We start from the raw sequence: 115343 nt of genomic DNA, 5'->3' as shown, positions 1-115343 counted from the left end.
TAATAGAGACCTTCCAAGATCCTATTTATGCTTTTGGTTATACCGTTGTAATGATTCTTTTAGGTCTTCACCTTGGTCATGGCTTTTGGAGCGCTTTCACCTCGTTGACGATGAAGCACAACCGGTATTCTACACTTATATATACCGTGGGTATCATCTTTGCAATTTTGATGGCTGTCGGATTTCTCTTTATCCCGCTGTATATCTATTTCGCAGGACCTGATGCAGCTTTAATTTCTTACTGATTAGAACCTAGATGATAAGCAACAATAATTCATCTGTGTTCTCTAATTCTAACATGATTCGATTATGAACTTAGATTCAAAAGTTCCCTCCGGACCGCTAGAAGATAAATGGTCCAAGCATCTTAACGATATTCAATTGGTAGCGCCCAACAATAAGCGTAAACACGATGTGATTGTAGTGGGTACCGGGTTGGCCGGTGGATCTGCTGCCGCTAGTTTGGCTGAATTGGGATACAATGTTACAAGTTTTTGTATACAGGATTCTGCCCGTCGTGCACATAGTATTGCAGCACAGGGTGGAATAAACGCAGCCAAAAACTATCCCAATGATGGTGATACAATCTGGCGTCTGTTTTATGATACTATTAAAGGCGGTGACTATCGATCTCGTGAATCCAATACCTACAGGCTGGCTCAAATATCAAATGAAATTATTGATCAAGCGGTAGCACAGGGTGTGCCTTTCGCTCGTGAATATGGCGGTCTGCTTGCTAACCGATCGTTTGGTGGGGCACAGGTGTCGCGGACTTTCTACGCTCGTGGTCAAACGGGACAGCAGCTGCTACTCGGTGCCTACCAGGCGATGATGCGCCAAGTGCACAACGGGAAAATTGATATGCAGACCCGGCAGGAAATGTTAGACGTGGTAATAGTTGACGGAAAAGCACGTGGTATTATTACGCGTGACTTGGTTTCCGGCGAAATCCAGCGCTGGATGGCCGATGCTGTTGTACTGGCCAGTGGCGGGTATGGGAATGCCTTTTATTTGTCTACGAATGCTATTAACTCAAACGTAACGGCTGCATGGCGATGCCATAAACGGGGTGCTGCATTTGCAAACCCATGTTATGTTCAGATACACCCAACTTGTATTCCCGTTTCCGGTGACTACCAGTCTAAGCTTACGCTGATGAGTGAGAGTCTCCGTAACGACGGACGTGTTTGGGTACCCAAAGAGAAGGGAGATGATCGCCATCCTAATGATATTCCAGAAGACGAACGTTATTATTACCTCGAAGAAAAATATCCTGCTTTCGGTAACCTGGTACCACGTGATGTTGCCTCTCGTAACGCCAAAATTGTATGTGATGAAGGCATGGGGGTAGGGCCAACAGGTCGTGCAGTATACCTTGATTTCCGTGATGCTATCGAGCGTGAAGGAAAACAGGCGATATCTGACAAGTATGGAAATCTCTTCGAGATGTATGAAAATATTACAGATAATAATCCTTATGAAGAACCGATGCGGATATTCCCGGCTGTGCACTATACCATGGGCGGGCTCTGGGTAGATTATAACCTGATGAGTAATATCCCGGGGCTTTTCGTGGCTGGAGAAGCAAATTTCTCTGATCACGGTGCCAACCGATTGGGCGCCAGTGCATTAATGCAAGGACTTTCTGACGGGTATTTTATTATCCCTTATACAATCGGTAATTACATTGCCGGTGAAGAGTTGCCTGATGTTAGCAAAGATCATGAAGCGTTTGATGAGGCTGCTGAGAATGCGCAAGGGCATATTGATAAGCTCTTCGAAGTTGATGGTGACAAAAGCGTTGTCGAGTTCCATCGTGAGCTGGGACAAATTATGTGGGATAAAGTAGGGATTTCTCGTAGCGAAGAAGGTTTGAAAGAAGCAATTAAGCAGATCCAAGAGCTTCGCGAGGAGTTCTGGAATAATGTTCGCGTACCTGGTGAAGCTGCCAACTACAATAAGTACTTGGAGTTTGCTGGTCGTGTTGCTGATTTCCTTGAGCTAGGTGAACTGATGGCGAAAGATGCCTTGCACCGTGACGAATCCTGCGGTTGCCACCTCCGGGCTGAGCACCAGTCTGAGGAAGGAGAAGCACTGCGTAATGATGAGGAATATTCATATGTAGCTGCTTGGGAATTCCAAGGAGTAAATGGAGAGTTGCAGGAAGAGCTCCACAAAGAAGATCTCGAATTTGAGTTTGTAGAACTGAAGCAGAGAAGTTATAAGTAATAGAGCGCTGATTTACTAGCAATATTATTTGCGTTCCAATTTAATAGATTAAAGAATTATGGCTGATACATTTACCGTTCACCTTAAAATTTGGCGACAAGACGGTCCCAACGAACCCGGTGAGTTAGTCGATTATACTCTTGATAAAGTTAACGAGCATATGTCATTTTTAGAGATGCTCGACGTTCTCAACGAAGAGATCGTAAAAGAGGGCGGTGTTCCTGTTGAATTTGATTACGATTGTCGCGAAGGTATTTGTGGGTCTTGCAACCTGATGATCAATGGTCAAGCGCACGGGCCCAAAGCAATGACCTGCTCGTGCCAGCTGCATATGCGTAATTACAGTGACGGTGATACTATTGTTATTGAACCGTTTCGTGCTAAGGGGTTCCCTGTTGTGAAAGACTTGGTGGTTGATCGCAGTGCTTTTGACCGTATTATTGAAGCCGGTGGATATGTATCTGTTAAGACCGGTTCAGCACCAGATGCCAACTCCATTCCGGTTGATAAATCGGTAGCTGATACCGCTTTTGACTATGCTACTTGTATTGGATGTGGGGCCTGTGTGGCAGCCTGCCCGAACTCCTCGGCCTCGCTGTTTACCGGTGCTAAGCTCGCCCATCTTAATCGTTTACCGCAAGGTGAACCCGAACGAGAAGAGCGTACCGTAGCTATGGTTGAACAGATGGAAGAAGAGGGCTTTGGTGATTGCTCCAATTACGCAGAATGTGAAGCTGTTTGCCCGAAAGGTATCTCGATCTCTGCTATCGCCGAGATGCGACGCAATTATATGAAAGCTGCTTTAAGCGGCTAATCGATGGTATTTATTTTGGACTGATATTTTTCAGTATTTGGCTCCGTAGCTGTGCTATGGAGCTTTTTAATTTTATCCCATGTTCTCTGCCCCAGAAGAAAGTCCTTCATTAATAGAACGATGAACGAAGAAATAAAATTAGTTGTACAAGCATTTAGATCTCCAGTCAGCTCTTCACCCAATTTCGTCAATCTTTTCAAAAGAAGTTTTAATGCCCTTAATTAAAGCAGAGCTGAGCCCGTTGTGTTCCATCTCATTAAGTCCTGCAATGGTACAGCCCTTCGGTGTGGTGACCTTGTCAATTTCATGCTCGGGGTGGTTATTGGAATCCAAAAGTAAAGCAGACGCTCCCAAAGCCGTTTGAGCTGCAATGAACTGTGCTTCCTCGGCATGAAACCCAACCTCAATTCCACCTTGAGATGCTGCACGTATGAATCGTAAAAAGAAAGCGATACCACAAGCCCCCAGTACGGTCGTTGCCTCCATGAGTTCCGATTGTACAACTAAGGTGCGCCCAATAGTTTTGAAGAGCTTAATAACTTCAGTTTCGGCTTCTTTGTTTTCAATTTCTTCGATGCACGTCATCGCTTGGTTTACGGCCGCCGCGGTGTTGGGCATAATGCGTAGTATCGCAAATTTTGGACTGGTCAGTTCGGCAATATCGGCACTGCTGACGCCTGCCATAGTAGAAGACAGGATATGTTTCTTAGAGTCCAGCGCCGGCTTTATCTCTTGGATCAGGTTGTTAATCTGGGCAGGCTGAACAGCAAATATGATGATGTCAGCTCCTTCTACAGCAGCAATATTATCGGTAGAAACATCAACGTTTTTACCTTTCAGGTGCTTAATCAATTTTATATTTCTTCGGGTGACGGTGATATGATATTTGTCAATGGCTTCGGGAGATTGTTTAAAGCCCTGTGCTAACGATGATCCAAGATTTCCTCCACCTAAAATGGCGACTTCGGTTTTCATAGTATTCGATTTTTAATAGATGGCTTTACAAAACTATCTACATTTTGTCATTCTGAGCTTGTTTCAGAATCTCACATGCAGTTGTTGGGTGGGGGGGTAACCCAAGATCCTGAACTGAATTCAGGATGACAATCTAGGTTTTGCAAAGCCTTCTAATAATTAAAATATTCGTTCAAATTTCGTTTTGATTTGTTCATTGCAAAGGTTACCAATACTGCCTTCATGGGTATGCTTAACCTCTTTTTCGGGGGTAAAAGTATTTTGAGAAATACGTTGTGCAATTTCTTGATAAGCTTCTCTAAAAGGGAGACCCGACTGTACATTTTTATTGACAGACTCTACACTAAATATGTATTTATATTTTTCATCATTAATCGCATTAGTATTAACCTGAACATGCTCGAACATAAAGCGACTCATTTCCAGACATGATTTCAATGTTTCCACTGCGGGAAAAAGCTTGCCCTTTAAAAGTTGGTAATCTCTGTGATAACCGCTGGGCAGGTTATTGGTAACCAAGGTCAGCTGGTTGGGCAACGATTGAATATCATTACACTTAGCACGGATCAGCTCAAATACATCAGGGTTCTTTTTATGGGGCATAATGCTGGAGCCAGTTGTTAGCTCATCAGGAAATGAGAGAAAATTATAGTTTTGGCTACAGTACAGGCATACATCCATCGCCATCTTGGAAAGTGTTCCTGCTACTGCACTGAGTCCCATGGCCGTTTGTTTTTCCAGTCTTCCGCGACTCATCTGGGCTGCTACGGAGTTATACTTCAAAGTACTAAACCCAAGTAGTTCGGTAGTCATATGACGATCCAGGGGAAGGGAATTCCCATAACCGGCTGCCGACCCCAATGGATTTTGATCCGCTATTTGGTAGGCAGCATTCAACAGCTGTAGGTCATCTGTCAGCGATTCTGCATAGGCACCAAACCAGAGTCCAAAAGAAGAGGGCATAGCTACCTGCATATGTGTATAGCCGGGAATCAATACCTCTTTGTGCTCTTCACTAAGTTTTATAAGCTGATAAAAAAGCGAATTTATAAGATCTTTGATCTCTTGAATTTGATCCTTGACATACATATGCAGACATACCAGTACTTGGTCGTTACGGGAACGCCCGGCGTGAATTTTTTTACCAGTATCACCGACTGTCTGGGTAAGTTCATATTCAATTTTTGAGTGGACATCTTCGAATTCTGCTTCTATAGTAAAATGGTCGTCGTTAACTTGTTCTAAGAGATGGTCAAGTTTATTAATAAGTGCTTCCAACTCTTCATCCGAAAGTAAATCAATGTTTTTTAGCATTTTAGCATGTGCCTTAGAGGCCTGAAGGTCATATTTCGCTATTTGCAAATCGAAAATCCGGTCATCACCCACCGTGAACTGGTCAATAATATCACTTGTCGATTGTTGTCCGCTATTCCAGAGCTTCATAGTTTGGTTTTGGTTAATTATTAGTCATTGGTTAATAGTTACTTGTTATTTGGGTTTCATGTCCCAATAGCCATTCACTTTTATCGAATAATATGGTTTAACAGATTAACATATCCATCTATCCCCTTCTCAATCTCATCCAGGTAGATAAACTCGTCTGCCGTATGTGATCGTGCCGATTTTCCCGGACCTATTTTTAGCGATGGTACGGGCATTAGGGCCTGATCAGAAAGAGTAGGAGAACCATAGCTGTTAATGTCCAATTTTTGCCCGGCATGCACCAGCGGATGGTCCGGCGTGATGTATGAGGGATTGAGTTTCGTGGATCTTGGCCGAACTTCCGAGTCCAAACTTTTTTTTATAATTGATAGCGTTTCCTTGTTGCTGTAGGCATCAGTAGTACGCACGTCTACGGTAAATGAGCAACTGTTTGGAACCACATTATGCTTGCTGCCACTATTAATGATTGTTGTGGTCATCTTTATAGGACCGAGAAAGTTGGAAACTTTTTCAAACTGGTGGTTTCTAATCCAAGCGATGTCATTCATAGCGGTATAGATAGCGTTTTTACCTTCGCCGCGGGCGGCATGACCACTTTTGCCATTGGCAGTACAATCCAACACCATCAGACCTTTTTCAGCTACGGCCATGCGCATCTGCGTAGGTTCGCCAACAATAGCACTGTCGATTTCCGGCAAATGTTCCCAGAGAGCACTAATACCGTTATTGCCCGATATTTCTTCTTCCGCGGTAGCGGCCAACACCAGGTTGTAGTTCAGATCTCTTTGCTTATGAAAGTGGATAAAAGTTGCAATGAGAGAGACCAGCGCCCCACCGGCATCGTTGGAGCCGAGGCCGTAAAGTCTGCCACCTTCAATGGTGGGCTGAAAAGGGTCACGGCTATAGCTGGAGTTCGGCTTCACGGTATCGTGATGTGAATTTAGTAATAGAGTAGGACGGGCAGGATCAAATGCTTCATTGACAGCCCAAATATTATTTAAATGACGCTTAAAGTTGACATCGTTTGCCCTTAAATGTTGGTAGATAATATTAGCTGTAGCCTCCTCATGTTTCGAAATCGATGGTGTCGCAATCAGCTGTTTTAATAAGTCGATGGATTTGGTTGCCAATTGGTTCATAAGGACAGCTCCGTTCCTATTTGGGTTGTTAGATTTTGGGCATGTTTAATATATACTCTGTCGATATCCTGTTTGAGCGCCTCAAAAGCGGTATCCAGCTTGGGGATCATCCCGTCATGGATGGTGCCGTTTTCTTTCAACTCCGAGAAACAATCCATTGTGATATGTTCGATCAGTGAATTCTCATCCTTCTCATTATGCAAAACCCCCACTTTTTCAAAGCAGTAAGTCAGCGTCACTTCATAGCTTTTGCCAAGTGCAACAGCGAGCGCAGAAGCAATGGTATCGGCATTGGTATTGAGTAGTTGCCCCTGCCCGTCATGAGTAATAGCCGGGAAGACCGGGATGATCTGTTCATTTAACAGTCGTTTTATAAAGTAGGTATTGATTTCATTGGCTTGGATATCCCCAACAAAGCCATAGTCTATGGTGGTATCGCTTCTTTTGGTGGCAGGAATGATATTCAGGTCTGCCCCTGAAAGCCCCAGTGCATTACAGGAGTGCCCTTGCAGTTTGGCCACAATCGTTTTGTTGATCAGGCCTGCATATACCATTACAGCCACATCCAAGGTGGGGCCGTCCGTAATACGACGGCCGTCATTCATTTGAATGGGGATGTCCAGTTTTTTACAAAGCTGTGAGGCCGAACTCCCGCCCCCGTGAACCAGTATTTTGGGATGGTCAAGTTGGGTGAAATGATTCAGGAAAGTGTCCATTTTTTTGTCGTCATTGGCGATCTTCCCGCCAATTTTAATAATCTGTAGTTTCTGCATTACAGTTCCTCCAAAATGTTTTGAAGTACGGCTTGGGCGGCATATTCACGATTTTTAGCTTGTTTATAGACTAATGAGTTGTCAATCACTGTATCAGTAGCTACCACATTTCTTCGGATCGGTAGGCAGTGCATAAATTTGCCGTTATTGGTCAGCTTCATCTTCTGTTCGGTAATCGTCCAGTCTTTCTTGACCGGGGGCGTCTGCCCGTAGTTGGCATAGCTGGACCAGTTTTTGGTATAGACGAAGTCGGCATCTGTCAACGCTGTTTCTTGGTCATGGCAGATTTTAACTCCTTTCGTAAACTCCTCGCTGAGCTCATATCCTTTAGGATGTGCGACCGTTGTTTCTGCCTCGGTTGTACTTATCCATTGCAAAAAAGAGTTAGTCACGGCCTGTGGTAACTTTTTGGGATGGGGTGCCCAGCTTAACACTATTTTGGGTACCTTCTTACCGGTTTCAGCGATGGTGGCAAGGTCAGTCAACGATTGCAGTGGGTGCAGGGTGGCTGATTCGAGGCTGACAACCGGGACCGACGAATGCTTTATAAAGTTGTTTAAAACCTTTTCCTGGTAGTCTTCTTGCGGATCCTCGAGCTTGGCAAAGGTTCTGACCCCCATCACATCACAATATCCGCTAATAACCTGTACGGCATCTTTGATGTGTTCCTGGGTGGAACCATTCATCACGGAGCCATCCTTAAATTCGATATTCCAGGCATTGCCGGTGATATTCATGACGATCACATTCATGCCCAGGTTAGCTGCCGCTTTTTGGGTACTCAAACGGGTTCGCAGGCTGGGATTGAAGAAAATCAGTCCCAGAGTTTTCCCCTTTCCAAGAGAGGAATGATGCCCGTTGCTTTTTAGTTCAAGTACCTGCTGTACAAGTGCCGTTGGATATTGTGTGTCGTGTATGGATGTAAAATTTGTCATTGGTATGCGTGCTGTGTTAAAACGTTTTGTAATGCAGTAAAAAAGTGGTCAACTTCGGTTTGGGTTATGGCCAGTGGTGGCAACAGCCGGAGCACATTCGGGTTTGAGGCTACGCCGGTGACGACCTGCTCTTTTTCTATTAGCTGCTGCCGCAGCTCTTTTATGGGGAATGGGAATTCAAGTCCAATCATCAATCCCCGGCCGCGCACCTCCGTAACTCCCGGCAGGGTATTAAGCTTCTCGATGAGACCATAGCCTTGGACCGCTGCGTTTTCGATGAGCTGTTCTCCTTCAATAACATCCAGTACTGCGCTGGCTGCTGCACAGGCCAAGTGATTGCCTCCAAAGGTAGATCCCAGGCGGCCGTGAATGCTCTCAAAATCAGGGCTTAACATGGTTCCCGCTATCGGGAAACCGTTGCCCATACCTTTGGCTACGGTAATAATATCAGGTGTGATACCGACGTGCTGGTGCGCAAAGAATGTGCCTGTTCTTCCGAATCCGGACTGAATCTCATCACATATCAAAACTACATTGTGTGTATTGCAGAGCGATTGAACTTCCTGAAGGAAGGAATCCTCAAACAGGCGAATACCGCCAATGCCCTGAATGCCTTCAAATAGTACTGCGCAGATATCACCTTTGGAAACCTCCTGTTTAAGTGATTCCAGGTCATTCAATTTCAGGAAGATTGTATTATTATTCTCATTAATCGGAGCGGTATATTTATCATTGTCTGTGACGCTAAGCGCCGTGGTGGTACGCCCGTGGAAAGCCTTGTTAAAAGCAATGACTTTTGATTTTCCAGTATGAAATGAGGCCATCTTGAGCGCGTTTTCAATAGCTTCGGCACCCGAGTTGCAGAGAAACAGCTGGTAATCTTCATAGCCGGAGAGTCTACCCAGGTTTTGTGCTAATTCAGCCTGAAGCGGATTTTGCACCGAGTTGGAGTAAAACCCGATGGTTTTTAGCTGCTTGCTGATCTTCGAAACATAGTGTGGGTGGCTGTGACCGATAGAGATCACAGCATGACCACCATAGAAATCCAGGTACTTTTTTCCGTCACTGCAGAAGATATAATTGCCATCTGCTTTGATTGGTTCAAGATCGAGTAAGGGGTAAACATCAAAAATATTCATCTCAAAAATGTGTGGGTTTAAGGTGAAGTCCAGCGTCTTCTTCGAGACCGAACATCAGGTTCATATTTTGCAGGGCTTGCCCAGAGGCCCCTTTCAAAAGGTTGTCAATAGCTGCTGTGATAAGCAGTTGTCCATTTTCTTTTTCCAGGTGTAGCAGGCATTTGTTGGTATTTACGACCTGCTTCAGGTAAATTGACTGATGGCTGTGATATACAAATGGAGACTCTTTAAAGAACTCAGTGAACAGGGATTGGGCTTCAGCAAGATTACCCTCATAGTTAGTGTAAGCCGAGATAAAGATTCCTCTGCTAAAGTTACCTCGCACCGGTACAAAGTTTAGTTTGTTGCCAAAAGAGGAATACAGCTGGTTAAGACTTTGCTGTATTTCTGATATATGTTGGTGGTTGAGTCCCTTATATACGGAGACATTATTGGCTCGCCAGCTAAAATGGGTGGTATCACTCAGTGAGCTACCCGCACCGGTAGCCCCGGTGATCCCGTGGATATGTACATCATTGGTCAGTGCCGAATCGTGAGCTAGCGGAAGAAGTGCCAGCTGTATAACCGTGGCAAAACAGCCGGGATTAGCAATATTTTCACCTTCTTTAATGGCTTCTTTATTTAGTTCAGGTAGTCCATAGATAAAGCTGCGATGTCCAAACCTATTTTGCCCCGATAGTCTGAAATCCCGGCTCAGGTCAATTATTTTAGTCTGTTCTGATATGGTATGCTGCTTAAGAACCTCGGTTGAGTTACCATGACCGGTACACAAAAAAAGCACATCAACCGATGGGGTTATTCGGGAACAGAATGTAAGATCAGTTTCTCCTATTAGATCCTTATGTACTGCAGTTATAGCTTCCCCCGCTTTACTGGTACTAAAGACAAATTCGATAGTTGTATCCGGGTGGTTCAAAAGCAATCGAATAAGCTCACCAGCCGTATAACCCGAACCGCCTACAATTCCTACTCTAATCATGACTGTTCACCGATTTGTGTATGTTAATCTGGTTAGATAGAATTTTTGCAAAGCCTTTGACGTCTTCGCCGCTCCAGGCATTATTCATCTCCCCATAATCGCCAAACTTAGCATCCATCAGGTCGTTGTCTGAGGTAATGCCTTCAATGGTAAACTGGTAGGGAGTAAGGTTGACTGATACCATACCCGAAACATTACTTTGGGTGTCTGCTAGGAACTGCTCAATATTTCTCATTACAGGATCCAGATACTGTCCTTCATGCAACATCATCCCGTACCATTCGGACAACTGTTTTTTCCAATAGATTTGCCATTTGGTAAGCACGTGTTTTTCGAGCTGCTTGTGTGCGTTGATAAGGATTAGCGGTGCTGCTGCTTCAAAACCCACTCGCCCTTTAATACCAATAATGGTATCACCCACGTGAATATCTCGGCCTACGGCATAGTCAGAGGCCAGTTCGTTGAGCTGTTGAATCAGTTCAACGGCGGATAGTTGCTTATCATTAAGTGCCGTTGGTTCACCATTTTTAAATTTAACGGTTAATGTTTCTTGGTCGGTTTTGTTAAGCTGACTCGGCCAAGCCTCTTCGGGCAAGGGCTGGTCGGAGGTCAGCGTTTCGGCCCCGCCAACACTGGTGCCCCAAAGGCCTTTATTGATCGAATACTTTGCCTCTGCCCATTCAAAGTCATAGCCCTGTTGTTGTAAGAATTCCACTTCTTGCTGCCTACTTAGCTGCTGGTCTCGTATGGGGGTGATAATCTCGAGTTCCGGGGCAATTACGTTAAAGATCAGATCGAAACGTACCTGGTCGTTGCCGGCCCCGGTACTGCCATGGGCAATGGCATCAGCGCCAATCTGTTGAGCATAGTTGGCAATGGCTACTGCTTGGAATGCACGCTCGGAGCTCACCGAAAGGGGATAGGTATCATTTTTCAGGATGTTCCCAAAAATAAGATACTTGATAACCTCTTGGTAAAACTGCTCAGTCTGCTGTAGTGTTTTATGGGTGTCGGCTCCCAGTTTATAAGCGTGTTCTTTGGTTTGAGTGAGTTCTTTATCAGAAAAACCACCGGTGTTAACCAGTACGGTATGTATTTCGGAACCGTAGGTTTGTTTGAGATACGGTACACAGTACGAGGTGTCGAGTCCGCCGCTAAAGGCGAGGACAATTTTTTTCTTGTTACTCATTGGTTAGTCAGTATTAAAAGTGAAAAGGGATTTTGTTTTGCGCTGGATGTTATATCTGTGCAGCCGCAGGAAGCGTTTGAATGCTTCCCAGCGTTTCGCTTTTTGCGAATCATTAGCCTGTGATGATGGTGTATCCTCTTTTTCAGGATCGTATAACATCCCCGTGCAAAGACAGCCTTTTCGCTCTTTACTGGTCAGAATATCATAGTTGGGGCAGCTCTGACAGCCTTTCCAGAATTTCTCGTCTTGCGTTAGTTCCGCAAAGGTTACGGGCTTGTAGCCCATATCAGAATTAATTTTCATTACAGCCATACTGGTGGTGATACCAAAAATTTTGGCATCAGGATATTTCTCTTTTGAGAGTTCGAAAATCTGTTTTTTGATTTTTCTGCCAAGCCCCAGCTTTCGATAGTGAGGGTGCACAATAAGGCCGGAATTAGCAATATAATTGTCGTGATCCCAGTTTTCGATGTAGCAAAAGCCGGCCAATTGTCCGTTAGTCTGGTCGATAGCAATAACAGCTTTGCCTTCATTAATCTTTGTCTGGATGTACTCCGGGGCCCTTTTGGCAATTCCGGTGCCACGTTGTTTGGCGGCTTCTTCCATCAAGGCACAGATTTTTTCGGCATAGCTCAGATGCTGGGTACCAGCTACAGTGATTGAAATATCCATCGTACGGCGATGTTAATTTTATCAGCGATAAAGTTATGCGCTGATAATTAATTGATAGTTAGAAAAAGAGTTGTGTTGTCGGATGGAGGATACAGTACTGAGTACCCTCCATAAGGAGAGTTTATTTAGACCCGAACGGGCCGTGGCCGTACACGAAAGCGGAACGTAGAGATGCCTGCAACAGGTGAGCTGTCGCTAGAAAAAGTGATATGTGTTCCTTTTGTTTTCATTGAGTCATATAAACTCCGGGCTTCTGAATAAAAAGGCAAGAAGAAATTTATTCCAAAGTTTAATTGGGGTGTAAAAGTGCTATAAAATATTGTCTGGCAGTGAGTTATGGCTTATAAAGATCTGCTATTTTTTGTTATAAAAGTAAAGACACTTAACCTGTCTTACTTTTAATTATAGATCATTACTGTGCGTGAAAATGAGCGAAACAGTTCTTTACGGGTAATTCATTACAGTAATACTCAAATGCTAACACAGCCTTTTTTATTTCACGGATAATGGTGATGTTGTCTCAAACAACGACTCGCATTTTAAAACTGTTATGAGTTCAGAGTTATATCAAAAGGCACAACAATCACTGCAGCAATATTGGGGATTTTCTGACTTTCGATCAGGGCAGCAAGAGGCTATTCGATCAGTATTAGCTGGAAAAAATACGTTAGTTTTACTTCCTACAGGCGGGGGGAAATCGGTCTGCTACCAAGTGCCGGCTACAGTAATTGAGGGACTTACCATTGTAATATCACCATTGGTAGCCCTGATGCAGGATCAGGTGCAACAGCTCAATGACCGGGGTATTGCTGCTACTTTTGTTAATAGTTCAATCTCTAAATGGGAGATCGAACAACGATTTGCCAATGCCCGAAACGGGATGTATGATCTGTTGTATTGTTCGCCGGAACGTTTGAAAACTGATTTGTGGAAAGCTGAGATGCCCAAACTGAATATTCGGCTTGTAGCAATTGATGAAGCTCACTGTATTTCGGAATGGGGGCACGATTTTCGGCCAAGTTATCGCGAGATTAAACCGTCTTTCGAAGATTTAGCAGATGAAGTAACATGGATTGCCTTAACGGCAACAGCAACCCCGGAGGTTCGTGAAGATATCCAAGAAAACCTTTTATTTGAGAATCCAACGGTGGTTTCCAAAGGTTTTGAGCGGCCTAATTTAAAGTGGTGGGTAAGTATTACAGAACAGAAGAAGAAAAAAATACTGCAGGCTGTAAGCAAAGCAGCGCCAAAGGGGGCAGGACTAATCTATGGTGGCACACGAAGAAATTGTGAAAAGCTATCCGAGGCTATTAAACAGAAGTTGAAAGTTAAAGCTCAGGCTTACCACGCAGGTTATGAATCAGCAAAACGTGAACAGATTCAACAGGACTGGATCCGAGGAGAGACTCCCTTGGTTGTAGCTACAAATGCTTTTGGGATGGGGATTGATAAATCTGATTGCCGCTATGTCATTCACTATGAGATGCCATATTCGCTGGAATCTTATTACCAAGAGGCCGGTAGGGCAGGAAGAGATGGTGAGGAAAGTTTTCCACTATTATTGTTTAAACCGGCTGATGCAATAGTTGCAGAAAAACGTATCAAGGATTCTTATCCAAGCAAAGAGGAACTGCAACACGTATATGATGTGCTTTGTGACCATCTTAATTTGGCCGTAGGATCTGAAATGGAAGAGGCAAAACAAGTTTCCATTGAAGCACTTAAAAAGCGATCCGGGAGTTCCAAGCGTATTGTAGAATCATCACTGGATGTATTGAACCAGTTAGGAGTAGTTCATCTTATTGAGCATTTGAAGCCTCAAATAGGTATTCAGTTTGTTGTAAGCCCTGATTATATCCGCAGACAAATTGAAGATATGGATAATCAAAGAAAAGCTGATTTTCTGGATACATTGTTTCGACAGTTTGGAGGAGAAGCATTTGGGGAAATGAAGTATATGAAGTTCGATTATATCCAAGAGAAGATTGGCGTGTCTCCCAATGGATTAAGAAAAGGATTACAGGTTCTGCAAGATCATGATCAGATGTTAATATTTGAATCTACTGGAACACTGCCCCTTATACATCTTATTGATGAACGCCAGGCTACCTTGGAGTTAAGTAAGCAGGAGCTGGAAAAACATCGGGATACACTCTTGGAAAAATTGGAATATATGATCGGATATATAAAAACAGATGAGTGTCGCGAAAAGTATTTAAGACATTATTTTGGTGAAGAAAAAGTAGCAAACTGTGGACATTGTGATAATTGTTTGTCTAAACAAAAACATGAGTCAGCTGTATCAGATAGTGATCTCCGTCGGCTTAAGGAGCTGTTAAGTGATGGGCCAAAATCATTTGAACAAATACGTGCTAATTTTGAATGGAGTGAAGCACGAATTAAACAATCGTTAAGTTATTTAATGAGAGAACAGAAAGTCTTTTCAGAAGCAGATAAATTTCATTGGAAAGCATAGTTACTATTTTTCAATTTCTGTAGGTTGTTTCTCCGGGTGGGGAGTAGAGGTTGTGTCTTGTTGTTCGGATACCAATTCCATTTTTAGTTCTTCAATTGCTTGTTCCACTCGGTCTTTCTGCTCTTTGGGCGATTGCTGGTAATATGTATGGCTTAGATGAAATTGGTTTTTCGTTACTGCATATTTCTTATAAACCTCAGAAGTCAGTGAGTCTATAGTAGTGGTATCAGCTTTGGAGTTTTCGCTATAGGATTTTAACAGCTGCAATTCAACCAGTAAGGGAACATATTTTTTTTCAGGAATAAGGTTTTCCGGTTTTTCCTCATCCAGAAGGTTACAACTGGTAACACTTACCAAGAGAAAGAGCAGTAAGTAGATTCCTTTTGACATTTTATTGCTCTGATGGCGGTTTGGGGTTTAGAGGTCTCATTGTGATATCATTAATAAGGAAATTATCTGGTGTTTGCAGGATATTTACCATAACCTTGGCGACATCACCGGGTTGCATCATGTTTGAATGGGTATCCATATCAACTTGCTCAAAGAAGTTGGTGGCAATAGAACCGGGGTAAAAACAAGTTACCTTAATACCATCATAACGCACCTCTTTAAACAAAGCTTCACTAAAACCGCGTACTCCAAATTTTGAGGCATTATAACCGGTAAGCTGTGGATTGCCTATTTTGCCGGCAATAGAAGCAATATTAATGATATGACAAACGGATTCATTCGTCTTCATGAAGGGCACCAATTTCCTGGTCATATAAAACGTTCCGGACAGGTTGGTCTTAATCATATCATCCCAATCCTTAATAGAAAGTTTGTCCACTTCTCCAAAGCGTCCGAGGCCTGCATTATTGATCAGGATGTCAGGCTGATTTTGCTCAGAAAAGGTATCCTGAATCCATTGTTCAACAGCTTTGTAGTCAGTGATATCCAGTGTAATTGGAATAAATTGCTCACCCATTTTTTTCTGGATGTTTTCCAGCTTTTGGGTGCTACGTGCTAATCCGTAGACTGTTGCTCCGTTCTCAATGAGGGCACTGCTAAATGCCGTTCCGATTCCACTGCTTGCACCGGTAACAATGCCAATTTTCCCATTTATATCCATAATAGATACTGTTAGTTATTTTGTAATGACCTAGTTACAGAAGCAATAGGAGCTTCAATTTCATTCCCTGTTGTTACTTTTTTTGCAATCGTTCTTGGATTAGGGCATTCACCATATCCAGTGCAACTTGGTTTTCACCGCCGCGTGGTATAATAATATCGGCATAACGTTTAGTTGGTTCCACAAATTCAAGGTGCATAGGACGTACAAACTTTTGGTACTGAGAGAGTACATTTTCTAACTGCCGATCACGTTCTACGATATCTCGTTGTATTCTACGAAGTAGCCTAATATCGTCATCAGTATCTACATACAGCTTGATATCCATCTGATCGCGTAATTCTTTCTCAGTAAAAATAAGGATACCGTCGATAAGAATTATTTTCTTGGGCTCTACGAGATTCGTTTTTTCTTTACGAATATGCTTAGTGAAATCATAAATGGGTACTTCTACCTGGTATCCTTCTTTCAGGGCTTTGAGATGACGAATCATTAACTCTGTTTCAAGGGCAGAAGGATGGTCAAAGTTTTGTTTGGTCCGTTCTTCGAAGGGGAGGTGTTTGAGATCGCGGTAGTATGAATCATGCTGGAGCAATAAAATGTTTTCTTTGCCAACAGCTTCAATAATATGCTTAACGACGGTTGTTTTTCCAGATCCGCTGCCGCCGGCAACGCCAATAATTAATGATTCCAATTGGTGATTTTATTTAGTGTTAAAGTGTTGACTCTTCTCGTATTTCTTTTTGTAATTTCGTATCGATCGGAATATTGCCGAAGCAATAATGCTTTGTCCATAGTCTGAAGTAAGATATCGGGCTTCGCTGGGATTACTTATAAACCCTGCTTCTACCAATACTGCTGGCATTGAGGCGTGATATAAAACAACAAAACGAGCTTGTTTTACTCCCCGCGAGCGACGCTGAGCACGATCATCGAATTGGTGTTCCAGCATACCGGCTATATGTTCACTGCTTGCTATATAACCGCTGTTTGCAAGTTCATAAATTAATAACTCTTCCTGTGTTAGCTCTTTTTGTTCAGTGTCATTATCGGCCCGTACTACTCTGTTCTCACGTTTCATAACCTCGAGAGCTGTTTCACTTTTTTCTAGCCCCAGAAAGTATACTTCGGTACCGTGAGGTTGTCGCGATGAAAATGAATTGCAATGTAAAGAAATAAAAAGGTCCCCTTCCGCCTTGTTGGCAATACTGCCTCGTTCTTTTAGGCCTACAAAAGTATCATCGTCGCGGGTATAAATTACTTTTACATTGGGGAGGTGTTCTTCAATATAGCCCCCCACTTTTTTAGCAATATCAAGTACTATATCTTTCTCTTTAACATTCTTATATCCTATTGAACCTGGATCATGTCCTCCATGACCGGGATCAATAACGACGACATCAAATTTAAGCTTATCTTTAAATTTATCGTAATCAGAGTTGCTATTCAGCTGGTTGTCGGGTATAGCATCTGTGTCATCCACTAAAAGGCTTTCAGCATTCATAGTAAGGCGCGACCAGATGAGTGGTTCCATATCCCGAGTCACATACTCGAGATCAATTTTATTTGTTGTGGTAAGTCCTAACAGTAGGTCGTCACTGTTTGCATCGTGGTATGCTTTGCTTTTAAAGTATTTATCCTTGGTGATGTAAAGATCAACACCGATGCCGTTGGGGATATCATAAAAGCTGATTTCATCATAGATCTGAGACTGTTCGGGAAGGTTTATTTCAGTAGTATCGATTTTACTACTGTACAGGGTCATTTGAATAAGGTCAATGCTGGGCTGATACACATTAAAGGAGTCTACCGGTTGAGACATGTGAAACCGGCTTACATATCCCTGACCATCACTGCGTTGGGCTACTGAAACTCGATCAAGAATGTTGTCTTGGGCTTGAAGTTGAGCTTGTGGTTGCAACAAAAAGAGACAACCCAATACTGACAGTAATAGATACTGACTGAACATGCTCATCCACAGTTTATATAAAATAGGATTGACTGACACCTTTAATTTCAAATTGAGTACTGAAAACTATGGTCGAAATTAACTAATATTTGAGCAACAATAAAAGAGCATATACTTGTATCTTTTTTACTAGTGTTTTTTATTCTCTTTAAGAGATATCATTTTTAAAAGTGATATTGGAAACTTAACATTAAATACTCTATTTGTGGTTAATTAGTTGCTCAAACAATCACTTTAATTTAATTGTATCCATTAATGATGAAATCAATAACTGTTAAAAGTATTTGTACGCTTTGTTTGGCTGTTTTTTGGGCGATCTCTTGTACAGAAACAACCAATAACAAAAAAGAAGGGATGAGTATAGATGATAGGCTAAATCAATATACCGAGTTTACTCTGGATGCTGATTTGTCGGGACTTAGTGAAAACCAAAAAAAGATGATCCCACTACTTATTGATGCTGCGAAGGAGATGGAAGAGGTGTTTTGGATGGAGGCCTATGGAGATAAGAGTAAGCTGATGGAGAACCTCGATAATCCCAAGGCGAAGCGTTTTGCAGAAATTAATTATGGCCCCTGGGATCGTTTGAATGGCAACGAGCCTTTTGTAAATGGTGTTGGCGCCAAGCCGGAAGGAGCCAACTTTTATCCCAGTGATATGACGAAAGAGGAATTTAATAACTGGGACTCTGAGGAAAAAGATGATTTATATACGCTGGTACGCCGCGATGATGATGGGGATCTAAAAACAGTCCCCTATTATGAAGCTTTTTCGGCCCAACATAAGAAAGCGGCTCAGAAGTTAAAGGAAGCAGCAGAATTAGCTGAAGATGAAGGACTTAAAAAATATCTCAACCTCCGTGCCGAAGCGTTATTAACAGATAATTACCGAGCCAGTGATATGGCGTGGATGGATATGAAAGAGAATACCATTGAAGTTGTTATCGGACCTATCGAAACTTATGAAGATCAACTGTTTGGATATAAAGCGGCTCACGAAACTTTTGTATTAGTCAAAGATAAAGAGTGGAGTGAACGGTTATCAAAATATGCGAAAGTGTTACCTGAACTGCAGAAAGGTTTACCGGTAGACGAGAAGTATAAACAGGAAACACCGGGCCGCGATTCTGATTTGAACGCTTACGATGCCATTTATTATGCCGGGGATGCTAATGCTGGCTCCAAAACTATTGCTATTAATTTGCCCAATGACGAGGAAGTACAGCTGGAAAAAGGTACACGGCGGTTACAGCTCAAAAATGCGATGCGGGCTAAATACGATAAGATATTAGAGCCGATTTCTGCGGAGTTAATTGCTGAAGATCAGCGTAAGAATATCACCTTCGATGCCTTCTTTGGAAACACCATGTTCCACGAAGTTGCACACGGGCTGGGTATTAAAAATACTATTACCGACAAGGGAACTGTGCGGGAAGCTCTAAAAGAGTATGCGTCAGCACTGGAAGAGGGGAAGGCCGATGTATTGGGACTTTATATGGTTTCTGAGTTAAGAAAAGACAAGCTGGTAACTGAAGGTTCGATAGAAGATAATTACGTAACTTTTATGGCAAGTATCTTCCGATCTATTCGTTTTGGCTCCTCAAGTGCACATGGTAAAGCCAATCTTATTCGATTCAATTATTTTAAGGAAAAAGGAGCTTTTGCTTATGATGAAGAATCAAATACCTATCGTGTTAACTTTGACAGGATTGCTAAAGCTACAGACTCTTTGTCGAATAAAATACTGACATTACAGGGTGATGGAGATTATGAGGGAGTAGAAGCCTTTGTTGAAGAGTATGGGAAAGTCGGTGAACAGCTGCAGCGGTCGCTGGATCGCCTTTCTGAGGAATCTATTCCCGTAGATGTTACTTTTAAACAGGGAAAAAAAGTGCTTGGTTTAGAGTAAGATTGAAATAGTCCATAGCTATTTTACAGGGGGTGCTATATGCACCCCCTGTTCTTTTTAAAGAAGGGTTTTAATCTCCTTCAAAAGTTGACTCTGGTCACGGAATCATTTAAAATATAAATACACACCCACCTCAACTTAATGAAGGAGATGAGATATGGAAGAAAACGCTTTTCTAGAAGCAGCAGAGAACGGAGATAGAGTAGAAGTGAAACAACGTCTTCAACATGGCGAAGATGTTAATACTGCTGATGAGCACAATCGTACAGCATTGATGAAAGCAGCAAAGCACGGACACCTTAATGTTGTGCAGATACTTTTGGAACATGGAGCTGATGTTAATATTCGAGATAATCGTGGAACAAATGCTTTATATTGGGCCTCGAACAACGGTTATCAAGATATCGTACAGCTCTTAATTCAACATCACAGTGATGTTAGTGTGGTGGATGATCGAGGTTGGACCGCCAAGGATCAAGCAAGCACTCACCATTATGATGACATAGTGCATATGCTTGAAAGTGCGGGAGCGTAGCCGACGTTATTCATTATAAAATTATTTGAAAGCCTGTTTCTATAGTACAGAAGCAGGCTTTTTTATGCATGGATCAGAAATATAGTCGGTTCTTTGTGAATAGAGGGGCCGGTATTTTTACGCCATTCCGATATCTTCTGAGAACGAATATCTTCTTGGGGAAGTGTGAGATTTGTAGCGGTACAAAACCGTGTTTGGGGTTGGCAAAGCCTGATTACATCTTTTTTTACGGCATCATTGCGGTGGGGGGCTTCCATAAATATTTGAGTGCTTCCCTTTTTTCTTGATTCATTTTCAAGGTCAACGATGGCTGATTGGCGTTTGTTCTTATTAATGGGCAGGTAGCCGTGAAAACTAAACTGCTGCCCGTTAAACCCGGAGCCCATCAAAGCCAGCAGGATAGATGAGGGACCTACCAGCGGTGAAACGTTAATGTCATTATCGTGGGCTAGTTTGATGAGCTCTGAGCCCGGATCAGCAACAACCGGACAGCCCGCCTCAGAAATTAACCCGGCATCTTTTCCCTGTTTTAAGGGGCTTATAAAAGAAATAATTTCTTGTACCGGTGTCTTTTTATTTAAAAGAAAGAAATCAATTTCATATTCCGGTATCGTTTCACCCACCCATTGCAGATATCGCGATGTCGTTTGTACGTTTTCAACAATGAGCACATCTAGCTTCCGAATAATGTTTAATACATATTCGGGAATCGTATTATTTTCAGGGGTTTTGCCCAGCGTATTAGGAATAAGATAAAGGGTTCCTTTCTCAGATTTATCCGCAGCCATAATCACCTAATCAATTCTTTCAAAAACGAGCTCTTCTTGTTCTTCAGATAATTTTTTATTTGCAAAGCGATGAGCAGTTATTGCTATTGCCAGTGTAATAAGGAGGGCAACAAAAGCCATCAAAGCATTGGTCCATACCAAGTTTTTTTGCGTTTCTATCGTTGGTAAAAGAAGAATCTCTTGCCATCCCCCCGGATTATAACGAATAGGAACCACCCGAATTTGTTGTAGCTCGCCGGCCATTTCTATAGGCAGAGAAAGTTTTCGCTCAATTTCTTCACCCGTTTTTGTCTCAAACCGAAGAATAATATAACCATTTGTTTGGGCAGCAATTTGTTTTAGATCGAAATCTACGACTTCTGCAGTATAACTGGTGCCATTTTCGAAGGTATCATCAATTCCATAATAAACTAGGCCTTGTTGTCCAATTAGAAAGAGAAAAGACAAAGGGAGAAGCCAAAAAAGGTAAAGGAATTTATAATTTTTCATTTAGAAAATATTGCAAATTAGTTATAGAAAAAATGCATAATAGATTACGTAGAACCAGCTGAGTAATCCGTGAATAATAGCCCACAAGATAGATTTATTCAGTGACCAAGATATAGTGACAGCTAATGCTGTGCCTAATGTTATTCCACCGCGTACCGTTTCATTTACTTTTCCTGATTTAGCCATAATAAAAGTAGTTTAATGAATACAGATTTATGGCAATATAAACTATTTATTGATTTCCTGAAGTGTAGCCGTTCGCAGGGCGGGATCCCACATTAGTCTCTGTTGGTAATCTTGGTGCATCAGGTTACTACTCATATGAAACCAGAATGCAACTTGAAGAGAGTCAAAGAACACTGCTTGTCCAAAGGGTTCTCCTGAATATACGGATGCCCCGTAATCAATACCATTTAGGAGCCCTAGACGGTTATCATATATAGCCCCATAATACTTAAAATCACTGTTTAGGCTTTGTTGCTTATACGGCCAGCTCATTATTTCCTTTACCCGTTTCGAGATGGCCGGGGAAAGTATACGGTCTTGTTCTAGCTTTATCATTAACTGCGAGAGTTCTGAAGCTGTAGATTTTGGGAAGAAATGCAGTAAATCTCGTCGTTCTTTAAATCCTACTCCTAATCCCTGTTGCTCAGAAAAATGGGAATTGACCAATTGATGGAAGGCGGATTCGTTTATATACTTTTTTGTTACTTCGTGTACAGAATCTCGGAAAGTGCTATCAGGGAGTGATTGGAGTTGGTCAAAATGCGTTTTGAAATCATTACCGTGTAATCCGGGGTGTGAGACAATATATAATCCTGAAAAAGGAAGGGGCGTATCTGTGTTTTTTAAATCAAGATTTGAAATCGTACGTTTGATTTCGGCTGGCCCCAATTTATAGTACAGATAATCCGAGATTGCTAAATCATTGTAGATAATAGCTTTACTCACCAACGCCTGCAATGGGGCCTTGTTTTGAGTATTAATATAGCCTTCATCAGTCAGAACTGCCTTAGCATTTTCGTGATTTGAGGCATCTATATAAGGCAGTTGGTAGCGATCAATATCTTCAATCGAAATAAGTGTATCGGGATTAATCTGCTCGTTTTCTACCAATCTTGTATAAGTAGTAATAAGAAAAAAGTTTGACAGTGTTCCCATCGTGTGAAGACTGTCTTTGTTATATGCAATGGTTGTATCTGGATTGATGCCAGATCGAGAGACCACAGCTGAATGTTGAGGGTTTTCCCCAATATAGTCAGTTAATCCGCGAAGAGAGGTTGCCTGTGTAACCCACTCTTGTCCTTCTTGCAGGTCTCCGCTGTTTTTAAAAAGGGTAGAAAGAGCATCAAGGTTAAAGCCAAAAGCGAGAAAAAAGATGAGCAAAAATGTGCCGACAAAAGCACCTACAAATTTAAGGATACGCATGAAGCAGTGTGGGAAATACGAATTCAAATTAGAACTCAAATATACGGACTCTATTCCCCTTAATCAGCAAAGAATTGTAAGTAAAAATGTTCTACACCTTAAGTTTTAGAAAGAAGTGGGTAACCCCACTTCTTTCCACTTAATTTACATACTGGCATATTTCATCAATATAGCGCAAAACCAAGCGGCATAGGTTCCGAGGGCGTATCCCAAGACAGCCAACAAAACACCCACAGGGGCCAGGGCCGGGTGAAAGGCCGAAGCAACGATAGGAGCTGAGGCAGCCCCGCCAACATTGGCTTGACTACCCACCGCTACAAAGAAGAAAGGGGCATTGATAACTTTTGCTGTTATGAAGAGGATTATGACGTGAATAATGATCCAGAAAAGACCAATGAGGAAGAAGCCCGGATTTTCGAAAATAGCCAATACATCCATTTTCATCCCTATTGTAGCTACTAAAACGTATAAAAATAGGCTTCCGATTTTTGACGCACCGGCACCCTCAAGTTTGCGGGCTCGTGTAAAGGAGAGCACCAAGCCACCTGTGGTTGCAATTACAATAATCCAGAAAAAGCGGGAATCCAGGCTAAGCTTGCTGAGTTCGGGGAAGTTTTCGCCGATTAAAGGAGCCATAAAGTCAGCGCCCAAATGACCTATCGCGGTTATTGCAAAAGCAACAGCAACGATTGTAGTGATATCAGCGAGTGTTGCTATTTTAGCAATACTGGCTTTATAGTCCTCAATTTTTTTACGCAATTCCGTAATTGGAGAAGCATCAGCCTTAAACCATGCATCAATTTTCTCTGAAATGCCTGCCCCATAAAGAAGAAAGGCAAGCCAGATATTTGCTACAATAATATCTACTGTAACCATTGCTGAAAAAAGTTTAGCACTGGGGTCAAAGACTTCGAACATCGCTGTTTGGTTGGCCCCGCCACCAATCCAGCTTCCTGCAACGGTTGAAAGTCCTCGCCATAAAGCCTCGGGACCGGCACCGCCCGTCATTTCCGGCGCAAAGTAACTAACCGTAATTAAGGCTAGTGGCCCACCAATAACGATACCTACTGTTCCTGCTAAGAACATGATAATTGCTTTGGGACCAAGACCAATTATTCCTTTAAAATCGATACTGATAGTTAGTAGTACTAAACTGGCTGGTAGGAGATATCGAGAAGCTACAAAGTATAAATTGGATTCTTCTCCGGATATCAGTCCCATCGAATTTAGTATCGATGGGATAAAATAGCAGAGCAACAGCGATGGCACAAAGGTATAGAATTTTTGCCATTTGGGATTGTCACTGTTCGAGGTAATAAAGATAGCCGCCAAAATGACTAGGAGAATTCCCAGTACAACAGCATCATTTGTAAAAACCGGAGTAGCAAGAATATTAAACATAAGCTGATTTTGTTAAATAATTACGTCTGAATCTACATTATATTAGGGGATATGCGCAAATGGTATGAAAATCGATCTTCAAAAGGTTATACTTATTGTTCATTTTTGAGATTAATTGAAATAGAGATATGAAATTTGCTGTTATTGGAACCGGTAAAACTGGTGGTAAAGTATTAGAAATTCTTGACAAAGATCAGATTGTAGGTCCCTTTGATTCTACAAATAAACCTTCTGCAAAGGAGCTTGAGAAAGCGGATGCGGCGATTCTATTTGTGCCCGGGCCCGCAGTCGAAGAGCTGATAGAACCTCTGCTGGAGTCGGGGATACCTGCTGCATGGGGTACTACGGGATATGAGTGGCCCGGTGACTTGGATGCCCAGTTAAAACAGAAAAATATTAAATGGCTGCGAGCATCAAATTTTAGTTTGGGGATGAATATTGTGCGTCGATGTCTTAACGTGATTGGGCAGAGTTCATCGGTACTTACTGATCCTACTTTTCATATTCATGAGATCCACCATGTTCACAAACAGGATGCCCCCAGTGGTACAGCTATATCCTGGGAAGAGTGGCTTGGCAAGGATGCTGAAATAACCTCTGAGCGTAAAGGAGATATCAAAGGGATTCATCAGCTGGAAGTATCTTCTGATACAGAATCTATTAAACTGGAACATGAAGCACACGATCGAAAGATTTTTGCTGAGGGTGCCATATGGGCAGCTGAACAATTGGTGAAAGAGGAGGTAGATCCTGGTTTTCACCGTCTTTCCACTATCTTTGATAATATAATGAAACAATTATGAGTCTAACGGATACACAACTTTATACCGCAATTGTGACCCCCATGAAAGAAAACGGGGATCTCGATCTTGATGGACTTGCGTCACTTATTCATCGGCAAGATGAAGCCGGTAATGGTGTACTCATTCTGGGTAGTACCGGAGAAGGGCTTGCCCTTGGTCTAGAGGATAAGAAGCAAGTCGTAAAAACTGCAACGAGCTTAAATATAGAAGTACCTATTATGGTTGGGGTCGGGGGATTCAACCTCCGAAACCAGATCGCCTGGATAGAGTATTGTCATGATTTTGATGTTGATTCATTTTTATTGGTTACTCCGTTGTACGCAAAGCCGGGTCCCAAAGGACAGGTTAAATGGTTTAAATCACTGCTGGATACAGCTGAACGCCCCTGCATGCTCTATAATGTGCCATCACGTACAGGTTCGAAAATGAGTTTGCTTGTGTTAAAAGAGCTGGCCGATCATCCTAACTTCGCAGCAGTTAAAGAAGCCAGCGGTAGTATTGATGATTTTCAGCAGTACCGAAAAACAGCTGACGATATCGCTTTTTATAGTGGTGATGACGGTTTGTTGCCATTTTTTGCGATGGCAGGATGTGATGGCTTAGTTTCTGTGGCGGCAAATGTTTGGCCTAAAGAAACTCACCAATATGTTGATTGGTGCCTTGATGGCCGTGGACCGGAACTGTTACCATTATGGCAAGAATGCACGGATATATTATTCAAATGGCCCAATCCTGTACCGGCAAAGGTGCTGCTGCAGGAAAAGGGCTGGATTGAAAATGCATCACTACGCCCACCACTTACGACTGATGAGGTGGATGACATAAGCCTGTTGAAAAATGCTGATAATATGATCCAGCAGTGGTATAACAAAACAAATAAGTAGTAATTCGCAATTAATAATTCTTTATTACCTGGCGGTATATAGTTAATACCTTAGGGATCAACGTATATTTTAACCTCTATTTTTAAATTTTATTAACTGATGAGTGATATGGATTGGGAAGATGTTTTAGATAAATTGGAAACCGGTGAACTTCGAGCAGCAGAACCAAAAGGAGACGGCTGGGAAGCAAATCGGGAAGTGAAAGAAGCTATTTTAGAATCTTTTGGCGAAGGGAAAAATACGGAATACTCCGGCATTTATGATGGTTTCGTTGACAAGCATAATTTGCCACCTCGACGTTTTTCAGCTAACCAGCAAGTCCGGCTTGTGCCTGGTGGATCTTCGGTCCGGCGGGGTGCTTATGTAGCTCCCGGTGTAATTATTATGCCTCCTGCTTATATCAATGTTGGCGGATATGTCGATGAAGGTTCGATGATCGATAGCCATGCTCTGGTAGGATCATGTGCCCAAGTTGGTAAGAATGTACACCTTTCGGCAGGAGTACAGCTGGGTGGCGTGCTTGAGCCTGTAGGCTTATCCCCCGTTGTTATTGAGGATGACTGTTTCATTGGAGCAGGTTCAGTAGTAGTGGAAGGAATTTTAGTTAAAAAAGGAGCTGTAATTGCACCCGGTGTAACCCTTTCAAAATCTATACCTGTGTACGATTGTGTAAACGAAGAGATATTGGGTAAAGGGGCAGATATTCCTGAGCGAGCTGTTGTTGTTCCGGGAACACGGCCTATGAGTAGCGACTGGGCAAAAGAGCAGGGGTTAAATGTTGCATGTCCGATGATCGTCAAGTATCGTGACGCTGACAGTGATGCTTCCCTTGAACTAGAAGATGCATTACGTTAACTATATTTGAATTTCTAATTGAGAAATATGCGCGTATTAAAATTTGGCGGATCCTCAGTTGGGTCCGCTGATGCTATTCTGCAGGTAGAAAGTATTATCAATAAGAAAAAGCAAGACCATCACTTAGCGGTGGTGGTTTCTGCTTTTGAAGGGGTAACAGATCTACTTGAGGACGCTATTGAAAAAGCATCAAACGGAGACGAACAATATCAAGAGATATTACATACACTTGAAGAGCGGCACATTACAGTAATTAAAGAGCTTATCGGTATTGAAAATCAAAGTTCAACACTGGCTCAATTTAAAATGATGTTTAATGAGCTGGATGATGTCTTACATGGCGTTTCATTGACCCGAGAGCTTACTAACCGAACCCGAGATTTTGTTTTAGGTTTTGGAGAACGTTTTTCAGCTTTTATTATTAGCGAATTTTTAAATGATACTGATACTGCAGCTGATTATTTGGATGCCCGGGAAGTTATTAAAACTGACGAGCAGTTTGGGGAGGCACGGGTGCTGTTTGATGAAACCTATGAAAATATCAGAACCTATTTCGGCCGAGCGGAGCCTGATATTGTACAGATAGTAACGGGATTTGTAGCTTCTACTTTATCGGGAGTTTCAACAACATTGGGACGGGGTGGATCAGACTATACCGCTGCAATAATCAGTGCAGCATTAAATGCTGAGACTATTGAGTTATGGACAGATATTGAAGGACTCATGACTGCTGATCCGAGAAAGGTAGAACGCTATTTTGTTATTCCTCATCTTTCTTATGAAGAAGCGATGGAGCTCTCCCATTTTGGAGCGAAGGTGGTATATCCGCCTACCCTTCAACCTGCAATGAAAGCTTCTATCCCCATCCAAATAAAAAATACGTTTAAGCCCGGGGAAGAAGGCACAACAATTAGTAATGAATCACATCCCGGACCGTCAGTTATTAAGGGAATATCTTCAATTGATAATATAACTTTGCTCACTGTACGGGGCAGTGGGATGATTGGTGTGACCGGTATTTCGGCGCGATTATTTAGAGCTTTGGCAGATGCCGGTATCAACATTATCATGATTACCCAAGCATCATCAGAACATACGATCTGTGTGGCTGTTTTACCGGACCAAGCTGAGGCTGCACAAGCCGCTATTGAATCGGAGTTTAAGTATGAACTGAAAGATGATGTCATTGATGAAGTAAAGATTGAAAAAGACCTCTCTATTGTAGCGGTAGTAAGTGATGATATGAGGCATAAACCGGGGATATCGGGTCGGGTATTTCAGGCTTTGGGCCAAAACGGGATAAATGTAGTAGCCACAGCTCAAGGTTCTTCAGAGCGTAATATCTCAATTGTGGTAGACCGCTCTAATGAGACTAAAACTTTGAATACCCTCCATGACGCTTTTTTTATGGCGAATGTTAAAACGGTAAACCTCTTTCTTATTGGTGTTGGACTTATTGGGGGCAAGCTGTTAGAACTCATGAAAAAGCAGACGAAACAGCTTCTTGCAGAATACCATCTGGAGCTTAAAATTACGGGAATATCTAATAGTAAAAGTTTTCTGATCGATAGAGATGGTATTGCTATTGATGAATGGGAAGAGCGCTTGGCGGTAGAAGGAGACGGGGCCGATATTGATGGTTTTATAGAAAAGATGGCGGGACTAAACCTCTCGAATAGTATTTTTATCGATTGCACCGCCAGCGAGGAGATTGCTGATGAATATGATGAAATCCTTAAATCAAATATCTCAATTGTTACCGCAAATAAAAAAGCAAACTCCAGTTCATTGGAAACATACGAAAAGCTGCAAAAATTGGCTTTTAAACATAATGTAGCGTATTTGTATGAGACGAATGTAGGAGCGGGTTTGCCGGTTGTAGCAACCCTAAAAGAACAGATCCTAACTGGTGATGATGTGATGCGTATCGAGGGAGTGCTTTCGGGTACGTTGAGTTACATTTTTAATACCTATGATGGCAGCATACCTTTTAGTGAGGTAGTTCGTACAGCGCGTGAAAAAGGATATACCGAACCTGATCCCCGCGAAGACCTGAATGGACAGGATGTGGGCCGAAAACTACTCATATTAACAAGGGAAGCAGGATTTAAGCTTGAGTTCGAAAATATTGATATCGAAAATCTTGTACCCAAAGAAGCACGGTCGGTTGAAAAGGTAGATCAGTTTTTTGAGATTTTATCGGATTACGACTCTGAGTTTATGAAACTATATGAAGGGGCAGCTGAAAATGATAATAAGTTGTGCTATATCGCTCGGTACGAAGATGGAAATGCTTCGGTGAAGCTTGAGAGTATTGCCCCGGACCATCCTTTTTACGGCTTGGATGGCAGCGACAATATTGTGGCTTTTAAAACACGCCATTATAAAGATAGTCCTATTGTGGTAAAAGGTCCCGGAGCAGGAGCAGAGGTAACGGCCAGCGGTATTATCGCTGATATTCTGCGCATCAGTAATGCGCCTTCATTTAGAAAAGAGTGGTGAGATGAATTTGAAAGATAATTTAGAACGGGTAAAAGTTTTTGCACCTGCTTCTGTGGCAAATGTGAGCTGTGGTTTTGATGTAATGGGGTTTGCCCTGCAGGAGCCCGGTGATGTGATCGTTGCCAGCCATACAGATGATTTTGATGGACTTAAGATTGTGCAGGTAACCGGTGAGGAGGGAATGTTGCCAACTTCTGTAGAAGAAAATACTGCCGGTGTGGCTGCACAGATGCTTTTGGATTACCTGGAATGCGATGCTGGCATTGCGCTGGAAATCCATAAAAAAATGCCTTTGGGCAGTGGACTGGGATCGAGTGCTGCCAGCTCTGTTGGGGCCGTAGTGGCGGTGAATAGATTATTGGGGGCTCCACTAGCTGACAAGGAGTTGTTACAGTTCGCCGCAGAAGGAGAACGGGTAGCATGTGGAACCGCTCATCTTGATAATGTGGCCCCTTCGCTAATGGGTGGCATCATTTTCATTCGCGATCAAGAGTCAGTTGACGTTTTTGGTCTGGCATGTCCTAAACCTCTTTTCGCAACGGTAGTGCATCCTCAAATTGAAATTAATACGGAAGATACACGGAACATACTGCGCAGAGATATCTCTCTCAAAAAGGCAGTTACCCAGTGGGGAAATGTCGGAGGACTGGTAGCGGGGCTTTTAAAAGGGGATTATGATCTCATTTCTCGCTCACTGCATGACGAAATTATTGAACCTGTTCGTTCGGTATTAATACCTGGTTTTGATAAGGTTAAAGAAGCTGCTATAAAAGCGGGAGTTTTAGGCAGTGGCATTTCCGGTTCCGGTCCGTCAGTTTTTGCACTTTCATCCACAATAGAACAGGCGGTAGATGCAGGAAAAGGAATGCAACAGGCGTTTGATGAAATCGGGCTCGATAATGAATGTTATATCTCAAAAGTTAATGAGCAAGGACCTCAAATTTTGGAGGAGCACTAAGGATGAGATTTGTTAGTACCAAAGGCAATGCTAAACCGGTTTTATTTAAACAAGCAGCCTTAAATGGACTTGCCCCTGATGGGGGGTTATATATTCCAGGAGAGTGGCCTACATTATCGAATGATTTTTGGAGTAATATCCAAGGTAAAAACCTCCAAGAGATCGGCTACAGTATGTGTCGGCCTTTTATTGAAGAGTTAAATGAAGAGGTGGTACATACAATCATTAAGGATGGCATTAACTTTGATGCTCCCCTGGTTGCTCTTAATGAGAATAGCTATGTGCTAGAACTTTTTCACGGACCCACACTCGCTTTTAAGGATTTCGGAGCACGGTTTATGGCTCGTACCTTTTCTGCCTTTCGAGAAGATAAAGGCCAGGATTTGATTATACTTGCTGCTACTTCAGGCGATACAGGGAGTGCGGTGGCCCAAGGATTTTTAGGAGTAGAAGGCATAAAAGTGTGTCTGCTATACCCCAGTGGAAAAGTAAGTCATATTCAGGAGCTGCAGCTTACAACCGCCGGACAAAATGTTACCGCTCTCGAAGTCGACGGAACTTTTGATGACTGTCAGCGAATGGTGAAGCAGGCTTTTTCCGATGATTCGTTAAATGAGCAGTTGCTTCTAAGTTCAGCAAATTCGATTAACATCGCTCGCCTCATACCCCAGATGTTTTATTATACTTATGCTTTGTCACAACTTGCTGCTGATAAAGAGCCAATATTTTGTGTCCCCAGCGGGAATTTTGGAAACCTGACAGCTGGACTTATGGCGGAGAGATTAGGTATGCCTGCTGCAGGTTTTGTAGCGGCAACAAATGCTAATGATGTTATACCTGAATATCTACAGACAGGGTCTTTCAATCCGCGAGAATCAAAGCAGACCATATCCAATGCCATGGATGTGGGCCGGCCCAGTAATTTTGAGCGGATGCATTATCTATTCGACGGAGACTATAAAAAGATGAGAAGTTCAATCTGGGGAGCGGATTTCTCGGATCGTAAGACAAAAGAAGCTATTAAAAAGGTCTATGAGGACTATGGGTATCTTATGGATCCTCACACAGCGATAGCATTTCTGGCTGTTGAACAGTATAAGAAGCAGGCACAAGGATACTTTGAGGAAGCCCCATCAGCCCCATTTGTAATATTGTCTACGGCACATCCGGCAAAATTTGGGGATGTGATTGAGCCGGTTATAAATGAAGAGGTAGAAATCCCTGAACGGTTATCACGTTGTTTGGAGAAGAAAAAGAAGAGTATCGGGTTAGAAAATGACTATACAGTTTTAAAGGAATGGTTATTGCAAAACTATTAACAATTACCCCGCCGGCACCTTTAAAGCACCGGGAGGGCATAATCTGATTTTATGCGGGGGTACTTTTCGTAGCAATTGCCAGTCCTTTAGTGAAAGCCTGTATTACGGCTTCCAGGGTATCGGGTGAAGCTCCTTTAGAAACCCATTCTTGATCGTTATTTGCTAATGTTAAAGTAACCATTACCAGTGAGTCTGTGTCAGGACTTAAAATCTCTACCTCGTGGTTGCTAACATTAAGATGAAAGATATTGTCAGTTTCAGATTTCATGGCACTTAAGATGGCATCAATAGGGCCAACACCACTTGCTTCTGTAATAATCTCTTTGCCTTCAATATCAAGCTTTACTTTTGCCTGAACCAGACCATGCTTACGCATAGTGAGTTTATAGTCTAGCACTTCGGCAGGGTAATCCAGATCTATATCTTCATTGAATACCAGCGATTGTAGTACTTCAATTTCATTATTACTCAGTGTTTTTCCTTTTTTGTTGAAATCAGAAACATATTGATTATATAGTTTCTGATGTCCTTTATCCATATCCAGTTGAGCCATAAAGGTATCGCGAGACTTACCCCATGATTCCTTTTGCATTTCGATGTATCCCGATTCAATATAGTTCCTTATTTTATCGATATCGGGCGATAGAACAGGAGAAGATAAAGAGTGTTTCGCTACCGTTTTTGTATCTTTGAGTCCGGCACCGGTAAGGATAAATAAGCATTTTTTGTTTTTAAAGGTATCCAGGTTGTTTTTAAAAGCAGCCAGAGGCAATGCACAGGCCGGTTCCGTAAAGTATCCTTCTTCTACAGCCATCTCTTTAAGAGATTGCAAAATTTCATCTTCAGTTACCGTATAAGCAGCCCCATCTGTATCCTGAATACCGATAAGTACCTTTTCAAAATCCACCGGGTCTGAGGCTGCAACAGACTGGGCCATCGTGTTAACCTGTTTTTTGATGATTTTCTTTTTCTTGAAGATGCCTTCTACAACCGGAGAACTCTGTTCGGGCTGTAATGCTATAAGTTTCGGGAGCTTAGAAATTTCTCCCGCTTCTTTGAGCTCTTTATACCCTTTATGGATAGCAGCGAAATTGGTTCCACAACCTATTGGAATAAAGATGTAGTCAAATTCACCCTTATGTTGTTCATGAATTTCATAGGGAAAAGCTTTTTGTCCCTCTTCACGAAATACATAATCTCCGGCCATATAGTAGTTGCCCGATTCGGCAAACTTACGACAAAGTCCTTCACATACGCTGAAGTCTCCCTTAATACGTATGATATTCGCATCATAGATAGTAGCTTGAGCTATTTTGGCATCTGTTGTCTTTTCGGGGACAAAGATAAAGCAGGGAATTTTGAAGTAGCACGCATAGGCAGCAACAGATGCAGCCATATTCCCGGTAGAAGCAACACAGATGGCATCCGCATCAAGTTCCAACGCTTTTTGGACTTCAATATAGCTACCACGGTCTTTGAAGCAGCCAGTGGGATGTTCAAAATCCAGCTTGGCAAATAGATCAGCCTCATAGGTTTCGGATAGACGATCTAAATGTGTTAAGGCCGAATTATTGCTTTTAAGCGGATCTGGCACTAATGAATCAAGTGGGTATCGAAGTCCGTTGGCAGGTTCATCGTAATAAACACGCAGTACACTACCGCACTCAGTACAGTAGGTTGTCGTTTCCTTCTCTGAATTCAAGTGCCCATTTGCCACACATTTCAACTGGTAATTTTTTGTTGTGCTTGGCATCATAAAATCTCTGTTTTGAAAAAAAATTGTTGTAAATGGTAAATTTGTCTAGGTGCTTTAGAGCGTAGCGAAGTTCTCAATCTCAAAAAAGTTACTTTTTCTTGTTAAGGGGTAACAAGGAGATCTGGTCAAAATCCATATCCAGTTCATCTAAAACCGGTTCTGCTACTTCCGAAATTTCATCTGCTGTTAAGTCATCGAGCCCCTCAATTTCGATGAAAAGTGAGTTTTGGTGTCCCACTATATTATATCGGGCTTTTTCGGCATTAAAGCATTTACGAAGCGTATCAACCAAGAGTTTAATATCCTGTTCATACGCTTCATAATCGGTATTATCTAAATCTGCCATTTTAATATTTTTCGTTTCCTTATGTTTTCTGAGATTAGTTGCCGAACAATACGCAATAGCTCGTAGGCAATCAATGTAAAAGTTGGATAAAGCATAAAAAGAAATATAAAAAATTTCGTTTCATATCAGTCTGAGAGAGTGTTTAAAATTGTTTTATATTCTTTAATAAGCGTGTTGCGTATAGGTTTCGATTTTTCGAAAATGGATCGTTGTTTTTCCAGATATTCTTTTCTGCCTTCCTCAGTTTCAATTTTGATAGGGGACAAGCCACGTTCACGCAGATCATAAGGACTAGCCTTCATATCTACGATCCGAGTTTCCAATGCAAGAGTAAATGCTTGTCTTATTGTATTACTCGAGATCCATGGATACATTTTAAAAGCCCATTTATAGAGATCCATGTTACTGTGCAGGCATCCGGGTTGCTCCATTTCAGCAAATGTATCACGGTTTAGGGCATGTTTGTTTTGAGGTTTAGCTTCATCCGTAAAAAAGCGGAATGCATCGAAATGAGTGCATACTAAGGGACGAGATTCAACAAAATCAGCTAGTTTATCCTTATCCATACGCAGTGAAAGGTAATTGTGGCGCAGCCGGTCAGCTTTATAGACCATGGCCCATTCATGCATCCCAAAACAGCCGAAAGAGGGTTTTCTGTTTTCCGATTGTTCTAACACATTAAGAATCCATTTTAAAGAAGAGATCCTGTTTTGGTCAAAATGATCAATATTCAGGTAGCTATTTCCATTGTGTGATTCCATCTCTTCAAATGGCCAGTCTTCGTTACTACCATTAATGAGCAGAGTACCCAATCCTGGTGACCACCTCTTGAGGTAGGAAGGTCGAAATGCATAGTATTCGAACAAGAAGTCCATAACAGGTTGCTTCTTTTGATGAGAACGGTGCTCCAGGTAATCGTCAATCAGCTCACTGATTGCCTGTTTATGCCTGGTCTTTTGTCGGTGCCACTGGTTGGGCTGCAACTGGTTGGTAACGTAAGTGGGTGATGTTGTTTGTGTAGAAATCATAGCTATTAAAATACCAATCTTTTATTGGATTGATAAGCTTTAAATGGTATGATCACTACTGAGTGTTTATTAATTTAGTTATGTGAAGAATTCAAGTGAAAATAACATCCATATATTGAACCAGTGCTGGCATTTTATAGTACATCTGCGCTGGCATTATCAACTCTTTATTTTGTCCGGCGGTTTCTTATTAGGCGGAGTACTCAGTGCCGAATTGAATGTTCAATTATATCTGCAGCAGTTTTTAAATGTTCATCTGCTATTGTTTGGTGGTGCAACCGCCTATAACTCCTATTGGGATAAAGATGAAGGACCGATTGGAGGGCTTGCTAATCCTCCGGAGATGGAGCGATGGATGTGGGGAGCATCACTTCTTGTTCAGTTACTGGGTCTTATGTTGGCTACTGTAGCAGGGTGGATTTACACAATGGTATATTTATGTAGCATAATTTTCTTTTGGTTATACTCTACACCACTGGCACGATGGAAAAGCAGGCCTATAAAGAGTCTAATTGCTATAGGTATAAGCACAGGTTTTAATTCGGTTTTATTGGGATATCTTGCCGCAGGAAACAGGGTCCTCTCGATATCTATTGTGCTAGCAGCTATCGGAGTTAGTCTGATGTTATTAAGCTTGTATCCAATTTCGCAAATTTATCAACAAGAGGAAGATCAACGTCGGGGAGATCAAACGTTTGCTATTCAATATGGAAAGTCAGGGGTGCTTCATTTCTTTGAAGGTGCTTTTTTCAGTGGTCTTTTTTTAATTACTGCAGTGTTATATGGGATGCATTCCGGGTTAGCACTGGTATTTGGAATTATTGGAATCACGATCGAGTTGTGGGTTCGTTATCGCATTACTTCTCTTACCGCCAAACAGGATGACTACCAGCAGGTGATGCAGATCAAATATAGCACCTCAATGGGTTTTGTCCTTTTTTTGTTTTTTGTATTGCTTCTAAAGCATACAACTATTGAAGAAATATCTGTGGTTGCAGATTTGCTGTTAAGATAAGATATTATAGATATATACATCTATTGACGTAATTCCCATTAATATACTACAGGCATAGTTATGAGTAAGGTGTCAGAACAAGTTATTACTTCCAAGGTTATTGAGCAGGCTATGAGTTACAAGGAATATCGTCGTATGATTGGCGAGCTTCTAGCTGAAGATAAAACTACAGGTAGTGATCATTCGGAAGATATGATACACTACACCACCATGAATGTGCATCGGATGACGCGGCTTGATAAACGAGTAACACTCACTGACAAAATAAAGAACCAATTACAGCAATTGGACTCAAAGTTGGTTTGGCTTGTATTAACAGAAGCTTGGTGTGGTGATGCAGCTCAGAATATTCCTGTGATTGCAAAAATAGCTAATGCCAGTGACAAGATAGAGCTTGAACTTATTTTGAGAGATGAGCACCCCGAAATTATGGATCAGTTTCTTACAAATGGAGGACGTGCTATTCCCAAACTTATTTGCCTTGATGCAGAATCATTGGATGAAAAAGGAAGTTGGGGGCCACGGCCTGAGGAAGCACAAAAGAAAGTGAGAAACTGGATTGATAATACTGAATTAAGTAAAGAAGAGTGGGCGAGGGAATTACATAAATGGTATGCAAAGGATAGAGGGAAAGAACTCCAGTCAGAATTTGTGGAATTATTAAAAGATTGGAAATAAAAAAACTCAGCATGTTGACCAGTAATTTAACATGCTGAGCTAATTAATTATATTGAAAAGCCTTACTAGCTATTTAACTAAAGTCATTTTTTTCGTTTGTAGGGCTTCATCATTACTGGTCTTGACATAAATTCGGTAGATATATACTCCACTGGCTAAGTTTGACATATCAACCGATACATTACGTGTTCCCGCAGACAGCTCTTTACCTTGTAATGCCTTTTCCCATACTTTTTGTCCAGCCATATTATATATGGTTATGTTAGCTGTTTCAGCATCAACAGGTAGGTCAAAGGGAATAGTCGTAGAGGGATTGAAAGGATTAGGATAGTTTTGTTTGACCGTGAATTTGTTTGGTAAGATAACTGAGAAATTTAAGTCCATCGGATCTGTACCGTTGTTATTTTTAATACTTACTGGTACAGAAGCTTTTCCATTCGTTATTAGACCTTGTTCTACAGTATTTCGGGGAACTTCGACTGTTACTTCAGAATTTGAAGCCTCTGTGACGATGGCTTCTATACCGTTAAATTTAATAGTGTTTTCGGCCTTGGTAGTACTAAATTGAAAATTGTTAGCAGATATAGTGATTTCATCACCGGCTTTTCCTTGAGTGGGAGAAATCGAGGCAAAAGGGAAATTGCTGTCAGCTACTTTCCCTTTAAAATCACCGACAAAAATACCACGTCCATGACTACCGATAGCTAAGTCTCCATCTATCCGACGGGAATCTACATTCTCAATAACTGAGTATCCAATATCGGCTTCGCCTGTACCGTCAAATTCAGATTCGCGCCCCCATTGGGTCTGGCTTCCATTTAGTCCCTGAGTCGCATAAACACCGGTACTTGTACCTAGTACATAAATAGTTCCTGATTCTGCAGGTATAATAGTTGCAGAACGCATCGAAGGTCCTGCATTATCACTGCTTAGATTTTCAGAGCCTGCCAGGTTCCCCTCAACCTTTTGCCAACTTTCTCCTCCATTCGTAGTGTGATAAAGACCAACAATACCATAGTTTGGCATTACTACCAAGGCTTCGTTTCCGTTGTTGGGATTAATGGCTATATCTTTCACATAGGCACCATCAGCAGCATCTGCAATTGAGATATCTTCAGGTGAAGAGTTTGAATCCTTAGCATCAACTAATCGCTTTATTATAGGTTTATCATCACTATTAGATCCGGCATAGTAGAGAATATTAGCAGGCTGGGTGCTTACCGAGAGAGCGGTAATATTGTAATTTGATATTGTTGCATTCGATAAACGTGACCAATTATTTTTTGGGCTACTTCCATCTACTTCAATATTACGATATAGTTCGCCTCCATCTGGGTAATACATAATGCCTTCATCATTGGGATCTACTGCATAAGGATGAATAAATAATTGATTGGAGGCCTCGTCTGGATGAACTAAGGTCCAATCTGTAGCTGTATTTCCATCAAAAGGAGAGCTAATTGACCCGTCATTTTCACGGCCAACACGCAAAATCCGACCATTCTGAGAAGATACATAGGCATAATTGGTACCCCAAAAGGAAAAGGCTCCATCACCCGAGGATATGTCTACAGAAGTACTGGCTGTTTTATTGGTAAAATCATATTCAAAGAATGGGGTTCCATTATCTTGGGTACCTCCGAGTAACTGGTAATTTCCGGCTTCAGGGGCAATAGAAACATCATAATACTGCGTTACCACATAAGTTTCATTGCGATCAATCCACTGCATCGGTTCTTGTGTAATGTCATTAGTAACAGAAATTCCACCATCATGGCCTACCCAGAGTTTATTGGGGTCAGTAGGGTCATAAACTTGAACATGTTGGTCAGGATGCTGATTAGGGTATTGGCTAACATCATTATTGTTGTCATAGCCTCCAATCCAATATTTATCCTTTTCACTATCCGAAGGCTTAGTGGAAAAGCTATCTGTTGATCGAAATAGATTTGTGCCACCTAAAGTAACAAAATCCGGATCATCAGGTTTTACCGCAATGGTCATATTATATCCCCCTTGAAGATTTACTCCACCAACGGGGGACCCAAAGTTAGGTAAGTTGGCTGACCGATCATCATAGGCAATATTGTTCAAACCACCCGATAAGTCGATTTGAAATAGACTTACTCCCTGGTTGGTATCGTCATTTACTTTCTGTGTAAATACATATGCAATATCTGGGTTAGATGGTGCAAACGTTAATACACTTCGAGCGTGATCATCAGGAAAAGAAGGAGGAGTGATATTATTCCAATTTTGTCCATCATCTGTGGAATAAAATATGCCAGGACTCCCGCTAGAACCAGCATTGACACTGGATAATACAGCTATCAGGTTGCCGTTAGGGGCAATATCAATATCAGCATAAAGATGTTCACCAGCCCCACCAAGTACCAAATTCTCGAAATCACTACCATCTTCAGATCTATAAATGCCAAAACCGTTATTAGCAGTATAAATGGTTCCTGTTACAGGATGGATATCAATGCGGTTGATATAGTCAAATTGGCTGCTGAACCTGCTATCTTGATCTCTGGTTGAAGGAATTCGAGACCAAGATTCGCCGTTATCAGTAGATTTAAATATTCCCGTTCCATAATAAGAGGCTCCTGTTGCCCTTGCGGAATTTCCTAGTAGTTCTCCGGAAGTGTAATACCAGGTATCCATATCGGTTGGGTCTTGTGCTAATGAAGTAACACTAAAATTTTCTAATTCTTCGGTTTTTAGCTCCCAGCTTGCCCCTCCATCCGTTGATTTCCAGATTCCACCTGATACTCCACCGGCAATAATGATATCTGAATTTTGCTGATCAATGCCCAAGGCACGAGTACGTCCGCCAATAGCAGCCGGGCCTGCCAGTTGCCACTCAAAACCTTCTGCCACCTGCATAGAAGGCTTGCTAGACTTTCTTTTTCGTTGGATTGTGTTAAAGGAAGGAAGTTGCTTAGCGTGGTTGATTTCGCGAGCACGTATATTAGCTGGGATCTTATTTGTTGCCGGATTTCTCAACATGCGAAAGAAATATTCCCTCCGAGCTTTTTTAGCTTCAATCCGGTCCATCTCCTGTTCTTCAGACATTGACTCTGCTGAAAATTCAGTATTACCGGGAGCTGAATATTGAGTAATTATCCAGTAACCGCTTATAGCAACAATTACAGCTAAAAGGGGAATCAATGCTTTCTTTGTAGCTTTTAAATCCATTTTTTTCTATTTGATCGTTGGTGTTACCGGAGCCGTAAATACTTCAAGTTTTTTTGCTAAAAGAGATATACTTTAAAGTTTTTACGAACTGTTAGTACAAAACTGCTGGTGTTAAAATGAAAACTGACACTCAACTTTTTTGTCTTCTACAAAATATCGTTTAGATAACGTTAAGTGGTATTTAATATAAAATACGATAAATCCTAGTGAAGTAAACCTGATTAAAAAGTTCTCACTCTAGAATAATTAAAAAAAGATAGTTTTGGATCATAAAAAATCATTTTACAAACATGTAGCACAAACCAGCGATGCCCCGATGGGACTAGAAATAGATAAAGCCTCGGGAGCTTACATCTATACTTCGGAGGGGAAAGAGTATGTAGACTTTATATCAGGTATCGCTGTGAGCAGTTTGGGACACCGTCATCCCCGTGTTGTAAAAGCTGTTAAGGAACAAGTGGATCGGCACTTACATGTGATGGTGTACGGTGAATATATTCAAGAGCCCCAATCGGCCTATGCTGAGCTTTTAACCTCCCAATTGCCGGAGATCTTAGACCGGGTGTATTTTGTTAATAGTGGTACCGAAGCTAATGAAGGAGCCCTAAAGCTTGCAAAGAAGCATACTGGACGGCATAAGTTTGTAGCTTTTAATCATGGCTACCACGGTGATACCCATGGATCACTAAGTGTAACAGGTCGCGATGTATATAGAGATCCATATTTGCCCTTGCTTCCGGATATCCATTTTCTCGATTTTAATAGTTACGAAAAGCTTGAGACCATTGATGAGGAAACAGCAGCAGTAATTATGGAGCCCATACAGGGAGAAGGAGGTATTATTCCCGCTCAAAAAAAATGGTTGAGGGCTGTCAGGGAACGATGCAATGAAGTAGGGGCACTATTAATTTTTGATGAGATTCAAACAGGCTTTTATCGTACCGGTTCATTATTTGCTTTTCAAAATTATGAAGTAACACCGGATATCTTGTGTTTGGCAAAAGCAATGGGCGGGGGCATGCCGATGGGGGCCTTTGTATCTTCATCTGAAAATTTTGAGTCATTCATGTACAATCCTCCACTTAATCATGTAACAACGTTTGGAGGACATCCGGTTTCTTGTGCGGCTGCTTATGCTACACTCAATGAGCTGTTGTCAGATGATTATGGGAAACGGGCTACAGAAATTGAGTCCATTGTTCGAGAAGAGCTTACCGCTGAGAGCATTGTTGAAATAAGAGGAGTAGGCGCAATGCTTGGTTTAGAATTAGCAAACAAAGAGCTCACACAAAAGGTAGTAGAAGCATGTTTTGAACAAGGTATTATTTTGGGATGGACTTTGCATTCAAATACTCTTGTTCGCATTGCACCACCCCTTATTATTGAACATGAGCTACTTCGATCAACGCTCATGATGATTAATGATAGTATCCAAGAACTTTCTAATTAAAAAAACTGAGTAATATCAGTATTATTAATAATCCCCCAAATGATCAACTATCAGAAAACGAACACCTATGAAGTCAATTAATCCAGCAACAGATGAAGTTGAAGCAACATATGAACAGATGGATGATCAAACTTTGGATCACATTATAAATGATGCGGTTCAGGCCCAGGAAGAGTGGCAAAAGAGATCTTTTGATGAGCGGTCTCAAATACTTATAAAAGCAGCAAAAATACTTAAATCTCGCAAGAACGAATTTGCCGAGCTAATGGCCCGGGAGATGGGCAAGCCATTGCCTCAGGGGGTATCAGAAAGTGAAAAGTGTGCTTGGGTGTGTAACTATTATGCTGAAAATGCCGAAGGTTTTCTGGAGGATGAGTATATCGAGTCAGATGCTGAAAAGAGTTATGTAACGTTCAATCCATTGGGCACAGTACTTGCAATAATGCCGTGGAATTTTCCGTTTTGGCAGTTATTTCGCTTTGCTTCTCCTGCCCTGATGGCTGGTAATGCTGCTATCTTGAAGCATGCTCCGAATGTTACTGGTTGTGCGCTAGCCATTGAAGATGTATTACATGAGGCCGGTATTCCTAGAGCGCTTTTTAGGACGGTTGTAGTAGATGTTGAGCAAACACAACAACTTATAAAGCATACCGGAATTGCCGCCGTTACTTTAACGGGTAGTACGCGTGCCGGTAGAGCTGTAGCTTCTACTGCAGGAGAAGAATTGAAGAAGACAGTGCTTGAACTGGGTGGTAGTGATCCATACCTCATACTTAAAGATGCAGATTTAGAACAGGCAGCAGAAACTTGTGTCACATCCAGACTCATTAATAGTGGGCAGAGCTGTATAGCAGCCAAAAGACTTATTGTAGTAGAAGAGAACTATGATTCTTTTTTGCAGAAGGTAGTTGATCAAATGAGTCGTATGAAGTTTGGAGATCCCTTCGAGGATGAAACTGATATCGGACCCATGGCTCGAAAAGATTTAAGAGAAAAGCTGCATCAGCAGGTACGGGAAAGTATAAAAAGGGGGGCAAATTGTGTTTTGGGTGGAGAGATTCCCGATTGTAAAGGTGCTTTTTATCCTCCCACTGTTTTGACAAATGTTGCTAAAGGCATGCCAGCATACGAAGAAGAGCTTTTTGGCCCCGTAGTTGCTGTAATTAAGGTTGCAGATGAAAATGAGGCAATTTCGGTAGCAAATGATACAGAGTATGGATTGGGAGCCGCTGTTTTTTCTGCGAACATTGTGAGGGCAGAACAACTAGCTGCTAAGAAGCTGAAAGCGGGGTGTTGCTTCGTCAATGATTTCGTAAAATCGGACCCAAGGTTACCGTTTGGAGGGATAAAAAAATCGGGGCTAGGTAGAGAACTTTCTCATTTTGGTATTATGGAGTTTGTAAACAAAAAAACCATATATATAAATTAAATTGTAAGGATTTATTCCAATAACGGTCATACTAAATAGTTGAATGAACTATTTTTCATCTACAATTCGCATATACCAGTGAACAAAAGTGAATACAAAAATGGGAGTAAATATGATACGTGACTGTTTAAAATACATCGTTATTTTAACACTATTTATAGGCTTGATGAGCTGTGGTAGTGATAGTACTGGGCCTGATCCAGGTGATGCCCCTTCAGTTCCTACTAAAATTGTCAATGAGGATGCGCAGCCGGATGTCAGCTATTTTAAAAATAATCAACCAAAGCAGTTGACAGGTGATAATACCAAAAGTACAAATAACTACTATGCTGCTAGGAACAGCGCGCTGACTCTTTCCGGCATTGCAAGCATGAATAGTTTATATAGTGGTTTTATGGCCCCTGCTTCATCTAAAGAGCCGGAATTTAAAGATGGGAAATGGGTATGGGAATTTACCCATACGAATCCGGAAACTGGTGATACCGGGACGTTTAGATTAGAGGCCGAAGAGACATCTGATGGTTATAAATGGGCTATGTTTTTATCCATGGATACCAGTGATTTTAGCGTAGAAAATTATAAGGTTTTTGAGGGTACGACCTCGGCAGATGGTTCAGAGGGGGAGTGGATCTTTAACGCCATTGATCTGGAAAAAACAGGTACCCAAGAGATTAAAGCATTTGTATTTAGCTGGCTTGTCTCTAGTGATACGAAAATGGAAACCTCATTTAAATTTTTTGATGATTCAGGTGCAGTACAGATTGAAGGGGGATATACTGAAGATGTACCTGAACATACATTGACAATGAATTATCCTAATTCCCAACAATCGAATATTGAAATTTACTGGAATACGGATAACAAAACAGGCTATATGGTACAAGGCACTGAATGCAAAGGCTGGGACAGTACCTTCCAGGATGATAATACTGTTTGCCCCTAAACGTAAAATATTGCAATTATATTTGAGAAGGCCCGGATTGCCGGGCCTTTTTTTTTGGGGGAAATTTCTGAAAATCAAAGTGACACCATGGTGTCATTATGTTACTTTATAGTATAAGTGAATAGCAATAGGATTTACGCTTCGTTTATTATGGGTAATGATAGGAATCCAATTCGTGGTCGCGGTGCATCCGATAATCCTGCTAATCGGTTTGAAGATAAGTATACAGACTACCATTTAGACGAAGAAACGGGTGAAAAGCCGAGCCAGAATACAAGGTTTATTGCTGATAATACAAAAGAGATTCTTTCCAAAAATGAAAGTCCTGATATTCCCTTCACCTATGGACTGAATCCTTATCGCGGATGTGAGCATGGATGTATCTACTGTTATGCCAGGCCTACGCATGAATTTTTGGGGTATTCTGCAGGTCTGGATTTTGAATCTCGCATTATGGTCAAATATGAGGCTCCTCGAAAACTTAGGAAAAAGTTTGCTCAAAATAGTTGGATGCCGGAAGTGGTAGTGATGAGTGGGGTTACGGATCCCTATCAACCGGTGGAAAGAGAGCTAGAGATTACGAGAGGATGTCTGGAAGTTTTTGCAGAGTCTCGAAATCCTGTCAGCATTATTACTAAAAATTACTTAGTTACACGTGATATTGATCTTTTAAGCGAGCTTGCAAAATATAACGCTGTTTATGTTAATTTCTCAATAACAACGCTGGATAGAAAGCTGGCACGAGTAATGGAGCCTAGAACATCGCAACCCAATAGACGATTGAAAGCGATTCAGAAGTTGTCAGAGGTGGGGATATCTGTTGGGGTTAATGTAGCCCCGATAATACCCGGCTTAACTGATCATGAATGTGTTGAGATATTGAAAGAAGCTCGAAAGGCGGGGGCTAGCAGGGCAGGGTACACGATCCTTAGGTTACCGCATGGGGTGAAAGATCTATTTAAAGAATGGTTGCAACAGCATTACCCTGACCGAAAAGAAAAGGTTTTAAATCGCTTGAAGTCTATGAGGAATGGTGATCTGTATAACAGTGAATTTGGAAGGCGTTTTAGAGGAGAGGGAGAGTTTGCTAATCAAATCAGAGAAATGTTTCGGGTACAAACCAACAAGTTGGGATTTGATGAACACAATTCCTCACTTTCAACAAAATATTTTAAGCGTCCCCAAATAGGGCAGTTAGATTTGTTTTAATAAAGTTGAAGCAGGAAAAAGAAGTGAATACTGAACATTTTTTATATTTACTTATCCTTTGCATTTAATATATTCAGGTGCAGAAAGAATAATTAAAAACTTCAAGTTTACTAACAAGTATTTATGTCTAACACTCCTTCCACAATGCTGGAACTCGGAACCGATGCACCAGCCTTTAAACTTTTTGATACAGTAAATAACCAGCTGGTATCTCTCGATGACTTTGATAATGCTAAAGGCTTGCTTGTTGTGTTTATGTGCAATCACTGCCCATTTGTGAAACATATTTTGGATGATTTTGTTATCACGGCACGTGACCTGCAGCAGAAAGGAATTGGCGTTGTTGCTATTAGTTCCAACGATGTTGAAAACTATCCTGACGATAGTCCTGTTAAAATGGCTCAACTGGCACGGGATAAACAGTTTTCATTCCCCTATCTCTATGACGGAACGCAAGAAGTTGCAAAAGCATACCGTGCTGCATGCACCCCCGATTTTTATCTCTTTAATGAGAATGACAAGCTTGTCTATCGTGGACAGTTTGATGATAGTCGACCTGGAAACGATGAACCCATTACCGGTAAAGATATTCGAGAAGCAGCCGACCTCCTTTTTGATGAAGAAGTGAAAGAAAATCAAAAGCCTAGTATGGGATGCAATATTAAATGGAAGCCAGGTAAAGAACCAAATTATTTCGGGTAGGTATATGTCTGTAAACAAGGCACAGCAAGACGTAGAAAAAATACGGCGCGACTATGCAGGTGAAGAACTGTCAAAATCAGCCGTAAAAGATGATCCCATAGCCCAGTTTAAAGAGTGGTTTGAACAAGCCCTTTCTGCGGACCTTTTGGATGCGAATGCAATGACTCTTGCAACGGTTTCGGATTCCATGCAACCGTCTTCTCGAATTGTATTACTTAAAGGTATCGAGGAGCGGGGGTTTCGTTTTTATACGAATTACAGTAGCCAGAAAGGAGAAGAGTTAAAGCAAAATCCGAAGGCTTCGCTTTGCTTTTACTGGGCACCATTATCTCGCCAAGTGCGTATACAAGGCAAGGTTGAACGGTTATCTCCGGAAATTTCTGAATCGTATTTTAAACAGCGTCCTCGTCCAAGCCAAATCGGTGCTTGGGCTTCAAAACAGAGTAATGAGGTTGAATCTCGCAAGGAGCTCGAATCTAAGTTTGAAGAATTGAAGGAGCATTTTGAAGGGCAAGAGGTACCGCTTCCAGACTTTTGGGGTGGTTATTTGCTTGTACCAGACAGAGTTGAGTTTTGGCAGGGTAGACCAAGTCGATTACATGATCGTATCTGTTATAAAAAAGAGGCGGAAGAATGGAAACTCTCCCGCCTTGCGCCCTAGGTTATTGAAGTTGGAACTTTACGGGAATAGTTAATTGAACCCTTACCGGTCGGCCTCGTTGTCGGCCGGGTATAAAGGTGAGGTTTGGTATGGCCTGAATAGTCTCTTTTCCATATCCTGTACCTATACCTTAAATAACTTCCACATTGATAACATAACCATCCTTTCCAACAATAAATTGAACCTGTACTATACCTTCTATATTAGCTGATTTGGCTATTCTTGGATGCGTGAGTTCATTATATAAAGATTGGATGCTACCCTTATTTTAGGCTTCTCTTCAATTACGATAAGATCTCTTCATCATTCTTTAGTAAGACCTTTTTCGACAACTGAATATTGCCTGAATTTTCCCGGTGGGTAACCATACGTATATGGTTTTCGATGATCTTATTATTTAGGACGGGGTTGAACGTAATGGGCTTTGTAGGTTTGGGCAGCTTCTTGGCCGGTTTAATGATTGGGATGTCGACTGTTTTTACAACATCAAAATCACGGTTGAGAATGGGCAAAAGTTCCTTTTCAGCCTATAGGTAGTTTGAAGCCCATATAGCAATCAATTGTGCCAAAATTAGTCCTTTTTCGAAAATGAAATGGTATCCCTTTTTAAGGGATTTGATGAAATTCATAGTTCTACCTTGGTTGTTAATTAATGGAGGTTACGAACTGCTCGTGATATCTCTTAATTTTCAATATACTTGCTTCACTAAAAGGGTAAAATATCTAGGTATCAGAACTATTAGAAATGGGAACAAATAAACTGCAGCGTTTTAAAGAAATTACAGCGTATGAAAATGTTTTGGAGCATACTGATTTCCAGGATGGTAAATCCTCAAAACCTAAAGGAGGATGGCATAAAGCCATTTTCGGTAATGAAAAGTCTATAGTATTGGAATTGGCCTGTGGGAAAGGCACTTATACTTTGGAGCTAGCGCGTAGAAGTCCCAATGTAAATGTTATTGGAATTGATATAAAAGGAGGGCGGATATGGAAGGGCGCAACACAAGCTTTAGAAGAAGGGTTAGAGAACGTGCGTTTTTTACGAATCTATATTGATCACCTTTATGAGTACTTTGCACCGAAAGAGGTAGATGATATATGGATCACTTTTCCCGACCCATATCCCCGGGCAGGTAATCGTGATAAGCGCTTAGTTGCTCCCAAATTTCTGAGTATATATCAGCAGGTGGTAACATCTAATGCACATATTCGGCTGAAAACAGACAGTAATGAGTTATTTTCATATACCAAGAGAATATTAAGTGAAACAGACTGTAAGGTGACAGATATTGTAGAAAGCGTATATGATGAGCGTCCGGATGATGAACTATTGTCGATAAAAACAGATTTTGAGGAAAAACACTTAAAGAAGGGAAAAGAAATTTCATTCATCAGTTTTTGTCTCCCAGAAAAGCCGATCAAAGGTTAATATTTTTTAAATGTATTTTTTTTTAACCCATAAAAAAAATTATCTAATGCGGTTGATTTATCTTACTAAATTAGTTAACTATCTTTTAGTTAACAGCGTTAACCTCTGTTTATATGGATCAAGTCGAAGAAAAGAGTTTAAAAGAACAAATAATTGGTGCCGCTCGAAAGGTGCTGGTGGACAAGGGGTATCGTAACTTTTCTCTGCGAAAAATAGCTGGAGAGATTGATGTAAGTGCTACCAGTATTTATCTGCATTTTGAAAATAAAGATGATCTGGTACATACCTTAATGGGAAAAGCCATATCACGACTTAACAGGCAGCTTGAACAGAAAGTCGCTGAAGCTGATAATCCGATTGCGAAATTGGAAGCTTTGGCAAGAGAATATGTTGAGTTTGCACTTGCTCATCCACGTGAGTATCAAGTAATCTATTTAATTAGCTCAGACGAAATGACGCGTTACCCCAAAGAAAAGTTTCGAAAGGCACGAAAGGGATATGAAATTGTTACTGATGTTTTGAAACAGGGAGTAGAGTCTGGTCTAATATCAGAAAGTAGGCCCCGGTTGGCAGCATATACATTTTGGGCCCAGCTTCATGGAGTGATGTCAGTAGTACTTTCTAAGAGATTGGATAATCGTATTAACCAGGAAGAATTTATAGAAGAAGCGATTGACCATATAATCAAAGGATATCAGCTGCGGACATCCTTATAATAACGTAGAAACGCAGAACTTTAACAGGAGACAGTTATGGAATTTTTGAATGAAAGTTTCGGCTTTTTATTTCAATACCCGCTATGGGCGGTGATTGTAAGTATGGTAATTGTAGCAACATTGTTGGCCTTTTGGGGAACGCCACTGTGGGTATGGGCCATTGCCGGTTTCATAACACTTTGGGGGTTCTCGGCTCCTACTTGGGCTATTTGGGTGTTTGGCGGTTTGGTCGTGCTCTTTAATATAAAAGTGATTCGTCGATATGCGTTGACGGCACCGCTTATGAAGTTATTGGATGCACTAAACTTCTTGCCAGCTATATCTGAAACGGAACGTACCGCTATTGAGGCTGGTAATGTATGGGTAGATGCCGAGCTTTTTTCGGGAAAACCAGATCTGAACAGGCTGGCAAACGAATCATATCCTGAGCTATCCGAAGAGGAGCAAGCTTTTCTAGAAGGCCCAGTTGAAGAGCTATGTTCTATGGTTGAAGACTGGGATGTGTATGTACGAAAAGGATTTACCCAAAAGCAGTGGGATTATATGCGCGAGCATAAATTTTTTGGTCTAATTATTCCGGAAGAATATGGTGGTCTGGAATTTTCAGCCAGTGCACACAGTGCTATCATCGCAAAGCTATCTTCACGCTGTGGCCCTTTGGCAACAACGGTGATGGTACCTAACTCTTTGGGGCCTGCCGAACTGTTGATGCATTATGGTACCCAAGAACAGAAAGACCATTACCTGCCACGTCTTGCAACCGGAGAAGAGATGCCCTGTTTTGCACTAACTGAGCCAACAGCCGGTTCTGATGCGGGGGCAATGACGGCTGAGGGAGAAGTATTTAAAGGAGATGACGGCGAACTGTATATACGTCTGAATTTCACTAAGCGATATATTACCCTCGCGGCTATTTCGACACTTATCGGACTCGCTTTTAAGTTGCGAGATCCCGAAAATCATTTGGGCAAAGGTGAATATCCTGGTATTACTTGTGCACTGATTCCGAGTGATACGGAGGGAATCATATTGGGACGTCGTCACGATCCCATGGGGGTACCTTTCTATAATTGCCCCATTGATGGCGAGGATGCCGTTGTTTCTGTTGACCAGATTATTGGCGGACCGGATCAAGCTGGAAATGGTTGGCAAATGCTGATGGAATCCTTAGGTGTGGGACGAGGAATATCCCTACCTGCTCAAAGTCTTGGCGGTGCGAAAGTGGCAACACGTGCTCTGGGTGCTTATACGGCTATTCGTCGTCAGTTCGGAATTAACATTGGTAAGTTTGAAGGGATCGAAGAGCCGATGGCCCGAATTGGTGGTTTTACTTACCTGATGGATGCAGCCAGACGATATACTTGTGGTGGATTAGATATCGGAGAAAAACCTTCGGTAGTAACTGCTATTGCGAAGTACAACTTTACCGAGCTGGGCAGACAGATTGTAAATGATGCCATGGATATTCAGGGCGGTGCCGGTATTTCCCGCGGGCCTCGCAATATTTTTGCTCATAGTTATATATCTCTGCCCATAGCAATAACGGTTGAGGGAGCTAACATCCTCACTCGAAGTCTTATGATATTTGGTCAGGGAGCGATACGATGTCACCCTTATGCCTATGATGAAATTGATGCCTTAACAAAAGGGGATTTAAAGGCTTTTGATAATTCTTTTTGGAAGCATGTTGGGCATGTGGGACGTAATGAAGCCCGTGCATTGATAATGAGTTTGACGCGGGGAGTAATTGCTTCTTCACCGGTAGGAGGTCCGGCAAAAAAATATTATAAAAAGTTGTCATGGGCTTCAGCCTCTTTTGCTTTCCTAGCAGATATTGCACTGGGTTCTTATGGTGGAGGACTTAAGATTAAAGAAAAGATTAGCGGGCGTTTTGCTGATATTTTAAGCTGGATGTACTTGGCTACTGCTACACTACGAAGGTACGATGCAGAGGGGCAGAGAGAAGAAGATCGTGCATTCTTTGAGTGGTCTATGGAATATGCATTTGGCCAAATACAGGAAGCCTTTGATGAGATCTATAGTGAAATTAAGGTTCCCGGTCTCAGCTGGCTATTCCGTGGTCCTATTGCTATGTGGTCTCGTTTGAATCGTATCGGGTCAAAACCCTCAGATAAGCTGGGCCATAAAGTGGCACAGGCTATGCAACAGCGTGGAGAAACACGAGATCATATTACAGAAGGAATCTATATTCCTAAGGATGCAGACCAGGCACTTGGGCGTTACGAACATGCTATGAAGTTATTAGAAGAAGCGGAACCTGTATACAAGAAAATATATGTGGCTACGAAGAAGAAAGAGCTGCCTAAAACACAGCCTCGCTTTGTTATTGATAAAGCCCTGGAAAAAGGAATCATCACAGAAGACGAAGCAAAACATATTAGAAAAGCGGAAGAGGCCCGTATTGATGTAGTTGAGGTTGATGAGTTTACACTGGAGGAATACGAAAACCAAACTCCATCAACACCTAAGTTTGAAGATTCTGCTGAGGCAAAAGACATTACGCCATAGTTAACATCTTTACTTTATTATTAGAGCCCTGCTGGTTATTGCCAGTGGGGCTTTTTTATTTTATTAGAAGAGATATAATACTTCTATACAGAAAACAGTAGTTAAATATACTTTGATTAATATATATAATAGAATTATATTCTAAATAAGTAATATTTACTATTATAAAATAATATGAGTAGATATCAGCTGGATGATACCGATAAAAAGATCCTCTCAATCCTTCAAAAGGATGGGCGAATAGCTAATAATAAGTTGGCTGAGAAAGTAGGGCTAACTACAACCCCTACCTTAGAGCGGGTCAAAAGATTGGAACGTGAAGGGGTGATTAAGGGATATGGAGCCCAGGTAGATCCAGAAGCTGTAGAAAAAGGACTCGTTGTATTTTGCTCGCTTAGGCTGGCTGTCCATAAAATGAATACGCTGGACGAGGTCTGTAGTGAGATAGATGAGCTGACAGAAATTCAGGCCTGTTATCATATTACCGGTGATGCCGACTTTCTGTTAAAAATTGTGGTTAAGGATATGCCGGCGTACGAACGTTTTGTACATGATAAGTTAACCCAATTGCAAGGCATTGAGCGAATCTACAGTAATATTGTGATGTCTACGAAGAAAGAAAATTATCACCTTCCTATAAATGAGGATCACCATGAAGAATCAAAAATATAGCGTAGAGTCAGAGATGGTACATGCTGATCAGCCAGAAAATGATCCGTTTGGTTCGCATGTAATGCCTATTTATCAAACTTCAACATTTAAGTTTAACTCTGTTGAAGATGGCAGAAAGTTTTTTGCCCATGAAGAGGGGGGCGGTTCTCATGCTTATTCTCGTTTGGGAAACCCCACAGTAGATCGCTTGGAGCAGGCTTTTGCCACAATGGAAGGAGAGAATATCAGCTCTGAAGTTGGTGCGTTAGCCTTTGGCAGTGGAATGGCAGCTGTAAGTACAGCCTTGTTGGCCTTAGCCAATGGGGGTTCTGTTGTTGCTCAGCCGGCTTTGTATGGGTGCACGGGTCAGTTTCTGAAAGATGAGGCACCCGAATTGGGAATTAACACCCATTTTGTAGATCTCAATAACTTAGAGGCTGTGGAACAGGTTTTGGGGGAAAATCCCGATGTGAAAGTAATTTACGGGGAAACAATGGCAAATCCCACAATGACTGTTCTTAATATACCAGCCGTTGCAGAAATAGCTAAAACACATAATGTGTTGTTTCTCGTTGACAATACATTTGCTACGCCTTATCACTTGCGCCCTTTAGAATTAGGTGCTGATATGGTGCTTCATTCTACTACTAAATATTTGAATGGGCACGGAACTCTCATTGGGGGGGCATTGATAGCAGAGCAGTCTTTAATTGATGCACATAATGTGGCGCTGTTCCGAAAGAATTTGGGTGGAGTTACCAGTCCATTTGATGCCTGGCTTAATTTAAACGGATTGAAAACGTTCACTCTGCGAATGCAGCAACATGCCAAAAATGGGGTAAAGGTTGCTGAGTATCTTGACCAGCACGAGGCCATTGAAAAAGTATACTATCCAGGGTTATCGTCTGATAGCGAACATGAATTAGCAGATGAGCTTTTTGAGAAAGGCTTTGGTGGTGTTATGAGCTTTGAGCTTAAAGGCGGTTTCGAGGCCGGCGTTTCTATGATGAATAAGGTGGAGTTTTGTACATTGGCTGTAAGTCTTGGTACGGTGGATACCCTAATACAGCACCCAGCCTCCATGACACATTCCGTTATGGATCCGGAGATTAGAGAACAAGCAGGTATTACCGACGGTCTTGTTCGTCTGGCGGTGGGCATTGAGAATGTGGATGATATTATCGGCGATCTTGAACAGGCGCTGAAAGCATTAAAGGCAGTGATGGCTTAGTGTTTGGTTATAGACGCTTTTTGTAATAATAAACTTCTAGGGCGTTTTGCTCCCGCTAGATAAAGTTTTAGCTGATAATGGCATAGAACCGAATTAAATGAAATATTAGGGCGACTATTATGATAATTTGAACCCAATATGCATTTAATATGAGGGAAGGTCAGAAGTCCGCTTGGAAAGTTTGGGTAGATACGGGAGGTACTTTTACGGATTGTATCGCCATTAATCCCGAAGGAGACCGAAGAAAAGCAAAGGTCCTAAGCAGTAGTGCTCTCAGGGGAAAAATAATATCAAGAGTTTCTGACCTGAGTTATAAAGTTGATCAATCTTGGCAAGCACCGGATAATTTCGTTGAGGGATTCGAATTTAAACCTCTGGACGGTTCTCAGCATCATGTAGAAATTACGGCATTTGATAGCGAAAAGTCTGTTATTACAATTAACGAGCCTATAGAGGTGAGAGAGGATACCCCATTCGAGGTGCTTTCAGACGAAGAAGCCCCGGTACTAGCGGCAAGGCTTGTTACCAACACAGCTCGGAAAAAGAATTTGCCGCTGACAGATCTTAGACTGGCAACGACTAAAGCGACCAATGCTTTACTAGAAAAGAAGGGGGCACCTACTGCTCTTTTTGTAACAAAAGGTTTTAGGGATTTGTTAGAAATTGGAACTCAGCAACGTCCCGACCTTTTTGCCCTTCAAATCAATAAACGGGCTCCTTTATATGAGCAGGTAGTTGAGGTAGATGAACGGTTGGATGCAGAGGGGACCGTTTTACAGGCTCTGGATATTCAGTCGTTGAGGCCTAAGGTAGAGCGCATGTTGGATAATGGTATTAGGTCAGCGGCAGTTTCACTGATGCATAGTTATAAGAATAATAAGCACGAACAAAAGCTAAAAAAATGGCTGCTTGATCAAGGTTTTGAGCATGTTTCAGTTTCTTCTACATTGAGTCCGTTTATCCAGATTTTAGCCCGTACCGAAACCACATTGGTTAATGCATATCTGGCACCCACCATACAGCAGTACCTAGATGATGTACAGACCGTAGTCAAAGATGAACAGATGTTTATTATGACCAGTGCCGGGGGACTCACATTAGAGGAGAACTTTGCTCCTAAGGATAGTCTACTTAGCGGTCCGGCGGGTGGGGTTGTTGGAGCAGCTACAGCCGGAAGCAAAGCAGGGATAGATCATGTTATATCATTCGATATGGGGGGGACAAGCACTGATGTTGCTCGTTATGATGCCGGTTATGAATATGTTTTTGAACACACGATAGGCGATGCACATCTTGTTGCTCCTGCTCTTAATATTGAGACGGTAGCTGCCGGCGGAGGGTCAAAATGTTATTTTGATGGGCATAAGCTTTGTGTAGGTCCGGAAAGTGCGGGAGCATGGCCTGGACCGGCTTGCTATGGTGCGGGTGGCCCCCTTACGGTTACAGATGTAAATCTTTTATTGGGACGTCTGGATCCTGAAAACTTTCATATTCCAGTAGACGTGGAAGCTGCGAATGACCAGCTAGACAAGCTGTTAAAAGAAGTTAAAGAGAGTACAGCTATTACACTTTCTCGGCATGATATACTCTCAGGCTTTTTACAAATTGCCAATGAACGTATGGCTGACGCTATTCGAAAAGTTTCAGTTCAAAAAGGCTATGACACCCAAAATTATGGATTAGTGGCTTTTGGTGGGGCTGGAGGCCAACATGCGTGTGCTATTGCCGATAGGTTAAACATAGACACAATTGTTATTCCTAAAGAAGCGGGTTTATTAAGTGCCGAAGGGCTGGGACATGCTGTAGTTGAAGAGTTTGCTGAATCGCAAATTCTTCAACCATTAGCTGAGTTGGAGTCAGAATTAGACACTTACTTTGATAAGCTGAACAATCAGGCCGAAGAAAAATTGGTTAACGCTGGTATCTCTGTTCAGGATATTGAGGTGCGTCGCGAAATATTGTCGATGCGTTTATCGGGTCAGGAAACTTCTCTGGAGATCGAGTATGATCGTAAAAAAGATATCGAGAATATTTTTAAGGAGGAGTACTGCGAGCAGTATGGGCACTGGATAACCGGTCGGGAAATTGAAGTAGTAAGTTTACGGGTTGTAGTTTCGGCAGATCTTATTGATGAGCAGGGAGAACAGCCTAATAGGGTTAGTTATTATGCTGATGCAGATTTTGCAAAGGAGATTTGGTTCGAAGGTCAAAGCCAGGAGACACCGGTTTTTAAAAGAGAAGAACTGAAAATAGGGGCTCGTATTTCAGGACCTGCTCTTATTTTAGATCCTCACAGTACCATTGTTCTGGAGCCTGAATGGCAACTTGTTGTAACAGATGAAGGGGCGCTGGAGATCACACAAAAAGAGGGGGTAGAAAAAGAAATTGATGAAGAACTCTCAGAAGTGGTCAATCTTGAGCTTTATACTAATCGATTTAGTTCTATTGCTGCGGAGATGGGAGAGATGTTGCAGCGCACAGCCCTCTCTGTAAATGTAAAAGATCGACTGGATTTTTCATGTGCTTTGCTCAATGCCGAAGGGGAGTTGGTCGTTAATGCACCGCATATTCCGGTGCATTTGGGGGCATTAGGATTATGTGTACGAAAAGTAAAAGAAGCATTGGAGATTGCACCGGGAGATGTTTTGGTGACGAACCATCCGGCATATGGAGGTTCACATCTGCCTGATGTTACGGTTATTACTCCGTGTTTTGTAGAGAATGATCTTATTGGTTTTGCAGCAAGCAGGGCCCATCACGCTGAAATTGGAGGAGTAACACCGGGATCGATGCCACCCACGGCCACAAATCTCCAGCAAGAGGGGGTTGTTATTCCGCCTATGCATTTGATTAATGAGGGAGAAGGGAAGTGGTCAAAAATAAAGAAACACTTGCTTTCTGATCCCTATCCAACACGTAGTATTGATGAAAATATTGCTGACCTTCAGGCGGCTGTTGCTGCCAATAAACGAGGAATTGATAGCTTGGAAAATTTATGTAGAGTACACAGTGTTGAAAACGTGAGACACTATATGAGTGCCTTGACTGAACATGCTGAGGCTAAGATGCGCTCGACCATTAGGGACATGGAGAACGGGCAGTTTATAAGTGAGGAATTATTGGATGATGGAACTTCATTACGGGTAGAGGTAAAAGTAGAGAAAGATGAGATACAGTTGGATTTCAGCGGAACGGGAGCAGTACAGCGGGGTAACCTTAATGCTACACCTGCAATTTTAAATAGTGTAGTGATGTATGTATTACGGTTACTTATTAACGAGCCGATACCATTAAATGAGGGGATACTGAAAGCGGTGAGTATAAATTTACCAAGGTGTTTATTAAATCCTGAATTTGATGATGAGCCCCAAAAGTGTCCGGCGGTGGTGGGCGGAAATATCGAAATAAGTCAGCGTTTAGTTGACACCTTGCTAAAACCGTTTAAAAGAGTAGCCTGCAGCCAGGGGACGATGAATAACGTACTTTTTGGTAACGATAGCTTTGGGTATTATGAGACGGTTGGCGGAGGTACCGGTGCTGGTCCCGGCTTCAATGGAGCCGATGCGGTACATCACCACATGACGAATACACGAGGTACTGATCCTGAAATATTTGAATACCGTTATCCCGTTCGTCTGGATGAATATTCAGTACGAAAAAATTCCGGTGGTGGAGGCAAGTGGAAAGGAGGTAATGGAATCTATCGAAAGATTACTTTTTTAGATACTGTAGAACTAACCGTATTGACCCAGCACCGTAAAGAAGGGGCTTATGGTCTTTCCGGGGGTAAGGCCGGCACCGTAGGGGAGCAGTGGGTACTTTTCCGGAATGGAACTAAAAAGAAACTGAATTCTGTAGATGGTTGCGAATTGGAAGAGGGAGATAGTTTTGTCTTAAAAACACCCGGAGGCGGTGGTTTTGGCAGTCCAGAGAATTAATAAGCATATTGAAATTATTAAATGGGATTATGAAAAAGCGTTTCTTAAATATTTTGTTTTGGGCCGTAATTTCTGCGGCTTTTATTGGACCGGGAACAATAACTACAGCAGCAGCTGCCGGTGCAGAATTTGGTTATTCCCTTATTTGGGCACTTATGTTTTCTACAATTGCTTGTATTGTGTTACAAGAAGCCAGCGCCCGATTAACAATGTCATCAGGAATCAACTTGGGAGAAGCATTGAAGAAGTATTTGCATGTGAGTCCCGCTATGAGTGGACTGTTGGGTATGATAGTAGGTGCCGTAATTTTAGGGTGTGCTGCCTATGAGGCTGGGAATATATTGGGTGCTGTGGCAGGTATTACGCTTATTTTTGAGATACCGACATATTGGATTGTATTAGCTATGGGGGCAATAGTGTTACCATTATTTTGGTTTGGAACGGTGGAGTCTGTAGCAAAAATCATGGGCGTGTTGGTTGCCTTTATGGGATTCTGCTTCCTCGTTACAGCTATTACTATGAAGCCCGACTTAGGAGCAGTAGTAGGGAGTTTAGCAATTCCGAAAATCCCGGAAGGGTCAAGTATGCTTATTCTAGCTCTTGTAGGGACTACTGTGGTTCCTTATAACTTATTTTTGGGTTCAGGTATAGCGTCGGGTCAAGATCTGAAAGAGATGCGTTGGAGTTTAAGTATTGCAATTGGCTTGGGGGGATTGATTTCTATTGGGGTTCTTATCGTAGGTACAGCCATTGCCGGTGCTTTTACCTTTGAGGGCCTGGCAGCTGCTCTTACGGAGCAGATGGGAAGTTGGGCATCTTTTTTACTTGGTTTGGGGCTTTTTGCTGCAGGTTTAAGTTCTTCAATAACGGCGCCGTTGGCTGCTGCTGTAACTGCTCAAAGCGTTGCCGATAATGAGGACGATGACGGAAAATGGGCAGAGGATGGCCGTAACTTTCGGGCTGTATGGGTGGGAGTGTTATTGATAGGTCTCATTTTTGGAGCTTCGCAAGTACAACCAATACCTGCTATTATATTAGCACAGGCTTTAAATGGTATCATATTGCCGATGGTAGCTATTGCACTTCTTATCTTGGTAAATAACAGGGAGTTGATGACTTCGAAGGCTGTAAATTCAAATGCCATCAACCTTTTAATGAGCGTGGTGGTTTTTATAACGATTATTATTGGAGTCCGTAATGTAGCACGGGCACTTTCCAATACGTTACCGGTTGAGCTGGTAAACGAAACCTATATACTTATTACTTCGCTGATTATTTCTGTTCTTATCATCTGGCCGGTATATCGTACTATACAGAAGTTGCGCGAGAAATAAGAATAACCACAGAGGCCAATACGATACTGCCCTCTGTGGAATATAATAGCTACTTACCAACCTCCGCTGGCACCACCGCCACCGGAACCAAAGCCGCCACCTCCACTGAAACCACCGAAGCTGCCACCGCCGGAGCTGCTTCCGCCAAAGCCGCCGCCTCCACCAAGAAAGATAAAACCGCCAGATCCCAGCGTTCGTCGACGCTTACCTTTCCCTTTGCCACCACCGCGCCCGGCAGAGTAGAAGACAAAAAACACAAAGAGTGCAAATATGATAAAGGAGATGGTGTCATTATCGTTTGAGGTCTTTTCGGTAAGCTGATCAATATATTCGCCGCTGGCCAGCTGTATGATTGCCGAAGTGGCGCGGTCTAAACCTTCATAAAAATTACCGCGTTTAAAATCGGGCGTCAGAATATTTCGGATGATTCGTCCTGCCATGACATCGGTGACTACCCCTTCTAGGCCATAGCCAACTTCAATACGCATCTTACGTTCTTCTTTAGCAATGACTATCAGAATCCCATTATCTTTTTGACCTTGCCACATTTTCCAGCTGTTAAACAGAGTAGTAGCTGTTTCTTCAATAGAAATATTGTTAAGAGTTTGCAAAGTCGCTATGGCAATAACAGTGGTAGTGGTATCACGATAATTTCGCAATTTCATTTCCAGTTGTTGTTGCTCTGAACGATTTAACATTTTTGCAAAATCGCTTACATGTCCTGTGGGCTCAGATGGCAGATCCTGAGCGTTAAGTAGAGTGGGTAAAAAGAATAAGCACAGGAAAAGTGGAATAATATAAGTATGGAAAAAACGAGATCGGTTCATTGGAAACATACGATTATAATCTTTAAAGATAGTTCTAACTAGGAATTGTTGGAATCGCGATAGCTTATCTCATTGGAGAGTTCATCGATATCTCCCTTTTTATGAGGGAATAGTTCCACGAGCTTTTCACCCACTTTGTAGACTGCTTTTTCGATCCCTTCCTCATAGGCATCTTCTTTAAAATGCCGTATGAGTATGTCCAAGACATCACTCCAGAATCCTTCTTCTACTTCGGTATGGATACCTTTACCGGCATATACCGCCGCTTTATGATCTTCAGAGGCGATATAAATCAATACCCCATTTTGCCGTTGGGTTTGATCCATCCCCAAGTCATGAAAGACTTGAGCTGCTCGTTCTAATGCATCGCTTTCACATTCTTCTTCAATATGTACGCGAATTTCACCGGAAGATTTGTTTTCAGCTTTTTGTATCGCTGAAATAACCTGTTGTTCCTGTTCTTCTGTTAGTAAATCTTTGTCTGCCATCTTGTTACTCCTTAGAGGTTGTTCTGTCTATTCACTAAAATTAACTTCGGGGGCTTCTTCCGCTCCCTCATCTGCTTCGAAATAGGCCTTCTTTTCAAAACCTAGAATACTAGCAAAGATATTACCCGGGAAGAGCCTGATTTCGGTATTATAGCTTTGGACTGCTTCATTAAAACGCTGTCGTTCTGTGGCAATTCGATTTTCGGTACCTTCCAGTTGGTTTTGTAGATCTCTGAAGTTTTCATTCGCTTTGAGCTCAGGATATTTCTCTACAGTAACAAGGAGTCGTGACAGGGCTCCTGAAAGTTGCTTTTGAGCCTGCTGGAACTGCTGCAGTTTTTGTGGGTTGTTGAGGTCATCAGCAGAAACCTGGATAGAAGATGCTTTACTTCGTGCTTCAATAACCTGTGTAAGCGTGCTTTTTTCAAAGTCTGCGGCCCCTTTCACAGTATTAACGAGGTTGGGGACCAAATCAGCACGGCGTTGGTACTGGTTTTCGACCTGTGCCCATCGTTGATTTACTGTTTCCTGTTTATTAACAAGTCCATTATTTACACTGACGCCATAAAAAAAGAGTAATGCGGCGACGCCTAATCCGATGATAGTTTTAATATTCATTGATCCCGATATTAGTTTAATATTTATGATGCACAATATACGAAAGGATCAGAAAATTGATACATTTTTGAAAATTAAGAATTTGAAATAAACAATTGTGAGAGAGGTAGAAGCAAAATTAAATATCATCAATATGTTTTTTAAATCTTATTAATCAAATCCCTATCTTTGAGCGAATCATTTTCAACAAGATTTAAGTACTTCTTTTGCCGTACCAGTATATCTACTTCGATTTGGATGACACGCTCCTTAATCACAAGGCAGCGGAACAAGCCGGGCTTCAGGAGGTTTATAACAACTTTGCACTTTTTGAAGAGGTTAGTCCCTCCGAGCTTATAGATGAGTACCATAAGGTAAATAGTGAACAATGGGGACTCTATAGCCGCGGAAAAGTCGACCGATCAGAACTGCAGCGAAATCGATTTGAAAAGACACTTCAGAATCTGGAACTAAGTGCCAGCCGATACGAAGAGATAGGCAATTATTACATGCAGTGCTATCGTAATCATTGGCAATGGGTAGATGGTGCTAAAGAAGTCTATTTGAAAATAGCTGAACATTATCCTGTAGGAATTTTGACAAATGGATTTGCCGAAACACAACGGTTAAAGTTTGAAGAATTCGGGTTTTATGAGTCAGCGGACCATACTGTTATTTCTGAAGATGTAGGGGTGTTAAAGCCCGATCCCAGAGTATTTGAGCATGCCACGGAAGCAGCAGGTGTTGAAAAAAATAAGATCTTATATGTGGGCGATTCTTTTTCTTCCGATATTGAAGGCGGTTCGCAGTATGGCTGGAATACAGCATGGTTTACTTCTAACGGGGAGCCCGAAAAACATGCGAAAGCTGATTTCGTTTTTAAGGAATTTGAACAACTAGAACAGTTACTGGAACTTTCCAACACTCAATCATAATAACTGATGTCTGATACTACTATTACTGAGCCGAAAGTAACACTCGAATTAGCGAAAGATCACGGACTCACAGAAGAGGAGTTCGAAATGGTCAAAGATTACTTGGGGCGTATGCCTACTTTTACCGAATTGGGTGTCTATTCGGTAATGTGGAGTGAGCACTGCTCTTACAAAAACTCAATCCTTGAAATTAAAAAGCTGCCCAACGAAGGGCCTCAAATGTTGGTAGATGCCGGTGAAGAGAATGCGGGTCTGGTAGATATTGGTGATGGCCTTGGCTGTGTTTTCAAGGTAGAGAGTCATAACCACCCTTCTGCTATTGAACCTTATGAAGGAGCAGCAACAGGGGTTGGTGGAATTCACCGTGATATTTTCACTATGGGTGCTCGGCCTATTGCAAGCTTGAACTCTCTGCGCTTTGGAGACCTTGATACACCCAGAGTGCGATTTCTGCTTGATGGGGTGGTAAGAGGGATTGCAGATTACGGGAATTCTTTTGGTGTACCTATGGTTGGCGGCGAAATCTATTTCGACGAAAAGTATGAGGGCAATCCGCTAGTTAACGCGATGAGTGTTGGAATTGTGAAAGAAGATCAGACCGCATCGGCAATCGCCGAGGGAATTGGAAACCCTGTTATTATTGTAGGATCTGATACAGGTCGCGACGGAATTCACGGGGCAACCTTTGCATCCGAAGAGATTAGTGAAGAAAGTGAAGATAAGCGACCTAGTGTTCAGGTAGGAGATCCATTTTCTGAGAAACAGCTGCTTGAAGCTACATTGGAAGTTATTAAAAATGGTGGTATCGTCGGAATTCAGGATATGGGAGCTGCCGGTATCAGCTGTTCTTCTTCCGAGATGACGGCCAAAGGCGGCGTTGGAATGGAGCTGGACCTTGACAAAGTTCCTGCCCGTGAGGAGGGTATGACTGCCTATGAGTTACTGCTCTCTGAGAGCCAGGAGCGTATGCTGGTTGTGGCTGAAGATGGACGTGAGCAAGAAATTATTGACATTTATGAGAAATGGGATCTCAATGCCGTTGTTATTGGTGAAGTTGTAGAAGGCGAAAATGTAACGTACAAGAAAGATGGGGAAGTAAAGGCGGATATTCCTGCTGATAGTTTGGTATTGGGCGGTGGCGCTCCCCAGTACAAGCGTGAAACCAAGAAGCCTGAATACCTCGAGGAAACACAGTCGTTTGATATCGATTCCCTGGATCATCCTACAGATCACAAAGAGATTATGTCCGGTTTGTTGGGGGCTGCAAATATCGCATCCAAGCGATGGGTTTATGAGCAGTATGATACCATGGTACGCACCAATACGGTGAACGGCCCGGGAGCTTCAGATTCTGGTGTTGTTCGTATCAAAGGTACTAACAAAGGGCTGGCAGTGAAGACCGATTGTAACGGGCGTTATGTCCATTTGAATCCCCGCAAAGGTGGCCAAATTGCTGTGGCCGAATCTGCACGAAATGTCGTTTGTAGCGGCGCTAAGCCGATGGCGATAACAAACTGCCTGAACTTCGGTAATCCTTATAAACCGGAAGTATACTGGACATTTAAAGAAGCACTTGCCGGAATGGGGGACGCTTGTCGTACTTTTAATACGCCGGTAACAGGTGGAAATGTAAGTTTCTATAACGAAAATCCTGAAATGGCAGTATTCCCAACACCTGTTATTGGAATGTTGGGACTTATCGAAGATCTGGAAAATGATCGCATGACACCGGAGTTCAAAGAAGAGTCTGATTCCATTTATTACATTGGTGCGCCTAGAAAAGGGCTGGGAGCTAGCGAATATCTGCACACAATTCATGACCTTACCACCGGTGATGCTCCTGAAATTGATCTGGAGTTTGAAGGACGTCTGCAAAAAGTATTACTTGAAGCTATTCAGCGGAACCTGGTTAATGCTGCACATGATGTTTCTGATGGCGGATTGGCAATCACTTTAGCTGAGATGTCGATGTTCGGAGGTAAAGGTGCAACGGTCTCAGTTGATGAGTTGGGATCTAACATGCACGAAGTACTCTACAGTGAAGCTCAATCCGGAGTTGTCGTAACATGCAGTTCTAATCAGAAGAAGACTGTTGAAAGTCACTTTACTGACAACGATCTGCCATTTATTGAGTTGGGCAAAGTCGGCGGAGAAAGTGATGATTTTGAAATTTCAGGCCTTTTGACCTTTACCCAAGATGAGATGGTATCAATCTATGATAATGTAATTAAGGCTGGAATGCAGCAGCGATAACCGCTTATAATTTCTGCACTTTTTATAAGTTTGTAATAAAATATCAAAAGGGACTCCTAAATAGGAAGTCCCTTTTCTTTTTGAACGATTTGGAGCGAAACTGAATTAACAGATTCAAAAGAATTAAAGATAAAATATTTATTGAAATGAAGGATAAAATTGTACTAATCGTAGGTGGATCAGGTGGAATAGGAAGTGCATGTGGGCGTGTATTTGCAAAGGGCGGGGCTACCGTCGTATTAGCGGCGCGAAACCAGCAGAAAGCCGAAGAGGTGGCAAAGGAAATAAACGATGAGGGGGGAGAGGCCTATGTTATTGGTGTAGATGTTACAGATCTGGCTTCGGTATCAAAGATGGCGCGCGAGGTTATTGAAGACCTTGGGCCTACTGATGTTCTTGTAAATGCGTTTGGTACTGCTGTTATTCAACCTTTGCTGGATATTAAGCCTGAAGATGCCAAAGAGATGTTAGATGTAAATGTATATGGTACTTTCTTAGTTACGCAAACGGTAGTTCGATATATGGCTACGGAGAAAAAAGGAAGGGTAATTCTGTTTCCCGGCAGTGTAGGAAAATATCCTATGAAAAATTCTTCGATCTATTCAGCTTCAAAGTTTGCCGTCACTGGATTCACAAAATCTCTGGTGGAAGAGCACAAGAGAAGCGGAGTAAAGTTTACCCTGATGCACCTTGGGGGTGTAGATACGCCAATGTGGGACAGTGACACGGTAAATATGCGAGTGCAAAAGAAAAAAATGCTAAGTACCGAAGAGGTGGCGAAATCAGTGTATTATGCAGCTAATCAACCGGAAGGTTCGGTTCTTAATGAGATTACTATTCAGCCCGAATCACACCAGATGGTATAGGTAGGAAATATAGTTATCAGTATGCAGTTAACAGGAGGTAATACCTCAACTGTTAACTGTTTTACTGATTGCTGAAACTAAATTAGGCGTCAAGTGCAGGGCACTTTTTCATTGCTGACTTGATGGATTTTTCAATGATCTCAAGTCCTTCGTCAATATGATCTTTAGTAACATTTAATGGCGGACGGAATCGCATGGTTTTAGGTCCGCATGAAAGGATCATCAAGTTATTCTCAAAACATTCCTTAATTACGGCATCTCGAACGTGTCCGTTTGGAAAGTCAATGGCACATAACAATCCTTTGCCACGTGGATTGCTGACGTGTTCAAACTGCTCTTCAAGGTTTTGAAGTTTTTCGAGCAGATAATTTCCTACCGTAGCAGCATTTTCAACAAGATTTTCTTCTTCTATTACTTCCAGAATGCGTCCAAAGCGTACCATATCTACTAAGTTACCCCCCCAGGTAGAGTTAATACGCGAGGATACTTCAAAACAGTTGGTATCAATGTCTTCAATGCGTTCCCCAGCCAAGATACCGCAAACCTGGGCTTTTTTACCAAATGCAAGGATATCGGGTTTCACATAATGCTCATGGGCCCAGAACTTACCGGTCAGACCAACGCCGGTCTGTACTTCATCATATATCAGCAGTGCATCGTGCTTATCGGCCAGTTCGCGCAGAGCCTGGTGAAACTCGAGTCGAAAGTGACGATCGCCCCCTTCGGCCTGAATTGGTTCAATAATGATGCAGGCTATATCATCCTTATAAATCTCAAAATAACGTTCAGCTTGTGCTATTGCTCTTTCTTCATCCTGAACCGTTTTACGGATATTCTCGTCGGTAGCGGGATAATTCATAGCCGGAGATTCTATGCGCGGCCAGTCGAACTTGGGGAAATACTTTACTTTTGTGGGATCGGTGTTGGTAAGCGACATCGTATAACCCGAACGCCCGTGGAAAGCCTGTTCGAAGTGTAGTACTTTATGGCCTTTTTCTTCGCGATATCCCTTTTCAAAGTTTTTCTGCACCTTCCAGTCAAATGCGACCTTTAAGGCATTTTCTACTGCCAGGGCACCGCCGGAGATAAAGAAAGAGTGGGGAAGATAGTCCGGGATTCCAACGCGGTCAAAGTTGTCAAGAAACTCCGCCATCTCTTCTGTATATACATCAGAGTTGGAAGGTTTGTTGATGGCTACGCGTCCGATCTTTTTTTGAAACTCTTCGTTGGCCAATCGCGGGTGGTTCATACCCAGGGGATTGGAGGCAAAAAAGGTAAAAAAGTCCAGGTAACGTTCGTCATTTTTTGAATCGTAGAGATAAATTCCGTCACTTTTATCGAGGTCTAGAACAATATCATACCCGTCAGTGAGAATATGTTTTTGAAGAATGTCATGAACTTGTGCGGCATCTACCTGATTTGTGGTGGACATAAGCCTCCTAAGAGATTTAAATTGAGGTTTGAGGTGTTGATTTCCGTCTGGAAAGAAATCTGAATTTACTATTGACAAGTACCCATGTCAAGCCTTATTATTACGGACTCACATCGCGGGGTGGAGCAGCTGGTAGCTCGTCGGGCTCATAACCCGAAGGTCGGAGGTTCGAATCCTCCCCCCGCCACTACGTAAAACGGCTTTCTGAAGTTCAGGGAGCCGTTTTTTTATTTTATACCTATTAAGAGAGGTTCGATATGTATACGGTTTATTCCCTTCATTCTCCTGATTATGATAAGATTTATATTGGGTACACCACGAACTTGCCACAGCTGCTGCGCTCAGATATTAAGTTAGGAACCAAGGAATAGATGATAGAATAGTTCAAATGGGCACTCATATTTTTATGTCGGGTTATAACCAGGAATATAAGATGGGGAGTCGTGGCTATTTATATGGTCCAAGGCTCTTCATTTGAATGGTTTACTCTGCCTACTGCTCGCATTTCTAATGTTTGCCGGAAAAAGAAAGGGTAGTCCAGATATTTAAATATTAGCGTGAGATCCTGATTCCCGTTTTTCAAAGGTGAAGTTAATTTTAAAACCGTTTTTAGGATCAATACTATAGTTCGCATCTAGTTGTTGAAGTAACACCTTGATAATGGTAAAGCCCATAGTCTCAGACTTTTCAAATATACTTTGTTCAAATCCCGGGCCATTATCTCGGTATTTTATATTATAGGCTTCATTTTGTTGTTTAATATCAAGCGTGATAAGTCCATCTTGTCGATCTTGGAAAGCATACTTAAAAGAGTTGGTTAGCAGTTCATTTAATAATATACCTAAAGGGGTAATATCATTAAGGTTCATCTCGACCTCATCTATTTCGAAATGTATATCAAAATCCTTTCCTATGTCTAAAGTTTCTATCACAGTATTTACAAGTTCAGACACATAGTTTTTGACCTTAATTTTGGAAAGATCCGAACTTTGATACAGTAGCTCATGAACTTTTGCTATTGCCTGGATACGGTTTACGCTATGTTCCAAGGCAGAACGATTTTGACTTTTAGCTGGAAGTTCATCCAGCTCCAGGCTTAGGATGCCTGAAATAATGGCCAGGTTATTCTTAACACGGTGGTGAATTTCCTGCAGCAAAACTATATTTTCTTTTTCTGCTTTCAACCGGTCGGTGATATCAATGGCATTACCGATGAGATAGTCCCGGCCGTTTAATTCGACATAGCTTCCATTGGTATGATAGTGATGTTCTTGACCATCTCCGTCAATGAGAATGGTGTCAAGGTCAGCATATCCTTGGTTAAACACTTGTTGGATCGATTGTTTTGCCTCATCTCGCTTTCGAGGAGGGACATTAAGTAAAGCATTGGTTCCCTTTAACTGTTCGGCTGATTTTCCAAAGAAATCTTCGGTATTGTTATTAACCCGGACATAGTTTCCATCTGCATCGAGCATATAGAACAGCCCCGGTAAGCTGTCCAGTATATGATTTAGCAGGTTGACCTGCTGTTTGATATTTTGCTCTAGTTCATGCTGGTCCGTGATATCGAGCAAGATGGTATCCCACAGTACAACTCCGTCTTCCAGTTTCTTGGGAGTTCCCCGGCCATGAATCCATTTTTCTTCTCCACTTGGGGTCTCTATCTTCCACCTCTTGTCCCAGTTCTTCAAGGTTTTTGCCGATTTTTGTACCGACTGCTGAACTGCATCGATATGATCCTCATCAAATTGGGCCCACACCGGTTCGGTCGATTCTAGCACAACTTCGGGCGGTAGTTCAAAGAGATCTCGTACTCCATCGCTCACATACGGATTTGCATCGCTTCCGTCCGGGTGCAGAACATACCGCATGATCATCCCGTCAATATTGTTTGCAATGTTTCGAAGTTGTGTCTCCTTATCTTTGAGCTGTTGTTGTTTTTCCTTTAGATCAGTGATATCAGTCATGGAACCCACGATTTCTACGGTTTCCCCATTTTCCACAACAGGCGATTCATTTACTTGCACCCATATTTTCTTACCGTCGGTTCGTTGCAGTTGCTGTTCGTATGGAGGTTGGGGGTTTCCCGTTTTGATAGCCTTTTCCGTTGCTTTTATACCTTGCCGGTTTTTCTCATGATCAGTAAGAAAGTCCGTCCACTTCTGCATGGCTTGTTTCGGCGGGCACCCCAAGAACCGGGTTGATTGAGGGCTTACATAGGTAATATTGTGATCGGTATCGTGGCGATAGTACATAATGGTACTATGCTCAACAATATCTTGTAGTTTTTGATTTACTTTTTGAATTTCTATCTCTGCTTCCCGTTGATCGGTAATGTCCTGGGTGCTCCCGTAAACGTAAATGCACTGCCCGTCTTTCATTTCTGTCTCTCCAAGGGCTCTGACCCACCGGGAATTCCCCTTGGCCGTAATAATTTTAGATTCGAAGGAAAAGGATTCTCCCTTTTCAATCGCTTGTGTTACGATTTCTCGCACTTTTTTTCTGGGAGAGCCCTCCGCGTAAAAAGATATGGCCGTCTCTAACGTAGGGTTATAATCCAATGGAACTTCATGGAGACGTTTTATTTGATCTGACCAATAGAGCTGATTATTTACAACATCAACCTCCCAATGACCAATACTGGCTAGTTGGTAGGCCTGTTTTTTGTGGCGATCATCCATAAGAATGAATTCATTTGCAGGAGGACTACTAATTAAAAATGACATATGGGACGAAATAGTTCAACATTCAGCTTTGACTATTAACATAGAGGGCACTACGAATGAGCATGCCTGATATCAATACGGACCATGCCTTTCATTGTACAAAGCATGACAAGATCTATATCGGCTATACCTTGAACCTGCGGCAGTGACTGTCCTCATATACCAAGTTAGGGACGAGATATTGGGTGATAAGGTGCCGCTCGTGGGAAGTAGTGTATTCCAAGAAGTATACTACTAAGGCAGAAGCAACTAGTCTTTTTTTTCTACCCTTTTTAATAAAGGTTCCTCATCTAAGTTATTCATCTTGCTCAATATTCCGCTCGCAATAAGATGTACATGGGGTTTTATTGTACTCATTATAACTGCTTCACTCGCAAAATAAATTGGGATTTTAGCAGCGGATGAGACAATACTGCCCATGAATTGATGAGTAATTATTTCCAACAACATATGATGCTCGGGAAACATGAAGTTTTTGTTTAAGTCTTCAGTTGTATGAGCTTAGAATCCATATTAAAAAATAGTATAATTGAATGTGCTTTAAACTAAAGCGTACCTTTATTTTTTTGAAGGTAGAAATGGTTTCACACTATATACCTCATAAGTCCGATTCATTATGACTAATACGTTAAAAGCTGCCATCGATCATTTGCAAATAGAAGGGGAAAAAGTAGAACTGGATAGGTCTCGGCGCGGTAATATGATTAAGTTAGAACTGAAAGCCGATGAAGGAGGTGAGGCCGTTCTTCACTACAATTTTGGCGTATTTAATGAAGGATCCGCCTTTTCTATAGATCGTAAGCAAAGTACCGGTTTCGCAATTGCCTTTGCATCCTCAAAAGGAAACAGCTGCTCTTTTTCCGATGATGTATATATAAAAGAGCTAAACGGCATTATCAAAGGTGCAGGTATTATTCATACAATGAGTGATGAATTAAAAACATTTATTGAGCAAGAGCTGGACATCATATTTGATGAATAAATATTCATTTTGTATTGCAAATCGTTGTTACATCTCTCGTCTCAACCACTGATAATATTGTCGATAGCATTTCTTACTAAATAGTATTCTTTATTCTATAAAAAATATAGCATTATTGTAGTCCTATCCTAGTTGAAAAAACTTGTAACATTTCGCCTACTTTATACTCTTGTTATTTGGCTGGTTATTAAAGAGCTGTAAGCTCTTTGTCCAAGCCTCTGGTTGGTCTTCTAACAATTCCAGCCACATTAGATATCAATAGCAACGTTAAATTATATTAACTATAAAACGAGAGAAAAATGAATAAGTCGCTATTTAAAAGAGTCTTTTTCCCATTTCTGGTATTAGCATTTTTTATATCATGTCAACAGAAGAATATAAATGGGCCATCAAATGAAACAGAAAATATTCAAAAAGCAGATCTTGCGAATACTTCGGTAAGTAAGACAGAAGCTGTAGCAGTGGCTGAAAACTTTGCCAATAACTATAGTTTCCAAAAAGGAAGTTTATTGTCCGGGGAACCAACAAAAAAGAAAAAAACTCATAAAACAGTTGATCATGTGTTAACTGTTAGCAATGAAGATAGTCAGAAATCTATTTATTTAATTAATTATCATGATGGGGGGTTTGCTGTCGTGCCAGCAGATAAGAGATTAAGTCCCATTCAAGCATTTTCTGTTAGCAGTAGTATGCCTGTTACCACCAATGATACAATTCCGGGAGGATTAGCTATTTGGTTGCAACAAAAAGTGAATACAGTCAATAAATATCGAAAATCTAAACAAAAAATATCTGAAGATTCAGAAATTTTGTGGGCACGTGTGTTAGATATTAAAGGTAAACGGCGCCTCCCACCTGATGATGGAGGTTGTGAAGAGTGGACTAATAGAGTAGATCCGCTACTTTCGACTACCTGGGGACAGGGAAGTGGATATAATGATTCTGCGCCACATATGGGGTGTGATTATCCAACGAATGGCAGAGCATATTCTGGTTGTGTGGCAACAGCAATGGCTCAAATAATTAATTACCATGAATATGCGCCGGGCTATAACTATAATTGGAGTGCAATGCCCAATTCATATGGCAGTGATGAGGTATCGCTACTAATGCGTGACATTGGAGATGAAGTGAGCATGGATTATGGATGCGATGCTTCTGGGGCAGATGACGATGATATGGCACCAGGTATGCGCCATTTTGGATATAGTTCGGCCACGCAAGTTGGTTATGAAGGTACTACAAATCGATATGATGTTATTGATGATCTGGATGATGGCGATCCAGTATTATTTAATGGATATGAAAAAGATTATGTGTTGGGAATCTTTCCTACGAATGGGAATGGTCATGCTTGGGTTGGAGACGGTTATATACAATCTAAACTATGTCCCACAGGTAATACCTATCTGAATTTCCATATGAACTGGGGCTGGAATGGAAGTTATGATGGCTGGTATGCTTATAATGAATTTGATCCGGCAGATTCAAACTATGATAGAAACAGTGAAGTGGTTATAAATATCCATCCTTAACAGATGAATATCCATACATTTATTATTGTATTAATAATAGGTTTAACATTGACAGGTTGTTCTACATCATCAAATAATCAAATGGTTAGAGAAACAGACATCCGGTTGATATTTGAAGGTTCAGATGGGGACAACCTGCTCAATGCAAAAACCTCTAACACTATTACTGAGCCCAATACTAATCTTTATTATCTCAGTAATGGAGAAAAAAAGAAGATTTTTAATGCTAATCATGATTATCCCAAACAGTTTTATATAACGAACGAAAGTGGGAAGCATGAAATGATTTTGTTCCCTCATATTGAAAACGATCAGGATACGGCTCGCACCTTAATAAAGGCCGGTAATTTTCCTTTGGATACACTTAAAGTAGAATATGAGCACTCAAAAAATGTAATAGCTGTTTACCGAGTCTGGTATAACGGAGAGTTAAAGTGGGATACAACTAAAGGAACGGATCGTAAAATTGTAGTTACAAAGTCTTCCTCACAAACTGATTAAGGAAGAAGTACTACTAATGGTGATATTCCGACTTGTTTGGAAAAAATAAAAAGGTCCATAAGAAGCTTTCTTATGGACCTTTTATTATTAAAATACTATTGCTACGCTTCTACTTTTTGAAAAGCATGTATGGTCTCTTTAATAATTGACACACAGTCCATCAACTGCTCTTTGGTCATCACCAGCGGTGGTGCAAAGCGGATAATATTGCCATGAGTGGGTTTGGCAAGCAGGCCGTTCTCTTTTAGTTGCAGGCAGATATTCCAGGCGGTGTTGCTGTCGGGTGAATCATTGATGACGATCGCATTTAGAAGTCCCTTACCTCGTACAAGGCTTACCAATTCAGAGTCTTCGACCAGTTTATTCATTTCTTCACGGAAGAGGTTTCCTAACTCTTTAGCATTTTCTGCAAGGTTTTCTTCTTCCACAACTTTTAATGCTTCCATGGCTACTGCACAAGCTAGTGGGTTTCCTCCATAAGTAGAGCCGTGCTCACCAGGGCGCAGGCATTCCATAATATCGTCATTAGCTAATACTGCTGAAACAGGATAGGCGCCGCCGGATAATGCTTTGCCCAGAATCACAATATCGGGTTGCACATCTTCATGGTCTACGCACAACATCTCACCTGTTCGTGCAACACCGGTCTGGATCTCATCAGCAATAAACAAAGTGTTATATTTGTCGCATAATTCAGCGGCTTCTTTAAGATATCCTTCATCAGGCACTACTACACCGGCTTCGCCTTGTATAGGTTCTACAAGGAAGCCGGCAACATCCTTTTCCTTGAGTGCTTTTTCCAAGCTTTCTAAGTCATTATATGGGATAGACACGAAACCCGGAGTATAGGGGCCAAAGTTTTTACGGGCCACCGGATCATTAGAAAAAGAGATAATACTGGTGGTTCGTCCGTGGAAGTTTCCTTTGGCAACAATTATAGTTGCTTTTTCAGGAGTTAGATTCTTCTTTTCGTACGACCATTTACGACAGAGCTTAATTGCCGTTTCCACCCCTTCAGCACCGGTATTCATCGGCAACAGCTTATCATACCCAAAAAGATCGTGCATGTATTTCTCATATTTTCCCAACAAATCACTGTGAAAGGCGCGTGAAACAAGCGTAAGTTTTTCTGCTTGTTCTTTGAGTTTGCTGACAATACGAGGATGACAATGTCCCTGGTTTACGGCAGAATAAGCTGATAGGAAGTCGTAATATTTGTTCCCTTCAGGATCCCAGACATGAACCCCTTCTCCTTTTGAGAGTACAACTGGCAGGGGATGATAGTTGTGGGCTCCGTATTGGTCCTCTAAATCAATTACTTGTTGGGTTTTAGTCATACGTTAAAGCTATTTTTTATTTTTCATTTTGCCTTAAAGATATGATCTACATCATCCAAGAGAAATTAATTTATTAGGAAAAGTTTAATAGAATTATACTGTTTGCCCTTTAGAAGGTACTTCAAGAATATTTTTAACTAGCTCTTGCGAATGCGTTCTAGTATTCGGATTTTGCGACTGAATTTTTCTTTACCCCGTAAGGGAAGAAAGCATACATTAACAACGAGTAGTTTTTTTTCTTGAATATTGTTTTAACAATGGATAACGCCCTGTTAAAATAGGAATCTACTTTTGCTATTCGAAAGAATGGAGGCATTTGTGTTGGCATGGAGAAGAGAGTTTCAACACTTTAGTTGCCTAATGAAAATAAAGAACTGTATACTAATTTAGGAAATAGGCATTACAGGATGAGTTCTAATGTGGTTTTTATTGAGAAAGGAACGTCTTTCACCGGCACATTAACAGCCCCCCGTGTTGTTGTTGAAGGGGAGGTGAAAGGTGATATCATGGCTTCAGATAGCGTTTATATAAAAAGTAGTGGTAGTGTAAGGGGTACTATACGCACACAAAAATTGCTTTGTGAAAAAGGAGGAACTCATAATGGCTTTATTTTATTAAATGAGGAGGTTTCTAGTACTCACAATAAAGTTTCTTCTTTTTAAGGAGCAGACCAAGGAATCGATGAGTACCATGCTAAAGAGCCAATTGCTAAGATAGCAGGAGAAATCCCCAAAAGGGATTGACTTAGTTAAATCCGAAACTGATCAAATTTGGTATTTTCATACATTTACGCCTATATTTAACCTTATATAAGTAATTCCAACCCTTGAGCTCTTAATCTCAAGGGTTTTTTTATTAGATAGAAGTCCAATTTATCTGAACAACGATATATGCATTGGATCGACCTGACGATTATGGGTTGCTACATGGTAGCCATGTTGGGTTTTGGAGTATTCTTTTTACAGCGAAATGAGGGCGCCGACGATTATTATGTAGGCGGCCGTAATATGAGTAGCCTTCACATTGGGTTATCCGTTGTAGCTACCGATGTTGGTGGTGGGTTCTCCATTGGGCTTGGCGGACTTGGTTTCGTGTTAGGAGTCTCCGGGTCATGGATGCTATTTACAGGATTGCTGGGTGCTTGGCTAGCTGCAGTATTTCTTATTCCAAAAGTAAAAGGAAACAAGGTTTTCGATAAGGCTTTAACCTTCCCCGAAGTCTTTAAGTATTATTTCAATCCACAGGTAGCATTAGTCGCAGGTATAATATCTGCTATTGGCTATGCAGGTTTTACCAGTTCGCAAATTTTGGCAGGTGCTAAACTAGCTACTGGCACATTTGCAGATCTGGATCTTAATACGGCCCTCATTATCATGGGGTCAGTGGCGGTAATTTATACCGTGATGGGAGGTCTCAAAGCCGTTATCTACACCGATACTATTCAATGGGCAATACTAATGGTTGGACTTGTATTTATTGGTATTCCTATTTCGTATTACGCCGTAGGGGGCTGGGAGGCCATAAAAGCAGCTGTAGATCCGGCAATGCTGACGATGACAAATATTAGCTGGCAGAATGTAGTGGATTGGGCGGTAACCATTATTCCAATCTGGTTTGTAGGGATGACCCTATACCAACGAATATATGCATGTAATGATGAAGAAACGGCTAAAAAAGCGTGGTATTTAGCAGGTGTGTTTGAATGGCCTATTATGGCGTTTATGGGAGTGTTGTTAGGCTTGTTTGCCAAAGTTGCTTTTACACAAGGTATGTTCGATTATTTAGGAGTACCCGAAACTTTAGCAAATTATGATAGTGAAAAAGGCTTACCCATGTTGTTGCGTACCGTACTACCGGTAGGACTCATGGGGATTATGATGAGTGCTTATTTCTCAGCGATTCTTTCTACAGCTGATAGTTGCCTAATGGCGGCATCCGGAAATGTAGTATCAGATATTATAGGGTATTTCCGAGAAGTGGACCCTGACAGTAATGATTTTTTACGGTTTTCACAGATTACGACATTAATTCTAGGAGCACTTGCACTACTCATTGCAACCTCTATGACCAATGTTTTAGACTTAATGTTGTATTCATACGCATTTATGGTATCGGGACTGTTTGTCCCAATAATAGGGGCCCTGTATTGGCCGAAAAGCAGTAGTATAGGAGCTATTGCAGCGATGGTATTTGGTGGATCTACCACAGTTTGTTTAGAGGTTGCTTTTGAACAATTACCGGCTGGTTTGGATGGTAATGTATTTGGAATTACCGTTTCCGCCATCGTGTTCATTGCAGTATCTTTACTATTCCCTGATGAAAAAAGTGAAACAGGGCAGAAATTAAATGCAGAAGAAGTAAAAGAAATGGAAACAATTAATACTTAAGAGTTATTAAATGATAGAATTAGATATAATAGAATCCGATATTGAAAATCCGACTCCTTTTAGTCGGGAAGATATCGCTAATTTTCTATATGAACATTTAGATGAGTTTGGGGATGAAAAAAAGCACATATTGTCTTGCATAGGTTATGCTTATGGAGATGATGAAGGACAGGATGGTTTTATTCTGGTAGCTCATGAAGATGAAAAGATTCTGGGGGCTGTAATCATTAATCACACGAATATGGGAGGCTTTATTCCTGAACATATTTTAGTATATATTGCAGTACACGGAGATTCCCGTGGGCAAGGGCTTGGAAAACAGCTGATGGAAAAGATTATTGAAAAAACGGAGGGAGATATTGCACTGCACGTAGAAAAAGATAACCCCGCCGTACATCTGTATGAAAAATACGGGTTCACAAATAAGTATCTCGAAATGCGACTTAAGAAATAGGGAATGGCCTATTTAAAACTGTATCGTAATAAGTTACGTGATAATTACAACTATTTAGATCAACTGTTCAAAAAGAATGATATCAAGTGGGGGATAACCACGAAACTTCTTTGCGGGCACGAAGAGTATCTGGAGGAGGTCGCTGCTTTGGGGATAGGGGATATGCTCGATTCTCGTATCAGCAACCTCAAGAAAATCAAAGAGATCGACCCGGATACGCTCACCACCTATATTAAGCCTCCTCCCAAAGATATTATCGATTCGGTGGTTAAGTATGCCGACATTAGCTTAAATACGGAACTGTCGACCCTGCATGCACTCTCCGAAGAAGCGCAACGGCAGGATAAGGTTCATAAAGTTATTGTAATGATTGAGCTGGGTGACCTGCGTGAAGGGGTTATTCGCGAAAACCTGATTGACTTCTATGAGAAGGTCTTTAAGTTACCCAATATTGAAGTTATAGGAATAGGGGCTAACCTAAACTGTATGCACGGAGTAATGCCGGATGAGGATAAGCTTATTCAGTTGTCGCTCTATAAACAGATTATTGAGCTGCGGTTTGATAAAAATATTCCGTTGGTTTCGGGCGGAACTACCGTTACTATTCCGTTATTGCTACGTAATCAGCTTCCCAAAGGAATTAACCACTTTCGAGTAGGAGAAGCACTCTTTTTCGGGAAGAATCTATTCACCGATGGTACTATCGAAGGCATGCATAACGATGTGCTGGAGCTCTATTCGCAAGTAATAGAGATTGCTGAAAAGCCCAAAGTGCCGAGTGGTGAACTGGGAATGAATCCACAGGGAGAAGTAGCCGAAATTGATGAAGATCAGCTTGGCGAAACCTCATATCGTGCTATCTTGGATATTGGATATCTGGATATTAATCCCGACCACCTCATTAATATTGAAGGTGATGTAAAAATTGCTGATGCCAGCTCCGATATGTTAATTTTGGATGTAGGCGAAAATGAGGCCGGTTATGAAGTGGGCGACTTTATTCGTTTCCGAATGAAATATATGGGAGCTCTCGGAATTATGAATTCCGATTACATCGATAAAATTGTAGAGTAATAAGAAATTGTTTTTGCTCCTTTGAAAGGCCCGCTTTCGATATGAAATAACTGTACTTATGGTCAACTTTTCTGATTACCAATTTGCCAAGGTCATGGATTATCCTGAAGATTCGGATGAACTATATCTTTTTGATTTTTCAAAAGGATATGACGCTGATTTTATTCGAAAAAAGGGATGGGGTATTGGTCGGTACGATGAGTATCGTACTAATATGTATGAGACTTCCCTTTTTAAGAATGAACGGAACCTTCATATTGGTATCGATATTTGGGCCGAGGCTGGCGAACCAATCTATAATGTATATGATGGAACGGTAGAATATATCCGGGATAACGACAATCCCGGGGATTATGGGCCTACAATCGTCATGAAGCATAAATTTGCTGAAGGGATGCTTTATGTTTTGTATGGCCATTTATCTGAAGCGTCTCTGCAGATGGTATCAAAAGGAGACCAGATCCCCAAAGGGCGAAAGATTGCGACCTTGGGCACTCCTGATGTGAATGGAGGTTGGGCCCCGCACTTACATTTCCAGCTTTCGGTAATTGATCCTGGTAAAGCAGATATGCCGGGAGTGGTAGCCCCGGAAGACCGTGACCAAGCCTTAGAGCAATATCCTGACCCGCGGCTGGTATTGGGAAAATTATATTGATCAATAGCTGTTGCTAATGAATGACAATTGGAAATTGTATTTCAAAATTTACTAATTGAGTGTTGTTTTAAGCGTTAGTGAAGAATTTTATATGCCTATCAATATTGAAAAATATCTCGACGAATTAATTGATCTGCGCCACCGGCTTCATGCTATAGCAGAGCTGTCGAATGAAGAAGATGAAACGAGCTCTGAAATTGTGAAGTATCTTAAAAGTACATCGCCTGATCGCATTCAAACAGATATTGGTGGGCAGGGGGTCTTGGCTACCTACGAGAGCGGTAATGAAGGGCCACACCTGTTACTTCGTTGCGAATTGGATGCGCTGCCAATCCCAGATGTAAATGACACTGAATATCAATCTAAAACAGAAGGAGTAGGCCATAAATGTGGTCACGATGGGCATATGGCTATTCTCTGTGGTGTAGCTAAGCTACTGCAAGATGAGCCGCCGGAAACAGGTAAGGTGACGCTACTATTTCAGCCGGCCGAAGAAACCGGAGAAGGGGCACGGCGCGTGCTCGATGATCCTAAATTTCAAGAATATGCTCCAGACTACTGTTTCGCTCTCCACAACCTGCCGGGTTTCAAAAAGAATCAGATTATTATACGTGAAGATGTTTTTGCAGCTGCATCGGTTGGGATGGAGGTCAATTTTAAAGGGGCTACCGCACATGCGGCACATCCCGAACAAGGGCGAAGTCCCGCTCTTGCTATGGCACAGGTTGTACAGGCCTTTTCAGCAGCGCCACAGTTTTATAGTCCTTTAGAGAAGGCGGCCAAAGTAACGGTTATCAATGCAAGGCTGGGAGAACGAGCTTTCGGCACTTCGCCCGGGGACGCAACTGTGCTGGCAACGTTGCGAACCTATGATGAAGCCCTGCTGGAGAAACTCAAAGAGAACTGTTTGGAAATCGCTGAACAAACAGCCCAAACGTATTCTTTGGCAGTAAATCATGAGTGGGTAGAACCATTTCCGGCAACGAAGAATTCAAAAGAAGCGACCCAAGCAATTATTTCTGCTACTGAAAAACTGGATTATGAAATGGTTAAAAAGGAACATCCGTTTAGTTGGTCCGAAGATTTTGGCCATTTTACCAATGAAATAGGCGGCGCAATGTTTGGAGTCGGTATTGGAACGGATCACCCATCATTACATGCCGAAAATTATGATTTTGAAGATGATGTAATTGCTACAGCCAGTAAATTATTTATACAAATTATCAAAGATCTGAGCAAAGAAAAGTAAATGAAAGACGACTTATATCCATCCCGATTAGAATTAGATAAATCTTCTTATGAAACGAATATTTCTTTTTTGCGGGATTATATCGGCCGTGATGTTATCTTTAGTTCCGTGATTAAAGGCAATGCCTATGGTCACGGGATCAAAGATTTTGTGCCTATGGCAGAAGATTGTGGAGTTCGGCATTTTTCGGTTTTTAGCTCTGACGAAGCCCGCCAGGCATGTCGTGCACGAAATCATGACAGCCATGTTATGATTATGGGAATGATAAATAACAAAGCACTGGGATGGGCTATAGAGAATGACGTATCTTTTTTCATTTTTGAATTGGATCGTCTCAAGGCTGCGATTAATGAAGCTCAACGTATACAAAAGCCGGCCAGAGTTCACCTGCACCTGGAAACTGGAATGAATCGTTTGGGACTTGAAGAAGATGAGTTTGAGGATACCGTCCGTATTATTAAAGAGAATAGGGAGTATCTGCAACTGGATGGAATTTGCACTCATTATGCCGGTGCCGAAAGTGTAGGGAATTATGTGAGGATACAGGAGCAGATTGAAAACTTTAAAGAGTATTCTTCTTGGTTTCGGGAGCAGGGAATAGATGCCAAACATCATCATACTGCATGTTCTGCTTCAGCCCTGAACTATCCCGAGACCATTATGGATATGGTGCGCATTGGGATTGCTCAATATGGTTTTTGGCCCAATCGGGAGACCTACATGAACTTTGTGAAGAAACATCCCGATGTTAATGCCAAACACAAAGATCCACTGGAAAGAGTACTGGCATGGAAAAGTGAAATTATGAGTACCAAAAAAGTGCCTGCCGGTGAATTCGTAGGATACGGCAATACCTATTTAACCAGCAGGGAGCAAAAGATAGCATCTGTTCCGATAGGTTATGCTCATGGATTTGGGCGTAATCTGACAAATGTGGGTATTGTTTTAGTTAACGGTGAACGAGCGCCGGTAGCTGGACTTGTAAATATGAATTTGCTAACTATAGATATTACTGATATCCCGAATGTGAAGAAGGGAGACGAAGTAGTAATTATTGGCAAGCAGGAAGATCAGGAGATGACCGTGGCTTCATTCAGTGAAATGAGGAATTTTATGAACTATGAAGTATTAGTACAGATTCCTTCTGGATTACCTCGAGAAATAGTTTAAATACTATTAAACAAAATTATACTATAGCTGGCGAGTTAATATTTGGCCTGTTAACCAGAGTTGTCGTTGCATATACTGAACCGTATAATAATTATTCGTTCGCTGTAACAAGTAGTGGGTGAAAGGATAATACTTATTTTTTAATTTGGGTTGAAAAAAGTTAAAAGTATAATCGGGATCTTGGTGGTTATATGAATAATACCAAGTCAAAGATTTAAGATGGTTTTCAGTATACCAGGGAGAACCAAATAAGATGTAGATCATTCCAGGATCAGTTTTCCAGCCCTCTTTAAAGTTAGAAAACTGTTTATTAGCTTCTTCGACTCGTTGGTAATATAGTCTAATTACACTTCTTGCTTTTTGAGCATTGCCAACGTTTTTTAACCAAAAACGATCCATCTCTTTTTTTAGGGAATCGTTATCTGATATTTGCATGAGCTCTTTATGATCTTTTTCACCCATAAGGTAAATGAGAGGCTTAGCAAGCTCTCTTACTGATTGAATAGCAGGATAATTCTTGCTTTTAACTCCAAAGTCCCGCCCCTTATAAATTTCTTCCTGATTTCCTTTTTGAGCTGTTACTTCAAAACGGTAGTTGCCCCTTTCTTGGGTTTCGAATTTATATTCAATAAAGATACTCTTGTAATCATTTAAAACTCTTCTGTTCGATTGTAATTCAGTTTCTTTGTCATAGTCAATTCCTTTATACTCAATAGCCGAGGGGCTGTAATTTGAGTGGTGCATAGGTCGGGTATAGCTGGTATCAGAGTCAAAGCGCAAAAGGCGAGAGTTTAAACGCATCTTTTTTTTGGAGCGCGGGCTAATAATTTGAAACACAAAACGGAGCGAATCTATTTTCCCTTTGACGTCATAGGTATTTATTTGCTTCCAGCTAGTTTCTCCAATTTCTTTACCATACATTTGAATGGATGATAGGGAGTATGCCCCTTTTTTTGTTTCTGGAATGTAAGTATTTGCCTCTTGCGATATTTTTTTACTTGAATTTAAGTCTGTTACAGTAACAATAGTCTTATAATTGCTAGGGGATACCGGGAAAGTAAATTCTGATTTAACAGATTCGCGGGAAGAGTTGATCTGTTCATTTTTCGTAGTAATTTTCTGTTTAACATGCTTTTCGGAAATAATATTATTGGGGTTATCCGTATCAATTATTTTAATACTAATGGAAACACGGGCTATAAGAGAATCATCCTGTTGTTTATAAATTAGGCTACCCTTAATTAATTGAGTTGTTACTTTTAATTGGGTAGACTCATTTTCGTCAACAAACCCAAAGGCAGACATTCGAAATTCAGGGTATCCAGCTTTAAAGTTATAACCAGAACCATGTTTAACATTTGTTTCTCGACTTGAAGAACAAGAACTTATTATAATTGCTAAAACGGGAATTATAAATAAGAGTAATCTATTTTTGCGGAGGTACATAAATATCTGTATATGTGATCAGCTTTTCATATCATTTAAGGATACACGAAATTAAACTGTTGATAATAAATAACAAATTTATTCTTGTATTTCTCTTAAACTTTTTTCATATATGGAGCAGTACAAGTGATTTCCATTATTTTTTGTAAAAGGGCATCAAAAACTATAATATTTAGGATGTTAATTAGATTGTGGATTTCAAAAATATATTGTATTTGGTAAGGGGTAAAAGGCGCTTAGGATATTTTTTTCTAAACACTGGTGGGATATTTGTTAAAGCAGTAAAATACTGGTTTCTCATTTTCCTACTTTAATATTAACACTAAAAACATCTCTAACCATTCTACACGCTTGCTCTTTTAAAGTAGCTACGTTGTAGTAATGCTCTTAGGGTTAATTTATAATCTAAAAAGATAAAACATTATGCTTAGAAAGTTACTTTCTACGGCAATATTTACTTTTTGTTTTGCGGCTATGTCTATAGCTCAAAGCGGATCGGTGACAGGTACTGTAACCGATGCCAGCTCAGGAGAAACCCTGCCTGGCGTAAATGTTGTTGTAACTGAAATTAATCAGGGAGCTTCTACTGATACTGAAGGCAATTTCACTATCAGAAACATCCCTGAAGGTACTTACACGCTTAAAGCTTCTTTTATTGGGTATAAAGAGTATACCCAGCAAATTCAGATTGAAGCTGGAGAGCAGTTAGTTCAAGATATTACGCTATCTTCTAGCGTAGTTGGTTTGGATGAAGTTGTAGTTAGTGCTCTTGGATTTGAAGAGCAAGCTGATGAACAGGGTGTTTCTTCCTCTAAGGTTGGAGGTGATGATATCGCCAGTTCAGGAGAAACAGACATTGTTGCTGGCCTAGCAGGAAAAGCAGCAGGTGTTAATATTACTAGTACTGGTGGTGACCCCGGTGCTGCTTCTCGAATTGTTATCCGTGGTGCAAATACCATTACTGGTAGTAACTCGCCATTGTTTGTTATAGATGGTGTGCCTGTTTATAACTCTACTGTTGGCTCAGGCGTTGCCGGTGTTCAGCAGCAATCTCGTCTTACTGACTTGAACACAGAAGACATCGAGTCTGTTCAGGTTCTTAAAGGTCCTTCTGCTTCTGCACTATGGGGATCCAGAGCCTCTAATGGTGTTGTCATTATTGAAACCAAAAGTGGAGAAAGAACTGAAGGTAACAAAGTTAATGTCAGTGTTAAGTCTGAAGTTTCATATGATGTAATCAACAAAAATGTTGATCTGCAGCGTTCTTATGGACAAGGCTTTGGTGGTTCATTTATACCAGGAACTCCATTCTCTTGGGGAGATAAAATTGCAGATCGTCCAGGTGGCGATGATGTGGAAGATCTTTCTAACGGAAATGCATATTTTGGACCTGATGGACAAAAGCACGGTCTTATCACCCAGAAGAATTCCAAGAAGACCTATGACCATGCAGGCGAAATATTTGAAAATGGTCTAAAGCTAGATAATACTGTAGCTGTTAGCGGTGGTGGAGATAACGGAACATTTCGTTTAAGTGTCGGTAATCTTTCCCAAGACGGTATTATTCTGAGTAATAGTGACCTTGACCGTACAACATTTAATGCTTCTGCACAGCGATATTGGGATAAGTTTTCTGCAAAAGTAACTGCAAATTATACAAACACTTCTTCTAATCGTGTGCAGCAGGGATCAAATATTTCTGGTCTGCTCTTAGGAGCTTACCGAACTTCTCCAGATTTTAACCAACGGCCACATACCGTTGATTATATTAATCCGGATGGTAGTATTACTCCAGACAAGCACAGAGGATATAGAAATCCTGTAGCATCGGGTCAAACACCTATTTATAATAACCCACTTTGGACCATTGAGAATGTGATCAATGAAACTAAGGTGCGTCGTTTCCAAGGTAGTACAGAGTTACAGTTCGATCCAACAAACTGGTTGAACTTTACTCACCGATTAGGAGTTGATACATATACTGATCGCAGATATTCAGTATTCCCAACTTATGACTCTAGCAATCCTACCGGTTCTTTAACAGAGGAAACTCTTTCTGAGTACCAGGTTAATTCAGACTTGATTGCAAAAGCGTCACATACTCTGAATGAAGATTTCTCAGGTTCCTTACTTGTAGGGTGGAACATGAACCATCGTGAGTTTGATAATGTCGGAGCTACTTCAACAGATATCATTCTGCGAGGGTTTAACCGAGATGTGTCAAATTATAATAGCAAGAATCCATTTCAGAGTAGAAGCACAGTCCGTACTTCTGCACTCTACGGTGTTCTTAATGTTAATGCTTATGACATGTTCTTCTTTGAAGCTACAGGAAGAAGTGAGAGTGCGTCAACATTTGGTGAAGACAGTGATGGAACATTTTTCTATCCATCAGCTAGTTTAGCATGGCAATTTACTGAGCTGGATGCGTTAAGTGATAACGATATACTCAGCTTTGGTAAACTTCGAGTCTCTTATGGTGAAGCTGGTACACAGCCACCAGTATATGAGACCTCTACTACCTTTTTCCAAGGTGCGTTCACCAGTAGTTGGGGTGATGGACTAAACCCTGCTGAATATGGCGGTGGTTTTGCTCGATCGTTTGAAGCGGGTAACCCGAACTTAAAAGTTGAGCGTACTACAGAGATCGAGTTCGGTACTGATTTACGCTTCTTCAATGATCGTATCACGTTGAATCTGACACGCTATATGACAGAAACAACAGATGCGATTCTCGGTGTTGATCGTGCGCCTTCTACTGGTTTTAGTAGCCAGATTGCAAATGCAGCTTCAATTGAAAACAAAGGGCTTGAAGCAGAGCTTAATATTGAAGTTGTCCGTTCTCAAGACTTCAACTGGGCTGTTAATGGTACATGGTCTAAAAATGTAAGTGAGGTAACATCATTGGCTGGTGCTGATGAAGTTGGACTCGCTGGATTTACCAGTGCTACTTCTTCCGCTCTTGTTGGTGAAGAATACGGAGTGTTCTTTGGTAATGCATGGGCCCGTAATTCTGATGGAAGCTTAGCTTTAGATAGCAACGGGTTCCCAACAGCAGCTGCAGAACAGAAAATTATTGGTAATCCAAATCCTGACTGGAGAGCTGGTATTCGTAATACCCTCACCTTTAAAGATCTCCGCTTCAGCTTCTTAGTTGATATTAAGCAAGGTGGTGATGTTTGGAATGGTACAAAAGGTGCTCTTAGCTTCTTCGGTATTCATGGATCCCAAGATTGGGAAACAACTGCTGACCAAGATCTCACAGCATGGGATGGAAGTACCATTACTTCTGGAACAACGTTCCGTGGTTATGTTGAAGATTTCGGAGCTGGTCCTGTTGCAGTTACAGACGTAGCTCATTATTCTGGACCTTTCTCTGGCTTTACTGGACCTGCTGAGCCGTTTATTGAAGATGGCGGTTATGTTAGATTACGTGAGGTAGCCTTAAGTTACAGTTTCAATGGACAAGGCTTACGTGACTTCACAGGCTTGAAATCTATTGATGTCAGTGCAAGAGGTAGAAACCTTCTGCTATTTACTGATTACACAGGTATCGATCCTGAGACAAACTTGACAGGTCCTTCAAACGGATTCGGGCTTGATTATTTTAATAACCCAAGTACTAAATCCTATATCTTCAGCATAAGGGTTAATTATTAACCAAGAACTTTTAAAGATCATTATTATGATATTTACCAAACCAAAATTACTTATTATTGGCTTGCTTTTGGTCGGTATTATGGGATGTGATTCTGTAACCAGTTCTTTTACAGATGGTTACAGCGAAAATCCTAATAATCCGACAACAGCACCTGCTGATAAAATATTTACAGCAGGGCAAGTGGCAACAGTTACATTTCTAGAAACGCATGGTGCTCGTAAGGGTAGTATGTGGGCTCAATATTTTTCTGGCGAAGATCGTCAGTATTCGAGCATTTATAGTTATACTGTAACAGCATCAGATGCTTCAAGCGATTGGTTTTTGGCCTACACTCGTGGGTTAACAAATCTCCGGTTGGCTCGTGATAAATACCAAGATCGCAATGTTGTACCCGCTAATCAGGTAGCGGCCACTAAAATGCTGGAAGCTATGCTAATGGGGCAGGTTACTGCGCTATGGGGAGATGTACCTTATACTGAGGCGATTAACGCCGATTCCATTGCTCAGCCTGCTTATGACAGCCAAGCTGATGTCTACGCTGATGTTATCGACTTACTGGATGATGCTATTACTACTTTTAGCAATAACAGTTCAGTAGCTATAGCCAATGATGTTACTACCCTAAACGGAAATACATCAAAATGGCTTAAGGTTGCATATACCCTGAAAGCACGTTACTTAATGCACACAGGAAACGCTACTGCTGCAGCTACTGCTGCTAGTAATGGTATTGATGCCAACGATGGCAGTGGAGATATGATGATGCCCCATGGAAATCAACAGGGACGTAATCAAAACTTGTACTACAACTTCACTGTAGTTCAACGTGCTGGTTACCTAGCTGCTGATCGTTCTCACTCTCGACAAATGTTGATTAATGGGAATAACAGCAAAACTGACGAAACCGATCGTTTAAACTACTTTTATGATGGTACTAACCTGAATAATAGTGGTTTTGCTGCCGATACAGAATCATTCCCTATCGTTACATATATGGAGAATGAACTGATTAAGGCACAGATTGAAGCTGCTAAGGGAACTACAACAGGAGATAATAATGCAATTACAGCATTAAATAATACTCGTGATTACTTGGACAACAAGTTCGGTACCACGAATTATGATGATCTCGCATTGACAGATTTCCAAGCAGGTGGAGCCTATGCAGGCACTAGCATTCCTCAACATGTTCGTAACTGGTCTTATCTTGGCCTCATCGGACAAATTGAAGGGTTCAATTATGTTCGCCGTATAGATTACAATGTTGATGGTTTAAGTCCCGTTCAAGGAAGTCAATTCCCACAGCGGTTCTTATATCCACAGAGTGAACGTAATACTAACGAGAACGTTCCGTCACCAGCACCAGGTTTGTTCGATAAGACACCTGTAAATAGTTAGTATACTGTTTAAAATTGAAGCCCCCTTGATTATTCAAGGGGGCTTTTTTTTATTTAAGGATATGTTAAAACAAGGTAAATAAATCACTATTCCTCTCCAGTAAAACCAGTGAAGAATAGAATATATTGTAACTATATACAGTTAAGTTTTTTTATCTCATTTTAAAACATCATTTTGCCCCTTCTTTTTCTTCGTATATAAAGGTTTTGTCCCACACTATTATGGATTTTAAATAGTTTTTTTTTTTTGAAACTGAAAATACCTTTGAAAACGTGTGGTATATCCACTGTTAAAAATAAAAGGGACAGGAGAGATTTTTAGATAGATTACTAATGAGAAGCTTGTAGTTAACAGTAACTATTCAAAAGATATTTTTATACATTTAGGTTTCTGTGTTATTTTGAGCTTTTTTCGATTTGTGTATAGTAGATACAGATTTTAATTTTTTAGAATAAATATAATTAATGAGCATTGGTGAACGACGAACGAAGATTGTATGTACTCTTGGTCCAAGCAGTAATACTGAACAAAAAATTGATGAACTAGTTCGAAACGGGATGAATATTGCCCGTATCAACTTTTCACATGGCACCTATGACCAGCATGAAGAGGTAATTACGAATCTGAGAAAGGTATCTGAACGATACAATGTAAGCCTGCCTATATTAGCAGACTTACAAGGTCCCAAGATTCGCATTGGTACCATGAAAGAAGGGGGACAAGAAGTCAAAAAGGGTGATTATGTAACTTTAACAACGGAAGAGGTTGAAGGGACATCCGAGCTAATTCCTGTTGACTATAAAGGGCTTGTTAAAGATGCTGTTGAGGGCAATAAGTTATTAATAGATGATGGACTACTTGAGCTTAAAGTAATTAAGAAGAAAACTGACAGCTTAGTGGCTCAAGTTGTTGTTGGAGGGATGTTAAAGTCCCGTAAAGGCTTAAACCTGCCGGATATTGATATATCAATGGCTTCTCTTACAGCGAAAGATATTAAAGATTTAGAATTTGCTGTATCGAAGGGGGTAGACTATGTAGCTATGTCTTTTGTTCGTTCTGCTGATGATATTCAAGAAGTCATATCACGAGTGCGTGCCGAGGGTTCAAATGCCGGTATTATAGCTAAAATAGAGAAACCGGAGGCAGTTGAAGTTATTGATGAAATAATTGAGGAGTCAACGGGTATTATGGTAGCTCGCGGAGATCTTGGTATTGAGATAGCAAGTGAAAAAGTACCATTGGTTCAAAAGAATATTATAGATCGCTGTAGACAGGCAGGAAAACCTGTGATAACGGCTACCCAGATGCTAGATTCGATGATAGAAAATCCCCGGGCTACTCGGGCAGAAAGTTCTGATGTTGCTAATGCAGTACTGGATGGTACAGATGCGGTAATGCTTTCAGGAGAAACAGCAGCAGGTGATTATCCAATTGAATCGATTAAAACGATGGATAAAATTTGTAGGTCTGTTGAAAATAATGCTCCCCATTTATATAGCAGCCTCAGCTATCGCAAGCCTGAATGGAAAGAAAAACAGGTAATTGAATCACTTGCGTATTCATGTGTCATGTTAGCGGAAAATGTAGATGCTAAAGTCATTAGTACTATAACACATTCTGGGAGCACGGCCCGCCGGATTGCTAAATTCCGACCTGGAGTTCCAATTGTTGCCTTTACAGAAAGTAATAAGGTAAGGCGTCAATTGGGATTAGTATGGGGCGTTCGACCTGTGAAAATTGATGAGATTTTTGATACTGATAAAAGTGTGAAGTTGATGGAAGAATACCTGCAGAAACATGGGCTTGTAACTAGTGGTGAAAGGGTAATTATTGCTACTGGCATGCCTATTGCTAAGCGAGGTCGTACTAATATGATAAAAGTTAGTACAATTGAATAACTATCCAATTTGATTTGCTTTTCAATTACAATAGCGGATAGTTTTTTGTAAAAGATGGTAATGTTCAGCTATGGGACGTAATTATCCACATACTACCATTAAAAAGATACTGGGTTTATCTTTGTTGATGGTTTTTATCACTGCCTGTGGAGGTACGCTAAAAAGTTCATGGCTAAATTTCAGAGCTTACTATAATACATATTATAATGCTGAACAAAGCTTTCGCGTAGGTTTAACCAAAGTACAGGAACAGCCAGTTCAAATTAATCCAGAAGAGCTAGTTAGAATTCATCCGCCTACCGTTCAAGCTGGGAATAGCAATTTTAAAGAGGCTATTGATAAAAGTGCCAGGATTCTGAGAAAATTTCGCGATTCAAAATGGTTGGATGATGCACTGTTGCTTATCGGAAAATCATATTATTATAGGCATGAGTACTATAGAGCCAAGCAAAAATTTGAAGAGCTCCGCAATGCCACCGATTCTCCAGAGATGATACAAAAGGCTATAATCTGGAAGGGACGGACACTGCTTGATCTTCAACAGTATAGTAATGGGATTAGTTTTCTTGAAACGGAGGTTTCTCAATACCCACAAAACTGGTCGGTAGTAAGACAGGGGGAAATACGCACCTTACTTGCTCAGCATTATGCAATGCAGAGTGATTGGAGTAGAGCAGAAGTCACACTGTCTAAGGCTATTACCTATTTAGAAGAGAAAAAGATAAGGGGACGTTCTTATTTTTTATATGGACAAATATTAGAAAAGTTGGAACGGTATGGAGAAGCTTTTTATGCCTATTCCCTTGTCCCTAAATATTTTCCGAGTTTTGAATACGTCTATTGGGCTGGGGTAAAACAAGGTGATGTGGCAAGAAAACAGGCTAATTTTTCACAAGCACTATCGATTTATGCAAAATTACGCCGCGATGACAAAAATTATGATCGAATTGAGAAGCTCAACTATAAGATTGCTCGAACCTTGGAAATGCAGGGAGCCATATCAGCTGCTGAAAAGAGTTATAAAGAGCTATTATCCCAAAATGCCATAACACAAACATTAAAAGGAAAAGTATATTACCGCTTGGGAAAGATCTATAGCGAAAATTATGAAAAGTTTAATGTTGCTGCGGCTTATTTTGACTCTTCTGCGACGGTTGGAAGTCAAAATGAGATAGGTCAGAATAGATTATCAGCAGAGACCTTAGCAGATGCATATGGAGAATATACTCGGTTACGGAATAAGGTAGAACATGCTGATAGTTTGCTATGGCTCGGATCGTTATCAGCCGAAGAGCTGAATTCTGTGGTTGCAGAGCTCAAAGAACAGAAACGTCAAGAGATACGTGCAGAACGTGAAAATAAGAAAACTGAAAAATTAGTTAATCAAAGTATAAACACTTCCGGTAGCAATAAAGAGACTCGATCTTCAATTCATGGTTTTTTGAACTATCAGAATAATGAGTTTATCCAGCAGGGTAAAAGAGAGTTCAGAATTATTTGGGGAAATCGTCCGCTTGCCGATAATTGGCGGCGAATCCAAGCTTTGGGAAGGGTTGATAGTGAACAGAATACAGCTATTGGCAGTAATGATAATCGTACAGCAGGTTCCCGGAGAGTTTCAGATGGAATTACAGTTAATATTGATTTAGAAGCTATTCCTAAGAGTTCCGAAGCTCAAAAAAAGCTGAAAGAAGAAAAGGCTACTGCTCTGTATGAGTTGGGTAATTTATTATTTGTGAATTTAGGGATGCCGGATAGTGCAAGTACTTATTTTCGCGATGTTATCAAAAGTGAAGTGAATTCAGACTTACGCCCTCAAGCAATGTATTCACTGTATGAGATTTATAACTCTGAAGACCGAACTGATAGTCTCAAATATTGGGGGAACCGTATTTTGGTGGAATACCCGCAATCAAGGTATGCTTATATGGTTCGCTCGGACAGAGGTAATACACAAGAAAGTTTCGTTGAGGACTCTTCCAGTGCTATGTTGAAAAAAGAGTATCAACGTCTTGTTTCTTCCAAAAAGAAAGTGGTTCCGGGAAAATTGCGAAACCTGGCGTTAAAAAACCGCTCATCGGAAATAGCCCCATATATTTACTACCATGCTATTGAAGAATATGCCCGGCGGGCACTGGTAGAAGACGATTTATCAACCGTACAGCAACATGGGAGAAATGATAGTACACAGTTGGGTAAAGTTGAATCGGGAGTAAGAGACTCAATGCGGATTAGATCCAAAAGTATGTATTGGGATAGTGTACGGATAGCTATTAACGAATTTGATACTGTATTTACAAATGCAAAGCAACGTTCTAAAGTGAAAAGGATGAAATCTTTTTTGAGGAAGCAAGAGTCAGAACAGAAAGCAACTTGTGAAAAGCTGGGGCTTTCCCTTAAGATTGATCCCAGCATGGAGGCCTTTTTATCAAAAGTTGAGTATCCGGATGAACTAAAAGGCGGTTCCCTATCTGGTAAGCTTATCTATTCCTTTCTTGTGGATAAGAAAGGAAATTTTGAATCATTCAAACTATTATCAAATAGAACTCCCCTGGGTATTGAAGAGGCTTTTGAAACAGCTTTTGATAAATACTTACAGTTTAAACCCTTTGAGGGTAATGAGATACCTTCGCATTTGAGATGCAAGGTGTCTTTTCCTATTCAGCAGTAGAGGCGGAAACAAGTTGGTGGATAGAACTGATATTCAATTCGTTCATTTCTTTGACAAGCTTTTTATTAATTATCTTGATCAATCCGGGCCCTTCATATATCAAACCGGTATAGATTTGCAATAAGTCGGCGCCGGCAAGTATCATTTTTAGAGCCGTTTCAAAAGAGTCAATCCCACCCACACCAATTATTGGTTTTTGACCGTTTGTTGCTTCGCTAAGCCATTCGACAACTTGAATACTTGTTTGAGCAATCGGACGGCCGCTGAGTCCACCTCTGCCAATCTTCTTTAATCTTTGAGCATCAGTAGTTAGTTGATCTCGTCCAGAAGAGGTATTACAAGCAACATAACCGTGGACACGATGGTTTTCACATATTTCAACTAAGTTCAACAATTCCTGTTGTGTTAGGTCAGAAGAAACCTTAATTAGGGTAGGCACTATTCGGGCATCATCTCGTATTTTAAGGGCAGAAAGTAGTTCGTCAAGTGCCTCCGGATCTTCAAAAGTTTTGCCCTCTGTAGTATTCGGGCATGAAATGTTAACAGTAATATAATCAGCAACTTTTTTAGCTTCGTTAAAGCTATGAACATAATCACGTATAGCTAAGTCTCCCATCACATTCGGATCATGTGTTTTAGCTACATTTACTCCCAGTGGGATGGATAGCTGTTTGTTTTTAAGGCGTTTTATAATCGTTTTTGCTCCATCATTATTTAACCCCATTCGGTTTATCAGGGCATGGTCTTTGGGTAGCCTAAAAAGCCGTGGTTGTGGATTTCCGGTACTGGGATTACCAGTAATACTTCCGATTTCAACAAAACCGAAACCGATCGCTTCCATGATTTCAGGAATATGTCCATTTTTATCGAAGCCGGCGGCCAGACCAATGGGATTCCCAAAATCAAGTCCCCACAACTGCTGGTTCAGTTTTGGGGATTGATAACCATATATAATTTTTGCTAAAGCCTTTAAAACAGTACTTCGTGAGGCCGTTTTTGCGAATCTATGTATTGCTGTATGTGCCTGTTCAGCATCAAGCTTAAACAGGAGTGGTTTTACCAACGAATTATAAATCATAAAATAAAGCCGTATCTTTTTTACTTCCGATAAAGTAAAGAGCTTAACACTAAGAACGAAATTTTAACTGACTCAATGAATAATTATGTCAATTTCCTCTCTGTCTTCTGTTGAGGCGTATTTAGAGCAGATACCGAAGTTTAAATCAGTAGGTTCATTAGGGGCAGATTTTAATCTGGATCGTTTCAAGCAGTTTTGTGAAAGTATCGGGGATCCCCAAAATGATTTTCCTGCTATCCATGTGGCCGGCACCAATGGCAAAGGGAGCACATGTCGACTTTTAAGTAGCGTGTACCAAAAAGCCGGATATAATGTTGGCCTTTATACCTCACCCCATCTTAATCGTTTTAACGAACGTTTTATAATAAATGGGGAAGAGATAACAGAAGATGAGTTGCTCCGTTTCTTTGAAAATAATAGGGAAAAGATTGAAAAGTACGAACTTACCTATTTTGAAATTAGTACTGCTATCTCTTTTTGGTGGTTCAGTAGGTCTAGAATTGATCTTGCTGTCATTGAAGTAGGGCTTGGTGGGCGCCTTGATGCAACCAATGTTTTTAGCCCTTTAATAAGTGTAATTACAAGCATTTCTTTAGATCATACAGGAATTTTGGGAGAGTCAATTCAAGAAATTGCCTATGAGAAAGCAGGTATTATTAAACCGGAAATTCCAGTAGTAATTGGAGATTTACCGGATGAAGCAGAGAATCAGGTTGCAGAAATAGCTCGGAATAATGAAAGTTCGATATACACTATTGACGAACTTCACCCGGTAAGTGGAGAACAGGGACAATATCAGCTCACTGTAGCTGGACATGAGATCCTTTTTGAAACCTCATTGCTAGCACCAGTACAGGCAAAAAATATTGCTATCAGCTGGCAGGTTGTTCAGAATTTAAGCGATTATTTTTCAGTATCTGAGGAACAATTTATTGAAGGGATTAATGAGGCAGAAGTGGGGTTGGGTCGCTTTAACCGTCTGCTAGGATCCCAAAAGTGGTTTTTTGATGGCGCACATAACCTAGAGGCCGTGAGGGCGTTAAAGAAGGCTGTACGACGTGTTGGGAAAGTATCAGACGCAATACTAGTACTAGCACTATTAGAAGACAAAATACAACCAAAAATTATGAAAGAGTTTTCAGAATTCAGAAATATCTATTATTATCAGTTAAGCCTTGAACGGGCGGCTAGTTTTGACGATATTAAAGAATGGTTACCTCAAGTAACTCCCTTTCCGAACGAGCATCGTCACACGATCTTTAACTGCGATTTTAATTCGGAATTAGTAATATTTGCGGGAAGTTTTTACTTTTATGCAACGGTTCGGGAATGGGTTCAAAATTTGTATAACCGTTAATTCTTTCATGTCTACCTGAATTGCTCCCTTTATCACAGTGTAGAACAACTCTCTATACAGCTTAGTGACAAGATTGTATAACTTTTTTATTCATCGCAACTCAATTAAATATTTAGAAGTAGATTATTATGTCGGATTATCAAACCGATGGAGTTTCCCTCGAAGAGATTGATACTCTTCATGAGAAGACTGTTAAGGAACTTCGTAGTTTAGCACAAGAACAGGGTCTCTCTTCTGTTTCAGGACTGAGAAAACAGGAACTTATTGATCGTATTACTCAATCGGTACGCGATAAAGCGCGAGCACGCGGTGAACTTGACCAAGACTCTGGTAACAGTAGCAGCAATAAAAACGGACGCTCGCGAAATCGTTCTAAGGATTCTGGTAAAAAGAGTAAGAAAAAGAAAAAAAGCGTACACGATATTCTTCCCGAATCTGATGCCGATACTCTTGAAGAGCGTTTAGCAGAGATTCAACCACAACTCGGTCCTTATTTAATTCAGGAAGGAACGCTCGAAATATTACCAGACGGTTATGGGTTCTTGCGCTCTGTTAATTATAACTATAAGGCCAGTCCGGATGATATATATGTATCTCCTTCACAGATAAAACGTTTTCGCCTTAAACAAGGAGATTGTGTTATTGGTATTATACGCCCTCCGAAAGTAGGTGAGCGGTATTTTGCACTACTTCGTGTTGATGGAGTAAATGGGAAGATTCCTCGTGATATGGATAATCGCGAAGATTTTGAGGATCTGTTACCTATCTATCCTGAAGAGCGGTTCACACTGGAACACAACCCCACGGAATATACAACTCGTGTTCTGGATCTTTTCTCTCCACTTGGTAAAGGTCAGCGTGGTCTTATTGTCGCCCAGCCTAAGACCGGTAAAACAACTATTTTGCGCAATATTGCAAATGCAGTCAATAAAAATAACCCTGAAACAAAGGTGATTATTCTATTGATTGATGAGCGCCCGGAAGAAGTTACAGAGATGGAGCGTAGTGTTGATGATGCTGAAGTTGTAGCCTCTACCTTTGATGAAAAACCGGAGAATCATATTGGGCTGTCTGAGATTGTTTTTGAAAAGACTAAAAGATTGGTTGAGACGGGGCATGATGTGTTGGTTCTTATGGATTCGATTACCCGTTTAGCCCGAGCTTATAATATTTGTCAACCATCCTCTGGCCGAACAATGTCTGGCGGTGTGGATTCCGAAGCACTTAAAGCCCCACGACAGCTGTTTAGTTCGGCAAGGAATGTTGAGGGTGGTGGAAGCCTATCTATACTGGCTACAGCACTTGTACAGACAGGGTCTCGGATGGATGACCTTATCTTTGAAGAGTTCAAAGGTACCGGTAACATGGAGATCGTATTGGATCGTAATTTATCAGAACGTCGTATTTATCCGGCTATGGATATATTTAAGAGTGGTACGCGACGAGAAGAACTCATTGTGCCAGAAGCTGAGCATGAAAAGGTAGTACTTTTACGTCGATACCTGAATAGAATGAATGCTTTTGAGGCGATGGAATTTGTGCTCGATAAAATGAAGGGCACTGAAGATAATGAGGAGTTCTTAATATCGATGAATCAGTAAAAAAAGCTAGTAAACGATAAGATTTAAAAGCTGTTTCTGAGTCTTGGCCTACATTTGAGACTTTACTTGAATAATTCTTTAAGGTTACATTTGGAAGGGGATATCAGCTAAAATATATCGTTTGTCGTCATCTATGATAAGCCGACCTGCACGTCCAAAAGTAGAGTGATAAAAAAGAAGAATAGCCTCTTCTTTATAGGCTTTATTGAGTAGGTTCACTTTTTCTCTTTTTACATCAATTTCATTGCTATCTTTCTGATTGGTTGTATGTTTATTGAGCTGAGTGGAAGAAGGAATTAAATCCCCCAGAAAATAGGCGATCTCATTATCACTCTTAATTTCAATAATTTGGTGGCCCGGCGTGTGGCCTCCTGTTTGAATTATCTTAAGACCATCGAGGATTTCATTTGTTTGGCCGGTTAAAAAATAGACATACTCATCTGCAACCAGTCGATAAAATTCATCAAGCTGATAGTTTGTATCATAGAATGCTGTTCCCCTTTCTATCTGTTTAAGAGAATATTCCCACTCTTTCTGGTGAATGTAATATTGGGCATTTGGGAAGGTGGGTTTCGTCTGTTGTCCCTCATCTACATAAGTACTACCTGCGGCATGGTCATAATGAAGGTGACTTAAGACCACATGAGTAATATCATTGGGACTGAGTTCAAAGATGGCCAGGTTGGTGCATACGTTAGAAATATTGGAATAGCTACTGCCAGCATCCAAGCCCCAGCCTAAACCAGTATCCAATAAGATATTATGATCTTCGGTTTGGAGAAGTACAGGGTTAATTCCAACTTCTAGGTTTTGAGGGGCAGTAGTAGGTATCGTATCTGCCCCAATATCGTGATTATCAGACCTATTGATATGTCCATCCTTAAAGATCTCAAACCGACCTTCACTAAGCAACTCAACAGTATAAGATCCTATCTGCATAGTGTTTTATTGTATGTTGATATCATAGGGGAAAAAGAGCATTGCATCTCGGTGCTTGAGGATTGATAGGTCTTTCTGCATTTTTTGGGTCATCGGGTTAGTAAACCATTCACCGACCATTGCTTGGGCTTGTGCTCCAGCAGATCCCATTAGAACTTCATAAAGTGATTTTTGTTTCGGATACTGGTCCAGGGAATAGTTATCAATACCCGATTCTTCAGCGGCCAGTTGAAGGGCTCTTTCAAGTCCACCCAGTTCGTCAACCAAACCTTGTTCAAGGGCTGCAGCACCTGTCCATACGCGTCCTTGGGCTACTTTATCAGCATCTTCAAATGACATATCCCGGCCCTCAGCTACTTTGTTAACAAAAGTACGATAGAAAGTATCTATATATTGTTGAAATGCTTTCTGTTCTGCTGGTGTGAATTGACGATTTTGGGTGAGCCAATCAGCATGGTCGTGTGATTTTACCTCATCAAATGTGAGTCCCAACTTTTCATTAAACAGCTGTTTCATATTGAACTTAGTGCCAAATACACCAATGGAACCGGTTATCGTAGTAGGGTCAGCAACAATTTTGTCGCCCGCAATAGCTATATAATAACCACCCGAAGCTGCTACATTACCCATCGAGATAATGACAGGTATCTCTTTCTTGGTTTCTTGTAGCATGCGCCAGATTAGATCAGAAGTGCTTCCCGAACCACCGGGGCTGCTTATCCGAACCACTAGAGCTTTTATGTCATCATCATCACGAATATCTTCGAGTTGTTCTTGAAAGAAATCTGTGGTTATAAAATCTTGGTTGCCAAAAGGGGAATCAGCAAGTGAATTTGGTACAATAGGTCCTTTTGCATGAATAACAGCAATTTTATTGGATGTTGAAGGTGTATTGAGACCTGCAGTTGATTTAGATACTTTGGCATATCTTTTATTAGATACGGTCTTCAAAGAACTGCTTTCTTTAATACCTATCTGTTTTTTGATATATGATTCAACCTCATCCGGATACATCAAAGAGTCAATAAATTGTTGATCGTATCCAAATTGAGCAGTAAGGGTCGGTGTACCATTCAGGAGCTCATTAAGCTGTCTAATAGATTTACCACTTTTACTACTTACAGCATTTAGATATGTTTGACTTACCAGGTCAATAATCTGATTCATTTGGTATTCATTTTCCTCAGACATCTCTTTACGGTAATAGGGCTCTACAGCTCCTTTATATTTGCCATGTCGGGTAATTTCAGTTTCAATACCGAGCTTTTCAAAAGCACCATCGTAAAACATGACTTGGCTATAAAATCCATCGAACTCAAAGAATGACTCTGGGGGTGAAAAAACAGAATCGGCAGCTGTGGCCAGGTAATATCCTTTCTCATTATATCCAATATCGTTAGTACTGGCATATACAAATTTATCTGAACTATCCCGGAACGATCGGATTATTTTGTGAGCTTCCTGTAGGTTCCCCCAACCTTCGCCCATGAAATCGATTTCCAGCCAAACACCGGCAATATTGTCATGAGATTCTGCTTTTGCCAGATTTTCTTTTAATGTTTGGAGGGACACCTTATTATTGCGCTGAGGATTCATGATTTCGTCCAAAGGATTGGAAGAAACCTGTGTGGGCAGAGTACCGCTTAAAGAAATTTTTAAAACAGAATTGCTTCTAATATATGGTTCGGGTTCTTCGGCTGTGCTGGATATTGTTATTAAACCAATAAAGAATATAAGTGCAAAAGCAAGGAATATTCCAAGGGTTGAAGCTATGAGTGTCTTAAAAAATTTCATGATACGGATCTAAGAATTGTTCAGAATTAAATGACCTAAAGTCGTGTTAGACCAAGGTTACGATAAATCTTTCAATATGTTATTAAAAGTGAGTAATATAAACAATGACTAAACAGGATGTTATTATTGTTGGTTCCGGCCATAATGGGTTGGTAACCGCTTGTTATTTGGCAAAAGAGGGATATGCTGTTACTGTAGTTGAGCGCCAAGACCAATTGGGCGGAGCGGTTAGTACCGAAACAATGTTCCAATCTGAAGAATACCCGCAGGGTTTCCAGATGGATGTGGGCTCTTCGGTGCATATCATGATTCATCAGACCGGTATATTAGAAGAGTTAGAACTCGAAAAGTACGGTCTTGAATATATTGAGATGGATCCTATTATGTCGTATCCATTGCCTGATAAAAAAGGAGTTATTCACTTTTTTAAGGATCTTGAAAAGACACTTGATTCTATAGCCAAAGTTGCCCCTGAAGATGTGGAGAATTATCGTGAATTTGTAGAGTTTTGGGGACGGGTTAACGAAGGAGTATTAAAAGCATTTATGGTTCCACCCAGTGGTAAAAATATTGTTACTGAACTGGCCAAAGGTCAAATGCGAAATGGATCGATGTTCGAGAAAGGGAAGCAGACAAGTGGATTACAGAAGATTTTCAGTAGTTACGGCAAGGTTGTTGATGATGCATTTGAAAGTGAATATCTGAAATCTGCTATTAGGTGGTTTGCCGCCCAGTCGGGACCAACACCGGATCACCCCGCAACGGGCGATTTTGCGGGCTGGCAGTCGATGCTACATCAGAGTGGGGCCAAGCATCCAAGAGGGGGCAGTGGCATGCTTACACAAGCAATGGCAAACTTTTTGAGAGCCCATGGGGGCAAAGTCATTACAGGTTCACCGGTAGAGCGTATACTTGTTGAAAATGGGAGAGCTATTGGGATCAGGACAGAAGATGATGAAATTCGTGCAAATTTGGTAGTTTCGAATGCTCATGTTCAAACTACGATGATGAATTTAGTAGGTCCTGATTATTTACCTTCGTCGACTTATCAAAAAGTGGAAAATATTAATGTTGGTAATGGATTTGGGATGGTAATCCGTTGTGCAGTTGAAGAATTGCCTCAATATACGGCTTGTCTCGATGATTCGTATATTCATAATGGAATGCAGCTCTTGGCGCCTTCAGTAGACTATATGGATAATGCCATTGGTGACTATATGAAGAAAAAGCCCCCAGAAGATCCGGCCGTTCTTGCGATGACCTTCTCAAGTATTGATCCGGATGTGGCTCCTAGCGGGGGGCACACCCTTTTTGCCTGGGCACAATGGCATCCCTATGAATTACAGAATGGCTTGCATTGGGATGATATTCGAGAACGTGAAGCACAGAAAATTTATGATGTAGTTACAAAATATGCTCCGAATATGGAGGGAAAACTTATTGATTGGTATATCCAAACTCCTTTGGATATTGAACGGAAACATGGTCTACTAAAAGGAAATGTAATGCATGTGGAGATGAGTTTTGACCAGATGTTTATGTTTCGTCCAATCCCGGAAATGAGTGAATATAAAACTCCAATTGAAAATTTATATCTCTCTTCTGCATCGTGTCATCCCGGGGGGGGAGTATTTGGAGCTGCAGGGTACAACGCTGCAAAAGTTATTTTAAAAGACCGAAAGAAAAAATGGTTTAATTTTTAAGTTGGTATATGATCCAGAAATCGAACTCTAGTGTTTTTGTAAATCTGCCGGTAATTCGTTCCAACATTGAATGTCTAGCAACTCATGTTCAAGAGGGAGTAGATATTATGGCCGTTGTAAAAGCAGATGCCTACGGGCATGGTGCTACAGCAGTGGCTGAATATATCCAGCCTCAGGTAGATGCTTTTGCTGTTAACGATATTGAAGAGGGTATTCAATTGCGTAAGCATGGTATCGCAAAGCCGATCTTAATATTTGCTGTGCCAGAGAAAGATTTTGTCTCGGAATATCGGATACACAATTTAACAGCTACTGTTAGTGCTGTTGAACATTTCGATTGGTTGCCGGGAGGAACCTCATATCATTTGAATTTTGATACTGGTATGGGACGTTTGGGATTTCATCCAGAGCAAAGTCAAAAGGTTGCTGAACTGGTTACAGAGAATGCAGACCTTTTTTGTACTGGAATATATAGCCATTTTGCTACGGCCAGTAATGCTGGTTCAGAGCGGGTAATCCACCAACATAAAACATTTAAAGACCTGCGCTCAAATTTTCCTGATGGGTTGAACACACATATTGCAAATACTGGGGCAACAGCTTTTTATGATACTAGTCAGTTCAATATGGTTCGTTTGGGTATTGGTATTTATGGATATGCCCCAGGTGAAACTGGCATTGAAGGGATAGAACCAGCTTTGTCTTGGCAAAGTCGTTTAGTACAGGTTAAAGAGGTAAAGGCAAATAATGCTATTAGTTACGGTGCTCGTTGGCAAGCACCTGGAAATGGCTATTTGGGGGTTATCCCTGTGGGATACGATGATGGAATAAAACGTAATTTATCGGGTAATATAACCGTTCGGATTGCAGAGAAGGAATATGAAATTGTTGGAAGTATAACCATGAATTTTTGCATGGTTTATCTGGGTGCTGATCAATACCCTACAGGAGAAAAGGTTGAACTGATTTACAGGGGGAATACCGCAAAGGAATGGGCCCAAACTTTAGGCACCATTCCGTATGAAATACTAACTAGTATAAATCCTAAGATTCCAAGAAAGTATTCTTATTGAATTTAGAGTATCATATCCACCTCTATGTCAAAGCGTAAGGTATCGTTACGTAAATCATAGCCGCTGGTCCCTTCTTGGGATCCTTCATAACCCAAGTGTGGTGGTATGATAACTACTCGTTTTTCACCTTCACGCATACCAAGTACAGCTCGTCTGAACCCATCGATTAGCGGAGAAATGGGGCCATTTGAAGATTGTTTTGGCGTGGGGGTTAAGTTTCTCAAAACACCTGGTTCAACTGACTCATTCCGATAAGTTGAGTCGAAAATATCACCAACTTTACCATTTTTAATAACACGACCAGTATAGTAGGCAGAAACTACGTCTCGGGGAGAAACCTCAAAAAGGTCGTTACTTTCTTCTATTATATAAACCTGTAATCCATCGCTCGTAGTATAAGAACTATCTGCTTTAGAAATATCATAAGGGGCAGGAGCGTTATAAGTTACCTGATATGGGTTTGAATCATCCCCACAGCCTTGTAAAAGAAGAATGGAGCTGAAAGCTGTAATTAATAAAAGCGTTTTACTAAATAACTGCATTGTTATTTTCTTTGTAACGTTGATTTTCATGAAATGGGTATAACACCCTTTCTTTTTTATACAATCAATATTATTGACTGTAGTATAATTTCTTTTCGTTGAAAACTATCTATTTATTGAGCTAACTGAATATATAGCGAATAAAAATAACGCTTTTGTTCAGAGTTAAAAAGCCCAATATCAAAGTCTGTTTTGGGATTTATCCATTACCAAACGCTTTCTCCAGTGATTTGTTGCGTTGTCGAACACCAACCTTAGTAATCCAAACAGATAGTTGGAATAATAGTATCAATGGTATGGCAATAAGCACTTGAGAAACAGGATCTGGAGGGGTTAGAAATGCCGAAAGAATGAAACAAAATATGATTGCGTGCCGACGATATTTTTTTAAAAATTCGGGTGTTAGCAACCCAAACTTGGATAAAAAGTAGCTTACCACAGGCAACTGGAAGATAACACCGCAAGAGAGCACCCACATAGTAAGTGAACTAAAGTATTCATTTATATCAAAATCGTTATGGATCGCATCTGATATTTGGAACTGGCTGAAAAATTGTAGAGCAAAGGGCACAAGAATAAAGTAGCCAAAGGCTACGCCTAAAAGAAAGAAGAAGGTAATAAATATAGTATGTCCGATCGATTTCCATTTTTCAGACCGCTCCATTGCCGGTTCTACAAAAGACCAAACCTGGTAGAAGAAAATGGGGGAGCCGACAATAATACCAAAAACAATAAGTGTGCCCCAGTAAGTAAAGAACTGACCGGGTAACTTTCTGCTTTGTATCGTAAGGTCAATAGCTTCGATACCCAGAAGCTTGTAAACAAAAAAATCGGATTGGGTAGGACCGAGCATTACTTTATCAACCAGAAAGTCTCCTAAAAAGAATGCAACAACAATACCAATGCCCATTCCCGTGAGTCCTTTTAGAATTCGCCACCTTAATTCTTCCAGATGATCCAAAAAGGACATATTGGCGGTCCGGTCCTTTGGCGGTGTCGCCTTGGGGGGATCTTCAGTCATAATTTCTCGTTTCTGCACTACAATAATTGGTTAGATCAAAAGAACTATGAATGTAAGAAAAAAAGCGTATAATTTTTATTTTTCAGTTTAATTATTTGGCTACTAATTATTGTAGGGAATAACATATTTAGTTTGAATTGGCAATATTTTCTGCCAATTTATGTAAAACAGTCAAAGAACTCTTAATTTGCAGTAAACATAGATATCCATGAGTTTTGGAGCACCGGAAATTCTTATTATTCTTTTTGTAATTATTTTATTCTTTGGTGCCAGAAAGATACCAGAGTTAGCTCGAGGTATTGGACAGGGGATAAATGAGTTCCGAAATGCGACCGTAGATTCTGAAGAAGAGCTTGATGAAGATTCTTCAGAATCTTCGAGTCGAACGAAATAGTTAAGCTGTTACGAAGTCATAAAGGGGAAAACGGTCACACATTTCTTCTACTTCCTTTTTTGTCTTTTCAATGGTGGCGTCGTTTTCCGGATCTTGTAATACTTGGTCAATTAATTCGGCAACACGCTTAAATTCATCTTCTCCAAATCCCCGTGTCGTCATAGCAGGGGATCCTATACGGATACCAGAAGTTACAAATGGGCTTTCGGTATCGAAAGGAACCATGTTTTTATTTAACGTGATTTTGGCTGCTTCAAGAGATTCTTCAGCTATTTTTCCTGTCAAGCCTTTGTTCCGCAGGTCAATAAGTATAAGGTGGTTATCGGTTCCACCGCTTACTAAATTATATCCCATTTGAGAAAACGCTTCCCCCATCACTTGAGTGTTAACTTGAACCTGTTTTTGATAGTCTTTGAAATCATCTCGTAATGCTTCTTCAAAAGAAACTGCTTTTGCTGCTATTACGTGCATGAGTGGTCCACCTTGTGTACCCGGGAATACAGCTGAGTCAAGTACTTCGCTCCATTGCTTGGTACGTCCCGATTTTCGTGCTTCAACGCCCAATGTGTTTTTTCCGTCTTCTCCCAGTAATATCATTCCACCACGAGGTCCGCGCAGGGTTTTATGAGTAGTGGTAGTAACAACATGGCAGTGGGGTAGTGGGTTATTTAATAAACCTGCCGCAATAAGACCCGCTGTATGCGCCATATCCATCCACAAATAAGCACCTACTTCGTCGGCTATTTCTCGGAAGGCTTTATAGTCTAAATCGCGCGGGTAAGCCGAAGCTCCGATTGAAATAAGTTTGGGCTGAACCTCTTTTGCTTTTTTTCGTACTTCATCCATATCGATACGACCGGTTTCTTTATCGACTCCATAAAATTCAGAGTTATAAAGAATTCCAGAAAAGTTGACATGCGAACCATGTGTTAGGTGACCGCCATGCGAAAGGTCCAAGCCTAGTAAGGTGTCGCCCGGTTCCATAAAGCTGAGATAAACTGCGGCATTGGCTTGGGCACCAGAATGGGGCTGTACATTAACCCAGTCGGCATTGAATAGTTTTTTTGCACGTTCTTGTGCTACCTTTTCGACCTTATCAACAATCTCGCAGCCTCCATAATAGCGTTTGCCCGGCAGCCCCTCGGCATATTTATTAGTAAGGGTTGAGCCCATGGCTTCCATTACAGCACGAGAAGCAAAGTTCTCGGATGCAATAAGTTCTAAATTATTATTTTGGCGCTCCTTTTCTTCTGAAAGTAGATCAAAAATGGTTGAATCTTGTTCCGAGAGTGATTTCATAGAATGTTATTTATTTTCTGTTAAATCGTGGATTTTATTAACTCTTCGTTCGTGACGCCCACCGTCAAACTCTGTATCAATCCAGGTTGTAACAATTTTTTTTAATTCTTTATCATCTAATCGACGTCCGGGCAGGCATAATACATTTGCATTATTATGCTGACGGGTCATTCGTGCAGAATTCTCATCATAGACTAAGGCTGCTCGTACATTTTTAAACTTGTTGGCAGTCATACACATGCCTTGCCCGGATCCGCAAACTAATATTCCGAGAGCATGTTCGCCGTCATCAACTTTCTCTGCTACTTGGATAGCGTAATCCGGATAGTCAACGGATTCATCAGAATGGGTACCAAAATCAACGGGCATGTGATCAAGCTCTTCAAGTATCTTTTTGACCTTCTCTTTAGCCTCGTATCCCGCATGATCGCTAGCTACTGGTATGATCATAATTGCATTTTGTTATTGGAAATATATGTTGGTTAAATATCAGTAAATTACATCTCATTGGAAAGCCGTAAAAACGGTCAGTTGAATAGTGATTTTTAACGTCCGTAGGTTAAGGCATAAACGAGTATATTTGTCCCCATTTGCAATGCTTTTTGACGAACAGCTTCCGGATCTTTATGAACATCAGGGTTGGCCCATCCATCAGCCAGGTTTGTTTCATAAGTATAAAAAAGAACTAGCTGTCCATCTCGAAAAAGGCCAAATCCTTTTGGCGGTTTGCCATCATGTTTGTGAATTTTGGGCAGTCCGTTAGGGAAATCAAATACTTGGTGATATATGGGATGATCAAAAGGAATTTCTACCAACTCTTCATCTGGGAAAATTTTCTTTATAGTTTTTCGAAAATGTTCATCAAGTCCATAGTCATCATCAATATATAGGAATCCTCCGTTCTCGAGATAGGCTCGTATATTAGCAACTTCGGTTTGGTTAATCGTGATGGCTCCGTGGCCGGTCAGAAAAGCAAAGGGATAGTCAAAAATGTCCGGGCTACCAATGGGGATATCGTCATAGTTGGGATTAATGGCAATGGGAATATGACGTTGGCTATACTCAGCTAAGTTTTTAAGAGAGGATGGGTCGTTATACCAATCACCCCCGCCTCGGTATTTGATTCTGGCTAGGTTAAATGCTTCAGTCTTTTGAGCAATTGAATGGTCAGGGAAAATTCCCAATAATCCCAGTAAGATGACAACAAAAAAAGTGCGTAGAAACATAGTTAGTTAGAGCTATTGGGGCGTGCTATGAAAACTCGGTTTGTATCACTTGCCATGCTTCCAAAGATACCAATTCCACCATTGATGTTATAATGGATATTTTGGATTTCACCCGGTGACAGAGTGCTCCCCCCGGTTTGAACATCTTGGGATCGTAGAAAGTCATACATGTTATTGTCAATGGCATTGGCAATAACATCATTGGTGTCATAAAATGCAATGGCTAGCCAGGGGACCGTTAGTTCAATGTTATTGTTTTCGTTGCGCTGGTAATTCTTTTCATTAATAATACCTGAAGAATTGATATAGAACTCTTCGATATTGGTACCGTCATTAAGTACCTGATCCATATAAAATGGTGTCAAGCTTGCTGTATCGGGATTGACCACATTAATGGTAAAGATATAATAGGTCTGCCGATTAGATAAATATTGGCTAGGTGTAGTTATTACTTCAACTTGTTGTGACCCTTGGTAGATATACTGATCTTGAAGTTCATTGACCGTTTCAAAGTTGCCGGGAACAAAAGTAGTGGCTGTGATCTCATCTCCCTTGGGAGTGGTGACATGCAATCCATATAACTGCTCATCTCGGACGGTGACATTAAGTTGGGGGGCATAGACCCCAAAATCTTGTTCCGCATAGGGATAGGTTTCAGCAACAGATGAATCTGGGTTTAAACGCCGTATTTCGACATTGGCATTGCTGAGAGCATTTTCTTTAAAGGTATACTTGTCGGTTATTGGAGAGGTAGTGGAGAGCCGAACCTCGGGTAGTTCATTATCTGCAATTAAGTAGGATTCTACAACATAATATTCTTGGTATTCGTCTTGTTCATAAAGTTCACAGCTGAACAGTAGAAATGTTGCAAAAAGGAGTATTGATAACTTCTTCATGACTTAAAAATCTATGGTATAAGTAATTGTTGGTAAAATGGGTAACAGGGTAATTTCTTCTCGTTGGACCGGGTTCTTATCAAGATCGTAGTTATAAAACCACACATTACGTCGGGAGTAAACATTAATAAGTTGGAATTGCCATTCTGCTTCTCCATTTCCGAAAAAGGTACCTTTACGGCTGAAGCTAATATCCAGACGGTTATAATCGGGCAGACGCGAGGCATTAACACGACCTACAACAAGTTGGTTTAGGGAAGTACCTGAAGTAGGGAAATCGAATGCCGCGGTACGCCCCAGGGGCTTGGTGTACGCTTGACCGGTGGAGTAATTAAATGAAGTCGTAGCTGACCATCGGTTATTAAATTTATACTCCAGTACAAGGGTTAGGTCATGAATTCGATCAAACTTAGGAGGATAAAACCGAGGATTTCCATTCGCAGAAAGAGGTTCATTAAAATTGGGGAATTTCCGGCGTGTCAAGCTAAAGGTGTATCCCAGGAAGCCGGTAAGACGACCGACTCGTCGATCAAAAAAGAGTTCTGCACCATAGGCATATCCTTTTCCAAAACGGAATATATCCTGGTATGGTAGTCCTGCTTGGTCAGGTAGAAAAGGATCCAACTCAAAGAGATCTTCCATGGTTCTATAATATATTTCAAGATCTAGTCCGTATCCGTCCCACGGAATGGTTTTGGCTCCTATTACGTATTGATCGCCATATGAAGGGGGGACCCCACTATCCGTAGTAAGCCATACATCAAAACCAGAGAATGCTTCATTGGAAATAAGTGTTAAAAACTGGTTATATCGACCATAGGCAGCTTGTAAGCGGATTTGGTTGGTTGGCTTGTATTCCAGTGAAAATCGGGGTTCTAGCCTAATGTAATTACCTTCGCTAAAGGCATTGAGACGTAAACCGGGTGTTATGCTCCATTGGTCAGAAAGAGTCCATTTATCTTGCAGGTACCATGAACCATACTGGGTGTGAATTCGTGAGCTAAAAGTATCTTGGTTATCAAATGTATCTTGTAACTTTAAAGTCATCGCACCAATCCAAAAACCGGTAGAAATATCATGGTTGTTATTGGGGAGGTATTCAAAGTCTCCTTTTAAAGAGAAATCGTAGATATTATTGGAACGCTTAAAAGGAGTGGAGGCAATATTAAATGAGGGATAGTTAAAATAACGTGAGCCGGTAAGAGTAAAATTACTGAACAATTTATCAGAGAAAATATGCGTCCAGTTTGTGCTAAGTGTTTGGTTTCCATAATTAAGACTAATATTAGCATCATTTGCAAAAGGAAAACTGAGGTCATCAATCCCGGAATAAAATGCGAGTGAAAACTTGTTGTTGGCGTTCAAATCATAATTAACTTTCCCGTTGATATCCAAGAAGTAAAAACTATCGGGAATGTTATCGATGTTATTACGAAGAACAGCGAGTACCGGTTCCAAGGTAGAGCGGCGCACGGCAAGCATGTATGATCCATTCTTAAAAGGTCCTTCTACCATAGCCCGTGAAGCCAGCATGCCTAATGAAATAGAACCTTTAAATTCATTGCGATTACCATCTTTATTAAAAATGGTAAGTACAGAGCCAAGTCGCCCTCCATATTTCGCTGGGTAACCTCCCTTATAGAGGCGTACGTCTTTGACTGCATCAGGATTAAAAGTGGAGAAAAAACCGAAAAAGTGGGAGGGGTTATAGACGGTAGTGCGATCGAGTAGGATCAGCGTTTGGTCGGGGCTGCCACCGCGAATATATAAACCACTAGAAAAGTCAGATGCTGCTTTTACACCGGGTAATAGTTGTAGCGACCTAAAGACATCTGCCTGAAATGCGCTGGGTACTTTTTTGATAAACTTTGTCTCAACCTGTGCCAGCCCGATATTGCGTTTTTCTTCTTGTTCTCGTTCTGAGGTAACGACCACTTCCTCAAGCTGGTAGTCTTCTGGTTTAAGCTTGATGTCTAGTCGAAGGTTTTCGCCGGCTTCAAGTTTTACCTCTTTCTCATACCGCTGAAAACCAATATAGGTAGCTACTACAGTATAAGTGCCCGGGCTGACATCTGTAAGGGTATAATACCCGGAGGTGTTGGTAGATGTGCCTTTTGAGGAGTTAGCAAGCGAAAAGTTTGCAGATATTAAGGTTTCTCCGGTTTCAGCGTCTGATATATAACCACTGATGCTTGCATTTTGCTGGGCAATTGTTATTACAGGGAAAAGTAAGAGGAGCGTTAATATGAATCTTTGTTTCACGTTTTCAATTGTTCTTTGAAATGGTTGGATGAATTAAAGGAAAATGAAGTTTAAAATCAGTGAATCAACATTAAATATTTTTTATCAACAAAGGGACTATGAGATTATTATCTTATCGCTTGCCATTTGGCATTAACCGATAATGTTCAAGTTGATAGAATTAAAAATGACTAAAGATAGTTCAAACTGGATTGTTTTAAAATTTGGTGGAACCAGTGTTTCATCCCACGAAAATTGGCAAAACATTGTTTCGGTTATAAAAAAACGAAAATCGGAGGGGTATTCGGTATGTATTGTTCATTCAGCATTAAGTGGGATTTCTAATCTGTTGGAAGATGTTATTGCCCGAGCTCCCCAAGGGAAAGCTACAGAGCTTGTTGAGCAGCTTAAAGAAAAGCATCGCCGGTTGGCTTCATCGTTGGGTCTTTCAGCAGATGAACTGTTACAAAGCGATTTTGAGGAGTTAGAGCACATCGTAAAGGGGATTGAGCTCATTGGTGAGGCCAGTTATAGGGTGCAAGCACGGTTATTAGCGATGGGAGAATTAATGGCTACTAAGTTAGGGGCGGCATATTTAGAGCAAGAAATTGGAGCAGCTACCTGGCTAGATGCGCGAGACCTTATTAAGACTATTTCCCCTAAAAATGCTGCAGAGCGCGCACAGGTATTGTCTGCTGTGAGTGCTTCGGACTATGAACCAAGTGTTCGTAAAACTATTGATAAAGCCGGTTCACTAGTAGTTACTCAAGGCTTTATAGGCAGTGATGATGAAGGAAAAACGGTAACTCTGGGACGCGGGGGCTCAGATGTCTCAGCAGCCTACTTCGCAGCAAAAATAGGAGCAGAGCACTTAGAGATATGGACCGATGTACCGGGGATGTTTTCAGCTAACCCCCACACAGTACCTTCGGCACGGTTGCTCAATCATCTGAGCTACGAGGAGGCCCAAGAGATTGCAACCAATGGGGCCAAGGTATTACATCCGCGAAGCATTATGCCGGCACGTAAACATAATATTCCTATAAATGTACGGTGTACCCAAAAGCCGGAACTGCCGGGAACAGTTATCTCTAGCGATGCATCTGATAATGAAGCATTGGTAAAGGCAATTTCCGTCCGTGACGATATTATTTTGGTGAGTATGGATTCGTTAGGAATGTGGCAGCAAGTGGGTTTTTTGGCTGATGCCTTTGACGTGTTTAAAGAGTACGGGTTGTCCATTGATTTGGTGTCAACCTCACAGTCGAATGTAACGGTATCACTTGATCCTGGATTAAATGATCATTTTGAGGATGTACGAAGTCAGTTTGTGAAAGACCTTAATGAATATTGTAAGGTCAAGGTAATTGAAGCGGTGTCTGCGGTGAGTCTGATGGGGCGTAAAATTCGTACCATTTTGCACCAACTGGGGACCTCATTTGAGGTTTTTGAAGAACACCATGTTTATTTGGTGAGCCAAGCTGCTAATGATCTTAATTTTACGTTTGTGGTAGAAAGCGATCAGGTAGATCGGTTGTTGCGTCAACTACATGAACAGTTGATTCTACAATCAGGAAACCAGCAATCTTTCGGTGGTACCTGGCCCAAATTGATGGGACAAGAGCAAACGGATGAGCAGGAAAGTGATGCTTGGTGGAAGCAAAAGCGTGAAGAGTTATTGTCGTTGATGGATGAACGAGACTCCGTTTATGTATATGATCGCGAGACGCTTCAAAAATATGCTGGTTTTATCAAAGGTATTAATGCCGTTGACCGTTCACTATACGCGATGAAGGCCAATGCAAATGAAGAGCTTTTGCATGCGGTAAATGAGCTGGATCTTGGTTTTGAATGTGTCTCTATTGGAGAAGTCGAAAAAGTCATTGAGCTATTTCCTGATATCGATCGCAGCGAAATTTTATTCACTCCTAACTTTGCACCCAAAGAGGAGTATGAACAAGGATTGGAACTGGGAGTTCATGTGACGTTGGATAATATTTATCCCCTTAAGCAGTGGTCAGCAATATTTGAAGGAAAGCAGGTATTCTTGCGTATTGATCCCGGTCACGGGCACGGGCACCATAAGCATGTGAAGACCGGGGGAGTACATTCTAAGTTCGGTATCCCCCGATTTGAGATCCCGGAGGTAGCCAATCTTATCGAACGATACGATATCTCGGTGAAAGGACTCCATGCTCATATCGGCAGTGGTATTAAAGATCCGCATTCTTGGAAAGATACAGCTATTATCTTGCATGATGTTGCTGAAGAGTTGGGTGGGGTCGATATACTCGATCTAGGGGGTGGGTTTGGAATCCAAGAGAATGAAACCCAGGCTGATCTCGATATCCGGGAAGTTGCTACCTATTTACAACAGTTTAAAGATGCGCACCCCAAGTATAAACTCTGGGTGGAACCAGGGCGTTTTCTAGTTGCAACCTCTGGTGTACTACTGACAAAGATTACGCAACTTAAAGGAAAAGGGGATGTCAGATATGTCGGAGTCGAAACAGGGATGAATTCCTTCATTCGACCTGCACTATATGGGGCACGTCATACTATTGTTAATCTTGATAAAATTGATGAGCAGCTAGTACAAACGGTAAATATTGTAGGGCCGATCTGTGAGTCGGGTGATAAACTTGGGATTGATCGAAGATTTCCCGAATCAGAGGAGGGAGATGTGGTGTTGCTGGCCAATGCCGGGGCTTATGGTTACGTAATGAGTTCCAATTACAACCTGCGTCCACCGGCAGCAGAGGTAGTGATTTGATGGTATACAGTGTAAAGAAATTAGTTTGTTTCTGAACATAATAATTGGGATTTTGAAACGTTGAAAAAATGGCGCTGGAAACAGCGTTGTTCTTTGGAAATTTGGGGGTGTACCGGATTCGACGGAGTGAGTAGAATCGCAGGCTGCATGCCGAGTTTTTGCAATGACACTCGTAAATAATCATTCTGCATAAACATAGTTGACAACAACTATTCTTATAGCTTAGCTGCGTAACGCAGTTTAGCCGTTCCATCAGCTTCTTGCCTGTCAGTGCTGAATGGGGCGCCGATTATGACAGGATAGCGGAGGTTTCGCTGTCTGTCGAGCCTGCGTAAAACTTTAACAGACTAGTCTGAAGTTGCCAGTTGCCGGGCGATGCTTCGGGCGAATTCTAAACGGCAACTAAGCATGTAGATGCTTGAACGATATACCATTTCGGACCGGGGTTCGACTCCCCGCACCTCCACTATTACTTTTCTAAATTTCCTTAAAATGCTATAAATTCGTATATTAGAGTAGCTGAAAGGCGATTTTTGAAAGTTTTAAAACCAGATTAATCCAAGTTTTACCAGATTCCTGGTGAACTATTCAGTGACCATGCACAAAGATGTGGCAATGGTCACTGGGATTTTCTGCTGCATCTCATGAAGAAGTGTCCTGAGATGTGGTAAAATTATATTTTGTGATGTATTCTTCCCTCATTTATGGACAAGTTCCCCACATTGGATGATAGCTCTCCTGAAGCGGGCAATCTCTAGAAAAGTTGTCAGGTTTCGAGTTGATCTTGGAAACGCACCAGCCACTTATATCCTGATTAAAAGTTAATGCGCCATAAAACATAGTTTCCATACTTGTAACACTGCTAACGTTCCAGCTGCTGATGTTGCCGTTGAACGATTCAGCTTCTCTAAACATACCAACCATATCGGTGACATTACTCACGTCCCACCCGTTGAGGTCGCTGTTGAAGTTTTTAGCATTGCTAAACATACTACTCATATCAGTGACACTACTGACGTCCCAGCTGCTAATGTCGCCGCTGAACGTATTGGCAAATTGAAACATCATAGTCATATTTTCAACATTGGCTACGTTCCAGCTACTGATGTTGCCGTTGAACGATTCAGCTTCTCTAAACATACCAACCATATCGGTGACATTACTCACGTCCCACCCGTTGAGGTCGCTGTTGAAGTTTTTGGCATTGCTAAACATACTACTCATATCAGTGACACTGCTGACGTCCCATCCGCTTAAATCCTGATTAAAAGCTTTTGCGCCATAAAACATAGTTTCCATACTTTTAACACTGCTAACATCCCAGCTACTGATGTTGCCGTTGAACGATTCGGCTTCTCTAAACATACCAACCATATCGGTGACATTACTCACGTCCCACCCGTTGAGATCGCTGTTGAAGTTTTTGGCATTGCTAAACATACTACTCATATCAGTGACACTGCTGACGTCCCAGCCGTTCAAGTCGCTAGTGAAGTTTTTGGCCCCTAAAAACATACTTCTCATATCAGTAACACTACTGACGTCCCATCCGCTAAGGTCACCGTTAAAAGATGCAAAATCAAAACCAGCAAACATACCTCTCATATTTGTAACATTGCTCACGTTCCAACTGCTGATGTCGCTGTTGAACGAGGAAGCTTTTCTAAACATATTTGTCATGTATGTGACATTGCTGACGTTCCAGCTGCTAATATCGCTATTGAACGAGCTAGCATTACTAAACATCTGGATCATATTTGTGACGTTACTAACGTCCCAGCTACTAATATCACCGTTGAACGATTCAGCATACATAAACATACTATGCATATTTGTGACACTGCTAACATTCCAGTTGCTAATATTTCCGTTAAACGAGGAAGCTTTTTTAAATATTTCAGCCATCGTTGTGACACTGCTGACGTCCCACTCGTTCAGGTCACTGTTAAAGTTTTTGGCATTTCTAAACAGGCTTTTCATGTTTTTGACACTGCTGACGTCCCAATGGCTGAGATCAGCGTTAAAGGAGGTTTCGTCAAAAAACAGTGATGACATATCTGTTATCCCACTGGTACAGGTAGTTTCGGCATTGTCGGGTGTTATATTATCAGCACTTCTCTTGGTATAGGTGTCTCCATCTATAGTACCCTTTTGTCCTGCCTCGGCCTCATCGCACTTAATGGTAACTCCGTTATCGGCCAGATAAAAGGCTTCATTGTTTTCCGGGGGCTCTCCGCCATCATCATTATCTGTGCCAGTACCATTATCACTACAGGCCGAAAATGAAAGTATACTTGCTACAATACAAAGCGAAATAATTGGCTTTATTGACATAGTAATCTCTCTAAAGTTGTAATGTTGATTATACAATAAAAAGAAAAACGTATGGACTTTAGTACCCAAAACACCTTGTTTTCATATAAGAGTTAGATAAATAATTGTGATAACTTTCTCAAACCCATACTTGGTATGTGGAATTATATCGGGTGAGTACAAAAAAGGGGTTGGGAGCTTGCTTTTTAACGGATTTATTAGAGCCGTGATATTCTGGGGTCTAAGGGAGAGGGATTGGGCGGCACAGGTATCGGCAACAAAGATGTCAATAAGTAGCTGTGAGGGGTTTTTTGCTAGGTATCTCAAAAAGTTTTTTTCTTCTGTACGCATTACAAAAAATAAAGAAGTAATTATTCAACCACGACGGAGTCACCCAATAGTAAGAATTGATGTGGCTATGCAATTAGCCAACGGTGTTTGGTTCATAGTTAACAAAATAAGAAGAGTATAATAGATTAAGAGATATCCCAAATAGCGGCTGGAAAAACAGGAAAGCTTACAGTTTATTTTAAACAGTAAAAAATAGGTAATACAGTATATGCCTAAATAAGAAATCCATACACATAGCTAATATGTATGGATTCAATAATATCTTGTAGAAGTAGCTTTATATGCTGATATCTTTTGTCATCTACATATAAGATTCTATCTATAATGTGAAATCGTCTGCATGAACACCGTTTTGATGCTTTTGTCCATTACCATTTGTGTTGTTGTGCTTGTTAAACGATTGTGGATTTGGGGTCTGTTGCTGGGGAGCATTCTCCTCCAAATGATAATAAGATATAGATTGCTTCAGTCGTTCCGATTGATTCATAAGCTGTTCTGCCGATGAAGCCAACTCTTCGCTGGATGCAGCACTTTGTTGCGAGAGTGTATTTAATTGTTGTATAGACTGATTCACTTCGTTAGCCCCTTGACTTTGTTCATCACTGGCAATAGAAATTTCTTGAACCAGGTCAGATGTTTCTTTAATCTTAGGGATCGTATCAAACATAACCTCTCCGGCTTTTGATGAAAGCTCATAAGCCGCATTGGTAAGTTCGACAATTTCATCACCCACGTTCTTACTTTTTTCGGCAAGCACTTGAACCTCTTTGGCCACTACTGCAAAACCTTTACCTGCTTCTCCCGCTCGTGCTGCTTCAATAGCGGCATTAAGGGCCAAAATATTTGTTTGAGAAGCGATTTCGTTAATTTGGTTAATTCTATTGGTAATGGTTTCGTTAGCTTCAATAGCTTTTTTCGATTTCTCACCCACCTCTTTTAACTGTTCATTGGCATCTCTGGAAATGACATTCGTTTGTTGTGCATTTTCAGCATTTTGAGTAATATTGGTAGAAACCTGTTCCATTGTGCTGGAGATTTCATCTACGAATTCAGCTTGTTCATTAGAACCGCGTGCCATTTGATTGGAGGTGGCTTCAAGCTGCTCGCTTATTTGTGATATCTCTTGCGACTCCCGTTGTACACCTTTGATAACATTCTTTAGCTGAGTGACGAGACTGTCCATTGCTTTTGATATATCACCAATTTCATCTTTCCGCCGAAGGTTTTTATCAGATATTTGGATACTTAAATTACCATCGGCAAGTTCCTTGATCTTTTTAACCATCTTACGTAAAGCACCGGCAATGGCATGTGAAAGTAATAGGGAAAGACCAATAAATAATCCCAAGCTAATAAGCAGTAGCTTGTTAATTGTTGCACTTAACTCAGTCAGCTGTTTATGAGCATTGTCGAAGGCAGTATTAACTTCTAAATTAGATGCTTTGTTTAGCAGTCGCTTTAATTTTTTTTGTTCAGCAATCATTGCTTGAACATTATTACTGACCTCTTCCGAGAAGTCTTGGGTAATCATCATACTTGAGGCTTTTACCCCTTGCTCATAATATTTGCTGAACGATTGTAATGTGCTATCGAGTAGTGCATAATCGTTATCAGCTTTAATAGTCTTGGCACTGTCAGCTAGTTGCCTAAACTGCTTAGCCAGTGAAGCTGTTTCTTCAACCATGGCCTTATCTTTTGCAGCAACTGCATCCTGAAGTGATTTCTCAATAGCTGCCTGAGTTGAGCTCATTCGGTTAGTCAGGTCATTATAGGGGATATAAGAATACTGAACGGTATTCAGTTCTTTTTTTATCGTTTCATTACTCCACTGCGTTGTATAAAATATTGCACCCACAACCATAATAAATATGGTAGGGAAAACAAGAATCTTATACCTGAGTTTTATGTGATTGAATATATTCATTGTTCTACAAATTGATTTTGATACCCTACTACTAAAATGTATTTATGCTACAAAACTATTAGTCGCATTTTACCTTTTAGAGAAAAATGCGAGCCATAAAAAATGCATTAATTTATTTCTATGACTCGCTTAAATCTGAGTGTTAATTAATAGTCAACACCTTTACCCCTGTTGCATCGGTTGATTCAGATATATAACCAACTGCACCGGGATTGTTTGTGACAAAAGTGATGATCTCAGCATCACTAGAGCGTTCGACAGGAGCAGTTCCTTTTCCTGAAAAAGCAGCTTGCTGCCAATAACTTCTTATGGCACCA

At 41.2% G+C, this 115343-nt stretch carries 94 protein-coding genes, 1 tRNA gene and 1 other RNA gene (2 of these 96 cut by a window edge); 52 read left to right on the top strand and 44 right to left on the bottom strand.

Annotated features, from left to right (window positions below):
• The 3 genes from FCN14_RS06760 to FCN14_RS06750 form a co-directional block, all read left to right on the top strand.
• Nucleotides 1-245: the 3' portion of a succinate dehydrogenase cytochrome b subunit gene (locus FCN14_RS06760; protein WP_138430447.1), read on the top strand. 454 nt of this gene lie to the left of the window's left edge; the window shows 245 of its 699 coding nt (coding positions 455-699); its start codon lies beyond the left edge, outside the window; the stop codon is at nt 243-245.
• 64 nt (nt 246-309) lie between these two features.
• The gene (locus FCN14_RS06755; RefSeq protein WP_138430446.1) at nt 310-2229 is read left to right on the top strand and encodes a fumarate reductase/succinate dehydrogenase flavoprotein subunit; all 1920 of its coding nucleotides are present in this window, start codon (nt 310-312) and stop codon (nt 2227-2229) included.
• A gap of 58 nt (nt 2230-2287) precedes the next feature.
• On the top strand, nt 2288-3043 hold the full coding sequence (locus tag FCN14_RS06750) for a succinate dehydrogenase/fumarate reductase iron-sulfur subunit (protein ID WP_138430445.1): 756 nt from the start codon (nt 2288-2290) through the stop codon (nt 3041-3043).
• Nucleotides 3044-3217: 174 nt separating this feature from the next.
• Here the strand turns inward: FCN14_RS06750 and proC are convergent, their stop codons facing one another.
• The 9 genes from proC to FCN14_RS06705 all read right to left on the bottom strand — a co-directional run bounded on the left by proC (nt 3218) and on the right by FCN14_RS06705 (nt 12287).
• Nucleotides 3218-4018: a pyrroline-5-carboxylate reductase gene (gene proC / locus FCN14_RS06745; RefSeq protein WP_138430444.1), complete on the bottom strand. Its 801-nt coding sequence runs from the start codon at nt 4016-4018 to the stop codon at nt 3218-3220.
• Between the two features lie 159 nt (nt 4019-4177).
• Complete coding sequence (gene argH / locus FCN14_RS06740; RefSeq protein WP_138430443.1) at nt 4178-5461, bottom strand: argininosuccinate lyase; 1284 nt, start codon at nt 5459-5461, stop codon at nt 4178-4180.
• An 80-nt stretch (nt 5462-5541) separates the two neighbouring features.
• On the bottom strand, nt 5542-6600 hold the full coding sequence (locus FCN14_RS06735; RefSeq protein WP_138430442.1) for a M20 family metallo-hydrolase: 1059 nt from the start codon (nt 6598-6600) through the stop codon (nt 5542-5544).
• Nucleotides 6597-7373 (bottom strand): acetylglutamate kinase, encoded by a 777-nt coding sequence (argB, locus tag FCN14_RS06730; RefSeq protein ID WP_138430441.1) that lies wholly within the window; start codon nt 7371-7373, stop codon nt 6597-6599. Before argB ends, FCN14_RS06735 begins: the two co-directional genes overlap by 4 nt.
• The gene (locus tag FCN14_RS06725; RefSeq protein ID WP_138430440.1) at nt 7373-8308 is read right to left on the bottom strand and encodes an N-acetylornithine carbamoyltransferase; all 936 of its coding nucleotides are present in this window, start codon (nt 8306-8308) and stop codon (nt 7373-7375) included. Before FCN14_RS06725 ends, argB begins: the two co-directional genes overlap by 1 nt.
• Entirely contained in the window at nt 8305-9447 is a 1143-nt protein-coding gene (locus FCN14_RS06720) for an aspartate aminotransferase family protein (protein ID WP_138430439.1), read from the bottom strand. The genes FCN14_RS06725 and FCN14_RS06720 overlap by 4 nt, the downstream gene beginning before the upstream one ends.
• Nucleotide 9448: 1 nt before the next feature.
• Nucleotides 9449-10426 (bottom strand): N-acetyl-gamma-glutamyl-phosphate reductase, encoded by a 978-nt coding sequence (gene argC, locus FCN14_RS06715; protein ID WP_138430438.1) that lies wholly within the window; start codon nt 10424-10426, stop codon nt 9449-9451.
• The gene (gene argG, locus FCN14_RS06710) at nt 10419-11615 is read right to left on the bottom strand and encodes an argininosuccinate synthase (RefSeq protein WP_138430437.1); all 1197 of its coding nucleotides are present in this window, start codon (nt 11613-11615) and stop codon (nt 10419-10421) included. Before argG ends, argC begins: the two co-directional genes overlap by 8 nt.
• Before the next feature lie 3 nt (nt 11616-11618).
• The gene (locus tag FCN14_RS06705; protein WP_138430436.1) at nt 11619-12287 is read right to left on the bottom strand and encodes a GNAT family N-acetyltransferase; all 669 of its coding nucleotides are present in this window, start codon (nt 12285-12287) and stop codon (nt 11619-11621) included.
• Nucleotides 12288-12837: 550 nt separating this feature from the next.
• Between FCN14_RS06705 and FCN14_RS06700 the strand changes: the two genes are divergently transcribed.
• On the top strand, nt 12838-14763 hold the full coding sequence (locus FCN14_RS06700) for a RecQ family ATP-dependent DNA helicase (RefSeq protein ID WP_138430435.1): 1926 nt from the start codon (nt 12838-12840) through the stop codon (nt 14761-14763).
• 3 nt (nt 14764-14766) lie between these two features.
• On the opposite strand, the gene FCN14_RS06695 is transcribed toward FCN14_RS06700, so the two are convergent.
• The 4 genes from FCN14_RS06695 to FCN14_RS15875 all read right to left on the bottom strand — a co-directional run bounded on the left by FCN14_RS06695 (nt 14767) and on the right by FCN14_RS15875 (nt 17843).
• Entirely contained in the window at nt 14767-15153 is a 387-nt protein-coding gene (locus FCN14_RS06695; RefSeq protein ID WP_138430434.1) for a DUF4296 domain-containing protein, read from the bottom strand.
• 1 nt (nt 15154) lies between these two features.
• Complete coding sequence (locus FCN14_RS06690) at nt 15155-15874, bottom strand: SDR family oxidoreductase (protein WP_138430433.1); 720 nt, start codon at nt 15872-15874, stop codon at nt 15155-15157.
• 73 nt (nt 15875-15947) lie between these two features.
• Entirely contained in the window at nt 15948-16568 is a 621-nt protein-coding gene (gene udk / locus FCN14_RS06685; protein WP_138430432.1) for a uridine kinase, read from the bottom strand.
• A 9-nt stretch (nt 16569-16577) separates the two neighbouring features.
• Nucleotides 16578-17843: an N-acetylmuramoyl-L-alanine amidase family protein gene (locus tag FCN14_RS15875; protein WP_212747578.1), complete on the bottom strand. Its 1266-nt coding sequence runs from the start codon at nt 17841-17843 to the stop codon at nt 16578-16580.
• A gap of 255 nt (nt 17844-18098) precedes the next feature.
• Here FCN14_RS15875 and FCN14_RS06675 point away from each other — a divergent pair, with 255 nt between their 5' ends.
• Together FCN14_RS06675 and FCN14_RS06670 are read left to right on the top strand one after the other, a co-directional pair.
• Entirely contained in the window at nt 18099-19751 is a 1653-nt protein-coding gene (locus FCN14_RS06675; RefSeq protein WP_138430431.1) for a DUF8614 domain-containing protein, read from the top strand.
• A 157-nt stretch (nt 19752-19908) separates the two neighbouring features.
• Nucleotides 19909-20286: an ankyrin repeat domain-containing protein gene (locus FCN14_RS06670; protein ID WP_138430430.1), complete on the top strand. Its 378-nt coding sequence runs from the start codon at nt 19909-19911 to the stop codon at nt 20284-20286.
• Between the two features lie 62 nt (nt 20287-20348).
• On the opposite strand, the gene FCN14_RS06665 is transcribed toward FCN14_RS06670, so the two are convergent.
• The 5 genes from FCN14_RS06665 to FCN14_RS06650 all read right to left on the bottom strand — a co-directional run bounded on the left by FCN14_RS06665 (nt 20349) and on the right by FCN14_RS06650 (nt 24392).
• A complete protein-coding gene (locus FCN14_RS06665; protein WP_138430429.1) occupies nt 20349-21074 on the bottom strand; it encodes an SAM-dependent methyltransferase in 726 nt (241 codons plus the stop codon).
• 6 nt (nt 21075-21080) lie between these two features.
• Nucleotides 21081-21563 (bottom strand): hypothetical protein, encoded by a 483-nt coding sequence (locus FCN14_RS06660; RefSeq protein WP_138430428.1) that lies wholly within the window; start codon nt 21561-21563, stop codon nt 21081-21083.
• 21 nt (nt 21564-21584) lie between these two features.
• A complete protein-coding gene (locus FCN14_RS15720) occupies nt 21585-21749 on the bottom strand; it encodes a hypothetical protein (RefSeq protein WP_165267652.1) in 165 nt (54 codons plus the stop codon).
• A 42-nt stretch (nt 21750-21791) separates the two neighbouring features.
• Nucleotides 21792-22991, bottom strand: coding sequence for a serine hydrolase (locus FCN14_RS06655; protein WP_138430427.1), 1200 nt, complete (start codon nt 22989-22991; stop codon nt 21792-21794).
• Between the two features lie 144 nt (nt 22992-23135).
• Nucleotides 23136-24392, bottom strand: a complete 1257-nt coding sequence (locus tag FCN14_RS06650; RefSeq protein ID WP_138430426.1) for a DUF819 family protein — start codon at nt 24390-24392, stop codon at nt 23136-23138.
• Between the two features lie 128 nt (nt 24393-24520).
• Here FCN14_RS06650 and FCN14_RS06645 point away from each other — a divergent pair, with 128 nt between their 5' ends.
• From FCN14_RS06645 to thrC (FCN14_RS06620), 6 genes are all read left to right on the top strand, one after another.
• Complete coding sequence (locus FCN14_RS06645; protein ID WP_138430425.1) at nt 24521-25195, top strand: dihydrodipicolinate reductase C-terminal domain-containing protein; 675 nt, start codon at nt 24521-24523, stop codon at nt 25193-25195.
• Entirely contained in the window at nt 25192-26079 is an 888-nt protein-coding gene (gene dapA / locus FCN14_RS06640) for a 4-hydroxy-tetrahydrodipicolinate synthase (RefSeq protein ID WP_138430424.1), read from the top strand. The genes FCN14_RS06645 and dapA overlap by 4 nt, the downstream gene beginning before the upstream one ends.
• 108 nt (nt 26080-26187) lie before the next feature.
• Complete coding sequence (locus FCN14_RS06635) at nt 26188-26934, top strand: 2,3,4,5-tetrahydropyridine-2,6-dicarboxylate N-succinyltransferase (RefSeq protein WP_138430423.1); 747 nt, start codon at nt 26188-26190, stop codon at nt 26932-26934.
• A gap of 27 nt (nt 26935-26961) precedes the next feature.
• Complete coding sequence (thrA, locus tag FCN14_RS06630; protein ID WP_138430422.1) at nt 26962-29436, top strand: bifunctional aspartate kinase/homoserine dehydrogenase I; 2475 nt, start codon at nt 26962-26964, stop codon at nt 29434-29436.
• A 1-nt stretch (nt 29437) separates the two neighbouring features.
• Nucleotides 29438-30394 (top strand): homoserine kinase, encoded by a 957-nt coding sequence (locus FCN14_RS06625; protein WP_138430421.1) that lies wholly within the window; start codon nt 29438-29440, stop codon nt 30392-30394.
• A 2-nt stretch (nt 30395-30396) separates the two neighbouring features.
• Nucleotides 30397-31713 (top strand): threonine synthase, encoded by a 1317-nt coding sequence (thrC, locus tag FCN14_RS06620; protein ID WP_138430420.1) that lies wholly within the window; start codon nt 30397-30399, stop codon nt 31711-31713.
• 49 nt (nt 31714-31762) lie between these two features.
• On the opposite strand, the gene thrC (FCN14_RS06615) is transcribed toward thrC (FCN14_RS06620), so the two are convergent.
• The 3 genes from thrC (FCN14_RS06615) to FCN14_RS06605 form a co-directional block, all read right to left on the bottom strand.
• Nucleotides 31763-33469 (bottom strand): threonine synthase, encoded by a 1707-nt coding sequence (gene thrC / locus FCN14_RS06615; RefSeq protein ID WP_246043112.1) that lies wholly within the window; start codon nt 33467-33469, stop codon nt 31763-31765.
• Between the two features lie 88 nt (nt 33470-33557).
• Nucleotides 33558-33815: a hypothetical protein gene (locus tag FCN14_RS06610; protein ID WP_138430419.1), complete on the bottom strand. Its 258-nt coding sequence runs from the start codon at nt 33813-33815 to the stop codon at nt 33558-33560.
• Nucleotides 33816-33940: 125 nt separating this feature from the next.
• Complete coding sequence (locus FCN14_RS06605) at nt 33941-34843, bottom strand: 3-methyladenine DNA glycosylase (RefSeq protein WP_138430418.1); 903 nt, start codon at nt 34841-34843, stop codon at nt 33941-33943.
• An 82-nt stretch (nt 34844-34925) separates the two neighbouring features.
• Here FCN14_RS06605 and FCN14_RS06600 point away from each other — a divergent pair, with 82 nt between their 5' ends.
• Complete coding sequence (locus FCN14_RS06600) at nt 34926-35858, top strand: UbiA family prenyltransferase (protein ID WP_138430417.1); 933 nt, start codon at nt 34926-34928, stop codon at nt 35856-35858.
• A 60-nt stretch (nt 35859-35918) separates the two neighbouring features.
• Nucleotides 35919-36536: a thioredoxin family protein gene (locus FCN14_RS06595; RefSeq protein WP_212747577.1), complete on the top strand. Its 618-nt coding sequence runs from the start codon at nt 35919-35921 to the stop codon at nt 36534-36536.
• 69 nt (nt 36537-36605) lie between these two features.
• Here the strand turns inward: FCN14_RS06595 and FCN14_RS06590 are convergent, their stop codons facing one another.
• The gene (locus tag FCN14_RS06590; protein ID WP_138430416.1) at nt 36606-39737 is read right to left on the bottom strand and encodes a T9SS type A sorting domain-containing protein; all 3132 of its coding nucleotides are present in this window, start codon (nt 39735-39737) and stop codon (nt 36606-36608) included.
• A gap of 262 nt (nt 39738-39999) precedes the next feature.
• Here FCN14_RS06590 and FCN14_RS06585 point away from each other — a divergent pair, with 262 nt between their 5' ends.
• The 6 genes from FCN14_RS06585 to pdxH all read left to right on the top strand — a co-directional run bounded on the left by FCN14_RS06585 (nt 40000) and on the right by pdxH (nt 46131).
• Nucleotides 40000-41187 (top strand): aspartate aminotransferase family protein, encoded by a 1188-nt coding sequence (locus tag FCN14_RS06585; protein ID WP_246043111.1) that lies wholly within the window; start codon nt 40000-40002, stop codon nt 41185-41187.
• 67 nt (nt 41188-41254) lie between these two features.
• A complete protein-coding gene (locus FCN14_RS06580) occupies nt 41255-42616 on the top strand; it encodes an NAD-dependent succinate-semialdehyde dehydrogenase (protein WP_138430415.1) in 1362 nt (453 codons plus the stop codon).
• Nucleotides 42617-42728: 112 nt separating this feature from the next.
• Nucleotides 42729-43559 (top strand): hypothetical protein, encoded by an 831-nt coding sequence (locus FCN14_RS06575; protein ID WP_138430414.1) that lies wholly within the window; start codon nt 42729-42731, stop codon nt 43557-43559.
• 150 nt (nt 43560-43709) lie between these two features.
• Nucleotides 43710-44768 (top strand): PA0069 family radical SAM protein, encoded by a 1059-nt coding sequence (locus tag FCN14_RS06570; RefSeq protein WP_138430413.1) that lies wholly within the window; start codon nt 43710-43712, stop codon nt 44766-44768.
• A gap of 123 nt (nt 44769-44891) precedes the next feature.
• Nucleotides 44892-45470, top strand: a complete 579-nt coding sequence (locus FCN14_RS06565) for a thioredoxin family protein (RefSeq protein WP_138430412.1) — start codon at nt 44892-44894, stop codon at nt 45468-45470.
• Nucleotides 45471-45474: 4 nt separating this feature from the next.
• A complete protein-coding gene (gene pdxH, locus FCN14_RS06560) occupies nt 45475-46131 on the top strand; it encodes a pyridoxamine 5'-phosphate oxidase (RefSeq protein ID WP_138430411.1) in 657 nt (218 codons plus the stop codon).
• Nucleotides 46132-46261: 130 nt separating this feature from the next.
• Here pdxH and FCN14_RS16080 read toward each other — a convergent pair whose 3' ends face one another.
• Together FCN14_RS16080 and FCN14_RS06550 are read right to left on the bottom strand one after the other, a co-directional pair.
• On the bottom strand, nt 46262-46387 hold the full coding sequence (locus FCN14_RS16080; RefSeq protein WP_138430729.1) for an energy transducer TonB: 126 nt from the start codon (nt 46385-46387) through the stop codon (nt 46262-46264).
• 28 nt (nt 46388-46415) lie between these two features.
• Nucleotides 46416-46643 carry a hypothetical protein gene (locus FCN14_RS06550; protein WP_138430410.1) on the bottom strand — a complete coding sequence of 76 codons (228 nt, stop codon included), beginning with the start codon at nt 46641-46643 and terminating at the stop codon, nt 46416-46418.
• A 233-nt stretch (nt 46644-46876) separates the two neighbouring features.
• Between FCN14_RS06550 and trmB the strand changes: the two genes are divergently transcribed.
• From trmB to FCN14_RS06515, 7 genes are all read left to right on the top strand, one after another.
• Nucleotides 46877-47560: a tRNA (guanosine(46)-N7)-methyltransferase TrmB gene (trmB, locus tag FCN14_RS06545; RefSeq protein WP_138430409.1), complete on the top strand. Its 684-nt coding sequence runs from the start codon at nt 46877-46879 to the stop codon at nt 47558-47560.
• A 113-nt stretch (nt 47561-47673) separates the two neighbouring features.
• The gene (locus FCN14_RS06540; protein WP_138430408.1) at nt 47674-48276 is read left to right on the top strand and encodes a TetR/AcrR family transcriptional regulator; all 603 of its coding nucleotides are present in this window, start codon (nt 47674-47676) and stop codon (nt 48274-48276) included.
• 36 nt (nt 48277-48312) lie between these two features.
• A complete protein-coding gene (locus tag FCN14_RS06535) occupies nt 48313-50805 on the top strand; it encodes an acyl-CoA dehydrogenase (protein WP_138430407.1) in 2493 nt (830 codons plus the stop codon).
• Between the two features lie 174 nt (nt 50806-50979).
• Complete coding sequence (locus FCN14_RS06530) at nt 50980-51477, top strand: Lrp/AsnC family transcriptional regulator (protein WP_138430406.1); 498 nt, start codon at nt 50980-50982, stop codon at nt 51475-51477.
• Nucleotides 51458-52687 (top strand): trans-sulfuration enzyme family protein, encoded by a 1230-nt coding sequence (locus FCN14_RS06525; RefSeq protein WP_138430405.1) that lies wholly within the window; start codon nt 51458-51460, stop codon nt 52685-52687. Before FCN14_RS06530 ends, FCN14_RS06525 begins: the two co-directional genes overlap by 20 nt.
• A gap of 149 nt (nt 52688-52836) precedes the next feature.
• The gene (locus FCN14_RS06520) at nt 52837-56625 is read left to right on the top strand and encodes a hydantoinase B/oxoprolinase family protein (RefSeq protein ID WP_138430404.1); all 3789 of its coding nucleotides are present in this window, start codon (nt 52837-52839) and stop codon (nt 56623-56625) included.
• A 29-nt stretch (nt 56626-56654) separates the two neighbouring features.
• Nucleotides 56655-57959 carry an Nramp family divalent metal transporter gene (locus FCN14_RS06515; protein WP_138430403.1) on the top strand — a complete coding sequence of 435 codons (1305 nt, stop codon included), beginning with the start codon at nt 56655-56657 and terminating at the stop codon, nt 57957-57959.
• Between the two features lie 53 nt (nt 57960-58012).
• Here FCN14_RS06515 and FCN14_RS06510 read toward each other — a convergent pair whose 3' ends face one another.
• Genes FCN14_RS06510 through FCN14_RS06500 form a run of 3 tightly spaced genes read right to left on the bottom strand, consistent with a single transcriptional unit; the run spans nt 58013 to nt 59892 of the window.
• Entirely contained in the window at nt 58013-58786 is a 774-nt protein-coding gene (locus FCN14_RS06510) for a TPM domain-containing protein (RefSeq protein ID WP_138430402.1), read from the bottom strand.
• A gap of 38 nt (nt 58787-58824) precedes the next feature.
• On the bottom strand, nt 58825-59274 hold the full coding sequence (locus FCN14_RS06505) for a TPM domain-containing protein (RefSeq protein WP_138430401.1): 450 nt from the start codon (nt 59272-59274) through the stop codon (nt 58825-58827).
• Nucleotides 59275-59301: 27 nt separating this feature from the next.
• On the bottom strand, nt 59302-59892 hold the full coding sequence (locus FCN14_RS06500; protein ID WP_138430400.1) for a LemA family protein: 591 nt from the start codon (nt 59890-59892) through the stop codon (nt 59302-59304).
• Between the two features lie 206 nt (nt 59893-60098).
• On the opposite strand from FCN14_RS06500, the gene FCN14_RS06495 reads away from it, so the two are divergent.
• The 3 genes from FCN14_RS06495 (at nt 60099) to FCN14_RS06485 (ending at nt 63925) form a co-directional block, all read left to right on the top strand.
• Complete coding sequence (locus FCN14_RS06495; RefSeq protein WP_138430399.1) at nt 60099-60806, top strand: YjjG family noncanonical pyrimidine nucleotidase; 708 nt, start codon at nt 60099-60101, stop codon at nt 60804-60806.
• Nucleotides 60807-60812: 6 nt separating this feature from the next.
• Nucleotides 60813-63059 carry a phosphoribosylformylglycinamidine synthase subunit PurL gene (purL, locus tag FCN14_RS06490; RefSeq protein ID WP_138430398.1) on the top strand — a complete coding sequence of 749 codons (2247 nt, stop codon included), beginning with the start codon at nt 60813-60815 and terminating at the stop codon, nt 63057-63059.
• Between the two features lie 146 nt (nt 63060-63205).
• Complete coding sequence (locus FCN14_RS06485; RefSeq protein ID WP_138430397.1) at nt 63206-63925, top strand: SDR family oxidoreductase; 720 nt, start codon at nt 63206-63208, stop codon at nt 63923-63925.
• A gap of 82 nt (nt 63926-64007) precedes the next feature.
• On the opposite strand, the gene lat is transcribed toward FCN14_RS06485, so the two are convergent.
• Nucleotides 64008-65357 (bottom strand): L-lysine 6-transaminase, encoded by a 1350-nt coding sequence (gene lat, locus FCN14_RS06480; RefSeq protein ID WP_138430396.1) that lies wholly within the window; start codon nt 65355-65357, stop codon nt 64008-64010.
• A 114-nt stretch (nt 65358-65471) separates the two neighbouring features.
• Between lat and FCN14_RS06475 the strand changes: the two genes are divergently transcribed.
• Nucleotides 65472-65544: transfer RNA gene (locus FCN14_RS06475), tRNA-Met, on the top strand.
• Between the two features lie 358 nt (nt 65545-65902).
• Here the strand turns inward: FCN14_RS06475 and FCN14_RS06470 are convergent.
• Entirely contained in the window at nt 65903-68083 is a 2181-nt protein-coding gene (locus FCN14_RS06470) for a PAS domain-containing sensor histidine kinase (protein ID WP_138430395.1), read from the bottom strand.
• 616 nt (nt 68084-68699) lie between these two features.
• Between FCN14_RS06470 and FCN14_RS06465 the strand changes: the two genes are divergently transcribed.
• From FCN14_RS06465 to FCN14_RS06455, 3 genes are all read left to right on the top strand, one after another.
• Nucleotides 68700-69065: a hypothetical protein gene (locus FCN14_RS06465; RefSeq protein ID WP_138430394.1), complete on the top strand. Its 366-nt coding sequence runs from the start codon at nt 68700-68702 to the stop codon at nt 69063-69065.
• A 299-nt stretch (nt 69066-69364) separates the two neighbouring features.
• Nucleotides 69365-70600, top strand: a complete 1236-nt coding sequence (locus FCN14_RS06460; protein WP_138430393.1) for a C10 family peptidase — start codon at nt 69365-69367, stop codon at nt 70598-70600.
• Between the two features lie 81 nt (nt 70601-70681).
• A complete protein-coding gene (locus FCN14_RS06455) occupies nt 70682-71101 on the top strand; it encodes a hypothetical protein (RefSeq protein ID WP_171032834.1) in 420 nt (139 codons plus the stop codon).
• 101 nt (nt 71102-71202) lie between these two features.
• Here FCN14_RS06455 and rocD read toward each other — a convergent pair whose 3' ends face one another.
• Nucleotides 71203-72438 carry an ornithine--oxo-acid transaminase gene (gene rocD, locus FCN14_RS06450; RefSeq protein WP_138430391.1) on the bottom strand — a complete coding sequence of 412 codons (1236 nt, stop codon included), beginning with the start codon at nt 72436-72438 and terminating at the stop codon, nt 71203-71205.
• 407 nt (nt 72439-72845) lie between these two features.
• Here rocD and FCN14_RS06445 point away from each other — a divergent pair, with 407 nt between their 5' ends.
• The 7 genes from FCN14_RS06445 to alr (FCN14_RS06415) all read left to right on the top strand — a co-directional run bounded on the left by FCN14_RS06445 (nt 72846) and on the right by alr (FCN14_RS06415) (nt 79427).
• Nucleotides 72846-73100 (top strand): bactofilin family protein, encoded by a 255-nt coding sequence (locus FCN14_RS06445; protein ID WP_138430390.1) that lies wholly within the window; start codon nt 72846-72848, stop codon nt 73098-73100.
• Nucleotides 73101-73328: 228 nt separating this feature from the next.
• A complete protein-coding gene (locus FCN14_RS06440; protein ID WP_138430389.1) occupies nt 73329-74825 on the top strand; it encodes a sodium:solute symporter family protein in 1497 nt (498 codons plus the stop codon).
• 10 nt (nt 74826-74835) lie between these two features.
• On the top strand, nt 74836-75279 hold the full coding sequence (locus tag FCN14_RS06435) for a GNAT family N-acetyltransferase (RefSeq protein WP_138430388.1): 444 nt from the start codon (nt 74836-74838) through the stop codon (nt 75277-75279).
• 3 nt (nt 75280-75282) lie between these two features.
• The gene (locus FCN14_RS06430; protein ID WP_138430387.1) at nt 75283-76353 is read left to right on the top strand and encodes an alanine racemase; all 1071 of its coding nucleotides are present in this window, start codon (nt 75283-75285) and stop codon (nt 76351-76353) included.
• A 58-nt stretch (nt 76354-76411) separates the two neighbouring features.
• On the top strand, nt 76412-77008 hold the full coding sequence (locus FCN14_RS06425) for a peptidoglycan DD-metalloendopeptidase family protein (RefSeq protein WP_138430386.1): 597 nt from the start codon (nt 76412-76414) through the stop codon (nt 77006-77008).
• 91 nt (nt 77009-77099) lie between these two features.
• Entirely contained in the window at nt 77100-78257 is a 1158-nt protein-coding gene (locus FCN14_RS06420; RefSeq protein WP_138430385.1) for an amidohydrolase, read from the top strand.
• A complete protein-coding gene (gene alr, locus FCN14_RS06415) occupies nt 78258-79427 on the top strand; it encodes an alanine racemase (RefSeq protein WP_138430384.1) in 1170 nt (389 codons plus the stop codon). It abuts the gene before it with no gap.
• Nucleotides 79428-79448: 21 nt separating this feature from the next.
• Here alr (FCN14_RS06415) and FCN14_RS06410 read toward each other — a convergent pair whose 3' ends face one another.
• Nucleotides 79449-80873, bottom strand: a complete 1425-nt coding sequence (locus FCN14_RS06410; RefSeq protein WP_138430383.1) for a GWxTD domain-containing protein — start codon at nt 80871-80873, stop codon at nt 79449-79451.
• A gap of 423 nt (nt 80874-81296) precedes the next feature.
• Here FCN14_RS06410 and FCN14_RS06405 point away from each other — a divergent pair, with 423 nt between their 5' ends.
• From FCN14_RS06405 to porW, 4 genes are all read left to right on the top strand, one after another.
• Complete coding sequence (locus tag FCN14_RS06405; protein ID WP_138430382.1) at nt 81297-84533, top strand: SusC/RagA family TonB-linked outer membrane protein; 3237 nt, start codon at nt 81297-81299, stop codon at nt 84531-84533.
• Nucleotides 84534-84558: 25 nt separating this feature from the next.
• Nucleotides 84559-85932 carry a SusD/RagB family nutrient-binding outer membrane lipoprotein gene (locus FCN14_RS06400; protein WP_138430381.1) on the top strand — a complete coding sequence of 458 codons (1374 nt, stop codon included), beginning with the start codon at nt 84559-84561 and terminating at the stop codon, nt 85930-85932.
• 464 nt (nt 85933-86396) lie between these two features.
• Entirely contained in the window at nt 86397-87830 is a 1434-nt protein-coding gene (pyk, locus tag FCN14_RS06395) for a pyruvate kinase (protein ID WP_138430380.1), read from the top strand.
• A gap of 70 nt (nt 87831-87900) precedes the next feature.
• Entirely contained in the window at nt 87901-90501 is a 2601-nt protein-coding gene (gene porW, locus FCN14_RS06390; protein WP_138430379.1) for a type IX secretion system periplasmic lipoprotein PorW/SprE, read from the top strand.
• Here porW and FCN14_RS06385 read toward each other — a convergent pair.
• Nucleotides 90488-91579: a quinone-dependent dihydroorotate dehydrogenase gene (locus FCN14_RS06385; protein ID WP_171032833.1), complete on the bottom strand. Its 1092-nt coding sequence runs from the start codon at nt 91577-91579 to the stop codon at nt 90488-90490. The two genes, porW and FCN14_RS06385, sit on opposite strands and share 14 nt — an antisense overlap.
• A gap of 85 nt (nt 91580-91664) precedes the next feature.
• Here FCN14_RS06385 and FCN14_RS06380 point away from each other — a divergent pair, with 85 nt between their 5' ends.
• Entirely contained in the window at nt 91665-92936 is a 1272-nt protein-coding gene (locus FCN14_RS06380) for a bifunctional folylpolyglutamate synthase/dihydrofolate synthase (RefSeq protein WP_138430378.1), read from the top strand.
• 128 nt (nt 92937-93064) lie between these two features.
• The gene (rho, locus tag FCN14_RS06375; RefSeq protein ID WP_138430377.1) at nt 93065-94537 is read left to right on the top strand and encodes a transcription termination factor Rho; all 1473 of its coding nucleotides are present in this window, start codon (nt 93065-93067) and stop codon (nt 94535-94537) included.
• Between the two features lie 84 nt (nt 94538-94621).
• On the opposite strand, the gene FCN14_RS06370 is transcribed toward rho, so the two are convergent.
• A complete protein-coding gene (locus FCN14_RS06370) occupies nt 94622-95476 on the bottom strand; it encodes an MBL fold metallo-hydrolase (protein ID WP_138430376.1) in 855 nt (284 codons plus the stop codon).
• 6 nt (nt 95477-95482) lie between these two features.
• Entirely contained in the window at nt 95483-97270 is a 1788-nt protein-coding gene (gene sppA / locus FCN14_RS06365; RefSeq protein ID WP_138430375.1) for a signal peptide peptidase SppA, read from the bottom strand.
• A gap of 104 nt (nt 97271-97374) precedes the next feature.
• Here sppA and FCN14_RS06360 point away from each other — a divergent pair, with 104 nt between their 5' ends.
• Both FCN14_RS06360 and alr (FCN14_RS06355) read left to right on the top strand, forming a co-directional pair.
• On the top strand, nt 97375-98973 hold the full coding sequence (locus FCN14_RS06360) for a phytoene desaturase family protein (RefSeq protein ID WP_138430374.1): 1599 nt from the start codon (nt 97375-97377) through the stop codon (nt 98971-98973).
• An 8-nt stretch (nt 98974-98981) separates the two neighbouring features.
• Nucleotides 98982-100046: an alanine racemase gene (gene alr, locus FCN14_RS06355; RefSeq protein ID WP_138430373.1), complete on the top strand. Its 1065-nt coding sequence runs from the start codon at nt 98982-98984 to the stop codon at nt 100044-100046.
• A gap of 2 nt (nt 100047-100048) precedes the next feature.
• Here alr (FCN14_RS06355) and FCN14_RS06350 read toward each other — a convergent pair whose 3' ends face one another.
• Nucleotides 100049-100588: an FKBP-type peptidyl-prolyl cis-trans isomerase gene (locus FCN14_RS06350; RefSeq protein WP_171032832.1), complete on the bottom strand. Its 540-nt coding sequence runs from the start codon at nt 100586-100588 to the stop codon at nt 100049-100051.
• Between the two features lie 199 nt (nt 100589-100787).
• Nucleotides 100788-101609 carry a twin-arginine translocase subunit TatC gene (gene tatC, locus FCN14_RS06345; protein WP_138430371.1) on the bottom strand — a complete coding sequence of 274 codons (822 nt, stop codon included), beginning with the start codon at nt 101607-101609 and terminating at the stop codon, nt 100788-100790.
• Between the two features lie 208 nt (nt 101610-101817).
• On the opposite strand from tatC, the gene tatA reads away from it, so the two are divergent.
• Entirely contained in the window at nt 101818-102003 is a 186-nt protein-coding gene (gene tatA / locus FCN14_RS06340) for a twin-arginine translocase TatA/TatE family subunit (RefSeq protein WP_138430370.1), read from the top strand.
• On the opposite strand, the gene glyA is transcribed toward tatA, so the two are convergent.
• From glyA to FCN14_RS06315, 5 genes are all read right to left on the bottom strand, one after another.
• Nucleotides 102004-103302 (bottom strand): serine hydroxymethyltransferase, encoded by a 1299-nt coding sequence (gene glyA, locus FCN14_RS06335; protein WP_138430369.1) that lies wholly within the window; start codon nt 103300-103302, stop codon nt 102004-102006.
• A 6-nt stretch (nt 103303-103308) separates the two neighbouring features.
• The gene (gene rpiB, locus FCN14_RS06330; RefSeq protein WP_138430368.1) at nt 103309-103752 is read right to left on the bottom strand and encodes a ribose 5-phosphate isomerase B; all 444 of its coding nucleotides are present in this window, start codon (nt 103750-103752) and stop codon (nt 103309-103311) included.
• Between the two features lie 95 nt (nt 103753-103847).
• Nucleotides 103848-104528 (bottom strand): DUF4159 domain-containing protein, encoded by a 681-nt coding sequence (locus FCN14_RS06325; RefSeq protein WP_138430367.1) that lies wholly within the window; start codon nt 104526-104528, stop codon nt 103848-103850.
• A gap of 2 nt (nt 104529-104530) precedes the next feature.
• The gene (locus tag FCN14_RS06320) at nt 104531-105424 is read right to left on the bottom strand and encodes a DUF4249 family protein (protein ID WP_138430366.1); all 894 of its coding nucleotides are present in this window, start codon (nt 105422-105424) and stop codon (nt 104531-104533) included.
• A 3-nt stretch (nt 105425-105427) separates the two neighbouring features.
• Nucleotides 105428-107686 (bottom strand): TonB-dependent receptor, encoded by a 2259-nt coding sequence (locus tag FCN14_RS06315; protein WP_246043109.1) that lies wholly within the window; start codon nt 107684-107686, stop codon nt 105428-105430.
• Nucleotides 107687-107852: 166 nt separating this feature from the next.
• On the opposite strand from FCN14_RS06315, the gene FCN14_RS06310 reads away from it, so the two are divergent.
• Entirely contained in the window at nt 107853-110438 is a 2586-nt protein-coding gene (locus tag FCN14_RS06310) for a bifunctional aspartate kinase/diaminopimelate decarboxylase (RefSeq protein ID WP_138430365.1), read from the top strand.
• 103 nt (nt 110439-110541) lie between these two features.
• Nucleotides 110542-110907, top strand: a transfer-messenger RNA (tmRNA) gene (ssrA, locus tag FCN14_RS06305).
• Between the two features lie 233 nt (nt 110908-111140).
• On the opposite strand, the gene FCN14_RS06300 is transcribed toward ssrA, so the two are convergent.
• The 3 genes from FCN14_RS06300 to FCN14_RS06290 form a co-directional block, all read right to left on the bottom strand.
• On the bottom strand, nt 111141-112772 hold the full coding sequence (locus FCN14_RS06300; RefSeq protein WP_138430364.1) for a BspA family leucine-rich repeat surface protein: 1632 nt from the start codon (nt 112770-112772) through the stop codon (nt 111141-111143).
• A 649-nt stretch (nt 112773-113421) separates the two neighbouring features.
• Nucleotides 113422-115026, bottom strand: a complete 1605-nt coding sequence (locus FCN14_RS06295) for a methyl-accepting chemotaxis protein (protein WP_138430363.1) — start codon at nt 115024-115026, stop codon at nt 113422-113424.
• Between the two features lie 142 nt (nt 115027-115168).
• Nucleotides 115169-115343: the 3' end of a substrate-binding domain-containing protein gene (locus FCN14_RS06290; RefSeq protein WP_138430362.1), read on the bottom strand. 248 nt of this gene lie beyond the right edge of the window; only the last 175 of its 423 coding nucleotides appear in the window; its start codon lies beyond the right edge, outside the window; the stop codon is at nt 115169-115171.

Source organism: Fodinibius saliphilus (assembly GCF_005869845.1).
Lineage (GTDB): Bacteria > Bacteroidota > Rhodothermia > Balneolales > Balneolaceae > Fodinibius > Fodinibius saliphilus.
This window is presented reverse-complemented; position numbering and strand designations above follow the sequence as displayed.

What these genes read in the sequence shown, in the direction of transcription:
- FCN14_RS06755 (WP_138430446.1), top strand. Translation starts at nt 310, where the DNA reads ATGAACTTAGATTCAAAAGTTCCCTCCGGACCGCTAGAAGATAAATGG.
- FCN14_RS06750 (WP_138430445.1), top strand. Translation starts at nt 2,288, where the DNA reads ATGGCTGATACATTTACCGTTCACCTTAAAATTTGGCGACAAGACGGT.
- proC (WP_138430444.1), bottom strand. Translation starts at nt 4,018, where the DNA reads ATGAAAACCGAAGTCGCCATTTTAGGTGGAGGAAATCTTGGATCATCG.
- argH (WP_138430443.1), bottom strand. Translation starts at nt 5,461, where the DNA reads ATGAAGCTCTGGAATAGCGGACAACAATCGACAAGTGATATTATTGAC.
- FCN14_RS06735 (WP_138430442.1), bottom strand. Translation starts at nt 6,600, where the DNA reads ATGAACCAATTGGCAACCAAATCCATCGACTTATTAAAACAGCTGATT.
- argB (WP_138430441.1), bottom strand. Translation starts at nt 7,373, where the DNA reads ATGCAGAAACTACAGATTATTAAAATTGGCGGGAAGATCGCCAATGAC.
- FCN14_RS06725 (WP_138430440.1), bottom strand. Translation starts at nt 8,308, where the DNA reads ATGACAAATTTTACATCCATACACGACACACAATATCCAACGGCACTT.
- FCN14_RS06720 (WP_138430439.1), bottom strand. Translation starts at nt 9,447, where the DNA reads ATGAATATTTTTGATGTTTACCCCTTACTCGATCTTGAACCAATCAAA.
- argC (WP_138430438.1), bottom strand. Translation starts at nt 10,426, where the DNA reads ATGATTAGAGTAGGAATTGTAGGCGGTTCGGGTTATACGGCTGGTGAG.
- argG (WP_138430437.1), bottom strand. Translation starts at nt 11,615, where the DNA reads ATGAGTAACAAGAAAAAAATTGTCCTCGCCTTTAGCGGCGGACTCGAC.
- FCN14_RS06705 (WP_138430436.1), bottom strand. Translation starts at nt 12,287, where the DNA reads ATGGATATTTCAATCACTGTAGCTGGTACCCAGCATCTGAGCTATGCC.
- FCN14_RS06700 (WP_138430435.1), top strand. Translation starts at nt 12,838, where the DNA reads ATGAGTTCAGAGTTATATCAAAAGGCACAACAATCACTGCAGCAATAT.
- FCN14_RS06695 (WP_138430434.1), bottom strand. Translation starts at nt 15,153, where the DNA reads ATGTCAAAAGGAATCTACTTACTGCTCTTTCTCTTGGTAAGTGTTACC.
- FCN14_RS06690 (WP_138430433.1), bottom strand. Translation starts at nt 15,874, where the DNA reads ATGGATATAAATGGGAAAATTGGCATTGTTACCGGTGCAAGCAGTGGA.
- FCN14_RS15875 (WP_212747578.1), bottom strand. Translation starts at nt 17,843, where the DNA reads ATGTTCAGTCAGTATCTATTACTGTCAGTATTGGGTTGTCTCTTTTTG.
- FCN14_RS06675 (WP_138430431.1), top strand. Translation starts at nt 18,099, where the DNA reads ATGATGAAATCAATAACTGTTAAAAGTATTTGTACGCTTTGTTTGGCT.
- FCN14_RS06670 (WP_138430430.1), top strand. Translation starts at nt 19,909, where the DNA reads ATGGAAGAAAACGCTTTTCTAGAAGCAGCAGAGAACGGAGATAGAGTA.
- FCN14_RS06665 (WP_138430429.1), bottom strand. Translation starts at nt 21,074, where the DNA reads ATGGCTGCGGATAAATCTGAGAAAGGAACCCTTTATCTTATTCCTAAT.
- FCN14_RS06660 (WP_138430428.1), bottom strand. Translation starts at nt 21,563, where the DNA reads ATGAAAAATTATAAATTCCTTTACCTTTTTTGGCTTCTCCCTTTGTCT.
- FCN14_RS15720 (WP_165267652.1), bottom strand. Translation starts at nt 21,749, where the DNA reads ATGGCTAAATCAGGAAAAGTAAATGAAACGGTACGCGGTGGAATAACA.
- FCN14_RS06655 (WP_138430427.1), bottom strand. Translation starts at nt 22,991, where the DNA reads ATGCGTATCCTTAAATTTGTAGGTGCTTTTGTCGGCACATTTTTGCTC.
- FCN14_RS06650 (WP_138430426.1), bottom strand. Translation starts at nt 24,392, where the DNA reads ATGTTTAATATTCTTGCTACTCCGGTTTTTACAAATGATGCTGTTGTA.
- FCN14_RS06645 (WP_138430425.1), top strand. Translation starts at nt 24,521, where the DNA reads ATGAAATTTGCTGTTATTGGAACCGGTAAAACTGGTGGTAAAGTATTA.
- dapA (WP_138430424.1), top strand. Translation starts at nt 25,192, where the DNA reads ATGAGTCTAACGGATACACAACTTTATACCGCAATTGTGACCCCCATG.
- FCN14_RS06635 (WP_138430423.1), top strand. Translation starts at nt 26,188, where the DNA reads ATGGATTGGGAAGATGTTTTAGATAAATTGGAAACCGGTGAACTTCGA.
- thrA (WP_138430422.1), top strand. Translation starts at nt 26,962, where the DNA reads ATGCGCGTATTAAAATTTGGCGGATCCTCAGTTGGGTCCGCTGATGCT.
- FCN14_RS06625 (WP_138430421.1), top strand. Translation starts at nt 29,438, where the DNA reads ATGAATTTGAAAGATAATTTAGAACGGGTAAAAGTTTTTGCACCTGCT.
- thrC (WP_138430420.1), top strand. Translation starts at nt 30,397, where the DNA reads ATGAGATTTGTTAGTACCAAAGGCAATGCTAAACCGGTTTTATTTAAA.
- thrC (WP_246043112.1), bottom strand. Translation starts at nt 33,469, where the DNA reads ATGATGCCAAGCACAACAAAAAATTACCAGTTGAAATGTGTGGCAAAT.
- FCN14_RS06610 (WP_138430419.1), bottom strand. Translation starts at nt 33,815, where the DNA reads ATGGCAGATTTAGATAATACCGATTATGAAGCGTATGAACAGGATATT.
- FCN14_RS06605 (WP_138430418.1), bottom strand. Translation starts at nt 34,843, where the DNA reads ATGATTTCTACACAAACAACATCACCCACTTACGTTACCAACCAGTTG.
- FCN14_RS06595 (WP_212747577.1), top strand. Translation starts at nt 35,919, where the DNA reads ATGAGTAAGGTGTCAGAACAAGTTATTACTTCCAAGGTTATTGAGCAG.
- FCN14_RS06590 (WP_138430416.1), bottom strand. Translation starts at nt 39,737, where the DNA reads ATGGATTTAAAAGCTACAAAGAAAGCATTGATTCCCCTTTTAGCTGTA.
- FCN14_RS06580 (WP_138430415.1), top strand. Translation starts at nt 41,255, where the DNA reads ATGAAGTCAATTAATCCAGCAACAGATGAAGTTGAAGCAACATATGAA.
- FCN14_RS06575 (WP_138430414.1), top strand. Translation starts at nt 42,729, where the DNA reads ATGATACGTGACTGTTTAAAATACATCGTTATTTTAACACTATTTATA.
- FCN14_RS06570 (WP_138430413.1), top strand. Translation starts at nt 43,710, where the DNA reads ATGGGTAATGATAGGAATCCAATTCGTGGTCGCGGTGCATCCGATAAT.
- FCN14_RS06565 (WP_138430412.1), top strand. Translation starts at nt 44,892, where the DNA reads ATGTCTAACACTCCTTCCACAATGCTGGAACTCGGAACCGATGCACCA.
- pdxH (WP_138430411.1), top strand. Translation starts at nt 45,475, where the DNA reads ATGTCTGTAAACAAGGCACAGCAAGACGTAGAAAAAATACGGCGCGAC.
- trmB (WP_138430409.1), top strand. Translation starts at nt 46,877, where the DNA reads ATGGGAACAAATAAACTGCAGCGTTTTAAAGAAATTACAGCGTATGAA.
- FCN14_RS06540 (WP_138430408.1), top strand. Translation starts at nt 47,674, where the DNA reads ATGGATCAAGTCGAAGAAAAGAGTTTAAAAGAACAAATAATTGGTGCC.
- FCN14_RS06535 (WP_138430407.1), top strand. Translation starts at nt 48,313, where the DNA reads ATGGAATTTTTGAATGAAAGTTTCGGCTTTTTATTTCAATACCCGCTA.
- FCN14_RS06530 (WP_138430406.1), top strand. Translation starts at nt 50,980, where the DNA reads ATGAGTAGATATCAGCTGGATGATACCGATAAAAAGATCCTCTCAATC.
- FCN14_RS06525 (WP_138430405.1), top strand. Translation starts at nt 51,458, where the DNA reads ATGAAGAATCAAAAATATAGCGTAGAGTCAGAGATGGTACATGCTGAT.
- FCN14_RS06520 (WP_138430404.1), top strand. Translation starts at nt 52,837, where the DNA reads ATGAGGGAAGGTCAGAAGTCCGCTTGGAAAGTTTGGGTAGATACGGGA.
- FCN14_RS06515 (WP_138430403.1), top strand. Translation starts at nt 56,655, where the DNA reads ATGAAAAAGCGTTTCTTAAATATTTTGTTTTGGGCCGTAATTTCTGCG.
- FCN14_RS06510 (WP_138430402.1), bottom strand. Translation starts at nt 58,786, where the DNA reads ATGAACCGATCTCGTTTTTTCCATACTTATATTATTCCACTTTTCCTG.
- FCN14_RS06505 (WP_138430401.1), bottom strand. Translation starts at nt 59,274, where the DNA reads ATGGCAGACAAAGATTTACTAACAGAAGAACAGGAACAACAGGTTATT.
- FCN14_RS06500 (WP_138430400.1), bottom strand. Translation starts at nt 59,892, where the DNA reads ATGAATATTAAAACTATCATCGGATTAGGCGTCGCCGCATTACTCTTT.
- purL (WP_138430398.1), top strand. Translation starts at nt 60,813, where the DNA reads ATGTCTGATACTACTATTACTGAGCCGAAAGTAACACTCGAATTAGCG.
- FCN14_RS06485 (WP_138430397.1), top strand. Translation starts at nt 63,206, where the DNA reads ATGAAGGATAAAATTGTACTAATCGTAGGTGGATCAGGTGGAATAGGA.
- lat (WP_138430396.1), bottom strand. Translation starts at nt 65,357, where the DNA reads ATGTCCACCACAAATCAGGTAGATGCCGCACAAGTTCATGACATTCTT.
- FCN14_RS06470 (WP_138430395.1), bottom strand. Translation starts at nt 68,083, where the DNA reads ATGTCATTTTTAATTAGTAGTCCTCCTGCAAATGAATTCATTCTTATG.
- FCN14_RS06465 (WP_138430394.1), top strand. Translation starts at nt 68,700, where the DNA reads ATGACTAATACGTTAAAAGCTGCCATCGATCATTTGCAAATAGAAGGG.
- FCN14_RS06460 (WP_138430393.1), top strand. Translation starts at nt 69,365, where the DNA reads ATGAATAAGTCGCTATTTAAAAGAGTCTTTTTCCCATTTCTGGTATTA.
- FCN14_RS06455 (WP_171032834.1), top strand. Translation starts at nt 70,682, where the DNA reads ATGGTTAGAGAAACAGACATCCGGTTGATATTTGAAGGTTCAGATGGG.
- rocD (WP_138430391.1), bottom strand. Translation starts at nt 72,438, where the DNA reads ATGACTAAAACCCAACAAGTAATTGATTTAGAGGACCAATACGGAGCC.
- FCN14_RS06445 (WP_138430390.1), top strand. Translation starts at nt 72,846, where the DNA reads ATGAGTTCTAATGTGGTTTTTATTGAGAAAGGAACGTCTTTCACCGGC.
- FCN14_RS06440 (WP_138430389.1), top strand. Translation starts at nt 73,329, where the DNA reads ATGCATTGGATCGACCTGACGATTATGGGTTGCTACATGGTAGCCATG.
- FCN14_RS06435 (WP_138430388.1), top strand. Translation starts at nt 74,836, where the DNA reads ATGATAGAATTAGATATAATAGAATCCGATATTGAAAATCCGACTCCT.
- FCN14_RS06430 (WP_138430387.1), top strand. Translation starts at nt 75,283, where the DNA reads ATGGCCTATTTAAAACTGTATCGTAATAAGTTACGTGATAATTACAAC.
- FCN14_RS06425 (WP_138430386.1), top strand. Translation starts at nt 76,412, where the DNA reads ATGGTCAACTTTTCTGATTACCAATTTGCCAAGGTCATGGATTATCCT.
- FCN14_RS06420 (WP_138430385.1), top strand. Translation starts at nt 77,100, where the DNA reads ATGCCTATCAATATTGAAAAATATCTCGACGAATTAATTGATCTGCGC.
- alr (WP_138430384.1), top strand. Translation starts at nt 78,258, where the DNA reads ATGAAAGACGACTTATATCCATCCCGATTAGAATTAGATAAATCTTCT.
- FCN14_RS06410 (WP_138430383.1), bottom strand. Translation starts at nt 80,873, where the DNA reads ATGTACCTCCGCAAAAATAGATTACTCTTATTTATAATTCCCGTTTTA.
- FCN14_RS06405 (WP_138430382.1), top strand. Translation starts at nt 81,297, where the DNA reads ATGCTTAGAAAGTTACTTTCTACGGCAATATTTACTTTTTGTTTTGCG.
- FCN14_RS06400 (WP_138430381.1), top strand. Translation starts at nt 84,559, where the DNA reads ATGATATTTACCAAACCAAAATTACTTATTATTGGCTTGCTTTTGGTC.
- pyk (WP_138430380.1), top strand. Translation starts at nt 86,397, where the DNA reads ATGAGCATTGGTGAACGACGAACGAAGATTGTATGTACTCTTGGTCCA.
- porW (WP_138430379.1), top strand. Translation starts at nt 87,901, where the DNA reads ATGGGACGTAATTATCCACATACTACCATTAAAAAGATACTGGGTTTA.
- FCN14_RS06385 (WP_171032833.1), bottom strand. Translation starts at nt 91,579, where the DNA reads ATGATTTATAATTCGTTGGTAAAACCACTCCTGTTTAAGCTTGATGCT.
- FCN14_RS06380 (WP_138430378.1), top strand. Translation starts at nt 91,665, where the DNA reads ATGTCAATTTCCTCTCTGTCTTCTGTTGAGGCGTATTTAGAGCAGATA.
- rho (WP_138430377.1), top strand. Translation starts at nt 93,065, where the DNA reads ATGTCGGATTATCAAACCGATGGAGTTTCCCTCGAAGAGATTGATACT.
- FCN14_RS06370 (WP_138430376.1), bottom strand. Translation starts at nt 95,476, where the DNA reads ATGCAGATAGGATCTTATACTGTTGAGTTGCTTAGTGAAGGTCGGTTT.
- sppA (WP_138430375.1), bottom strand. Translation starts at nt 97,270, where the DNA reads ATGAAATTTTTTAAGACACTCATAGCTTCAACCCTTGGAATATTCCTT.
- FCN14_RS06360 (WP_138430374.1), top strand. Translation starts at nt 97,375, where the DNA reads ATGACTAAACAGGATGTTATTATTGTTGGTTCCGGCCATAATGGGTTG.
- alr (WP_138430373.1), top strand. Translation starts at nt 98,982, where the DNA reads ATGATCCAGAAATCGAACTCTAGTGTTTTTGTAAATCTGCCGGTAATT.
- FCN14_RS06350 (WP_171032832.1), bottom strand. Translation starts at nt 100,588, where the DNA reads ATGCAGTTATTTAGTAAAACGCTTTTATTAATTACAGCTTTCAGCTCC.
- tatC (WP_138430371.1), bottom strand. Translation starts at nt 101,609, where the DNA reads ATGACTGAAGATCCCCCCAAGGCGACACCGCCAAAGGACCGGACCGCC.
- tatA (WP_138430370.1), top strand. Translation starts at nt 101,818, where the DNA reads ATGAGTTTTGGAGCACCGGAAATTCTTATTATTCTTTTTGTAATTATT.
- glyA (WP_138430369.1), bottom strand. Translation starts at nt 103,302, where the DNA reads ATGAAATCACTCTCGGAACAAGATTCAACCATTTTTGATCTACTTTCA.
- rpiB (WP_138430368.1), bottom strand. Translation starts at nt 103,752, where the DNA reads ATGATCATACCAGTAGCTAGCGATCATGCGGGATACGAGGCTAAAGAG.
- FCN14_RS06325 (WP_138430367.1), bottom strand. Translation starts at nt 104,528, where the DNA reads ATGTTTCTACGCACTTTTTTTGTTGTCATCTTACTGGGATTATTGGGA.
- FCN14_RS06320 (WP_138430366.1), bottom strand. Translation starts at nt 105,424, where the DNA reads ATGAAGAAGTTATCAATACTCCTTTTTGCAACATTTCTACTGTTCAGC.
- FCN14_RS06310 (WP_138430365.1), top strand. Translation starts at nt 107,853, where the DNA reads ATGACTAAAGATAGTTCAAACTGGATTGTTTTAAAATTTGGTGGAACC.
- FCN14_RS06300 (WP_138430364.1), bottom strand. Translation starts at nt 112,772, where the DNA reads ATGTCAATAAAGCCAATTATTTCGCTTTGTATTGTAGCAAGTATACTT.
- FCN14_RS06295 (WP_138430363.1), bottom strand. Translation starts at nt 115,026, where the DNA reads ATGAATATATTCAATCACATAAAACTCAGGTATAAGATTCTTGTTTTC.